This is a genomic window from Croceitalea dokdonensis DOKDO 023 (assembly GCF_001306415.1).
Taxonomy (GTDB): domain Bacteria; phylum Bacteroidota; class Bacteroidia; order Flavobacteriales; family Flavobacteriaceae; genus Croceitalea; species Croceitalea dokdonensis.
In genome coordinates, this window is sequence record NZ_LDJX01000005.1 from 57,672 (window position 1) to 173,014 (window position 115,343).

The 115,343-nt window shown below is 41.5% G+C and carries 114 protein-coding genes, 2 tRNA genes and 3 pseudogenes (2 of these 119 cut by a window edge); 73 read left to right on the top strand and 46 right to left on the bottom strand.

What is annotated here, in order from left to right; translation table 11 throughout:
* From I595_RS11105 to I595_RS11240, 28 genes and pseudogenes are all read left to right on the top strand, one after another.
* Positions 1 to 631 carry the 3' portion of a cyclase family protein gene (locus I595_RS11105; protein WP_054559509.1) on the top strand. The gene continues 119 nt to the left of window position 1, outside the view, so 631 of the gene's 750 nt are visible here — the last part of the coding sequence; its start codon lies beyond the left edge, outside the window; it ends in the stop codon at positions 629 to 631.
* 13 nt (positions 632 to 644) lie between these two features.
* Positions 645 to 1,268: a DUF4230 domain-containing protein gene (locus I595_RS11110; protein WP_054559510.1), complete on the top strand. Its 624-nt coding sequence runs from the start codon at positions 645 to 647 to the stop codon at positions 1,266 to 1,268.
* Between the two features lie 51 nt (positions 1,269 to 1,319).
* Complete coding sequence (locus tag I595_RS11115) at positions 1,320 to 1,673, top strand: Dabb family protein (protein WP_245628273.1); 354 nt, start codon at positions 1,320 to 1,322, stop codon at positions 1,671 to 1,673.
* A complete protein-coding gene (locus I595_RS11120) occupies positions 1,670 to 2,029 on the top strand; it encodes an MmcQ/YjbR family DNA-binding protein (protein ID WP_054559512.1) in 360 nt (119 codons plus the stop codon). The genes I595_RS11115 and I595_RS11120 overlap by 4 nt, the downstream gene beginning before the upstream one ends.
* Before the next feature lie 142 nt (positions 2,030 to 2,171).
* Positions 2,172 to 2,570 carry a response regulator gene (locus I595_RS11125; protein ID WP_054559513.1) on the top strand — a complete coding sequence of 133 codons (399 nt, stop codon included), beginning with the start codon at positions 2,172 to 2,174 and terminating at the stop codon, positions 2,568 to 2,570.
* Between the two features lie 76 nt (positions 2,571 to 2,646).
* Positions 2,647 to 3,189, top strand: a complete 543-nt coding sequence (locus I595_RS11130) for a heme NO-binding domain-containing protein (protein ID WP_054559514.1) — start codon at positions 2,647 to 2,649, stop codon at positions 3,187 to 3,189.
* Positions 3,143 to 5,548, top strand: a complete 2,406-nt coding sequence (locus I595_RS11135; RefSeq protein WP_245628274.1) for a PAS domain-containing sensor histidine kinase — start codon at positions 3,143 to 3,145, stop codon at positions 5,546 to 5,548. The genes I595_RS11130 and I595_RS11135 overlap by 47 nt, the downstream gene beginning before the upstream one ends.
* A gap of 13 nt (positions 5,549 to 5,561) precedes the next feature.
* Positions 5,562 to 6,689, top strand: a complete 1,128-nt coding sequence (locus I595_RS11140) for an FIST signal transduction protein (protein WP_054559516.1) — start codon at positions 5,562 to 5,564, stop codon at positions 6,687 to 6,689.
* 1 nt (position 6,690) lies between these two features.
* Complete coding sequence (locus I595_RS11145) at positions 6,691 to 7,740, top strand: sensor histidine kinase (RefSeq protein ID WP_054559517.1); 1,050 nt, start codon at positions 6,691 to 6,693, stop codon at positions 7,738 to 7,740.
* Entirely contained in the window at positions 7,737 to 8,066 is a 330-nt protein-coding gene (locus tag I595_RS11150; RefSeq protein ID WP_157449730.1) for an Hpt domain-containing protein, read from the top strand. Before I595_RS11145 ends, I595_RS11150 begins: the two co-directional genes overlap by 4 nt.
* Positions 8,063 to 8,791 carry a LytR/AlgR family response regulator transcription factor gene (locus I595_RS11155; RefSeq protein ID WP_054559519.1) on the top strand — a complete coding sequence of 243 codons (729 nt, stop codon included), beginning with the start codon at positions 8,063 to 8,065 and terminating at the stop codon, positions 8,789 to 8,791. The genes I595_RS11150 and I595_RS11155 overlap by 4 nt, the downstream gene beginning before the upstream one ends.
* Positions 8,792 to 8,846: 55 nt before the next feature.
* Positions 8,847 to 9,149: an STAS domain-containing protein gene (locus tag I595_RS11160; protein ID WP_054559520.1), complete on the top strand. Its 303-nt coding sequence runs from the start codon at positions 8,847 to 8,849 to the stop codon at positions 9,147 to 9,149.
* 578 nt (positions 9,150 to 9,727) lie between these two features.
* A complete protein-coding gene (locus tag I595_RS11165) occupies positions 9,728 to 10,093 on the top strand; it encodes a response regulator transcription factor (protein ID WP_054559521.1) in 366 nt (121 codons plus the stop codon).
* 1 nt (position 10,094) lies between these two features.
* The gene (locus I595_RS11170; RefSeq protein WP_054559522.1) at positions 10,095 to 11,327 is read left to right on the top strand and encodes a sugar transferase; all 1,233 of its coding nucleotides are present in this window, start codon (positions 10,095 to 10,097) and stop codon (positions 11,325 to 11,327) included.
* A gap of 2 nt (positions 11,328 to 11,329) precedes the next feature.
* Entirely contained in the window at positions 11,330 to 12,073 is a 744-nt protein-coding gene (locus I595_RS11175; protein ID WP_054559523.1) for a TolC family protein, read from the top strand.
* Positions 12,070 to 14,304: a GumC family protein gene (locus I595_RS11180; protein ID WP_054559524.1), complete on the top strand. Its 2,235-nt coding sequence runs from the start codon at positions 12,070 to 12,072 to the stop codon at positions 14,302 to 14,304. The genes I595_RS11175 and I595_RS11180 overlap by 4 nt, the downstream gene beginning before the upstream one ends.
* Positions 14,301 to 15,644, top strand: coding sequence for an oligosaccharide flippase family protein (locus I595_RS11185; RefSeq protein WP_054559525.1), 1,344 nt, complete (start codon positions 14,301 to 14,303; stop codon positions 15,642 to 15,644). Before I595_RS11180 ends, I595_RS11185 begins: the two co-directional genes overlap by 4 nt.
* Entirely contained in the window at positions 15,641 to 17,146 is a 1,506-nt protein-coding gene (locus tag I595_RS11190) for an O-antigen ligase family protein (RefSeq protein WP_054559526.1), read from the top strand. Before I595_RS11185 ends, I595_RS11190 begins: the two co-directional genes overlap by 4 nt.
* Positions 17,143 to 18,045 (top strand): glycosyltransferase family 2 protein, encoded by a 903-nt coding sequence (locus tag I595_RS11195; RefSeq protein ID WP_054559527.1) that lies wholly within the window; start codon positions 17,143 to 17,145, stop codon positions 18,043 to 18,045. Before I595_RS11190 ends, I595_RS11195 begins: the two co-directional genes overlap by 4 nt.
* A 203-nt stretch (positions 18,046 to 18,248) precedes the next feature.
* A pseudogene (locus tag I595_RS11200) lies at positions 18,249 to 18,845 on the top strand (DUF4842 domain-containing protein); the annotation flags it as partial.
* Positions 18,846 to 18,957: 112 nt separating this feature from the next.
* Positions 18,958 to 20,304, top strand: coding sequence for a UDP-glucose dehydrogenase family protein (locus I595_RS11205; protein ID WP_054559529.1), 1,347 nt, complete (start codon positions 18,958 to 18,960; stop codon positions 20,302 to 20,304).
* 20 nt (positions 20,305 to 20,324) lie between these two features.
* Positions 20,325 to 21,296 (top strand): UDP-glucuronic acid decarboxylase family protein, encoded by a 972-nt coding sequence (locus tag I595_RS11210; RefSeq protein ID WP_054559530.1) that lies wholly within the window; start codon positions 20,325 to 20,327, stop codon positions 21,294 to 21,296.
* A gap of 16 nt (positions 21,297 to 21,312) precedes the next feature.
* The gene (locus tag I595_RS11215; RefSeq protein WP_217997191.1) at positions 21,313 to 22,518 is read left to right on the top strand and encodes a glycosyltransferase family 2 protein; all 1,206 of its coding nucleotides are present in this window, start codon (positions 21,313 to 21,315) and stop codon (positions 22,516 to 22,518) included.
* A 9-nt stretch (positions 22,519 to 22,527) separates the two neighbouring features.
* A complete protein-coding gene (locus tag I595_RS11220) occupies positions 22,528 to 23,688 on the top strand; it encodes a glycosyltransferase family 4 protein (protein WP_054559531.1) in 1,161 nt (386 codons plus the stop codon).
* Positions 23,688 to 24,872 (top strand): glycosyltransferase, encoded by a 1,185-nt coding sequence (locus I595_RS11225; RefSeq protein WP_172675941.1) that lies wholly within the window; start codon positions 23,688 to 23,690, stop codon positions 24,870 to 24,872. The genes I595_RS11220 and I595_RS11225 overlap by 1 nt, the downstream gene beginning before the upstream one ends.
* Before the next feature lie 4 nt (positions 24,873 to 24,876).
* On the top strand, positions 24,877 to 26,016 hold the full coding sequence (locus I595_RS11230) for a sugar-transfer associated ATP-grasp domain-containing protein (protein ID WP_172675942.1): 1,140 nt from the start codon (positions 24,877 to 24,879) through the stop codon (positions 26,014 to 26,016).
* Between the two features lie 2 nt (positions 26,017 to 26,018).
* Positions 26,019 to 26,651, top strand: a complete 633-nt coding sequence (locus I595_RS11235; protein WP_054559534.1) for an acyltransferase — start codon at positions 26,019 to 26,021, stop codon at positions 26,649 to 26,651.
* Positions 26,652 to 26,662: 11 nt separating this feature from the next.
* On the top strand, positions 26,663 to 27,874 hold the full coding sequence (locus I595_RS11240) for a glycosyltransferase family 2 protein (RefSeq protein WP_172675943.1): 1,212 nt from the start codon (positions 26,663 to 26,665) through the stop codon (positions 27,872 to 27,874).
* Here the strand turns inward: I595_RS11240 and I595_RS11245 are convergent.
* Entirely contained in the window at positions 27,871 to 29,007 is a 1,137-nt protein-coding gene (locus I595_RS11245) for a hybrid sensor histidine kinase/response regulator (RefSeq protein WP_054559535.1), read from the bottom strand. The genes I595_RS11240 and I595_RS11245 overlap by 4 nt on opposite strands.
* 214 nt (positions 29,008 to 29,221) lie before the next feature.
* On the opposite strand from I595_RS11245, the gene rfbB reads away from it, so the two are divergent.
* From rfbB to rfbD, 4 genes are read left to right on the top strand one after another with little or no spacing between them, the layout of a single operon-like run.
* Positions 29,222 to 30,262 carry a dTDP-glucose 4,6-dehydratase gene (rfbB, locus tag I595_RS11250; RefSeq protein WP_054559536.1) on the top strand — a complete coding sequence of 347 codons (1,041 nt, stop codon included), beginning with the start codon at positions 29,222 to 29,224 and terminating at the stop codon, positions 30,260 to 30,262.
* Between the two features lie 29 nt (positions 30,263 to 30,291).
* Positions 30,292 to 31,152, top strand: coding sequence for a glucose-1-phosphate thymidylyltransferase RfbA (gene rfbA, locus I595_RS11255; RefSeq protein WP_054559537.1), 861 nt, complete (start codon positions 30,292 to 30,294; stop codon positions 31,150 to 31,152).
* Positions 31,153 to 31,154: 2 nt separating this feature from the next.
* Positions 31,155 to 31,703, top strand: coding sequence for a dTDP-4-dehydrorhamnose 3,5-epimerase (gene rfbC / locus I595_RS11260; protein WP_054559538.1), 549 nt, complete (start codon positions 31,155 to 31,157; stop codon positions 31,701 to 31,703).
* Between the two features lie 24 nt (positions 31,704 to 31,727).
* Positions 31,728 to 32,591 (top strand): dTDP-4-dehydrorhamnose reductase, encoded by an 864-nt coding sequence (gene rfbD, locus I595_RS11265; RefSeq protein WP_054559539.1) that lies wholly within the window; start codon positions 31,728 to 31,730, stop codon positions 32,589 to 32,591.
* Here rfbD and I595_RS11270 read toward each other — a convergent pair.
* From I595_RS11270 to I595_RS11285, 4 genes are all read right to left on the bottom strand, one after another.
* Positions 32,588 to 33,688, bottom strand: a complete 1,101-nt coding sequence (locus I595_RS11270) for a DUF4407 domain-containing protein (RefSeq protein WP_054559540.1) — start codon at positions 33,686 to 33,688, stop codon at positions 32,588 to 32,590. The genes rfbD and I595_RS11270 overlap by 4 nt on opposite strands.
* Positions 33,689 to 34,188: 500 nt before the next feature.
* Entirely contained in the window at positions 34,189 to 36,567 is a 2,379-nt protein-coding gene (locus I595_RS11275; RefSeq protein WP_054559541.1) for a M56 family metallopeptidase, read from the bottom strand.
* A 1-nt stretch (position 36,568) separates the two neighbouring features.
* A complete protein-coding gene (locus tag I595_RS11280) occupies positions 36,569 to 36,934 on the bottom strand; it encodes a BlaI/MecI/CopY family transcriptional regulator (protein ID WP_054559798.1) in 366 nt (121 codons plus the stop codon).
* A gap of 355 nt (positions 36,935 to 37,289) precedes the next feature.
* Positions 37,290 to 38,681: a dipeptidase gene (locus I595_RS11285; RefSeq protein ID WP_054559542.1), complete on the bottom strand. Its 1,392-nt coding sequence runs from the start codon at positions 38,679 to 38,681 to the stop codon at positions 37,290 to 37,292.
* A gap of 239 nt (positions 38,682 to 38,920) precedes the next feature.
* Between I595_RS11285 and I595_RS11290 the strand changes: the two genes are divergently transcribed.
* Positions 38,921 to 39,002 (top strand) — tRNA-Leu (locus I595_RS11290).
* 382 nt (positions 39,003 to 39,384) lie between these two features.
* Positions 39,385 to 39,672 (top strand): ParB N-terminal domain-containing protein, encoded by a 288-nt coding sequence (locus tag I595_RS11295; RefSeq protein WP_054559543.1) that lies wholly within the window; start codon positions 39,385 to 39,387, stop codon positions 39,670 to 39,672.
* A gap of 242 nt (positions 39,673 to 39,914) precedes the next feature.
* On the opposite strand, the gene I595_RS11300 is transcribed toward I595_RS11295, so the two are convergent.
* The 14 genes from I595_RS11300 to I595_RS11365 form a co-directional block, all read right to left on the bottom strand.
* A complete protein-coding gene (locus I595_RS11300; RefSeq protein ID WP_054559544.1) occupies positions 39,915 to 40,826 on the bottom strand; it encodes a DUF5996 family protein in 912 nt (303 codons plus the stop codon).
* Positions 40,827 to 40,879: 53 nt separating this feature from the next.
* On the bottom strand, positions 40,880 to 41,086 hold the full coding sequence (locus tag I595_RS11305; RefSeq protein WP_054559545.1) for a (4Fe-4S)-binding protein: 207 nt from the start codon (positions 41,084 to 41,086) through the stop codon (positions 40,880 to 40,882).
* Positions 41,087 to 41,089: 3 nt separating this feature from the next.
* Positions 41,090 to 41,374 carry a GNAT family N-acetyltransferase gene (locus tag I595_RS11310; RefSeq protein WP_054559546.1) on the bottom strand — a complete coding sequence of 95 codons (285 nt, stop codon included), beginning with the start codon at positions 41,372 to 41,374 and terminating at the stop codon, positions 41,090 to 41,092.
* 29 nt (positions 41,375 to 41,403) lie between these two features.
* Complete coding sequence (locus I595_RS11315) at positions 41,404 to 42,282, bottom strand: pirin family protein (protein WP_054559547.1); 879 nt, start codon at positions 42,280 to 42,282, stop codon at positions 41,404 to 41,406.
* Positions 42,283 to 42,453: 171 nt separating this feature from the next.
* Positions 42,454 to 42,771 carry a GNAT family N-acetyltransferase gene (locus I595_RS11320; protein ID WP_054559548.1) on the bottom strand — a complete coding sequence of 106 codons (318 nt, stop codon included), beginning with the start codon at positions 42,769 to 42,771 and terminating at the stop codon, positions 42,454 to 42,456.
* A 12-nt stretch (positions 42,772 to 42,783) separates the two neighbouring features.
* Positions 42,784 to 43,230: a DoxX family protein gene (locus tag I595_RS11325; RefSeq protein ID WP_245628275.1), complete on the bottom strand. Its 447-nt coding sequence runs from the start codon at positions 43,228 to 43,230 to the stop codon at positions 42,784 to 42,786.
* A 23-nt stretch (positions 43,231 to 43,253) separates the two neighbouring features.
* Positions 43,254 to 44,621: an alginate export family protein gene (locus I595_RS11330; protein ID WP_083467585.1), complete on the bottom strand. Its 1,368-nt coding sequence runs from the start codon at positions 44,619 to 44,621 to the stop codon at positions 43,254 to 43,256.
* Between the two features lie 9 nt (positions 44,622 to 44,630).
* Complete coding sequence (locus tag I595_RS11335) at positions 44,631 to 45,053, bottom strand: DoxX family protein (RefSeq protein WP_054559550.1); 423 nt, start codon at positions 45,051 to 45,053, stop codon at positions 44,631 to 44,633.
* Positions 45,054 to 45,148: 95 nt separating this feature from the next.
* Positions 45,149 to 45,673: a YceI family protein gene (locus I595_RS11340; protein WP_054559551.1), complete on the bottom strand. Its 525-nt coding sequence runs from the start codon at positions 45,671 to 45,673 to the stop codon at positions 45,149 to 45,151.
* Between the two features lie 72 nt (positions 45,674 to 45,745).
* The gene (locus I595_RS11345; protein WP_054559552.1) at positions 45,746 to 46,174 is read right to left on the bottom strand and encodes a DoxX family protein; all 429 of its coding nucleotides are present in this window, start codon (positions 46,172 to 46,174) and stop codon (positions 45,746 to 45,748) included.
* Positions 46,174 to 46,776, bottom strand: a complete 603-nt coding sequence (locus tag I595_RS11350) for an FMN-dependent NADH-azoreductase (RefSeq protein WP_054559553.1) — start codon at positions 46,774 to 46,776, stop codon at positions 46,174 to 46,176. The genes I595_RS11345 and I595_RS11350 overlap by 1 nt, the downstream gene beginning before the upstream one ends.
* A 5-nt stretch (positions 46,777 to 46,781) precedes the next feature.
* Entirely contained in the window at positions 46,782 to 48,599 is a 1,818-nt protein-coding gene (locus tag I595_RS11355; RefSeq protein ID WP_054559554.1) for an amidohydrolase, read from the bottom strand.
* A gap of 59 nt (positions 48,600 to 48,658) precedes the next feature.
* Positions 48,659 to 49,348: a hydrolase gene (locus I595_RS11360; protein WP_054559555.1), complete on the bottom strand. Its 690-nt coding sequence runs from the start codon at positions 49,346 to 49,348 to the stop codon at positions 48,659 to 48,661.
* 67 nt (positions 49,349 to 49,415) lie between these two features.
* The gene (locus I595_RS11365) at positions 49,416 to 50,132 is read right to left on the bottom strand and encodes a pirin family protein (protein WP_054559800.1); all 717 of its coding nucleotides are present in this window, start codon (positions 50,130 to 50,132) and stop codon (positions 49,416 to 49,418) included.
* A gap of 424 nt (positions 50,133 to 50,556) precedes the next feature.
* Here I595_RS11365 and I595_RS11370 point away from each other — a divergent pair, with 424 nt between their 5' ends.
* The 6 genes and pseudogenes from I595_RS11370 to I595_RS17655 form a co-directional block, all read left to right on the top strand.
* Entirely contained in the window at positions 50,557 to 52,674 is a 2,118-nt protein-coding gene (locus tag I595_RS11370) for a sigma 54-interacting transcriptional regulator (protein ID WP_054559556.1), read from the top strand.
* 19 nt (positions 52,675 to 52,693) lie between these two features.
* Entirely contained in the window at positions 52,694 to 53,563 is an 870-nt protein-coding gene (locus I595_RS11375) for a pirin family protein (RefSeq protein ID WP_054559557.1), read from the top strand.
* Positions 53,544 to 53,894 carry an OsmC family protein gene (locus I595_RS11380; RefSeq protein ID WP_054559558.1) on the top strand — a complete coding sequence of 117 codons (351 nt, stop codon included), beginning with the start codon at positions 53,544 to 53,546 and terminating at the stop codon, positions 53,892 to 53,894. The genes I595_RS11375 and I595_RS11380 overlap by 20 nt, the downstream gene beginning before the upstream one ends.
* Positions 53,895 to 54,044: 150 nt before the next feature.
* On the top strand, positions 54,045 to 55,073 hold the full coding sequence (locus tag I595_RS11385; RefSeq protein ID WP_245628276.1) for a transporter substrate-binding domain-containing protein: 1,029 nt from the start codon (positions 54,045 to 54,047) through the stop codon (positions 55,071 to 55,073).
* 149 nt (positions 55,074 to 55,222) lie between these two features.
* Positions 55,223 to 55,993, top strand: a complete 771-nt coding sequence (locus I595_RS11390) for a mechanosensitive ion channel family protein (protein WP_245628277.1) — start codon at positions 55,223 to 55,225, stop codon at positions 55,991 to 55,993.
* 27 nt (positions 55,994 to 56,020) lie between these two features.
* Positions 56,021 to 56,305 (top strand): annotated as a pseudogene (locus I595_RS17655) (mechanosensitive ion channel family protein); the annotation flags it as partial.
* Between the two features lie 21 nt (positions 56,306 to 56,326).
* Here I595_RS17655 and I595_RS17750 read toward each other — a convergent pair.
* Together I595_RS17750 and I595_RS17755 are read right to left on the bottom strand one after the other, a co-directional pair.
* Complete coding sequence (locus I595_RS17750) at positions 56,327 to 56,677, bottom strand: tyrosine-type recombinase/integrase (protein WP_262485540.1); 351 nt, start codon at positions 56,675 to 56,677, stop codon at positions 56,327 to 56,329.
* 51 nt (positions 56,678 to 56,728) lie between these two features.
* A pseudogene (locus I595_RS17755) lies at positions 56,729 to 56,929 on the bottom strand (phage integrase SAM-like domain-containing protein); the annotation flags it as partial.
* 99 nt (positions 56,930 to 57,028) lie between these two features.
* Between I595_RS17755 and I595_RS11400 the strand changes: the two are divergent.
* Complete coding sequence (locus tag I595_RS11400; RefSeq protein ID WP_054559561.1) at positions 57,029 to 57,256, top strand: hypothetical protein; 228 nt, start codon at positions 57,029 to 57,031, stop codon at positions 57,254 to 57,256.
* On the opposite strand, the gene I595_RS11405 is transcribed toward I595_RS11400, so the two are convergent.
* The 3 genes from I595_RS11405 to I595_RS11415 all read right to left on the bottom strand — a co-directional run bounded on the left by I595_RS11405 (position 57,253) and on the right by I595_RS11415 (position 59,856).
* Positions 57,253 to 58,152 (bottom strand): universal stress protein, encoded by a 900-nt coding sequence (locus I595_RS11405; RefSeq protein WP_054559562.1) that lies wholly within the window; start codon positions 58,150 to 58,152, stop codon positions 57,253 to 57,255. The two genes, I595_RS11400 and I595_RS11405, sit on opposite strands and share 4 nt — an antisense overlap.
* 212 nt (positions 58,153 to 58,364) lie before the next feature.
* A complete protein-coding gene (locus I595_RS11410) occupies positions 58,365 to 59,054 on the bottom strand; it encodes a Crp/Fnr family transcriptional regulator (RefSeq protein ID WP_054559563.1) in 690 nt (229 codons plus the stop codon).
* A gap of 70 nt (positions 59,055 to 59,124) precedes the next feature.
* Positions 59,125 to 59,856 (bottom strand): Crp/Fnr family transcriptional regulator, encoded by a 732-nt coding sequence (locus tag I595_RS11415; RefSeq protein WP_083467589.1) that lies wholly within the window; start codon positions 59,854 to 59,856, stop codon positions 59,125 to 59,127.
* 57 nt (positions 59,857 to 59,913) lie between these two features.
* Here I595_RS11415 and I595_RS11420 point away from each other — a divergent pair, with 57 nt between their 5' ends.
* The 11 genes from I595_RS11420 to I595_RS11470 all read left to right on the top strand — a co-directional run bounded on the left by I595_RS11420 (position 59,914) and on the right by I595_RS11470 (position 72,000).
* Positions 59,914 to 62,301, top strand: coding sequence for a heavy metal translocating P-type ATPase (locus I595_RS11420; RefSeq protein WP_054559565.1), 2,388 nt, complete (start codon positions 59,914 to 59,916; stop codon positions 62,299 to 62,301).
* Between the two features lie 59 nt (positions 62,302 to 62,360).
* Complete coding sequence (ccoS, locus tag I595_RS11425) at positions 62,361 to 62,555, top strand: cbb3-type cytochrome oxidase assembly protein CcoS (RefSeq protein ID WP_054559566.1); 195 nt, start codon at positions 62,361 to 62,363, stop codon at positions 62,553 to 62,555.
* Between the two features lie 2 nt (positions 62,556 to 62,557).
* On the top strand, positions 62,558 to 64,768 hold the full coding sequence (ccoN, locus tag I595_RS11430) for a cytochrome-c oxidase, cbb3-type subunit I (protein WP_054559567.1): 2,211 nt from the start codon (positions 62,558 to 62,560) through the stop codon (positions 64,766 to 64,768).
* 84 nt (positions 64,769 to 64,852) lie between these two features.
* On the top strand, positions 64,853 to 65,029 hold the full coding sequence (locus I595_RS11435) for a cytochrome c oxidase subunit IV (RefSeq protein WP_054559568.1): 177 nt from the start codon (positions 64,853 to 64,855) through the stop codon (positions 65,027 to 65,029).
* Between the two features lie 11 nt (positions 65,030 to 65,040).
* Positions 65,041 to 66,000 (top strand): cbb3-type cytochrome c oxidase N-terminal domain-containing protein, encoded by a 960-nt coding sequence (locus I595_RS11440; protein ID WP_054559569.1) that lies wholly within the window; start codon positions 65,041 to 65,043, stop codon positions 65,998 to 66,000.
* A gap of 84 nt (positions 66,001 to 66,084) precedes the next feature.
* Positions 66,085 to 67,494, top strand: a complete 1,410-nt coding sequence (gene ccoG, locus I595_RS11445) for a cytochrome c oxidase accessory protein CcoG (protein ID WP_054559570.1) — start codon at positions 66,085 to 66,087, stop codon at positions 67,492 to 67,494.
* A 79-nt stretch (positions 67,495 to 67,573) separates the two neighbouring features.
* On the top strand, positions 67,574 to 68,020 hold the full coding sequence (locus I595_RS11450; RefSeq protein WP_054559571.1) for a FixH family protein: 447 nt from the start codon (positions 67,574 to 67,576) through the stop codon (positions 68,018 to 68,020).
* Positions 68,021 to 68,146: 126 nt separating this feature from the next.
* On the top strand, positions 68,147 to 68,869 hold the full coding sequence (locus I595_RS11455; RefSeq protein ID WP_054559572.1) for a sulfite exporter TauE/SafE family protein: 723 nt from the start codon (positions 68,147 to 68,149) through the stop codon (positions 68,867 to 68,869).
* A 128-nt stretch (positions 68,870 to 68,997) separates the two neighbouring features.
* Positions 68,998 to 70,413, top strand: coding sequence for an MBL fold metallo-hydrolase (locus tag I595_RS11460; RefSeq protein WP_054559573.1), 1,416 nt, complete (start codon positions 68,998 to 69,000; stop codon positions 70,411 to 70,413).
* Positions 70,414 to 70,683 (top strand): heavy-metal-associated domain-containing protein, encoded by a 270-nt coding sequence (locus I595_RS11465; protein WP_054559574.1) that lies wholly within the window; start codon positions 70,414 to 70,416, stop codon positions 70,681 to 70,683. It begins immediately after the preceding gene.
* 48 nt (positions 70,684 to 70,731) lie between these two features.
* On the top strand, positions 70,732 to 72,000 hold the full coding sequence (locus tag I595_RS11470; protein WP_054559575.1) for an acetyl-CoA hydrolase/transferase family protein: 1,269 nt from the start codon (positions 70,732 to 70,734) through the stop codon (positions 71,998 to 72,000).
* Positions 72,001 to 72,025: 25 nt separating this feature from the next.
* Here I595_RS11470 and I595_RS17760 read toward each other — a convergent pair whose 3' ends face one another.
* The 10 genes from I595_RS17760 to I595_RS17410 all read right to left on the bottom strand — a co-directional run bounded on the left by I595_RS17760 (position 72,026) and on the right by I595_RS17410 (position 79,808).
* Positions 72,026 to 72,160 (bottom strand): hypothetical protein, encoded by a 135-nt coding sequence (locus tag I595_RS17760; protein WP_262485537.1) that lies wholly within the window; start codon positions 72,158 to 72,160, stop codon positions 72,026 to 72,028.
* Positions 72,161 to 72,507: 347 nt separating this feature from the next.
* Positions 72,508 to 73,008, bottom strand: a complete 501-nt coding sequence (locus tag I595_RS11475; RefSeq protein ID WP_054559576.1) for a hypothetical protein — start codon at positions 73,006 to 73,008, stop codon at positions 72,508 to 72,510.
* A gap of 43 nt (positions 73,009 to 73,051) precedes the next feature.
* Positions 73,052 to 73,609, bottom strand: a complete 558-nt coding sequence (locus I595_RS11480) for a tetratricopeptide repeat protein (protein ID WP_054559577.1) — start codon at positions 73,607 to 73,609, stop codon at positions 73,052 to 73,054.
* Positions 73,610 to 73,628: 19 nt separating this feature from the next.
* Complete coding sequence (locus I595_RS11485; protein ID WP_054559578.1) at positions 73,629 to 74,663, bottom strand: hypothetical protein; 1,035 nt, start codon at positions 74,661 to 74,663, stop codon at positions 73,629 to 73,631.
* Positions 74,660 to 75,067 (bottom strand): hypothetical protein, encoded by a 408-nt coding sequence (locus tag I595_RS11490; protein ID WP_054559579.1) that lies wholly within the window; start codon positions 75,065 to 75,067, stop codon positions 74,660 to 74,662. The genes I595_RS11485 and I595_RS11490 overlap by 4 nt, the downstream gene beginning before the upstream one ends.
* 86 nt (positions 75,068 to 75,153) lie before the next feature.
* Positions 75,154 to 76,128, bottom strand: a complete 975-nt coding sequence (locus I595_RS11495) for a CsgG/HfaB family protein (RefSeq protein ID WP_172675944.1) — start codon at positions 76,126 to 76,128, stop codon at positions 75,154 to 75,156.
* A gap of 278 nt (positions 76,129 to 76,406) precedes the next feature.
* Entirely contained in the window at positions 76,407 to 76,865 is a 459-nt protein-coding gene (locus I595_RS11500; protein ID WP_157449731.1) for a hypothetical protein, read from the bottom strand.
* Positions 76,866 to 76,997: 132 nt separating this feature from the next.
* Complete coding sequence (locus tag I595_RS11505) at positions 76,998 to 77,666, bottom strand: response regulator (RefSeq protein WP_054559582.1); 669 nt, start codon at positions 77,664 to 77,666, stop codon at positions 76,998 to 77,000.
* Between the two features lie 9 nt (positions 77,667 to 77,675).
* The gene (locus I595_RS11510; protein ID WP_054559583.1) at positions 77,676 to 79,535 is read right to left on the bottom strand and encodes an ATP-binding protein; all 1,860 of its coding nucleotides are present in this window, start codon (positions 79,533 to 79,535) and stop codon (positions 77,676 to 77,678) included.
* A gap of 126 nt (positions 79,536 to 79,661) precedes the next feature.
* Positions 79,662 to 79,808 carry a hypothetical protein gene (locus I595_RS17410; RefSeq protein ID WP_157449732.1) on the bottom strand — a complete coding sequence of 49 codons (147 nt, stop codon included), beginning with the start codon at positions 79,806 to 79,808 and terminating at the stop codon, positions 79,662 to 79,664.
* A 315-nt stretch (positions 79,809 to 80,123) separates the two neighbouring features.
* On the opposite strand from I595_RS17410, the gene I595_RS11515 reads away from it, so the two are divergent.
* Positions 80,124 to 80,936 (top strand): hypothetical protein, encoded by an 813-nt coding sequence (locus tag I595_RS11515; RefSeq protein WP_157449733.1) that lies wholly within the window; start codon positions 80,124 to 80,126, stop codon positions 80,934 to 80,936.
* A 13-nt stretch (positions 80,937 to 80,949) separates the two neighbouring features.
* Positions 80,950 to 81,567 carry a hypothetical protein gene (locus I595_RS11520; RefSeq protein WP_054559585.1) on the top strand — a complete coding sequence of 206 codons (618 nt, stop codon included), beginning with the start codon at positions 80,950 to 80,952 and terminating at the stop codon, positions 81,565 to 81,567.
* Between the two features lie 2 nt (positions 81,568 to 81,569).
* Here I595_RS11520 and I595_RS11525 read toward each other — a convergent pair whose 3' ends face one another.
* From I595_RS11525 to hemN, 4 genes are all read right to left on the bottom strand, one after another.
* Positions 81,570 to 82,493, bottom strand: a complete 924-nt coding sequence (locus tag I595_RS11525) for a FlgO family outer membrane protein (RefSeq protein ID WP_054559586.1) — start codon at positions 82,491 to 82,493, stop codon at positions 81,570 to 81,572.
* Between the two features lie 207 nt (positions 82,494 to 82,700).
* On the bottom strand, positions 82,701 to 83,120 hold the full coding sequence (locus tag I595_RS11530; RefSeq protein ID WP_054559587.1) for a CBS domain-containing protein: 420 nt from the start codon (positions 83,118 to 83,120) through the stop codon (positions 82,701 to 82,703).
* A 313-nt stretch (positions 83,121 to 83,433) separates the two neighbouring features.
* Positions 83,434 to 84,255, bottom strand: coding sequence for a universal stress protein (locus tag I595_RS11535; protein WP_054559588.1), 822 nt, complete (start codon positions 84,253 to 84,255; stop codon positions 83,434 to 83,436).
* Between the two features lie 18 nt (positions 84,256 to 84,273).
* Complete coding sequence (gene hemN, locus I595_RS11540) at positions 84,274 to 85,632, bottom strand: oxygen-independent coproporphyrinogen III oxidase (protein ID WP_054559589.1); 1,359 nt, start codon at positions 85,630 to 85,632, stop codon at positions 84,274 to 84,276.
* Between the two features lie 386 nt (positions 85,633 to 86,018).
* Between hemN and I595_RS11545 the strand changes: the two genes are divergently transcribed.
* Together I595_RS11545 and I595_RS11550 are read left to right on the top strand one after the other, a co-directional pair.
* On the top strand, positions 86,019 to 87,860 hold the full coding sequence (locus tag I595_RS11545; protein WP_054559590.1) for a glutamate-cysteine ligase family protein: 1,842 nt from the start codon (positions 86,019 to 86,021) through the stop codon (positions 87,858 to 87,860).
* Between the two features lie 2 nt (positions 87,861 to 87,862).
* Positions 87,863 to 89,056, top strand: coding sequence for a M14 family metallopeptidase (locus I595_RS11550; RefSeq protein WP_054559591.1), 1,194 nt, complete (start codon positions 87,863 to 87,865; stop codon positions 89,054 to 89,056).
* A gap of 272 nt (positions 89,057 to 89,328) precedes the next feature.
* Here the strand turns inward: I595_RS11550 and I595_RS11555 are convergent, their stop codons facing one another.
* Positions 89,329 to 90,057 carry an energy transducer TonB gene (locus I595_RS11555; RefSeq protein WP_054559592.1) on the bottom strand — a complete coding sequence of 243 codons (729 nt, stop codon included), beginning with the start codon at positions 90,055 to 90,057 and terminating at the stop codon, positions 89,329 to 89,331.
* 103 nt (positions 90,058 to 90,160) lie between these two features.
* Complete coding sequence (locus I595_RS11560; protein WP_054559593.1) at positions 90,161 to 90,892, bottom strand: DUF2490 domain-containing protein; 732 nt, start codon at positions 90,890 to 90,892, stop codon at positions 90,161 to 90,163.
* A gap of 192 nt (positions 90,893 to 91,084) precedes the next feature.
* On the opposite strand from I595_RS11560, the gene I595_RS11565 reads away from it, so the two are divergent.
* From I595_RS11565 to I595_RS11580, 4 genes are all read left to right on the top strand, one after another.
* Positions 91,085 to 91,873 (top strand): universal stress protein, encoded by a 789-nt coding sequence (locus I595_RS11565; RefSeq protein ID WP_054559594.1) that lies wholly within the window; start codon positions 91,085 to 91,087, stop codon positions 91,871 to 91,873.
* An 18-nt stretch (positions 91,874 to 91,891) separates the two neighbouring features.
* Positions 91,892 to 93,730 carry an SLC13 family permease gene (locus tag I595_RS11570; RefSeq protein WP_054559595.1) on the top strand — a complete coding sequence of 613 codons (1,839 nt, stop codon included), beginning with the start codon at positions 91,892 to 91,894 and terminating at the stop codon, positions 93,728 to 93,730.
* 71 nt (positions 93,731 to 93,801) lie between these two features.
* Entirely contained in the window at positions 93,802 to 95,679 is a 1,878-nt protein-coding gene (locus I595_RS11575; RefSeq protein ID WP_157449734.1) for a DUF4914 family protein, read from the top strand.
* 216 nt (positions 95,680 to 95,895) lie between these two features.
* Positions 95,896 to 97,203 carry an ATP-dependent 6-phosphofructokinase gene (locus I595_RS11580; RefSeq protein ID WP_054559597.1) on the top strand — a complete coding sequence of 436 codons (1,308 nt, stop codon included), beginning with the start codon at positions 95,896 to 95,898 and terminating at the stop codon, positions 97,201 to 97,203.
* Positions 97,204 to 97,290: 87 nt separating this feature from the next.
* Here I595_RS11580 and I595_RS17765 read toward each other — a convergent pair whose 3' ends face one another.
* The 3 genes from I595_RS17765 to I595_RS11590 form a co-directional block, all read right to left on the bottom strand.
* Positions 97,291 to 97,422: a hypothetical protein gene (locus I595_RS17765; protein WP_262485538.1), complete on the bottom strand. Its 132-nt coding sequence runs from the start codon at positions 97,420 to 97,422 to the stop codon at positions 97,291 to 97,293.
* 203 nt (positions 97,423 to 97,625) lie between these two features.
* Positions 97,626 to 99,002, bottom strand: a complete 1,377-nt coding sequence (locus tag I595_RS11585) for a sugar porter family MFS transporter (RefSeq protein WP_054559598.1) — start codon at positions 99,000 to 99,002, stop codon at positions 97,626 to 97,628.
* 7 nt (positions 99,003 to 99,009) lie between these two features.
* Complete coding sequence (locus tag I595_RS11590) at positions 99,010 to 100,254, bottom strand: 3-deoxy-D-manno-octulosonic acid transferase (protein ID WP_054559599.1); 1,245 nt, start codon at positions 100,252 to 100,254, stop codon at positions 99,010 to 99,012.
* A 91-nt stretch (positions 100,255 to 100,345) separates the two neighbouring features.
* On the opposite strand from I595_RS11590, the gene I595_RS11595 reads away from it, so the two are divergent.
* From I595_RS11595 to I595_RS11610, 4 genes are all read left to right on the top strand, one after another.
* A complete protein-coding gene (locus I595_RS11595) occupies positions 100,346 to 101,500 on the top strand; it encodes a DegT/DnrJ/EryC1/StrS family aminotransferase (protein WP_054559600.1) in 1,155 nt (384 codons plus the stop codon).
* A gap of 3 nt (positions 101,501 to 101,503) precedes the next feature.
* Positions 101,504 to 102,544: a UDP-glucose 4-epimerase GalE gene (galE, locus tag I595_RS11600; protein ID WP_054559601.1), complete on the top strand. Its 1,041-nt coding sequence runs from the start codon at positions 101,504 to 101,506 to the stop codon at positions 102,542 to 102,544.
* 91 nt (positions 102,545 to 102,635) lie between these two features.
* The gene (locus I595_RS11605) at positions 102,636 to 103,907 is read left to right on the top strand and encodes a metal-dependent hydrolase family protein (RefSeq protein ID WP_054559602.1); all 1,272 of its coding nucleotides are present in this window, start codon (positions 102,636 to 102,638) and stop codon (positions 103,905 to 103,907) included.
* A gap of 26 nt (positions 103,908 to 103,933) precedes the next feature.
* Positions 103,934 to 104,299: a hypothetical protein gene (locus I595_RS11610; RefSeq protein WP_054559603.1), complete on the top strand. Its 366-nt coding sequence runs from the start codon at positions 103,934 to 103,936 to the stop codon at positions 104,297 to 104,299.
* A gap of 1 nt (position 104,300) precedes the next feature.
* Here the strand turns inward: I595_RS11610 and I595_RS11615 are convergent, their stop codons facing one another.
* Positions 104,301 to 104,903 carry an alpha-ketoglutarate decarboxylase gene (locus I595_RS11615; RefSeq protein WP_245628279.1) on the bottom strand — a complete coding sequence of 201 codons (603 nt, stop codon included), beginning with the start codon at positions 104,901 to 104,903 and terminating at the stop codon, positions 104,301 to 104,303.
* Between the two features lie 21 nt (positions 104,904 to 104,924).
* Between I595_RS11615 and I595_RS11620 the strand changes: the two genes are divergently transcribed.
* The 3 genes from I595_RS11620 to odhB are packed head-to-tail and all read left to right on the top strand — an operon-like array spanning position 104,925 to position 109,962.
* Positions 104,925 to 107,732 (top strand): 2-oxoglutarate dehydrogenase E1 component, encoded by a 2,808-nt coding sequence (locus I595_RS11620; RefSeq protein WP_054559604.1) that lies wholly within the window; start codon positions 104,925 to 104,927, stop codon positions 107,730 to 107,732.
* On the top strand, positions 107,733 to 108,701 hold the full coding sequence (locus tag I595_RS11625; RefSeq protein WP_054559605.1) for a peptidoglycan DD-metalloendopeptidase family protein: 969 nt from the start codon (positions 107,733 to 107,735) through the stop codon (positions 108,699 to 108,701). It abuts the gene before it with no gap.
* A 25-nt stretch (positions 108,702 to 108,726) separates the two neighbouring features.
* Positions 108,727 to 109,962 carry a 2-oxoglutarate dehydrogenase complex dihydrolipoyllysine-residue succinyltransferase gene (odhB, locus tag I595_RS11630; protein WP_054559606.1) on the top strand — a complete coding sequence of 412 codons (1,236 nt, stop codon included), beginning with the start codon at positions 108,727 to 108,729 and terminating at the stop codon, positions 109,960 to 109,962.
* Positions 109,963 to 110,031: 69 nt separating this feature from the next.
* Here the strand turns inward: odhB and I595_RS11635 are convergent, their stop codons facing one another.
* Positions 110,032 to 111,393 (bottom strand): cytochrome-c peroxidase, encoded by a 1,362-nt coding sequence (locus I595_RS11635; protein ID WP_054559607.1) that lies wholly within the window; start codon positions 111,391 to 111,393, stop codon positions 110,032 to 110,034.
* 81 nt (positions 111,394 to 111,474) lie between these two features.
* Positions 111,475 to 111,930, bottom strand: coding sequence for a retropepsin-like aspartic protease family protein (locus I595_RS11640; protein ID WP_054559608.1), 456 nt, complete (start codon positions 111,928 to 111,930; stop codon positions 111,475 to 111,477).
* 89 nt (positions 111,931 to 112,019) lie between these two features.
* Here I595_RS11640 and I595_RS11645 point away from each other — a divergent pair, with 89 nt between their 5' ends.
* The 6 genes from I595_RS11645 to I595_RS11670 all read left to right on the top strand — a co-directional run.
* Positions 112,020 to 112,787, top strand: a complete 768-nt coding sequence (locus tag I595_RS11645; RefSeq protein ID WP_054559609.1) for a TatD family hydrolase — start codon at positions 112,020 to 112,022, stop codon at positions 112,785 to 112,787.
* 7 nt (positions 112,788 to 112,794) lie between these two features.
* Positions 112,795 to 113,826: an asparaginase gene (locus tag I595_RS11650; protein ID WP_054559610.1), complete on the top strand. Its 1,032-nt coding sequence runs from the start codon at positions 112,795 to 112,797 to the stop codon at positions 113,824 to 113,826.
* A gap of 68 nt (positions 113,827 to 113,894) precedes the next feature.
* Positions 113,895 to 113,985 (top strand) — tRNA-Ser (locus I595_RS11655).
* Positions 113,986 to 114,060: 75 nt separating this feature from the next.
* Positions 114,061 to 114,792 carry a MotA/TolQ/ExbB proton channel family protein gene (locus I595_RS11660; RefSeq protein WP_054559611.1) on the top strand — a complete coding sequence of 244 codons (732 nt, stop codon included), beginning with the start codon at positions 114,061 to 114,063 and terminating at the stop codon, positions 114,790 to 114,792.
* 25 nt (positions 114,793 to 114,817) lie between these two features.
* Positions 114,818 to 115,264 (top strand): hypothetical protein, encoded by a 447-nt coding sequence (locus tag I595_RS11665; protein ID WP_054559612.1) that lies wholly within the window; start codon positions 114,818 to 114,820, stop codon positions 115,262 to 115,264.
* An 11-nt stretch (positions 115,265 to 115,275) separates the two neighbouring features.
* Positions 115,276 to 115,343 carry the 5' end (the start) of an ExbD/TolR family protein gene (locus I595_RS11670; RefSeq protein WP_054559613.1) on the top strand. 553 nt of this gene lie beyond the right edge of the window, so 68 of the gene's 621 nt are visible here — the first part of the coding sequence; the start codon lies at positions 115,276 to 115,278; the stop codon falls past the right edge of the window.

Below are 115,343 nucleotides of genomic sequence, written 5' to 3' on the forward strand. Positions count from 1 at the left end.
CCCAAGAATAGAGCCGCACCAGGAAGATGGTTTTGTTGGGAAGGTGTCCCAAGGGGCTTCCGTGAATTTTAATGACATATGGTTCAATCCGCATTCACATGTGACGCATACGGAATGTGCGGGGCATATAACGGAGGAATTTCAATCCGTGAACCAAAGTCTGAAGCGGTTCTTTTTTTTGGCAGAGCTGGTTACCGTGGCACTGGAAATGTACGGGGAAGACAGGATCGTTTCAAAAAAACAATTGCAGTACGCCCTGGGAAATAAAAAACGGAAAGCCATTGTCATAAGGACCTTGCCCAATCTAAAGTCCAAGAAATTTGCCCAGTATTCCAACACCAACCCTCCCTATCTTACCAAGGAGGCCCTAGTGTTTCTTAGGGAAAAGGGCATAGCCCATCTATTGGTGGACCTTCCGTCTGTGGACCGGGAAAGGGATGAGGGGAGATTGGCTGGGCACCACGCCTTTTGGAATACCAAGGGCGCGTTGCGCAAACAAGCCACCATCACAGAATTTATTTACGTACCCAACCGTATTAAAGACGGTACCTACTTTTTAAATTTACAGGTAGCCCCCATAGAAAATGATGCCAGCCCCAGCAGGCCGGTGTTGTATAGTTTGATGGATTAAGTATATTCGTCTTATGGATAGTTTGGTTGAAGCTGCTTTAGGATTGGTCCTAGGGGCCATTTTAATGTATTGGGTGTACGGAATGTTCACAAGGAAAAAACGGCGTGAACTTACGGAACACCAATCTACGGTGATTTTGGATAAAATCAAGAGTGTTTGTAAACTGGTGACGGTAGAGGGTGATTTTGCGGAAATCTATCGGTATGAAAACATCAAGGATGGTTTTATGAGCATTTTGAGCAGTAAAAAAAAGGCCTTGGTGGTCATTAATGCCAAGGCGCAAATAGGTTATGATCTAAAGAAGCTAAAATTGAGCGCCGATAATGATCGCAGGCGGATTATCTTAAACAATTTTCCCGAGCCAGAAATATTGTCCATAGAACCGGATATCCAGTTTTACGATATCAAGAACGGACTGTTCAATTCCTTTTCTCCGGATGACCTAACCCAACTCAACCAAAATGCCAAAGAGCACATTAGGGAAAAAATACCGGAAAGCGGGCTGATAGATTCGGCCAAAAAAGAAGCTTTGGAAGCGGTACTGCTCATAGAAAAGATTGTGGAGACCATAGGTTGGAAGTTGGACTATTCCGCCTTGGAAATCAGCAATAGGGAAAAACAACTTTTAGAAGAGTAGGTGATGAAAAAGATGATAATTTTAACGCTATTAGGTCTAAACACTTTAGTGATGAGCGCACAAGAACAGGATACCTTAAAGACCTTTGATCCAACGTTTGCCCATACCGTATATTTCTGGTTTAAGCATCCGGACAGCCAAAAAGATGGCCAGCTGTTTGAGGCGTCTTTGCAGCGGTTTATGGCAAATTCCAAATACGCAAAGACCAAGTATGTGGGCAAACCCCCTAAAGCGGTCCGTGATGTGGTAGACGATACTTTTACCTATTGCCTTATTGTAACTTTTGAATCTGCGGAGGCCCAGCAAAAATATCAAGATGAACCGGCACATTTGGCTTTTGTAGATGAATGCAAAGACCTTTGGGAAAAGGTTATTGTGTATGATTCCAAGGGCCTGCAACCATGAACGTAGAGGAGTTACGGGAGTATTGTTTGGCCAAGAGAGGCGCAACGGAATCCTTTCCGTTTGATGACAGCACTTTGGTATTTAAGGTCATGGGTAAAATGTTTGCATTGATATCGTTAAAACGACTGCCCACACAAATAAATTTAAAATGCGATCCAGAAAAAGCGGTGCAACTTAGGGAGCAGTATGTTGGCAATATACTTCCCGGCTATCATATGAACAAGACACATTGGAATACCATCCTCTGTGAAAAGGTGTCCCCAACATTGATTAAAGAACTTATGGACCATTCTTACCAGACTATTGTCCGTAAATTGCCAAAGAGCAAGCAAATGCTACTAAAAGAAGTGCCTTAAACATCAAAAAGTAGGATTATTATTACTAATTTCATCTACAGATTTTTACAGTTCATCTATAGATAATGACCATTGAACTGGAAACGGGCCTGTTCCTTATGGAATTAGATGAGCTTTGTAGCTTCTAAAAAAAGTGTGTATTGTGAAAGTATTGTTTATAGAGGATGACATGATTGAATCAATGAAGTTGCAACGTGCCGTTGCCAAATTTGATTCCAAACATGATATTATAGAGGCTAAGAACGGTGAAGAAGCACTGGATATTTTGCAGAATGGTGACCTTCCGGATATCATCCTTTTGGATTTAAATATGCCGCGGATGAGCGGGATAGAATTTCTACAAGTTGTAAAGGCCGATGATAAACTAAGGTATCTTCCTACGGTAATCCTGACAACATCCGAAAACAGGGTAGATTTGTTACGCTGTTTTCAACTTGGTATAGCCGGGTATATTATAAAACCCTTAAAATATGAGGATTACGAGAAAAAAATAAAACGGGTTTTTGAATATTGGGAAGTAAGCGAACTGATCAAAGGCTAACAAAAAACGTAATTTCACAACATAATTTATCTATAAAGTAGTACAATTCCTACTTTTATTTCGTAATAATCTTATTATGAAAGGAATTGTATTCACGGAATTTTTAGAAATGGTCGAGTTGAACTTTGGCCTTGAGGTGGTAGACACCATCATTGAAAATTCCCATCTCCCCTCTACCGGTGCCTACACGGCGGTAGGGACCTATGACTTTAATGAAATGGTACAATTACTGACCAACCTCAGTAAAACCACCAACCTAGGGGCCAATGCCTTATTAAACTCATTCGGCCATTACCTTTTTAACGGACTGTTGGCTGCCCACCCAGAGGTGGTCAGTAGTTATAAAAACCCCATAAGCCTACTATATTCCATAGAAGACCATATTCACATTCAGGTAAAGAAATTATATCCGGATGCCCAGCTCCCCACCTTCAAAATATTGGAAAAAACGGATACCAAGCTCTCCATGGTCTATGCTTCTGAACGCGGGCTATATGCCTTGGCCCAGGGTTTAATAGAGAAAACCTTTGAACACTTTAATAAAGAGGTAACCGTGGAATTAAAATTGCTGAATGAAGCTGGTACTGAGGTGCGGTTTAATATCACCCAGCATGGATAAGGTGGACAATGCTATCCTACAACGTGCCCTGGAGCGCGAAAAAAGGGCCAGAAAGGCGGCCGAGCAGCTTTTAGAGAAAAAATCAAAAGAACTCTATGACGCTTCTTTACACCTAAAAGAGTCTAACGGTAGGTTAGAAGCCATGCTCAGTAAGGAACGGGGTTCCCATATAGACCTCTCTTTTGCCAATATTATTGATCCTTATGTGGTCATGGATATGACCACCAAGGTCATTAATATGAATGCCAGCGCCAAAGAATTTTTAGGGTTTGACCATGAGCATGAAGAGGTGGTCTTGGCCAGCATGGTGCATGAGGATTACCATGAGTATACCACCACCTCCTTTAAAACCTTATTGGATGTAGGCATTATCAAAAATTATAATGTAAAACTCTATACCAGAAAAAAAGGGGAAAAGTTTGTGAACATCAACGCCAGCCTGATCTATGATGAGACGGGAAAACCAATTGCCGCACAGGGGGTAATACGTGATATTACCAAGGAGTATGAGATTAAGCAGCTGTTGGAAGACCAGAAGAAGCAGCAGGACATTATTGTAGAAAACTCCTCTTTGGGCATTGTTCTCATTGTTGATGATAAAATTGTAAAGGCCAATAGTACGTTTTGTGACCTATTGGGATACTCAGAATACGAGCTGAAAAAATTAAGCTTGGATGACGTTTCCATTATTGAGGACGTATCCCTCTATGAAGATATCCTTGCAGAGACGGCACGGGGCCATACGGACAAGTTTGCCCTTACGCGCAAGTTTTTTAAGCAGGATGGTACCACGTTGTACGGGAAAACCTCCGTGAGTACCGTCCGCAATGATCAAGGTGAGATAGCCTATAAAGTGGCCATGGTAGAGGATATCACCAAAGATAAGTTGTCCGAGGAACGTCTTAGGGCATCGGAAGAACGCCTATCCAAGTTATTGGGCAATCTTCAGAACGGTATTTTATTAGAGGATGAACATCGAAAAATTGTACTCACCAACGCTAAGTTTTGCACTCTTTTTGGTATAACCTCAAAGCCAGAAAACATGAAAGGGGTAGATTGCCAAAAGAGCTTGGACAAGTTCAAGAACTATTTTAAGGAACCAGAGGCCATGGTAGCGCGGGTAAATGAGATCCTTCGCAGAAAAGAACTTGTTCTTTCAGATGAGTTGGAACTTGTGGATGGCAGGACTTTTGAGCGGGATTACATTCCCTTGTTCATAGATGATGAATACAAAGGACACCTCTGGAGCTATACGGATGTTACCTTAGCCAAAAGCTATCGCCGTTCCCTAGAGGCGCAGAAAGAAAAGTATAGCAGTATAATTGCGAACATGAATTTGGGCCTTGCCGAAATTGATAACCATGGTAAGATTCTCATGGTCAATAACCGCTATGCGGAAATGATAGGCAAACCCATTAGTGAACTCATAGGGGCGGACGTCATCTCGCAAATGGAGGTTGATGCAGAGAATGCTGCCATTATAGCGCAACAGTTCCAAAAAAGAAAGCAAAACAGGTCGGACTCTTATGAGGTCACCATCAACAAGTCCAACGGGGAGCGCCGGCACTGGTTGATCAGCGGCGCACCAAACTATGATGAGAGGGGAAAGGTAATAGGGTCCATTGGGGTGCATTTGGACATTACCAAGCAAAAATTATTGGAACTACAGACCAAAGATTTGGTAACTGAGCTGGAAGCGAGCAATAAAAGCCTTCAAGAATACGCCCATATTGTTTCCCATGACCTAAAATCCCCTTTAAGAAGTGTGAGTGCCCTGGCCTCTTGGCTATATGATGATTATAAGGACAGATTGGATGATAGCGGCCGCTACAACTTAAAGATGATGCTGGAAAAAGTGGAAGGCATGGACAAATTGATTTCCGGGATATTAAAATACTCCACCGTCAACAGTGACGCTCTGGACAATAGGGATGTAGACGTCAATAAGGTGATCCAAGAAATTACTGAAATCATTTTTATTCCCGATCATGTAAAGGTGGTGGTCCAAGGAACATTGCCCATCATATTGGCCGATAAAACCAAGGTGCACCAGCTCTTTCAGAATTTTTTGAGCAACGCGGTTGTCAATATTGACAAAACGGAAGGCCTGGTTACCGTTGGTTGCAAGGAAACACCCACCCACTGGCAGTTTATGGTGAGGGACAATGGGGTAGGCATACCCAAAGAATACCACCAAAAAATATTTCAGATTTTTCAATCCATTGGCAATAATGAACGGTCTACCGGTATTGGTCTAAGTATTGTGAAAAAAATTATAGACAGGTATGAAGGTGATGTTTGGCTAGAGAGTGAGGTTGGTGAGGGCACTACGTTTTTCTTCACCATTAAAAAACAATAAATCAAATAACCCTATGAAAATAGTACAGGCAATGAGAACCAAAGATGGCGTTTGGCAGCAAAAAGGGCAGCAAGAATTACAGCAGCCCTTGGTTTTGGTTTTTGGTGACCGTTCCTTACTGGAGGATAAGGAGGTATATAAGGAAGTTAGACATCGTTTTCCAACAGGTAATTTGGTGTTTGGGTCAACCTCAGGTGAAATTATGTACAGCCAGGTTAGGGAAGAAACCCTAAGTGTCACTGCCATAGAATTTGAGTTTTCCAACTATACAATTGCAAGTGCCAACTGCAAGGATTTTGACAGTATCCAAGGGTTAGGAGCAAAATTGGCGAGTGAGCTTAAACAAGAAGGCCTTGCACATGTATTTGTGGTTTCTGATGGCAGTTTAGTCAATGGTAGTGGGCTTATAGAAGGATTGGACAACCAAATTAAGGGCAATATCCCAATTACGGGTGGATTATGTGGTGATGGCACCCTTTTTGAAAAAACACTGTCTTCCTACAATGAAATTCCCAAGGAAGGAAATGTCATTGCCATTGGTTTTTACGGAGAACAATTAGAGGTTACCTATGCCAGCAATGGAGGTTGGACACCCTTTGGACCGGAAAGGACCATCACAAAATCAGATGGGAACGTTCTTTTTGAAATAGATGGGCAACCCGCCTTAAATCTTTATAAAACCTATTTGGGCGAGAAGGCCAATGAATTACCACAGGCGGCCCTGCTGTACCCTTTGTCACTCCAAGAGACGGACGGCTCCAAACCCTTGGTGCGTACTATTTTAAATATCGATGAGGGAGCGAATTCCATGATTTTGGCCGGTGATGTTCCCGTTGGTTCCAAAGTACAGTTAATGATGTCCACTACGGATGATATTGCCAATGGTGCGGCCAGTGCCGCCGTAGCTGCTATGACGGGTAGGGTCAGCAAACCACAACTGGCCATTTTAGTGAGCTGTGTTGGCCGTAAACTGGTACTGGACCAAAGAACGGAGGAAGAAATAGAGGAGGTTGTGGAGGTTATAGGCGATCAGGCCTCAGTGACGGGATTTTATTCTTATGGGGAAATGGCCCCCTTTAGTGACAGTAACCGCTGCCGTTTGCACAACCAAACCATGACCTTAACCTTGATCAGTGAGTAGGATGCATACGCTATTAAAAAGACAGATAAAGAAGTACTTCCCTAAGGGCCTGGATGACCATCCCGGTCTTGATGCTTTTTTTGATTCTATCCATAGCTCATATTCGCATTACGATGACAAGCTCAAAATGATACAACGGGCAACATCCTTAAGTTCCAAAGAGCTATATGAGGCCAATAAAAGGTTGAACAAGGAAACGGAAAATCAAAGAAAAGTACTTGAAGCCTTAAGCAATGCGGTGACCGTGATGGAAAGTTCCTCCCCAAGCAAAGAAGTAGGTACTTCACCTGTCAACCCGCAAATGTTATTGGAAAACATAGAGGCACAAGCGGGAAAAATCATGGCTATTACCAAGGAAAAGGAAAGCTTGCTCAAAAGTTTGGAACAGCAGAATGAATCGTTGAACAATTATGCCCACATGGTATCCCATGACCTAAAATCGCCTATAAGGAACGTCTATTGCCTTGTCACCTGGTTGTTAGAGGATGCCAAAGATATAACGGATTCCAAGGAAAATAATGTTGAACTTATTTTTCAAAACCTTAAAAAGATGGATAGTCTCATAGATGGTATTTTGAAGCATGCTACCATAGATTCCCTAAAGGAAAAAATGACCATGGTAAACCTAAACTGCCTGGTTGATGAAATAGTGAGGACAGTGTACGTTCCGGACCACGTTAATATCTACGTCAAAGATGAACTGCCCACCTTATACATAGGCAAATATCGTATGGAGCAGTTGTTTAAAAATATTATCGTCAACGCGATAACCGCTTTGGAGGACAAGATTGCAGGCACTATTGAAATTACTTGTAAACAACAGGAAGATGGTTGGCTTTTTGAAATAAAGGACAACGGAAAAGGAATTCCAGAACATTTACAGGCGGGTATTTTTAATATGTTCAAAAAACTGGAAAACGATTCCAATGCCACGGGAATTGGTCTGGCATTGGTAAAGAAAATAATCAATTATTACAAGGGCGAAGTATGGTTGTCCTCCCAGGAGGGCGTGGGCACCTCGTTCTTTTTTACCATTAAAACCAACCTATGATGACAGAAACACCCAATCTCAACTACATTAAGGAAATAGCGGGAGGTAATGAGGAATTTGAGCAAAAATTTCTTTCTATCATATTAGTGGAGTTTCCCAAGGAGAAAATGGAGTATGCCAATTTTTTAGCCGACAAAGATTACCTGGAAGCCGCTAAGGTGGTGCACAAAATTAAGCACAAGTTGGGTATTCTAAGCCTTACCAATGCCTACAAGTTAGCCGTTAGATATGAAGAGGAGCTTAAATATGGAAATACCCAGCTTCAGACTGCGTTTGATGCGGTATTGGGTACCGTAGAAGAATTCATTAAAGATATACACCAATGAAAAGTATCATAGTTGACGATGAAAACACCGCAAGGGCCATTGTAAAGGAGCTTTGTAACTCCTCTGGGCATATTGAGGTGGTTGGTCAGTTCCCAAATGCGGTAGAGGCATTGAAGTATTTGAACCAGAATGAGGTAGACCTTATTTTCTTGGATATCCATATGCCCATGCTAACGGGTTTTGACTTTATTGCCACCCTTAAAAATCCACCATTCATCGTACTTACCACTTCAGATACCAATTTTGCGGTAGAGGCATACCAGTATCCCTTTATTGTAGACTATTTGGTAAAGCCTGTGACCATGGAGCGTTTTCAGACTACCTTAATGAAACTCAAGCACGCGGGTAAAGCCATCTTGGTTGGTAATGGTGAAACCACCTTGGAAAGTGAACCTCCTAAGGAAAGCTTTGGTGATGATCATTTATACATTAATATCGATAGGCGATTGATCAAGCTTAAGTATGAGGACATCCTGTTTATTGAGGCCAAGGGAGATTATTTTGAAATAAAGACCTTGGATGGGCAGTATAGGGTACATTCAACTTTAAAAAAGATAAAGGAAAAATTACCGGAGTCCGTATTCTTGCAGATTCACAGGTCCTATATCATCAATTTTAGTAAAATAATTGATATCCAAGATAATAGCGTATTAATAGAACGCAGTGTAATCCCTATAAGCCGGTCCAATAGACCCCGGTTAATGAGGAGGCTCAATTTATTGTAAAAAGGAAATTCGCATATAACTAAATAGAAAAAAATCAATACTAAAACATAATGATATGGCATTGGAAATAAAGGAACAACATGGAATTTTTGAAATTTTGGGCACCGTAACCTCCCAAAACTTGGGTGCGCTAAGCATCTATTTTCAAACCGTTTTGGAAAAAGAAGAAAGTATCGTGGTAAATATAGAAGGTGTGGTTAAAATGGACTCCAGTTCTGCCCTGTTTTTTGAAAAACTGTACAAAGAGGCTGCAGCCAGTCATAAGGTAGTTACCATAGTTGGAAAACAAAACGCAGACATTGCCAAAATCATGAGGATGACCAAGACAGATTATATCTTAAGTCCGGATAGGGCTTAGGTTTTAAATAGTAACATTCACTGTTGGGCATACCTTAGGTATCTTCCTTAAGCTTTATAGGTATTGTTGATGTACTGCCATTGCTGGTAGTGGGGGATTGGATGCAGGAATAGATCACATGGAGTACTTTTACTGGGAGTAGGTTCGCCACTAGAGCAGCGTATTTTGGTCCTGCCAAAAAGTAATACCCTTAAACGGGACATTTTACCATTATCCTACCTTAATTCCGTTGGGTATGGTCTATTGCCAAAGCCCTATCCTTAACTCCCGAAATTAACCTCTATTACTTTTTTGAACTTGGGCCTATGGAAATTCCTATTTAAAATAATGGGATGTTTTCATGGGGCACTATGGCTAGGCGGTCCTTAGGTAATCTATAAAAGTAAGGTCCCTTTGCATGCTCCATACATGGATAGCTGGGGATGCCAATAAGCTGACAACTAGTTTTTTTACAGAAATATCTTACAGCTATAACTAGGACGCTTGCAACAGTTACCCCTGGTTTGACAACAATCAATTCCTGTTATGTAATATAAATCCTACTTTTCGTTTTATTAAGTAATACAAATCTTACAATTATGAAAATTTTAGTCGTAGACGATAAACAATCACTTAGCGAGTTGGTAGCCCAGTTCCTAGGGCAGTCCTACCAGGTTACCACCATGGAAAATGGGTTGGCCGCAATGACCTGGTTGCATGAGGGCAATTTACCGGACCTTATCATTACCGATTTGGAAATGCCAGAGATGGATGGTTTTGAACTCATTAAAAGAATTAAGGAAACAGGGCTGTTCTCGGATATTCCCATCATCGTATTAAGTTGCCGTGATAGTTCTACCGATCGTGTGGAATGTCTACGACTTGGAGCGGATGATTATATGGTAAAACCTTTTAACCCAGAAGAATTACTGATAAGGGTGGATAAACTTTTAATCCGAAGTTAGCATGGACGTTCTTACACGTGAGAAAACACAAATCCTATACATTGGCACTAACCATAGATTGGCGGAGGAGTTTCAGCGCGATCGGGAAACCGTGGAAATTTATACTGCGGAAACCGTTTCGCAGGCCTTAAAGTGGTTGCATGGACAAGGAAACTATACGGACGGTAAATGGCATGGACTTACGGATACCATCGATGCTTTTTTATGCGAAAAAGGCATAGCCGATGCAGATATTAAGGAGTTTAAGGCCTATGTGGAAAAGACCTTTGACCCTGATCAAAGAATACCCATAGTGCTGTTGGGCGAAGAGGTGAACAAAAGGGAAAAGACACTTGCCATGCAGGGTGGCTATGACGATATCTTTGCGCATCCCGTAGACTTTAATAGGTTGTTGGAGCGCATTGGTTTTTTAAAGGAACTGAAAGCAAACTTGGGTAAACAACATATACAGTTTCCGGACAGCCCTCAAAAAAAATATAGGATTGGCTTCTGGAAACGGAGTTTTGATATTCTTTTGGCAGGTTCAGTTCTGTTGGTTGCGGCACCATTTCTGTTGTTGGTGATATTGGCCATCAGGATAGAATCAAAAGGAAAAGTCTATTACATCTCCAAACGTGTGGGTACTGGATACAAAATCTTTAATTTTTTAAAGTTGCGGTCCATGTACCCAGATGCTGATAAAAGATTAAAGGAATTTGAACACCTTAATCAGTATGTACATGAAGATGACCACCAAGAAGATGCAACCCCACAAGAAGTAACCCCCAAGGATGTAAAGGGCACCGTGCTTATCGGTGATGATGCAGAGGTAGATGAAGCACTTCATAACCAGAAAAGGAAGGAAAGTGCCAAAAGTGCTTTTGTGAAGTTTGATAATGACCCAAGAATCACCAAAGTAGGCAAGATTATCCGAAAATTAAGTATTGATGAACTGCCACAGCTCATCAACGTCCTAAAGGGAGATATGTCCATAGTGGGAAATAGGCCCTTGCCCCTTTACGAGGCCGAAATGTTGACCACGGACGAATGGACGGAGCGTTTTAACGGTCCGGCTGGCATTACAGGACTCTGGCAGGTGGAAGCTCGGGGTAGAAGCTCCAAAATGTCCCCCGAAGAACGCAAACAGTTAGATGTAAAGTATGTGGAATACGCCAATGGCAAGCACGCCTTTTTAATGGATATGTGGATCATCTTAAGAACCTTTAAGGCAGTGTTCCAAAAAGAAAATGTGTAGGCATGGGCAAATATTGGGTACTTTTTTTCTTATGCAACATAGGTTGGCTCCAAGCACAGTTGGCAGATGACTTTATTACCAAAAGCCTAAAGGACAATGATATTACACAGCAGATTCCACCCTTGGATTCTTTGGTGCAAAAAGCCATTAGGTACAGTGCAAAATTGAAGCTTTTTGATACGGATATCCAAACCCTCACCATTAAGGAAAAAGAAACGCGCACGCAACTTTTACGGTTTTTGGCCATGGGGGCCTCTTACAACTATGGCATTTTTGATAACCTGAATAACCAACAGTTGGCCGGTGACCCCAGTGCAAACCTAACCTTGATAAGTACGGAACAGACCCGCTATAATTTGGGTGTTTCCCTGTCCATTCCCTTGGAGGCCATTTTAAATAGGGGCAAGCAAATAAAGACCGCGAGGTTGGAGAAGGAAAAGGCTATTTTCTCCAAGCAAATGATAGAAAATGAAATAGAGGAAATTGTCATGCTCAGATACAACAGCTTTGTAAAAGCGCACAAATTTTTTTTGATCGCCAGCGCCGTATTGGATACCTACCGGGTACAGGCCAAACAAGTGGAAAAGGACTATGCCAACGGCATCATTAGCATATCTGAATATACAAGGCTCAACCAGATATTAAACGATGCTATAAGGGGCAAGGAAAGTGCGGCAATGGATTACCGCCTCAACCTAAGATATCTAGAAACCATAATTGGAGAAAAATTGTCCATTTCCTCATGAAATTCAACCTGCTTTTCTTCATTCGCATTTTATTGCGCCATCTATGGCTGCTTATTGCAGCCCCAATTCTTTTGGCTTCCTTGGTATTCTTCCTGACCAAAAATGAAACCAAGGTATATGAGTCCAAAGTCAGGATTTTTACCGGTTTTGCATCCGGTTCTTCCATAGAGTTAAATACTAGGCTGGATTTTAAGGCCACCAATATTGCCTATGACAACCTGCTCAACCTCATAAAGTCCAAGACTACCCTAGAAACGGTGAGCCTTAAACTGTTGGCGCAGCACCTGTCTTTGGACAGTGCCGAGGTTAGAACCATTTCCAAAGCCAAGTATGATGGGTTAATGGAAATTGTGCCGGAGGACGTAAAGCAACTGGTGGTGAAGGATGATTTGGATAAAACGTTCAAAAACCTAAAGGAATATAAGGAGGCCAGTGCGTTGAACTTTATCAATGAACTTTTGAATTTGAACCATCCGGATTATGGGTATCAAAAAATACTGGACAGAATAACCATTAGGCGCATATCTTCCAGTGATTTTATTGATATATCCTTCCAGTCAGAAGATGCCGCAATTTGCCAAAATACCTTGGCCATACTTACGGATACTTTTATTAAGGAGAATGCAAAAATACAACAAGACCAATCGGACATTGTGGTTAAGTATTTTGAAGATCAACTGGCCAGGACTACCACAAGACTCAACACCGCAGAAAAGGAATTGTTGGAGTTCAATAGGGACAACCTCATCATGAACTATTATGAGCAATCCAAGTTAATCGCCGGCAGAAAAGAGACGTTTGAACTTAGGTACCAAACCGTATTTCAGAATTTCCATTCCTCACAAGCGGTTTTGGAGACCCTAGAGGCCAAAATGGCTACCCATGATCAAAAAAGGGCGCAAAATGCCACTATTTTGGGTATCCGTGATAGCCTTTCCCAGGTGAACTATAAAATATCCATGAACAGTTTAAGTCTGGATGTGGACTCCATTTCCAAACAAAAAATCAATAGGCAGAATACAGAACTGTTTAAGACTAGGGCAGAGCTGGAGCTGGCGTTATCCCAAGCCATTGACACCTTGTTTGTGGTGAACAACGATAAAAGTGGTTTAGCGTCTACCAGTATCTTAAAGGATTGGCTGCAGCAAGCCATCATTTTTGAGGGCTCCAAAGCAGAGCTGGCCGCACTGGACGTAAAAAGGCTGGAGTTCGATGAAATCTATAAAACCTATGCGCCCCTTGGAGCCATCCTTAAAAAATTGGAACGTAAAATCAATATTGAGGAAAAAGAATATTTAAGTCTTTTGCACAGTTTGGGTCTGGCAAAACTAAAACAACAAAACGGACAATTAAAGGCCAACCTAACCATTAGTGAGCCACCCTTTTTTCCCATAGAACCACAACCCAGTAAACGTATGATGCTGGTGATCGTAGCCGGTATGGCAGGTTTTGTCATCGTGACCTTTACCGTCATAGTATTGGAATTTTTAGATGGTAATATTAACACTGCAAAGCGGGCAGAATCAATCGTTGGGTTAGGGGTGTCCTCCATTTATCCGGTGATCAACCCCAAGGACAAAGCCATTGATTATGACTATTTAAAGAATAAAGCGATCAATGCCATTTCAAGAAATATCATTCTCAACCAGTTTAAGGCAAGTGGTGGGGAAAACAAAGGCCCTGTGGTGAACATGTTTTTTTCTACACAGGAGAATGAAGGAAAATCCTTTCTCTGTAGGCAACTCATTGAAAAACTATGCGAGTTGGATTACAAGATTTTACATGTTACTTATGAAAACGATGCGGCAAATGCCCCCGATTCCCATTACAGGCAATTGACCTATGAAGTGAGCGATCGCTTATATAGATTGTCCAACATTGAAGAGTTTAATCCTGATGGTGCCATTGCCAATTTCAATACCTATGATTTTGTCATTTTGGAGCTGCCGAGCATCATCAAAAATCCATTTCCGGTAAAATTAGCCGCACTCATAGATTACACCTTTATGGTCACAAGGGCAAACAGACCTTGGAGCGAAGCGGATAAGAATGCCTTAATGCTGTTTAACCAAGCAACCACGGGTCCGGAACCTACCATTATCCTAAATGGTGTCAAGGTCATTGAAATGGAAACCGTGATTGATGAGGTGCCTAGAAAACGTTCGCGCCTGCGACGCATCATCAAGAAGTTGGTACAGTTCAGATTTTTCACCAAACAAGCTATAGGATGAAAATGTTAAAAAAAATCCTGAGGGAAAAAAATATGAATTCCCTGCTTGCCAGCCTAAGTTCTGCGGCATTGGGGCTGATTAGTTTTATGCTCCTGACAAGGCAGTTGCCCCAGGTGCAATTTGGTGATTGGGTACTCTACATCACCCTTGGGACCTTTATAGATGCGTTACGGTTTGGCTTTACCAGAACTTCCGTGGTTAGACTGTTGTCTGGCGCGGTAGCGGGTGAACAAAAAGGGTTGTTGGGTGCTGGGTACAAAATTGGGCTACTGGTCCTTTTGGCTATTTCCGCATGTTGTTATACGATATATTTTACGCTTGGTTATTTTGGGGTGAACCTTATCACAGGGTATGACCTGTTCCTAATATGGTACCCAGTGTTGGGTCTGGCCAGCTTGGGGTGGAAAAGCGCCTTTGCCCTTTTTCAGGCAGAGCAGAAGTTTAACCACATGATGGTGGTCCGTTTGTCCAATATAGGCCTTTTTGTGCTGTTTTTGGTGGCGAACGGCCTATTCCTTGGCTGGGGATTGTTAGAAATTGTTTGGGTAAATATTGCCGTAAACCTGATTTCCAGTGTTTGGTGCACCTTAAAAAGATGGGATGGAATGCTCTATATACACCACTCGACCAAAGCGGTGGAAAGGGAGATGGTGGGCTTTGGTAAATATGCTATGGGAACCCTTGTTGGTTCCAGCCTTTTAAAAAGTGCGGACACCTTTATCATTGGGCTTAGCCCCATACTGGGCTCTGCGGGTATTGCCATGTATGCCATACCACTAAAGTTAACGGATTTGTTGGGCATACCGCTCCGTAGCTTTACCATGACCGCCTACCCCAGAATGTCCAAAAAGAACCTTTCTGGAGACTTGGAGGCCGTAAGACATATTTTTTATACGTACTCGGGCATCGTGACCCTATTGTTTTTGCCAGTGGCGGTATTTTGTTTTGTTTTTGCTGAATATATGGTATTGGTACTGGGCGGCAAGCAATATGTAGACCAATTGCCCTTGCTTACCCTGATCTTTAGGATTTTTACCTGTTATACGCTGTTGTTGCCCATAGACCGTTTTACCGGCGTGCTGTTAGACAGCATCAACAAGCCAAGACTTAATTTGAACAAGGTCATTTATATGGCCGTTGCCAACGTCATCATCAATCTTATCGCGGTGTTTGTTTTTGAAAGTCTGGTGGTGGTAGCCGTCGGAACGGTGGTCTTTACCCTCTTGGGGATTTTCATTGGACTTAGGTATGTAAAAAAGGAAATTCAGGCAGACGGAAAACAGATTTTTAAAGAGAGCCTGCAATTTGTCAAAAAATTTAACCTATCCGCACTAAAATGAATCCGTTTTTAAGGACATATGGTACGGATAATTTAAGAAAGCCACTCCCGCTCTTGATCTTGTTGAGCGTGATTGTGCTTGCGGCCAAACTTACAGCGGACAAGGGACTCTTGTTAGGTATCGCTTTTATGGTTTTACCGCTGGCGGTGATTTACCTCTGTAGTGTTTTATTAAATCCGCGCATAGGCATCATTACCATCATCATCTTTGGTTTTTTTGTCATCGGGCTTTCACGATATGTGCCCGCCACATGGGGCTTGATCAATGATGGGCTTATGTTTTTAATGTACCTATCGCTCTTTTTTAAGGCATTTCATATTAAAATTCCCTGGGATAGAGCCAAGTCCCATCTTACCATCTTAGTGGCGGTTTGGTTTGGGTATGCCTTTATACAGGTGGCCAATCCAGAGGCCGCAAGCAGGGTAGCGTGGTTTTATGCCATGAGAGGTCTTGCGCTGTACCAATTTTTGCTGGTGCCCCTTTGCTTTATCCTTTTTAACAAGCCCAAGGACCTGCGGCTGTTTTTATACCTGTGGGGCGCACTTTCCGTTTTGGGCACGCTTAAAGGTTGCATGCAACTTTTTATTGGGGTAGACCCATTTGAGCAAAAATGGTTGGATGGCGGCGGCCATGTCACCCACATCCTTTTTGGAAAGCTTCGTATTTTTTCCTTTTATTCCGATGCCGGTCAGTTTGGTGCCTCGCAAGGCCATGCCGGTGTGCTTTTCGGCGTTTTGGCCCTCTACACCAAAAAATATAAGGAAAGGGTCTTTTTTATTATTGTGGCCTTAGCGGGTCTTTATGGTATGTTGATTTCCGGAACCCGTGGTGCCATCGCCGTTCCCGCAATGGGCGGTATCATGTTTTTGATCCTGCGCAAGAACATCCCAATTTTGGTATTGGGTGCCGTTATGGGAATTGGGGTCTATGTGTTTTTTGCACATACCACTATCATGAACAACAATGCCCAAATAAGACGGATGCGCACCGCATTTGACCCCAACGATGCATCCTTACAGGTGCGTTTGGCCAATCAGAAAAAATTGAGTGGGTATTTGGCGTCCAGACCGTTTGGCGGCGGAATAGGGTCCACAGGAAATTGGGGGCAGCGTTTTACCCCAAACACCTTCCTGGCCAATACCGCTACGGACAGTTGGTTTGTGGCCATCTGGGCAGATATGGGTATCGTGGGACTCTATCTCCACCTTTTTATTCTGTTTTTTATCCTTATTACAGGTGCCTATAACGTCATGTTTAAGCTAAAGGATGAACGGGTGAAAGGGCAGATTGCTGCCCTGGTCTGCGGAATGGCCGGCATCATGTTGGCCTCTTACGGGAATGGCGTCTTTGGCCAGTTTCCTACGGGAATATTAATGTACGTGGGCATGGTATTCATCTTTTTGGCCCCAAGATGGGAAAAGCAGCGAATTGCAGAAAATAGGGATGCCAGCAAAGTAGTTAGCGCACCTACAAATTCTAAACAAATTATACCATCAGCATGAAAAAACATCAACCTTTGGTGTCCATCATCACCATTAATTATAATGAAAGTGCGGTTACCTTGGCCATGCTCAAGACAGTAAGGGAGCTTTACTATAAAAATATTGAGGTCATCGTTGTGGACAATGCCTCCCCCAATGACCGACCAGATGTTATTAAGGAGCACTATCCAGAGGTTACCTTGATTAAAAGTCCGGAGAATTTAGGCTTTGCAGGGGGTAATAACCTAGGGGTTAAGGCCGCTAAGGGGGAGTTCCTTTTTTTTGTGAACAACGATACGGAGTTGCCTCCAGACTGTTTGGCCCCGTTGGTGAACACCTTGGTCAAAGATAGGACCATTGGCATGGTGAGCCCCAAAATAAAATTTTATTGGAACCCAGAGCTTATCCAATATGCGGGCTATACCCCCATGAACCAGTGGACCATTAGGAACAATAGTATTGGTTATCATCAAAAGGATGACGGAAGCTTTGATGTTGAGGGAGAAACGGAATCCATCCACGGCGCTGCCATGATGGTGCCTAAACATGTGGTAAAGACCGTGGGTATGATGACGGAGGTCTACTTTCTATATTACGAAGAGCATGACTGGGCGCAGATGATCAAACGTGCGGGGTATAAGATCTATTACCAGCCCCAAAGCTACATTTTGCACAAGGAATCCTTATCTACGGGAAAATTTAGCCCTTTAAAGACCTACTATATCACGCGGAACAGGATTGTATTTGCGCGGCGGAACTTCAAACCCATACAACTGTTTGTAAGTTTATTGTTCCAGGCGTTTGTATCCATTCCAAAAAATATAATCACATTTTTATTTAAAAGGCAATTTGAACATTTAAGTGCTTATTTAAGGGCAATTAAGTGGAATTTGTCACATAATCAAATACTTAAAAGTTAATTTAAATTCCCCAAAAGCATCAAAAAATACAATTATCCTCTACGTTGTTCATAGTATTTAGGCTGGTTTCGTTCCTAAGTGAAAATGACCTAGATGAAAACTCTCAAAATGATGATGACGTTGGGGTTACTCATGACGTGGAATCAAACAATCCTTTAAGTGCCCTAGATGTTTAAAGATGCGACAACCGGGAATACGCCTTTAATCTCATCGCCAATGCGGATAATCAGGTATCTGCGATAAAGGCCACTTTTGTAATCGAGGAAATTGGTGGCTCCCTTAAAAATGGGTTTGGGTTTGTGCTGCCAATTGCCCCTAGTTTAGTGGAAAACGTAGAAGGACAGTTGCTCAATGGCGGTTTTGAGACCGTTGCTGCAAATGGAACTGAAATAGGAACCGAAACCAATGAAACCGTAATCCTGGTGGTGGGCAATGTAGCAAACCTTAAAGGAACAACGGTAGACGTAGAGGTGACTATTACCGAGGCGCTAAATGCGTCTGCCTTAGGACAAATACCCTTTAATACCTTTTTAATGGTCAACGGGGACCGCACAAGGGAGATACACCTCCCAGATATGTTGCCCACTAGTAAAGCTGCGTATTTGGGTACGGGAGATGATTTTTCTGACCCCCTTACGGGTAGGTATTACAAGACAAAACAGAACCTTCCTTGGGCCTTAAATATCTATGAGGGTTTTGACACTCCTCCGGAATCCATTCCCATTACCTTACAGTACCCGCGTTTTGTAAGTTGGGCCAACTCTGGGGGTACCCAAGATTTGGACTGGTATTTAAGGTGATGATAAGTAAATACAGACGATTGACAACGATTATATATCGTTTCACAACAATAGTTTCATTTCTAAAAAATGTAAGATAATATTTACAAATAAATAACGAAAAAACTTTAAAATGAATATTGCAGTAATCGGTACGGGGTATGTTGGTTTAGTAACGGGCACTTGCTTCGCAGAAACGGGGGTCAACGTGGTTTGTGTTGACATAGACAAGAAAAAGGTAGCTATGCTCCGTAATGGGGAAGTGCCTATTTATGAACCTGGTCTAGATGCGCTTTTAGAACGTAATCTGGACAAAAATAGGATTTCTTTTACAACAAGTTTACAAAAAGCCATTAAGGATTGTGATGCGGTTTTTATAGCGGTAGGTACACCCCCGGATGAGGATGGTAGTGCAGATTTAAAGTACGTTCTGGGTGTGGCCCGTGAAATTGGCCAGCACATGGAAGATTATAAGGTAATTATTACCAAGAGCACCGTGCCCGTAGGTACTTCTTACAAGGTAAAAGCGGCGGTAGAGGAAGAGCTGGTGCAACGTGGTGTTAGGATTCCTTTTGATGTGGCATCAAATCCTGAATTCTTAAAAGAGGGCAGCGCCGTGGACGATTTTCTAAAACCGGACCGTATTGTCGTAGGTATTGAAAGTAAACGTGCGGAAAAGGTGATGAGGCGTTTGTACAAACCATTTTTGATGAACGGCCATCCACTCTTGTTTATGGACATATTTTCCTCGGAAATGACCAAGTATGCCGCAAATTCCATGTTGGCCACCAAGATTAGTTTTATGAACGATATTGCCAATCTCTGTGAGTTGGTCGGGGCCAATGTAGATTTGGTTCGTAAGGGAATTGGATCGGACTCCAGGATTGGAAATAAATTTATTTATCCAGGTACGGGCTATGGCGGTAGTTGTTTCCCAAAAGATGTACAGGCATTGGTACGTACTGCAGATGAGTACGGCCATTCCCTAGAAGTACTTAAAGCCGTAGAGGCGGTGAACTACCGGCAGAAAACCACGCTGGTAGAAAAAATTAAAAAACACTTTGGCAATGATCTTAAAGGAAAGCATTTTGGCCTTTGGGGCTTAGCGTTTAAACCCAAAACGGATGACATGCGCGAAGCGCCTTCTTTGGTCATTATTGAGGAATTAAAGGCACTAGGGGCTACCATAAGGGCCTATGATCCCGTGGCCATGCATGAGGCCGAACGTATTTTGGGGGATTCCATTGAGTATGCCAAAGATGAGTATGATGTAGCCATTGATGCCGATGCTCTTATTGTGGTCACCGAGTGGTCCGAGTTTAGAATGCCCAACTTTAGGATTCTTGAAAAACTGATGAACGAGCGGACCATTTTTGATGGGAGAAATATTTATGATCCAGAGGAGATCGAAGAAATTGGTTTTAACTACTACAGTATTGGCCGGGCAGCGGTCACAGCACAGGAGACCGCAAAGATTTAAGCAGACAAAACGCAATTAGGATGAAAAGGATATTAGTTACAGGCGGTGCTGGTTTTGTTGGTTCTCATTTATGTGAACGGCTGTTGAAGGAAGGCAATGAAGTGGTCTGCATGGACAACTACTTCACGGGTCGCAAGAGCAAGATCGTTCATTTAATGGATAACCCTTATTTTGAGCTCATCAGGCATGACATCACCCTGCCTTATTTTATTGAGGTGGACGAGATTTACAATTTGGCATGCCCGGCTTCTCCGGTGCATTATCAACATAACCCCATTAAGACCATAAAAACCTCTGTTTTAGGTGCCATTAATATGTTGGGATTGGCCAAACGTATCAATGCCAAAATCCTACAGGCGTCTACAAGCGAGGTATACGGTGACCCGGAGGTACATCCACAACCGGAGAATTATTGGGGACATGTAAACCCCATTGGTATACGCTCCTGTTATGACGAGGGGAAAAGATGCGCAGAATCCCTTTTTGTCAATTATCATGAGTCTAACAATGTCTTGGTAAAGATCATCAGGATTTTTAATACCTATGGTCCTAGAATGGAACCTGATGATGGTAGGGTGGTTTCCAATTTTATCATGCAGGCATTGCAGGATCAGGATATTACTGTTTTTGGTGATGGAACCCAGACCAGAAGCTTCCAGTATGTGAGTGATTTGGTGGATGGCATGATTAAAATGATGGCTACGGAAGACACGTTTATCGGCCCTATAAATATTGGTAACCCAGGGGAGTTTACCATGTTGGAACTGGCCCAAACCATCATTGATCTAACCAACTCGCGTTCCAAGATCATCCATATGCCATTACCGGCGGACGATCCCATGCAACGACAGCCAGATATCACCCTGGCCAAAGAAAAATTAAAAGACTGGAAACCCTCCGTGGATTTGCGAAGCGGTCTGGAGAAGACCATCAAGTATTTTGATGGGATGATGTTACAAAATACCTCAATTAAAGAGCTGATTGGCCATTAATTAAAGAAAAACGGTGATGGATGTTTTAACACATATGGTCAATGGATTGGAGTTGTTGATTTTGACGTATTTTGGTTTTGCGTCCATCTATGTTTTTCTATTTGCTTTTGCGGGACTTTTTAACATTAAGAAAAAACCGCAGATCATCAATAAACAGCGAAGGTTCGCAGTGCTCATACCGGGATATAAAGAAGACAATGTCATTGTGGAGGTGGCACGGCGTGCCTTGGAACAGAGTTATGACGAGCACTTGTTTGATGTGGTCATTATAGCGGACTCCTTTAAGGAAATCACCCTACAAAAACTTAGGAAACTCCCCGTTACCTTGGTAGAGGTTGCCTTTGAAACAAGCACCAAATCCAAGGCATTGAACCAAGCGATGCAGGTTATTGGCGATGCGTACCAAGTTGCCCTCGTTTTGGATGCGGATAATATCATGGAGTTTGATTTTTTAGAACGTATCAATACCGCTTTTAACAAAGGGTATAAAGTGGTGCAGGGGCACCGTGTGGCCAAGAACATGAACACCCCCATGGCCATTTTAGATGCCATCAGTGAGGAGGTCAACAATCATATTTTTAGAAAGGGACATCGGGTTTTGGGACTTTCATCTGCATTAATTGGCTCAGGTATGGCCTTTGACTACCATTTTTTTAAAAGGACCATGGCAGAAATCAATGCCGTAGGCGGATTTGATAAGGAGCTGGAACTACGCTTGCTTAGGGATAGAACGCAAATAGCCTATTTACATGAAGCCATTGTGCTGGATGAGAAAGTACAGAAAACAGAGGTGTTTGCCAATCAGCGAAAACGATGGCTTTCTGCCCAGTTCGTTTACTTTAAACGTTTTGCAGTTTCGGGGGTCAAAGAGTTGTTCTTGAGGGGAAATTTGGATTTCGCGGATAAAGTGTACCAAATGATCTCGCCGCCCAGAGTCCTGCTTCTTGGTATGGTACTTTTTATTGCCATTTTGTATTCCCTGTTGGATGCCACGTTGCCGTCTTCCATACTCATGGTTCCTTCCGGCTATTGGCAAGGCACATTGGGATTGACCATTCTTGCCTTTATTATGGCAGTGCCCAGAAAATTTTATACCTCGGATACGCTGCGTGCATTGGCCAGCTTGCCCAAGACGTTTTGGGTCATGTTTCGCTCCCTGTTCAAACTAAGGGGAGCCAATAAAAAATTTATACACACACAGCACGGTACACTAAACACGTAAATAAGTCTTATGAAAATTGGTATAGAAGGACAACGGCTTTTTAGAAAGAAAAAGCACGGTATGGACATGGTGGCGTTAGAGTTGATTAAAAACTTACAACGTATAGATACCCGTAACCAGTACGTCATTTTTGTAAAGCCAGATGTTGATGACGCTTGTATACCGGCAGCCCCTAATTTCAAAATTGTGGAATTGACATCAAAGTTTGGGTACCCTGGGTGGGAACAGTGGGAACTTCCTCGCGCCGCTTTTAGAGAGGGTTGTGATGTCTTGCACTGTACCAGTAACACGGGGCCTATTTTTTGCAAGGTGCCGCTGGTAACTACCCTTCATGACATTATTTATTTGGAAAGTATCAGTGTTTTTCAAAAGGCGGGAACCTGGTACCAGAAGCTAGGCAATTTGTACCGCAGATTTTTTGTCCCATCGGTAATCAGAAAGAGTAAAAAAGTGATTACGGTCTCCAACTATGAGAAGGAACGGATAAACGCCTATTTTGGTTTTAAGGACGATAGGTTAACGGCGGTTTACAATGGAGTAGGTGAACACTTTCAACAGGTCACCGATACCGTGGTTTTAAACACCATAAAACAAGAGTATAACCTACCGGAACGTTACTTTTTCTTTTTGGGAAATACAGACCCAAAGAAGAATACTCTGGGTGTTTTAAAGGCCTTTGCCCTGTTTAACCAGCAGTACGGGAACCAGTTTAAATTGGTGATGTTGGATTTTGATGAAGACCGGTTAAAACGTATGCTTTTAGATATTAATGCTCCAGAACTGCGCGCCTTGATACACCTTACCGGATATGTGCCCAATGAGCTTTTACCCGCCATTATAAGTCAGTGCGAGGTATTTCTATACCCCTCCCTACGTGAGAGTTTTGGTATTCCTATATTGGAAGGAATGGCCTGTGGGGTTCCCGTAATCACATCAAACACCTCTTCTATGCCAGAGGTAGCGGGAGACAATGCGGCACTGATCGTAGATCCTTTTGATCCAAAACAAATCTCCGCTGCCATGCATACCCTGGTAGAAGATAAAATGCTCGCGGCCTTACTGGCCAAAAATGGTATTGAGCGTGCCAAGCATTTCTCATGGAAGGAAATGGCCAAGAATGTACTGGAACTTTATGAAGATGTTTTTAATGAATTGGAAAAACAGAAATGATGATGGAAAATAAAGACATTGTTGTGGTTGGGATTCAGCCTTGGGATATTCCCATAGGAAGCAATTGCAAGGATATTGCCACGCAGTTTGCCCAAGGGAACAGGGTGCTGTACGTTAATAATCCCATAAGTTATATCGACTTTATCAAGGACCCGGATTCAGAAAAAACAAAGAACAGGAAGGATGCCATAAAATATCCTGAAAACGCCTTGTACCAAGAGAGCAAAAACCTTTGGGTATACACCCCTCCGGTAAAGACGTATCCCATAAATTTTGTGAACCATGATGGGCTTTTTAAGGTATTGAACAAGGTGAACAATAAAAAATTTGCAGAGGCTATCAAAAAGGCGGTTGCACGGCTAAACTTTAAGGACTTTATTTTGTTCAACGACCAAAATATGTTCTTGGGGTACTATTTAAAGGAACACCTGCGGCCAGAAAAGTATATCTATTATGTTAGGGACAACCTTCTTAATGTCCCGTATTGGAAAAAGCATGGCCACAAGGTGGAACCAAAATTAATTTCAAAGGCAGATATGGTATTTACCAATTCCCTGTTGTACGAGGAAAATGCCAGGCGCTACAATGAAAAAAGTTTTATGGTAGGGCAGGGTTGTGATACGGAAATGTACCAGGCCAATATGGTTGCCAAGGCAGAAGAACTTATGGGTATTGAAAAACCGATAATTGGTTATGTGGGCTTTTTGTCTTCCAAGAGACTGGATATTGAAATTATTGAGCACATTGCCATTAGTAGGCCAGACTATGAGGTGGTATTGGTGGGTCCGGAAGACGATAGTTTTCAACGGTCTAACCTACACCAGTTGGCCAATGTCCGTTTTTTAGGTCCAAAACCGCCGGAAACCTTGCCCGCCTACATTAAAGGGTTTGATGTTGCCATTAATCCCCAACGACTGACCAAGGCAACCATGGGCAATTACCCTAGAAAGATAGATGAGTACCTGGCTATGGGAAAACCTACGGTAGCTACACGGACCAAGGCCATGGCGTACTTTGGGGACGTGGTGTTTTTGGCCAAGGATAAGGAGGAATACGTAGCCATGATCGCTAAGGCCTTGGCATCGGATTCCGAGGAAAAACAGCAAGAAAGGATTGCCGTTGGGCATGCGCACAGTTGGGCCAATTGTGTCGCAACCATGTATAACCATTTGCAAAACAACTGATGCCATGAAAATGAAGAGCAAATTATATCGTGTTTGGAAATACATGTCCGAGCGACAATTAAGGGAGCATTACAAAAAGCACTACACAAGGGAGCTGGCCGTATTTGAGAACGACACCGATAAAAAGGCAAGAAATGTCATCAAGCGTGAAATGAAGATGTTGCATAAATTTTGGGGCTGCTATCCCTATCAATACATCCGTTACGGGATGTATAAAAAATCATGCCATTTGTCCCATGAACAAATGAAGGATTATATCCCCAATTATTTTGCCTATTACTTGTTCTTTCCCAAGTATTTTAAAGATTATGGGATTGTGAGTGAAGACAAAGAGCTCACGTATAGGGTGTTGGATTCCTATAAAATCAAGCAGCCAGTGCTGCTTTTACAGTATAAAAATGGGGTGTTTTATGATGGTGCCAAGAATATCATTTCTCCAAGTGCCGTGGATGGAATTGTCCATGGGTCCAAGGCTAAAAAGTTGTTTCTAAAACCCACCCATGGTTTGGGAGGTAGGGGTATTATGATCTTTGCCAATAAGGACGGTTTTGTAGATGAGGACAACCAAAGCCTTTCAGCTGCATATATCGCTGGGCAATTGGGCGATTCCGAAGACTACATCCTACAAGAAGGCTTACAACAGCACAATGAACTCAATAAAATCTATCCCAACGCGGTCAATACCTTTAGGGTGATGACGCAGGTGAAGAACGGTAAGGCCAACATCATGTATTCCATGTTGCGTATGGGGCAGGGGGGCAGCCAGTTGGACAACGCCAGCCAGACTGGCTTGGTCTGCAAAATTAATGTGGAGACCGGAAAGTTTGATGATATGATCCATGTTGGCCATGGCAAAACCATTGATAAGCACCCAGATACGGATTTCTCTTTTAAGGAGTATGTATTTCCCTATTGGGATACCATTAAAAGCTTTGTGGAGAAGACGGCCCAGAAAATGGAGGCCATCCCGTTTATGGGGTGGGATATTGCCTATTCAAAAGATGGCCCGGAAGTTATAGAAATGAACGCAGGTGCAGGCTTGGAATATTTGCAGGATTGTCATGGTGGCGTAAGACAGGCTTACGGAATTGAGGATCCAAAACGCTACTGGTACAGTAAAACCTATGCCATTAAAGACCTTTGATTATGATCGCTAGAATAAAATCCAACCCGAGGTTAAAAAAGTTTGTGCTATGGCTTATTGCACCTAGCAGAAACCCAAGGCCCCGTTGGTTCATTAAACTAATGGTAAACCCTTTGGTCCATAAAAAAGGCAAAGGGTCCGTTATTAGAAGGAATAGTAGAATTGATGTTTTTCCTTGGAAACGGTTTGAGATTGGAAAACTAACTACGATAGAAAGTTTTTGTACTGTGAACAATGGTTCTGGTGATGTACTGTTGGGAGATCGTGTACGTGTAGGAATAGGCAGTGTGGTTATTGGACCAGTCAAGATGGGCAATGGTTCAGGTTTGGGCCAACATGTATTTGTTTCTGGCTTTAACCACGGTTTCGCGGACGGACTTAAAAACTCCAGCGAACAACCTTTGGATATAAGGCCTACCGTTATAGAGGATGAAGCGCATATCGGTGCCAATTCCGTAGTGCTTGCGGGCGTGCACATTGGCAGAAATTGCCAAGTAGGTGCCGGGAGCGTTGTCACTAAGGATATCCCGCCCTATAGCGTGGCCGTTGGTAACCCTGCCAGAGTGATCAAACAATACAACCACCACACAGGGTTGTGGGAAGCCGTAAACAAGAATAAGGCAGTAGCCTTTTAAAAGAATAGAATATGCAAGCGTTGGAAATTATCTTTTGGGTTGCCTTGGGAATTATTTTTTACTCCTATCTAGGCTATGGGATACTATTGTTCATCATCATTAAAATCCGTAGGGCATTGGGCTTGGGAAAACCTTTTACCGGCAATGGGGATTACGAGCCAGAGGTCACCTTATTTGTCGCCGCCTTTAATGAAAAGGATTATTTAGACCAAAAAGTAAACAACTCCAGAAGCTTAAACTATCCAAGTGAAAAAGTGACCCAATTATGGGTAACCGATGGGTCCGATGATGGCACCCCGGATATCTTGAAACGATATAAAGATGTTAAAGTACTGCATGAACCCGCTAGAAAAGGGAAGATAGCTGCGATGAACCGTGGTATGAAACAGGTGACAACCCCAATTGTTATCTTTTCCGACGGCAATACCAGCCTTGGTAAGGATTCCATCAAAGAAATTGTGAAGCTGTTTAGAGACCCCAAGGTAGGCTGTGTGTCAGGAGAAAAAAGAATTTATGGCAAAGATGCGGATAGTGCCGCGGCTGCGGGAGAGGGGATGTATTGGAAATATGAGTCCCAACTCAAAAAATGGGATGCGGAACTGTATTCCGTTGTTGGGGCAGCAGGTGAGCTTTTTGCCATCCGTACCGAACTTTGGCAGGAGGTGGAAAAGGATACCTTATTGGATGATTTTATGATTTCCCTGCGCGTGGCCATGAAGGGACAGACCATCCAATATAATCCAGAGGCCTATGCCATTGAAAATGCCTCTGCCAATGTAAAGGAAGAGTTGAAAAGAAAGATAAGAATCTCTGCGGGAGGGATACAATCCGTGGTACGCCTAGCACCACTATTGAATGTTTTTAAATACGGCACCCTATCTTTCCAGTACATCTCCCACCGGGTACTGCGTTGGACGCTTACCCCCTTGTTACTGTTGTTATTGTTGCCCATTAACTTTATACTGGCCCTGAATGAAGGGATGTTCTCTTTGGGCAGTTATCCTATGTTGTTTATGGGTCAGTTGTTGTTTTATGGGGCCGCCCTGTTGGGCTGGTTTTTAGAACATAGGCACATTAGGCTTAAGGCCTTGTTCATTCCCTATTATTTCTTTATTATGAACCTTTCCGTGTTTCTGGGTTTTGCAAGGTACCTTAAAGGAAATCAATCCGTAAATTGGGAACGGGCGCAGCGCGGTGGCACGGCCACCGAAGTTGTTGCTTAAGCCGGAGCGGTTGCAAGAACCGGTAAATCAAAATAAAAGGTACTGCCCTTGCCCACTTTACTTTTAATATTGAGCTGCCCGCCATTTTTATGGATAAAGTTTTGGCAAAGGATAAGACCCAGACCGGTACCTGGTTCCTTATTGGTACCAAGTTTGCTAAAATGTTCATTTGGGTTTAAAATCTTTTCAATATCCTCTTTAGGAATTCCTTGGCCATTATCGGAAACCTCAATGACAAGCCGCTCGTTTTTAGCAATAGCGTTTACTTGTATGAGGCCCGAGGTGGGTGTAAATTTAATGGCATTGGACACCAAATTCCTGAGCACTGTTTTTATGGTATTTACATCTGCATAGACCATAGTATTGGCTGCTATAGCATTTTTTAAGGTTATCTTTTTATGGTCACTGGAGAGTTTTAATAGCCTTATGGTCTGATCCACCAATTCATGAATGTCCAATTGTTCTGGAATTACTTGTATTTGGTCACTTTCGGCCTTTGCCCATCCCAGTAAGTTTTGAAGCAGGTTTAAGGCCTCGTCCATAGTTTTTAAGAGGCCAAAGACAGTACCATCCAAAAAGTCATCACTCTTGGGATCTATGATTCCCCTAATGATAAAATCCATTTTTAGTTTTGCAGCACTGAGCGGTGACCTAAGGTCATGGCCTATAATGGAGAACATCCGATCTTTTAGCGCGTTGGATTGTCTAAGGTTTTCTGCCTGTTCCTTAATTTGGTTCTTGGCCCTTACCAAAGCCACATGGGTCTGTATTCTGGCAATAAGCTCTTGCTCATTAAAGGGTTTGGTAACGTAATCTACCCCACCCACCTGAAATCCTTTTACCTTATCTTTTACATTTACCTTTCCTGTAAGGAAGATCACCGGTATTTCCTTATATTTTTTATAGGATTTGATTTTTTCACAAAGTTCAAATCCCTCTATACGGGGCATCACCACATCCAACAAAATTAGATCAGGGAGCTTTTCCTCTAATAATTCAAACAAATACCCATCGTCCTGTGTTCCTTTAAAATCAATATCGTTCCGCTCTAAAATAAAGCTCAACAGCTCAATGTTTAGCTGCTCATCGTCAACGGCAATAATCAGTGGTTTATCAGAATTTTGGTTTTCCATATATAAAAAAGTAACACTAAAGTAAGAAAAAGATTAAGTAGTATTAAGAAATAACCTATTTTATCTTTTAGTTCTGTTAAGGAGGCAATGGATAAAATTTAAATGTAATATCTTATGTTTCCACAACGCATAATGGAGTTTTCACAACATAAATTAAATCCTTACTAATTGTAAGAATATATTTACAAAGTAATTTTAGTAAAAACCAGTTCTAATGACAACATCAATTTTGGTTACGGGAGGGGCGGGCTTTATAGGTTCAAATTTTATTCCCTATTTCTTAAATGCCCATCCTGATATTCACCTTATAAATATAGACGCCTTAACCTATGCGGGCAATCTGGACAATTTATCGGAAATAGCCACTGCGCAGAATTATACGTTCATTGAGGGCGATATTTGTGACCGACCGTTGATTGAACGTATTTTTAACAAGTATGATGTTACCGGGGTAATCCATTTTGCGGCAGAATCCCATGTGGATAACTCCATCACACATCCTGATGCTTTTATGCAGACCAATATCATAGGCACCTTTAATTTAATTGATGTTGCCAAAAAACATTGGATGATAGGCCCCGGTATTTATAAGGAGGCCTACAAAAATTCACGTTTCCACCATGTATCAACGGATGAGGTATACGGAACTTTGGGACAAGAGGGGCTTTTTAAGGAAACCACCCCTTTTGCGCCCAACAGTCCTTACAGTGCTTCTAAGGCTTCGTCAGATTTTATAGTAAGAAGTTATCACCACACCTTTGGCATGAACGTGGTGACCACCAACTGCTCCAATAATTACGGACCTAAACAGCATGATGAAAAGTTGATTCCCACCATTATAAGAAAGGCGCTTTCCAAAGAGCCCATTCCCATTTATGGAGACGGTTCCAATATTAGGGATTGGCTCTATGTCCTGGATCATTGTAAAGGGATAGCCCTTGCCTATGAAAAGGGTGTCTCAGGAGAAACCTATAACATTGGTGGCCGTAATGAACGTAACAACCTGTACATTGCCAAAAAGGTCTGTGAGCTTTTGGATGCCAAGCATCCCAGAAAGGACAGTACATCTTATAAGGACCTGATCACCTATGTTAAGGATCGTGCAGGTCATGACTTTAGATATGCCATAGACGCCACAAAAATTGAAAATGATCTTGGCTGGAAGGCCGATGAAAATTTTGAATCAGGAATAGATAAGACCATAGATTGGTACTTGGAACGTTACGTTGAAAATCAAAAATCTAGTTTAGCATAACCCGTATAGGTTCTTAAAATAGTAGTAGTATGAAAGGAATTATTTTAGCAGGAGGCTCGGGTACCAGGCTACATCCATTGACCTTAGCTGTAAGTAAACAGTTGATGCCAGTGTATGATAAACCTATGATTTATTACCCACTTTCTACCCTAATGGAATCTGGGATTTGGGAAATCCTGATCATATCCACACCGCATGATTTGCCTTTGTTTCAAAAGTTACTGGGTGATGGTCGAAAATATGGGTGCAGGTTTGAGTATGCCGTGCAAGAAGAACCCAATGGATTGGCTCAGGCCTTTATTATTGGCGAAGATTTTATTGGCGAAGATAAGGTGGCCCTTATTCTGGGGGATAACATTTTTTATGGTACAGGATTGGAACATCTGCTGCAATCCAACAACGACCCAAATGGCGGAATTATTTATGCGTACCACGTCACGGACCCAGAACGTTATGGGGTAGTGGAGTTTGATGAGGCTGGTAAGGTAATTTCCATTGAGGAGAAACCTAAGGCACCAAAATCCAATTACGCAGTGCCGGGCATTTATTTTTACGATAACGAGGTAGTGGAAATCGCCAAGAATATGAAGCCCAGTGCCCGTGGGGAACTTGAGATTACGGACGTCAACAAAGAATATCTAAGAAGGGGAAAGCTCCAAGTGAGCATCATGGACAGGGGAACCGCTTGGCTAGATACCGGCACCTTTGCCTCTTTGATGCAAGCAGGCCAGTTTGTCCAGGTCATAGAAGAAAGACAAGGCTTAAAAATAGGGGCCATAGAGTCTGCTGCCTACAAGATGGGATATATCACCAAAAACCAGTTCAAGAAATTGTCCGAGCCCTTTTTAAAGAGCGGATATAGCAAACGCTTGCTTGAAGTAATATCATAAGTATGGAAGTTAAAGAAACTGAGATTGTTGGATGTTTTGTCCTAAAACCAAAGGTTTTTAAGGACGAAAGAGGTTATTTTTTTGAGAGTTTCAATCAAGAAAGCTTTGAAATCCTCACAGGCGCCAAACCATTTTTTGTGCAGGATAACCAATCCTTTTCCACTAGGGGGGTGTTACGGGGGTTGCACTATCAAAAAGGAAAATATGCCCAGGCCAAACTGGTGAGGGTGCTGGACGGTGAGGTTTTGGATGTTGCCGTAGATTTACGTGAAGGCTCCCCAAGCTTTGGCAAGGTCATTTCACACAGATTATCTGCTGCCAATAATGAGCAACTGTTTATCCCTAGGGGCTGCGCCCATGGTTTTGTAACCTTGAGCGATAGTGCAACATTTTTTTACAAATGTGACAACTTTTACAATAAAGCTTCGGAAGGTGGAGTTTTATACAACGATCCAACTTTTAACATTGATTGGTTGATTCCGGATGCGGAACTCATCATATCTGAAAAAGACAGGGAATTACCGGTTTTTGACAAGGCCGTTTTTCATTGATCATCAACGTAAACCATGAGATACATGAACATTTTAGTGACGGGGGCCTCAGGACAGTTGGGCAGTACCTTAAAATCCATTGCAAACACAGTACCTGGTCTGCACTTTGCCTTTGCATCTTCAAAACAGTTGGATATTACGGATTTTGAGGCCGTCAGAAATGAAATGGATAAAAACAATTACGCCTACTGCATCAATTGTGCTGCATTTACCCATGTGGACAATGCTGAGTCCGAAACCGATAAGGCAAAATTGATCAACGTTACCGGCGCGCGGAACTTAGCCTTAAATTGTCATGAACATAAAACCGTTTTGATTCATATCTCAACGGATTTTGTGTTTGATGGGTATATGAACGAACCCTACCGGGAAGAGGATATTGCCAGGCCCATTGGGTTTTATGGCGATACCAAATACAAGGGAGAGCGAGCCATTATCAATAATTTGCAAGAGCATTTTATCATTAGGACCTCTTGGCTGTATTCTGAGTTTGGGAATAATTTTATGAAAACAATGCTTCGCTTGGGGGCTGAGCGGGATGAGCTTTCCGTGGTCTACGATCAAGTGGGCACACCAACCTATGCAAGGGATCTTGCCAAGGCTATTTTACATATCATTAAGGCCCACAGCATAGATTACGGGGTATATCATTACAGTAACGAAGGTGTGGCCAGTTGGTATGATTTTGCCAAGGCCATTTTTGATGAACAAGGTATCCAAGTTACCCTAAACCCCATTCGTTCCGAGGCCTACCCAACACCAGCAGCGCGACCCAAATTTAGTGTCCTGGACAAGGAAAAGATGAAGTCTACCTTTAAGATTGATATTCCAAATTGGCGCGATAGCTTAGCAGTTGCTATAAAGGCCTATGCCAAGCTTCCGGCTTAAAGGTTTTTAACATGGATGTTTTGGAAGGCATCTGTTTGCAAACGTATAAGTTCTTCTGCTTTTTGCTTTTTGTACTGATGGAGTTCCTCTTCCGCTTTTAGTTGTCCATATACTTTTTGATTCATCTCCGCGTCCGTGGTCAACAGCAGTTTTCTTTGGGCCACCTTTTGAGCTACCCAAGTGGCCAAAACACTTTCTTCCTCTTCTAGTTTATAATCATATTCCCCTTTGGGGGCTAAAAGTTTCGCGATAATGGGTGCTGTTTCAATACATAGAAACAGTAAAAAGATAAAAAATGACGGCAGCCAGGGCAGTTTGCCCAAGGCTTCAATTCTTGCCATAAGGCCATCAAAACCATCAATGATCGGTTGTGACTGGGTTACCGCACGGTCGTAATCGGCGTCCAAGGCAGTAATTTGGGCCTCAATGGTCTTTATTTTTGCTGCGTTGGTAGTTTTTAGCTGTTGCAGTTCCGCCAAATGGGCATCATGTTTTTCCCGTTTTTCTTGGTATACGGGCCCTTTGCCCAATAACTTGGTTCCGGCAGTGCCTTCGGCTTCTGAAATGTAGGTATCGTAGAGGGTATTGGTTTCATTTTCTTTCTCAGCTATTTCATTTTTGAGGGTGGCAATATCTTGGTTGAGGCTTTCGATTTTTGGGTTGTACTGCAGGGCCAACTGCGCCTTGTTTTCCAGTGTCATCGCATTTTTATCTTCCAAGAGCACTTGGTTGATTTCCTTTTCAAAGATTTTGAGCTCCAAGGGTTTGGAAATGACGATGGCAATAATGATGGCCAGCAGGATTCTTGGTATGGCCTGAACAAATTCGGCCTTAAAACCATCCCTTTTTTTGATAGTGGAGACAATGTAGCGGTCCAAATTAAAAATGAGCAGACCCCAAATTAGTCCAAAGCCAACGGCCGCGTAAAGACTGTCAAAAACTGTATACAAGGCGTATCCACTGGCAATAAACGCCATGACCGCCGTAAAGAAGACGGTTGCGCCTATGCCCGCGTATTTGTTACGTTCGCCGTTGGCACAAGTGGAAAGCAAATCTATGTCCGCCCCGGAACAGAGGATAAAAAATTTTTGTAACATGATGAGGTTCGTTTTTTGATGTTTCGTTGCTTTGCAACGAATTGATTATCCGTTTGACGCCATGCTGTATGATTTGTTACAAAAAACGAGCTAAAAGCCTGTCTTAGATAAGAAGAAACATGGCGTAAGTATTATTTTGGAACACAACAGTATCGCTGCATGATGATTACAGTATCTTTTTGCCATCTAGCAAGGAAAACAAGTTATGTACAGCGGTTAAAAAATTTTCTACCTAACTTTTGTTCCGCTTCTAAATCCTAGTGGTAATGGGGGGCTTTTCCTAAAAGTAAATTCAAATTTTTTTAGTGGTTTTGGGTATTTCAAATAACCTTAAATAGAACACTTGTTATATTGAGGCAAGAAACATCCCACCTATGAGTAAGCCAAGGACTGGTTTTGGATATCACCGTCAGCTGTAAGCCAGCAATTGTTTGCGTCCAAATAAGGCTAGGGTTTTGTTTGGCGAAAACACAGCAGCTAAGGTTTGGCAATAACCGTTTTTAGTTTGATTTACTCTTGGATATCATCACTCTTGGTTTTTTTGAGCCTATCCATGTTACATCAATATCCAGTTGTTCATTTTTTTTGACTACATCAATGGCTTTATCCGATGAAATCTGTCCACCTTCATAATAAAAGGTAGCTCCTTGTTTTGCCATTTCAATAATATGGTCCAAAGGATGCATGGGCGTAGGTGGCATGGGCGGTGTAGGAACTTCTGAAAGTTTTTGGCTCTCTTTTTGTAGATGCTTGCTTTCCTTCTGCAGTTTTTTGGACTGTTTTTGAAGCTGTTTACTCGCTTTTTGGAGTTGTTTGGCCTCTTCCTTTAGCTTTAGGGTAGCAGAGGATGTCTCTATATTTTTGGTGTCGAATGCTACCACCACATCATCATTTTTATAGACTTTTGAAATCACCTGGCCCGGAATAACTTTGTCCGCCCTGGTTTGCACGGGGTCTAGAACTTCCCCATTTTGATCTACCTTTTGTCCCCAGCGGTTAAAATAGGTGGTTTTTTCTTTTTCAGAAACATAAAACAAGGTTTCTCCATTTACCTTAAAAAATCCGGTCAGCGGGGACCTGCTTTGCGGAGATTCCCGATTTTCTTTATCCAAAGGGGGTACGGGTGGTGTGGGTACGCTTGGCGGTTCAGGAAAATTGGGAAAGGGTTCTGCATTGGCCTTTTGTGCTGTTGTCATCACATTAAACAGGTAGCTTAGGCGCTCTACCTCTTTTTTTAGAATACGCATCTGGTTGCGGTCCATGTTGTTGTATTTTTTAGCTAATGCGTTGTATTCTACCAATTGTGTTTTGGTGGCCCCAGCTGGTGGACCTATGATATTGATGGTTGCGGCGCCCCAAGCTTCCACCTTGTGGGCCACTTCTTCAATGACCTTTTTTGGTGTTTTATCCTCCACTTTGATTTTTACGTCCAAAGTGGACTCTCTTTGGATTTTGTCATGGCCTGTGTATCGGTCACTAAGGAAGGCCGTTAGATTTTCTAGCGGTACCAAGTGTTCTTGCACCAATAGGTCGCCCTTGCCATTGATGTATATGATCAGTGGGTTGTCTTTATACGGTCTTTCCGTAAATGAATTTCCCGCTGTTGTAGTTGCCAGGGATTTTTGGCCCTTATTTGCCATCAAGGGGTGGGCATCCGGAACTAAGGTCATTTTGTTTGTTCTCAGCATAACGGTGTTGGAAGTACTATCTACCTTTTCTTGATAGGAGCCACGGGACATTACATACTCATCGGCAAAGACGTTGATGGCGATTGGGTCCGTCTTGGCCAATTCTTTTTCTATTTGGCCTAAAAATGTAGCCTCTAGCATACCTTGGACATGGATTTCAATCTTTGGGGCCGTTGTTGGGGACAACTCTAAAACCTGTTGCGCCAAGTCTTTTAGGGGAACTTGCTTATGGTTGAGCCATACGTCCGTGGAATTTTGGATGGTAATTGTCAGGATTGGGCTTGTGTTGGTCACAGGTTCTTTTGGTAGGGTCTTGGTTTGGCTGAACCCAAAGAGCAATAGGGCGAACAAGGGGAAAACCAGAAATAAACGCAAGAATCTGGCTTTTGTTGAGGTTTTTGTTGTCATGATTTTAAATCGTTTTTTGATTGATGAATAATTGATGGCATTTGCCATTTTGATGGACTGATATTTTTTTTGACTGTTTTCTGACAAGTAGGATAGCAATGTATTTTGATAAGAGCTGGTGGATGGGGTCTCTTTTAGCACGGCGCTATCTGCCAAGAACTCATGATTTAGCTTGATGCTTTTTTTAAAGAAAACCATCATGGGGTTGAACCATAGGAACACCTGTAATAGTTCAATAAAAATAACATCCAAACTATGTAACTGCCGCGCATGTACCTCTTCATGAAGCAAGACTTCTTTGGGAATTCTGTTTGCCTCAAATTGTTTCTTGTTCAAAAACACATATCCAAAAAATGTGTGCGGTGGTAGTTTGTCTTGTAGTAAGACCTTGATACTGAACTGCTGTCTCAGTTTTGGGTTGGAACGAATCCGATGGATGATTTGAACCAAGTTTCTTGTGAACCTAAACCCAAAGCCAAAAACACCTATCCCATAACTTGTCCATAAGATCAGTTTCCAGTTGATAACATCAACATCTGTTAGCTGCGCGGTTTTGTTAAGTTCCAAGGGTTCTGAAATCACTGGGGTCATGGTATAGGATGTGGTTATTGTTGGTTCCACATATTCCACAAAAACCAAACTTGGAATGACCAATGACGCTGTTAGGGCCACCAACAAGTAAAAACGTTTAAAGACATGCATTTGAACCTCCTCTAAAAGAAATTTATAGAAAAGAAAAAATATGGCCATACAGGTGGCAGATTTCACTAAATAAAGCAACATGTTATTTTCTTTTAATTTCTTGGTCTATTAGTTTTTTTAGGTCTTCCAGTTCTGACTTGGTCAAATCTGTGGATTGTGTAAAGAAAGAAGCGAATTGGGTGGGACTGTCATTAAAGAAGTTTTTAATGAGCCCGTTGACCTGCTTGGAGAAATATTCCTTTTTTTTCACCAAAGGGTAGTATTCCCTAGACCTACCAATACTATTGTAAGCCACAAAACCCTTGTCTGCCATACGCTTTAATAAGGTGGCTATGGTAGTGGTGGCCGGTTTTGGATCTCCATACTGTTCCAATAAGTCTTTTAGAAATGCTTTTTTTTGCTTCCAAAGGATGTTCATGAGTTCTTCCTCTGTTTTTGACAATGGTATTCTGGACATACAGGCAATAAGGGTTTAATTATTCTACAAACATAGAATAAAAAATTAAATTCTACAAATGTAGAGTTTAAAAGTGTACGGTAACGTAGGGAGGTTATGTGTTGGGAACCAGTTTTTGGAATCGTTTTTTTTGTGCTTAGTGGGGAGTGATGCGCAGTGAAATAAGGATTTCTTGCTGCTTCTGGAATCGTGGCAGGATGGTTTACCGCGTTAGCGATTGCAGCGGCATCTTTTTGTCCATTTTACGACGGCTATGGTATGTCCTTGACTTTAATGGGCAAAAAATATAGCGGAAAGCGCGGCCCTATGCCAATTTTTATCGGCATAGGGAAACGCCCAAATAGTGTTACTGCCTGCTTAACTGGGTAAAATACTTGTAGAAATACGGGATGGTCTCAATGCCTTTAAGATAGTTCCACACCCCAAAATGTTCGTTGGGGGAGTGTATGGCGTCGCTGTCCAGTCCAAAGCCCATCAAAATGGTCTTGCTGCCCAATACCTGTTCAAAAAGCGCCACAATGGGGATGCTGCCGCCCGTACGTTCTGGAATAGGGGTCTTGCCAAAGGTATGTTCATAAGCCTTGGAAGCTGCTTGGTACCCTATACTGTCCATATTGGTCACATACGGTAGACCGCCATGGTGGGGAGTTACTTTTACTTTTACACTATCTGGCGCCAGGGCCTTAAAGTGTTTGGCAAAGAGTTCTGTAATTTCATCCGGGTCTTGGTGGGGAACCAGGCGCATGGATATTTTGGCATAGGCCTTACTGGCAATAACGGTCTTGGCCCCTTCACCTGTGTAACCTCCCCAAATACCGTTGACATCCAAGGTGGGTCTGATGGAGTATCTTTCACTGGTGGAATAGCCTTCCTCACCTTGCACGTTGCCAATATCCAATGCTTTTTTGTACTCCTCCAGATTAAAGGGTGCTTTGGCCATTTCGGCCCGTTCTTCGGCAGAAACCTCTTCCACCTTATCATAGAAATGAGCAACGGTTATTTTGCCATTTTCATCATGTAAAGAGGCTATCATTTTACTCAATACGTTGATGGGGTTGGGCACCGCTCCGCCATAAATACCAGAATGTAGGTCGCGGTTGGGGCCGGTAACTTCTACTTCAACATAGCTTAAACCCCTTAGTCCAGTGGTAATGGAGGGTACATCGTTAGCAATCATGCCCGTATCTGAAATAAGGATAATATCATTTTTGAGTTTCTCTTTATTATCTTCCAGAAAATCAGCCAAGCTATCGCTTCCTACCTCTTCTTCACCCTCAATCATCACTTTGACATTGCACGGCAGCACATCATTTTTAATCATGAATTCTATGGCCTTTACGTGCATGTACATTTGGCCTTTATCATCGCAGGCGCCACGGGCAAAAATTGCCCCCTCTGGGTGTAGTTCTGTTTTTTTGATGACCGGCTCAAACGGGGGAGAGGTCCATAGGTTCATTGGGTCTGGTGGCTGCACATCATAATGGCCGTAGACCAATACCGTTGGTAAATTGGGGTCTATGATTTTTTCGCCAAAAACCACTGGGTACCCCTTGGTCTCACAGATTTCGGTATGGTCACATCCTGCATTTTCTAGGGCTTGTTGCACCATTTGTGCTGTTTTTAACACATCTTTGGCGTAGGCCGGATCTGCGCTGATGGATGGGATTTTAAGTAAATCAATAAGCTCGTTTAAAAATCGGTCTTTGTTTGCACTGATATAGTCTTTGATTGTTTCCATACGTTTATTTAAAGGATTAAAATTACGAAACCTAGTTGGGGTAATTCAATTTTTTGCGACGTCAATTACAAATATTCATTTTTGCTATTTCACAATAATAAAATTGAATTATATTTGCATCCCAATTTATTTGGGCTGGGAACCGTAGATGGATGGCATTTGCTGACCCACGAGGTATCGGAAGGTAGACCCGACGAGATTGGTTTGGTGCCTGATGAGGGTTCTTAAAGTATTGAAATGCGGATGTGGTGGAACTGGTAGACACGCTAGACTTAGGATCTAGTGCCGCGAGGTGTGCAGGTTCGATTCCTGTCATCCGCACGCTTTCAACTGCAATAGTGCAGTCCTAAAACCTCTCAGAAATGAGAGGTTTTTTTGTTTGGGTGCAACATGGGTAAAACATTCCTGCTTTTTTCAAGACAAGTTATAGACTGATGTTAAGTGCATTTATTTGAAATCAAATCCTATTTCTTCTATTAGAGATTAATAAATTTTGTGTTTTCTCAACTTTAGTTCTTCGGGTGTGAGTTTATTATCATACAATATACCCGAAGGCTAAACTCGTAAAAAACTTCCATCAAAAGACTTCGGTATAAAGTCAACGCTACTTCCTGTACTCATTTATTCCGGTTCCTTTTGAGCCAAGATTTTACCTTTCGTTTGGTTTCTGCTCAAATATTGTTTAATCAAAAACTTGAGTATTATGAGAACAAAAGCAAGCACCACAAAGAAGCGCAGTAGAGCAAAAGCAACTGCCAAAAAAGAAGGAAGCAGAAAGAAATCATCCGCGCTTCAAATTCAGAACTTACCATTGGGCAAAATCAAGCCTGACCCAGAACAATCAAGAAAGACTTTCAACAAAGATGTATTGCAGCAACTTTCTAAGAGTATGGAAGCGCACGGTGTATTGCAGCCAATCTCGGTAAGGCAACTAAATGACCATTATGTCATCGTAATGGATGAACGTCGGTATCGGGCAAATTATTCTTAAACTTGATTGAAAAATCAAAGAAAGAAAATGTCTTACTGATTCCCGAAATACGACAGTAGTGGGCAGAAGAAGAAAGCAATCAGCTCATTATTTTACAGTTAGAAAAAATTGGCTTGAAGGTCTATCTGCTGGATGATGTTGAAATCATTAAATTCATTTCTAGCAATTATATTATGTGTTTGTTGAGCTATAATATTTTGAAATTCTTTAATTCATCAAATACAGTTGCAGAAATATTCTAATTAATCCGTTTTTACTGTCAACGCCTCAATATCCCAACCTGCTAATTTTGCCCCAGCCTGATAACTGCTTTCCAAAAAATCCATAATATCTTGTGTTGGGTTGTCGCTGCTTAAAATGTCCTTGTAAAGTAATAGCGCCATTGGACTTCCGTTAGAATCTTGCCATTTAGCAGCTTTGGGTTGTAACGGTTCTTTATCAATGCCATCTGGCGATGGGTAAGTATAAGAATAAAATGCAGGTTCTTTAATGGTGTCGTCCCCAAACCAAAAGCCGAAACTTATTACCTCGTGTGAGTATGCCTCTTTTTCGACTTGTGATACATCTCCCATATCTGGTGCTTTTTTACCTGAAAACCTGGTTACCACAAGGTCGAGGTGATGCCAGTAAATATGTACGGGACAGGTTTTACTATAAGACCTGCCACTAAACTCTTTTAAGACCATATCTACTTGCACCAGTATTTGCCAAGCTTTATGAACTGCTGCTGCATCATAAGAATCGTGCATTGTACATTGGTCAAATGGAATACTGTCCGATAAATCATAAGGCTTTGCAAGAATGTCAAAATCAATGCTTAAATCATTAAGAATGTTTGTTAGATTTTTATAGAAATCGGCTACTGAGAGTCCATCTTTCAATTCAAAAGAACGACGGTCGCCTTTGCTTGTAGAAACAATGAGTTTGTGGTCTATAAAATCGAAAGCAACTTCAAAAGTAAAATCGCCATTAGGAATAGCGTCTGTCGAAATACCATTACTTGTTACATATAAAGTAATATGCCACCAATGGTTATCTTTTGGCATTAAGGACAAGCGTAATTTGCCTACTATCTGTAAATAACGGTGCAAGGTTTCTTTAGTCGCTGACCAATTCTCTAAGGGAAATGATGGAAATATATTTTGATTGCTCATAATGAAATTTTTCTAGGTTAATTCAAACAGAAATTTAGTCTTTAAGTATATTTCTATTCATAACTTAAAGCTCCAGACGGACAAGCGTCTATCTGCTTTTTTAAGGCTTCAACTGAAGCGTTTTCTGGTTTAACCCAAGGGCGCTCTTTAGGGCTATAAACTTCTGGTAATTTTTTAACACAAACACCTGCGTGTATACATTTAGCGGGTTTCCAAACTACGGTAAAGTCCCCTTTTTTGTATTTTTTGATTTTTTCCATGGGTTATTTTTTTAAGACATCTTGTATATCCTCATTCTTTTTGAACATTGCATTGGCAAAAGGACACAAAGGCATAATTTTTATTCCTTTTTCTCTCGCCATTTCTACAATGTTGTAAAGTAACTGCTTGCCAACACCTTTTCCTTTAAATTCAGGCTCGACTTCAGTATGGTCTATGATAATGAGCTCTTTGCTGGCGATGGAATAGGTCATTGCACCAGCTTTATTACCATTTTCTCTAGCTATTGCGAAGCCTTTATTATTTCTTTCGGTTATTGTGATTTCCATTTCTATTTTTTTAAATAATTAATCTTTTTTTAATTTTCTAAATACCCGAATTTTCCTGATTGAAAATCGTTAAATGCTTCGACAAGTTCTTCCCTTGTATTCATTACAAAAGGGCCTTGTGCAGCAATGGGTTCATTGATAGGCTCGCCACTAAGAATCAATACCACAGCGTCATCTGTAGCTTCTATTTCAAACGTTTCGCCATCGTTTGCCATCAGTGCTAAATGGTCTAAGGGGACTTCTTCAGTTTCATTAATCACGATACTGCCTTCCAGCACAAGCAGTGCTGTATTGTAATTTGACGGTATTTGAAAATCGGCTTTAGTGCCTTTTTTCAGTTTGGCATTTAATAAATGTACAGGCGTAAAAGTCGATGCAGTGCCTTTTACATCCTTGTATTCTCCAGCAATGACTTCTATTGTGCCAGTACCATTGGATAATTCGTAACGATTGATATCTTCATTTTTTATGGCTTGATACTTAGCATCAGATTTTTTGTCCTTTGCAGGTAAGTTGACCCATAGCTGTACCATTTGAAAATCGCCACCTTTTTTACTCCATTCTTCTTCGTGGTATTCTTTGTGTAGGACACCACTGGCCGCTGTCATCCATTGCACGTCTCCTTCACCTATAACGCCACCACCGCCACTACTGTCGTGATGCGCCACACGACCTTTATAAGCAATAGTTACGGTTTCAAATCCTTTGTGTGGATGCACGCCTACACCTTTGGGTTTTTCAGAAGGTGGAAAATGATAGGTACTGTTATAGTCCAACATTAAAAATGGACTCATACGCTGCATACTTAGTCTATAATTGCTGGGTATAAAATTATGTACCCTAAAACCATCACCCACAAAGTGCGGTTCTCTTGGACTCACTACAAGTTCTACTGATTTTGTTTTCATCTTCATATATTTTTTAGAGGACACATAAATGAGATTTATATTTCCTTCGGTTCACAGATAGCTGTGCGGTAACTGTTTTTACGCTTTTGTTCCTTTATGCAACGGGATACACTTTTTGAACTACGCTTTCGCGAAAGCGTAATTATAAAGAAAGCGTGCTAAGTAACATCTTTACAGCTGCTCATATCCTTTAAACTTTGGACTCACGATGCGCTTCCATTCTGGATGTCTTTTTATATATGCAAATACGTAAGGACAAAATGGGTGCAAGGTGATGTTATTATCATCCAGATAGTGCAAGGTTTTTTCTACTACAGCTCCTGCTGCACCTTTCCCTTTTAGTTCTGGGTCAGTCTCTGTATGCACGAGTGCGATGTCGTTCATTATCGTCTTGTAATCTATAAAGGCAAAGTGGCCATCTATTTCAATTTCAAAACGCTTTTTGTCTTCGTTTTTAATTAACGGAATGTCCATATATTCTGATTTCATAATGGATAGTTTTTAATTGTTTCTATTCTTAAACGCTTTCCAAGCGCCGGTGCTCCATAACGCCCAAAGCACTAAAACGGGCTGGAAGAATAATCTTATGAGCCTAGCGCGGTCTGAGTCTAGCCCAAAAGCATCTATCTCATTTACATACTGAGAGATGTTGCCTGGAAATATTAATACGAAAAATATGGCCGTAGCCCAACCTACCAGTGCCTTCCATTTATAGAAAACCAACAAGGCGAGACCCAAGATAATTTCTACAATTCCTGATAATACCACTACTAAGTCGGTTGAAATTGGTACCCAATTTGGCACTTGCGCCACAAACTCCGGTCTGTTAAAAGTAAGGTGGCTTATTCCGGCAAATAGCAATGCAGCTCCCAGTAGTAATCTAAAAATGGTTTGCATCCATTTTGTATCGGTATTGTATGCCCATTTTAATTTTTCTGATAGTTTCATAGTATTGAATTAATTGGCGTGTTTTAAAACTTAAATTCTGTGGTAAATACAAAATGATATAAGGTGTCGCCTTGGTTGCTCTGCTTTAAGAATGCACCAGGGAAAATGACATTGGATTCTATTTCAAAATTTAGAAAATCATTGACTTGGTAGGCTGCAATAGCGCCTATTTGATTTCCTATAAATCGCTCTGTATTTACAGATGGATAATCTAAAATCAACGCTGGATTGTATAATCCATCATTAGTTGAAAAACGCCAGAAAGCCACATAATCAAATGCGATAGCTACTTTCCCGATTTTAGTCTCCACATACGGATGTACATCTATTAAATTAGACGGCCCAAAACGTGCCACACGCCCAAAATAGGCACCTCTGGGATAAAGCGCGTCAAAGGTATTTAGGGTAGTATCGTTTCCATTGGTGTCGCCACTAATGGCTTCTGTTTTAATACCAAGTGTAAATGGATGTGTGGTAGTAAACTTTTTTTCTACATTAAATGAGGCTGTCCAAGCGGTAATGTCTTGATTACCAAAACTTCCTAGCTGATATACAAACTCGTTGTTGTAATCCAGTCCTTTCCAACTTCCAAAATGCCGTAACCCTATTGAGGTCCTATTATCATCTGCCGTACCAACATTCCACGTTTTATTGTCTTCTTTTTTATGCAGCACATAAATGTCTGTATTGGTATTGGTTGTCCAGTTTTGCGTCCAGTATAATGCCGTGAGCGTTTCTGAATTTTCAAAGCTGTCATTATCAAAAACTCCAGCTTGCTGTTGCACCGGTATGGCGTGGAATCCGGTCAATTTTGTATTATCATCTTCGTATTGTAATTGCGCCATATCAAAGGATAAGCGCACATTGGGTCCTTCACGCACGTCAACCAATCTGCCGCTTCCCAAGCGCATATTTTGTCGGCCTACCAGTACATTGAAGCTGTCATTGACACGGTATCTGGCAAATAGTTGATTGATGCTTAATTCGTCTTTTTGAACGGGACTGATGTCTTCCCTGCTGTTAATAAGACTTGAATTCAGCTCTCCGAATAGTTCAAAGTTTGAACCCATTTTCAGGTGCGCGTGAAACATTCCACGATGCAAGAACCAATAGTCGGTTTGGTCTTGGTTTTTATCAAATTGCTCATTGATAAAAGATTCGGTTTGAAAACGATAGCTTCCACCTAGGCTTAAAGTAGCATTATTACCGATTGGAATAGACTTTAGCCTTTGGTACGCATTCATAGGTTCAACTATCGAGATATTGTCGTCCTTACGTAATAGACTAAAATCCAAGGTGTTCTTTTCTGATTGCGCTGTAGCCTGTGCCGAGCAAAGTCGAGGTACGAAAGCGTAACTGAAAATAAGAAAGAGCCATACATACTTTTTCATCACCTAAAACTATTTTTGAGATTTAAAGATTTTATAATCAATACTATACTTACCAGCGCCCACATAAGCTATAAAGCCAAAGACAATAGAATATATAAGCGGTGTATCTTGTAGGTTTGCTGGGTCAGTTAAATGAACCACAAAGAGACCTGTAAGTGTTAGTGAAATGATAAACAACGCTGATACTCTAGTAAAAAAACCAAAAGCGACAAATAGTGCGCAAAATACGTTTGCAAAAATGGCGTAGTAAGTGGAAAATGTGCTCCCAAAACCTAAAGGGTCTGGAATATGCGCCATTGCATCCTGTATATTTAAAAGCTTAGGAAGACCGTGGGCTTTTAGCAATGCCACAGCTGCCATAACACGTAATGCTAGAAGTGCTACATCTATATTAGCATCTCCAACCAATATTTTTTTTAAGATAGCCTTCATCGTTTTTTCGTTTTAATAGACGTTAATTGATTAAAAAAAATGGGACTGGTCTTAGCTGCAGACCAATCCCATTAAATTGACATTGTTACTGCTTTTTATTGCTTGATAAACTGAAGGTCTGCCACTAGGTTAATCGTATCGCTTACTACGATGCTACCTGCCTCTGTAACGGCATTCCAAGTAAGACCGAAGTCTTTACGGTTTATCTTTCCTGTGATTTCAAAACCAGCTTTGGTCTGTCCGTAAGGATCCACCGCAACACCATTAAAATCAGTGTCAAGTGCCACCTCTTTAGTAACATCCTTAATGGTTAAATCTCCGATGATTTTATCGCCATCAAAAGATTTTGATTCAAACTTCATTTCTGGATGTGCAGCGGTATTGAAAAAATCCTCTGACTTTAAGTGTGTATCTCTATCGTTGTTTTTTGTGTTGATAGAATCAATTTTTGCTGTGAAATTGAATTTTGCATTCTTAAAGTCATCGCTCTCTGTCTCTACAGATGCGTTGAAATCTTCAAAAGCACCTTTTACAGTAGATATCATCATATGCTTTACTTTAAAGCCTACTTCTGAATGTGCGTTGTCAATGTTCCATTTTGTTTTTGTTGCTGTTTCCATTTTTCTAAATTTTAAAAGTTATACTTGTTTATTGTTTTAAAATGTGTTCCTCACTATGAGGATTAATTATTTTTATTTTTTATTCTTGGAAATCAAATAATCCAAAGAATACTTTCCTGCGCCCAAGACCAGTAATGTGATATAATTTACCGCATATAGAAGTCCTAGTTCTTGTCTTCCAAAACCGTCGTTGCTGTGCACTATAAGTGCTGCTACGAGCATAGTAATCAGTAATGGAATTGCTGCTAGTCGTGTGCCCAATCCTAAGATGAGTAGGATGGAACAAAACACTTCTGCAAAAACTGTAAGGGCTAAGGATGCTGTTGCTCCTACACCTAATGGGTCTGCAAATTGTATGACCTCGTCACCAAACAGTCTATCCAATTTACCTAAGCCGTGCGTGAGCATAAAGATGCCGGCAGCCACTCGTAATAGTAACAATACTAGGCTAAGGTTTCTCGCCTCTGTACCTGGATTGTAAATTTGCTTTAGCACATTCATTAGATAACGGGTTGTAATTGGGTTATTTTCTGAATTTGCTCATCCACTTTTGCAAAGGATTGTTCTGCTTTTTTTACCAATTGGTCTACGGGAATAATTTCTACATCAATAATCCCGATAAAGCTTAAAAATTGCTTTATATATTTTGATGAAAAATCTGCTTCACTTCCTACAGGTACTCCACCGCTAGCAATGACGACATAGGCTTTCTTTCCTTTTAAGAGACCAACAGGTCCATTTTCAGTATATTTAAATGTGCGCCCAGCTCTTGCTATCAAATCAAAATATGCTTTTAGCGATGCAGGAACTGAAAAATTATAAATTGGTGCGCCTATGACTAAAATATCGGCATTTGAAACCTCTTCTATTAAACCATCCGCTACTTGCAGCACTTCATCTTGTCTTTTGGTACGTTCTCCTTTTACAAACAATGCGTTAAGCATTTCTTCATTTATAAAAGGCAAGTCAGAATAGGCTACATCTCTTTCTTGTACAGTCGCTTCTGTATGTTCTGACAGAAGTTTATCTACTACCTTATTAACGTACTTTCTACTGATAGAAGTTGTGCGATTGCTACTTGAATTTATTTTTAGAATATTCATTGCTTTTAGTTTTTTTGAAAGCCACCGTAATACTTTACTGGCGACCAATCTGGTGTTACCGCTGGTAAAGGTGGATTCAATTCTTTATACTCTTTGTCTGCATATACTACCTTGCCATCAACAACTGTCAATACCGATTCCAAGTCACTTATTTGTGCTGCTGGAATGGTAAAGTAATCGTCAGAAAGGATAGCAAAATCTGCATACATCCCGTTTTCCAAAGTTCCTTTTACATCTTCTTCTTTAGATACCCAAGCACTACCTTTTGTATATAGGTGTAATGCTTCTTCTCTTGTTAATTGATTAGAAGGTTCTGCGAGTTGAAAATCTCCAACGGTCTTCCCTGTAACTAACCAATATAATGCTGGCCAAGGATTATAACTTGCTACACGAGTACCGTCAGTACCAGCACCAACTGGGATTCCTGCTTCCATTATTTTCTTAACTGGTGGTGCTTGTTTTGCTTTATCTGCGCCGTAACGCTCCACAAAAAACTCTCCTGCATACGCCATTCTCGCTTGTATGGCAATACCACCATTTAAGGCTTTTATGCGTTTTAGGTCCTCTTCCTTAACCGTTTCGGCGTGGTCAAAAAGCCAGCGATTTGCCGTTAGTTTTCCATTCGTTTCGGTATTTACTTCTTCGATTACATCTAGCATATTGCTAATGGTTTCTCCATAGGTAGCGTGAATTCTAAAAGGCCATCCGTTTTCTGCGTGAAGGACTAAAATCTTCTTTAAATCTTCTCTCCACGTCGGTCTATCCTCTAGCATTGGTTGTGGTGCTAAGAAATTTTCAAAATCTCCTGCGCTCCAAGCTAAAAACTCGCCACCACCTTCAAGCTCGTAACCGTGGTCTAAATGAATTTCTCCATTATGTCCCACTTTATTGTTTGCCATCCACTCTTGAAACTCTTCATATTCAGCTCCTTTATTTTGAGGGAATAAGTAATATGAAAGTCTGATGGGCATTTCGCCATTTTCAGCTAACACTTTTGTTCCCGTATAATCCTTTGGGAATTTGTGACCACCGCCACCAGCATCGATACCGCTTGTAATTCCAAAGCTGTTCAATTCTCTGTAAAATTGTTTCGTTCCGTTTACCATTGCTTCTTCGCTTAATGGTGGTAATGAACCTATTCTAGCATACAGAATCGTAGGGTTAGGCTCTGCTAATAGCACTCCTGTTAGTTTACCATCTGGTCCTTTTTCAAACGTACTTCCTTCAGGTGCTTTTGTGTTTTCATCAATATTTAAAGCATCTAAACCAGCTTGGTTTAACCAGCCTCTACTGTAGAGAAATAATACAAATGTTGGTACATCTCCCGTTGCTTCATTGATTTCTGCTGGTGTTGGAAATCTTTTTTCTTCAAATTGAAAAGGACTCCATCCGCCTATGACGCGAACCCATTCACCTTCTGGCGTACGTCCTGCTTGTTCTTTCAACATTTCCAATGCTCTTTTTAGGGTTTTTACACCATCCCAACGTAATTCTGCATTGTAAAAACGTCCACCTCTTGTAAGGTGTAGGTGTGAATCATTAAGACCAGGAATGATTGTTCTTCCTTTGGCATCTATGGATTTGGTGCTATCTCCCTTGAGTTTTAAAATCTCTTGGGTTGTACCAGTCTTTACTATTTTACCATCTTTGACTGCGATGGCCTCAGTAATTGTTCTGTTATCGTCCATCACCGCAACCTTTGCATTGGTCACAATTAAATCTGCGGTATCTTCCGATTGTGCTGTTTCAGTACTTGTTTTTTGTGTGTCTTTACAAGAAACAAAAGCTACAGCTAGTATTAAAAGTAAAATAAATCGTTTCATTGTAATTTGATTTTGAAAAGCGCTTTGCGTCAAAGCAAAGCGCTTTATAGATTATTAGTTTAGTGCTTTAACATTTTGCGAGCGTACTGGATTCCTATTCCGTAGCCACCACCAAAGCGCATTGCCAATTGGTTTACAGCTTCATAAGTTTCACTTCTTGCCCAGTCACGTTGTAGCTCTAGTAAGTATTGTAAAGATGTGATAGGCTTAACACCTGCTTGTACCATTCTGTCAACAGCCATATCGTGTGCTTCTTGTGAAATATCTCCTGAAGCATCTGTAATAACATACACTTCGTAGCCATCATTTATAGCTGATAGTACCGGCCCAACAACACATACACTTGTCCATAGACCTGCCATTACGATTTTCTTTTTGCCTTTTCCAGTAATAGCTTTATAAGCATTTTCATCTTCCCAAGTGTTCATAGTAGTTCTATCGATGTATTCTTTGTTGTTAGGGAAAAACTCTATAATTTCTGGGAATACAGGACCGCTAAAAGATTCTTCTGCAACTGTAGTAACTACAGTAGGAATATTAAAGATTTTTGCCGTTCCTGATACTAATCCAACATTGTTACGCAATTGAACTGGGTCAACTCCATTTACGGCAAATGCCATCTGACCTTCGTGGTCAATGAGTACTAACGAGTGGTTAGTAGGGTCTAATAATTCAGGACTTGGTTTTTGAGCAATTGCATTGAATGTAACTGCTAGTAGTAATACGAATGTTAATTTAATTGCTTTCATTTTAATTTAATTTTTGTCTTTAGTGACGGTTATACTTATTTGTGATTTATAATTAATTGTTAAGGAATTACATTGCCATTGGAACTTCCATCAATAAGATTTCAGTATCGCTATCTGCCTTAATATCTAAGGTTTCAACATCCCAGATACCTAAGCCATCTCTTTGATTTAATTCTTGACCGTTAATTGTGGCATCACCTTTTAAGATAAAGGCATACACACCATTATTTTTTGAGTCGTTTAGGTTATAGCTAACCGCTTTGTCCTTATCAAGATTGGTCATATTGAACCAAGCGTTTTGATGAATCCATACACCTGCATCATCTGCATTAGGTGATAACACTTGTTGTAGTTTGTTCTTACGGTCTGCCGTATCCAGTGTTATCTGGTCGTAACGTGGTGTGACATTTTGCTTGTTAGGAATCACCCAAATCTGTAAGAACTTTACAGGCTCGTCTGGACTGTTATTGTATTCTGAGTGCATAATACCCGTACCAGCACTCATTACTTGCACGTCACCAGATTTGATGATGGCTTTATTACCCATATTATCTTCGTGCTTTAAGTCACCTTCAAGTGGAATGGAAATTATTTCCATATCCCTGTGAGGATGTGTTCCAAAACCTTTACTCTCTGAAACTGTATCATCGTTCAGTACTCTTAACACCCCAAAATTCATTCGCTCTGGGTTGTGGTAGTTTGCAAAACTGAAGGTATGTTTAGAATGTAACCATCCGTGATTAGCATCGCCTCTTGTGTCTGCTTTGTGAAGTATTGTATTCATTGTTTTTGTTTCTTTATTAGGTAAATGATTATACCCTACGTTAGTATTTGTTAATGAATTGTTTGATTTCTCTTTTTCTGCTTTCGCGAAAGCGGAACCTCCAACGACTGTTGCTATGCCACCTGCGATTGTAGTTTTTAAGAAGTCTTTACGTTTCATTTGTTTTTGTTTATTGTTTTTTAATGGTCAAATGGTGCATCCGATTGAAAAATTTAGATTAAATGAAATCTCGATTACGGATGGTTCATTTCTATTATTGTTTTTTTATTACGCCTTACATTAGGCTAAACTTGTGCCAAAGCAACAAGTAATTGATTTGCAGTAACTTAAATGTTGTACCAAAATATAAAACCGTCTTATTTTTGAGATATTTCTGTTATTTGAGAAATTTTTGATTATTTTTAACACCTATATCATTTCAGTTATGACCGATGTAAAAGAAATTTCTCTTGTAAAAGAGTGGCTGGTAGATGTCTTGCCCTACGAAGTATTTTGGGCAAATGAAGATGGTAGCCTTGCCTATGGAAATCAAAAACTCTGTGAACGCTTGGGGTACAAGAGCTCTGAGCTTACTAAGCTTACTATATTTGATATCAATACTACGGTTACGCCAGAAAGCTGGAAGAAGCATTGGGATGGACTTAAAAAAAATAAGTCGGAAAATTTTAAAGCCATACACAAAAAGAAATCTGGAAAATTTTATGAAGTAGAAGTTTTTGCGCAGTTTTTCTCAAATAACAGAAAAGAAATGATTTGTGGTATTATGAACGACATTTCATCTTCGAGCTTTTACAAAAACTTGATTAACAATGTAGAGTCTATTGCTAAAGTAGGTGGTTGGAAATTAAATCTTCAGGATGGTTCTATCATCGTGACCGAAGAAGCTTTCAAAATTTTTGGGACAGAAAATAAAGAAGATTTTCATCCTAGTAAAATCATCCAATTCATTAAGGATGAAGAACGGTTTAGGTCTAGCATTGTCAAGACCATTAGAAATGGCATCCCGATGGATGAAATTTTTGAGACTAAAGAAAACCCGAGCAGATATATACGTTCCATTGCCAAGCCTGTTTTAAAAGGCGATAAAATTTTTGAGGTGGTTGGCGTTTACCAAGATGTAACAGAGCAATACCTAAAAGAGACCAAGCTCAATTTTTTTAAGGATGTCATCGATAATGCACAAGACCTCGTTTACATATATAATAGAGAAGGAAAACTTATAGACTATAGTAACTCTGTTGCAGACACGTTGGGGTATTCTAGAAAAAAACTGGACAGTGCGACCATTTTTGAGCTAGATACCGGAGTTACCGAAGACTGGTGGGAAAGCCATTTTGCAGAAATAAAAGAAAAAGGGTCGGTACAAATGGAATGGATACTTACCAAGAAAGACGGCACCCGATTTCCTGTAGATATCGTGGCCAACTATATGAACTACCAAGGACAAGATATCAATTGTGCTGTAGTGCGGGATATTACAAAGAGGAAAGAACGTGACCTAAAACTATACCAAGCCCTTGAAGAAATTAAGTCCTTAAAAAATAGGCTGGAGGATGAAAATGAATATCTAAAAGAAGAGATTAGTGGTAAAATAAATGCTAACAATATTGTTTGTGAAAGTGAGGTCTATGAAAAAGTCTTAGAACAAGTAAACCTCGTTGCACCTACTGATACCACAGTATTGATTACGGGCGAATCTGGAACGGGAAAAGAGTTGCTGGCCAGTGCTTTGCACAACAATAGCCTACGCAAAGACCGCCCTTTAATTAAAGTGAACTGCGCAACGCTGCCCAAGGAACTTTTTGAAAGTGAACTTTTTGGTCATAAAAAGGGCGCCTTTACAGGTGCGGTGGCAGACAAGGTAGGAAAGTTTACCCTTGCCGATGGTGGTACCATCTTCTTAGATGAGATAGGCGAAATGCCCATTGATTTACAACCTAAATTATTACGCGTTCTACAAGAAGGCGAATTTGACGAGGTAGGTGGTTCTAAAACTATTAAAGTTGATGTACGTGTCATCGCTGCCACAAATAGGCGCTTAGAAGATATGATAAAGGAAGGCACGTTTAGAGAAGACCTATACTATCGCTTAAATGTGTTCCCAATATATAATATCCCGCTACGTGGTAGGAAAGAAGATATACCATTGCTGGCAAAATTCTTCCTAGAAAAATATTCGGCAAAAGCTGGTAAAGCATTCAAACGATTATCTAAAAAGACCATCGATAGTTTGATGAGGTATGATTTTCCAGGAAACATTAGAGAACTGGAAAATTTAATTGAACGCGCTGTCATACTTGAAAGTGGCACCACCTTACACACAGGAAGCTGGATGCCATCAACTTCAAAGACCATAGACACGAGCAACCTTCTCACCTTTGAAGAAGTACAAAAGCAACACATTATTAAAATATTGGAGCGCACCAACGGAAAAGTAAGCGGTAAAAACGGTGCCGCTGGTATTCTGGATATGAACGCCAAAACACTTTTTGCCAAAATGAAAAAACTGGGCATAGAAAAAGAAACCATATTTAAAACGTAATCATTTAAAGCCTTTTAAAATGTCAAACATCAGTACCATAATACCGGAAAGAGCAGCCGATATCGGTAATTTTCAAGTAGGTCGTTTATTGCCCTTCAGAAAAAAGAGGATGGTAGGGCCATTCGTATTTATAGACCATATGGGTCCGGCAGATATGGCAGAGGATGAAAATCTGGACATTGCACCGCATCCGCACATTGGTCTTTCCACACTTACCTTTTTATTTGAAGGCAGCGTAATGCACAAGGATAGTTTGGGCACAGAAATAGAAATAAATCCTGGTGCGGTAAACTGGATGACCGCTGGTAAAGGAGTAGTGCATTCTGAACGTACGCCAGAACGTCTGCGAGGTAAGAAAAAATCAATTCACGGTCTGCAAATATGGATAGCCTTACCCAAGGAGTTGGAACAAATGGAACCAATGTTTCATCATACCGAAGCAGACAAATTACCCACTTGGACGGATGATGGCTTAACTTATAAATTGATTGCAGGAAAAGCATTTGGGAAAGAGTCGCCAGTTCCTGTACATAGCGATTTGTTCTACATCGAAATAAAAAGCACCAAAAGACAAGTAGTGGATTGTGGTGGCGGGTTATTTGGCGAAAGCGGTCTGTACATCTTAGAGGGCGCAATGTATAGCGAAGGACATACCTACGAGCCTAAACAATTATTAGTAGCCAAAGAAGCTACCCTTTGCGCTTTTGAAATGGAAGCGAACTCTACCATCTATATTTTTGGAGGTACACCATTCCCAGAAGGAAGAACCATCAATTGGAACTTCGTATCGTCAGATAAAGCCCTTATCGATAAAGCACGCAAAGATTGGATAGCCCAACGTTTCCCGAAAGTTCCTGGGGAAACTGAATTTGTACCATTACCTCAATGACCCAGGTATTAATAAGAAATATGTTAGCGTCACAATAGGCGCACAAAAGTATAAAACCGAAATACAAGCCAAAAACCAGATCATCATAGCAGATGAACCTGTTGAAGTAGGCGGTCAAGACTTAGGTTTTACTCCTGCTGAATTATTAGAAGCTTCACTGGCAACCTGTTCTGTGATGGCCATTCGTATGTATGCAGATAGAAAAGAGTGGAATTTACAAGAGGCCAAAGTAAACGTGAGTTTTAAACGAAATATCAAAACGCATTTGGTCGCCTTCAAAAAGGAAATTGAAATCATCGGAGATTTAACAGAAGAGCAGCGTTCACGGTGAGAAAAAATAGGTAAAAAATGCCCGATTGTAAAAATTATTAAAGGAGATGTCGCGGTCGAATCTAAATTATTATGGCAATCATAGAAGCACTCCCTTATGTATTTTAAACCATTCTATTTTTTATTCTTGATAGTCTTATCGGCTAATTTGATGTTTTCCCAAGCGGGTATTGAAGATTCATCTTCAAAGACTTTTATTGTAGGTGTTGCAGGTAGCGAACCCTTCGCTTTTCCTGAATCTGAATTTGGTATTTCTATTGATATACGGGAAAAAATCGCAAAGGACAGTTCGTGGACATACAACTATACCAATTTTTCAAATGTTGATAATGCGTTAGATGCCTTAGAAAAAGGAAATATTGATGCAGTAATAGGCCCTATTACCATTAGGGCACACCGTATGGAAAGATTTGCGTTCTCCCAGCCTTTCTACAACTCAAGTATTCCAATATTATCAAGGATTGAAGATGAGAGTATCTGGCAAGGAATCAAAGGACTTTTCAGTTTTAAGTTATGTATGGTAATAGGAATCTTTCTTATAATTCTTGCCATTGTAAGAACGTTACTTTGGCCGGCCGAAAGTAAAAAATCACCAGACCAGTTTTCTGAAAAACCACTAGAAGGAATTGGTACAGGAATGTGGCTTGCCATCGTCACAATGAGCACAACGGGCTATGGAGATAAAGCGCCCGTTACTTTAATGGGCAGAATTGTTGCAGGCTCTTGGATGGTCATATCCTTACTATTTGCTACGACGATGATAGCTGGGATTGCGAGTACTTTAACACTTTCTAACGTAGAAAATACGGTTGTTTCAAACATAGAACAGCTATCAGGAAAAAATACAGCTACGATTTCTGGTTCACTTTCACAGGAATTTTTAAGAGAGAAAAATGCCAAAGTGAATCTGACCAATAATCTTAAAGAAGCTATTGAAAAGCTTGAAAGCAAAGAGGTAGACGCGGTTGTTTTTGACCGACCACAGTTACTTTATCATTTAAAAGAATACAAAAATGAAAATCTATACATCAGTAAAGCTGAGTATTTTAAACAAGGTTACGGTTTTGCCTTTCCACTAGAATCACAACTGGTTAGAGATGTGAATTTAGAATTATTAAGGCTGTCAGAAAATCAGGATATTGAAACCATTGTGAATACCTACATCCAGAAAGATGAATAGCGGTACTCGATTAAGAATATTTAAGTACGCTTTCGCGAAATCGAGCCTGCGAGTTTCACGACTGAAAGGAGAATGCAATGGTAAATCGAGCCTGCGAGCTTCACGAGATAATCGAGAGCGAAGCGGTAAAGCGTAACATATAAAACCATATGAAAGAATTTTTAGAATTACATAAACACGACATCATTTTTGGAATTATAGTGATAGCCGCTGTAATCATCTTAAGAGTGCTCACTAACAAATTACTGAACTGGCTGTCTAAAGAGAAACAAAGAAAATTCCCATTAGATACTATAAAATCTATACAGATATTAAAGCGTATTCTAAATATGCTTTGGGTTGTATTAGGCCTTATAGCTTTAGCTTATTTAGTCGTAGATGAAAGTCAGCAAAGCAATGTTATTGACGATTTCAAAAAAGTACTGTACATAGGGATTGTATTGTCACTAACCATTATTGCCGCTTCTACGGCAAACATCTGGTTCAAACACGAAATTCAAAAAAAGAAAGAAACTCAAGAAGACCCTACGAGTATTCAGTTTTTGAGATATGTTGCTCTTGTAAGTATTTATTTTATTGGTGGCGTTCTGTGTTTATTTGCTTTCCCGTCTCTTAAAGGCATTGCTCAAACTGCCTTAGGTGGCGCTGGCATTATCACTATCATAGCAGGTTTTGCCTCACAAGAGGCACTATCTAATGTCAAAGGTGGTGTTTTTATAATCATATTTAAGCCTTTTAAAGTGGGACAACTTATTAAAGTAACGGACACCATGGTGGGAAGAGTCACAGATATCACATTAAGACATACTGTGATACGCAATTTTGAAAATAAGATGATTGTCATACCCAACTCAATTATAAACAAAGACAGACTAATCAATTATGATATGGGCGAGCTTAAATGTTGCGAACGCATTTAATTAAGCGTATAGTATCATAGCGAACTTGGTTTAGCAAAGAAAGTAATGCAAGAAGAATGCGAGAAGCATCCGCTACTTATTGAAAATCGTGCAGAACAGGATATTGAGGAAGGCAAACCTTTAGTTAAAACCGCAGTAGTTGCCTTAAACGAATCTGCGGTAATTGTTAGAGCGTGGACTTGGGAGCGCAATTATAGCGATAGCTTTCAGCTTAAGATTGATGTATTAGAAAGCGTGAAAAAACGCTTTGATAAGGAAGGTATTACGATACCATTTCCATCTAGAACTGTGGTTATGCAGGAGAATAAATAGGGCGTCTGTTTTCTAGCGTAATTAAAAATTCACAACACTATCCAACGCATCGTCAGCTTCTTTGTGTATGAAGTTTTGATACTTAATAGTGGTCTTTAAATCGCTATGTCGATATAGTTTTTGCAACATCAAAGGATGGATAGCATCACCAGCAATATTTCCAAAAGAATGGCGGGCAATGTGCATCGTCACTTTCTTGGTGATGCCTATTTTCTTTGTTAGGCTTTTTAGATGTTTATTGAATTTACTCGTCGCCACCTTAATCTTATTGTAAACATCCTTTGGGTTGTTTAAGTCAGCTTTCTTCATTTCAGGAAAAATGAAATCATTGGCATCAGATTTTTGGTGTTCATACTGAAGAATAATCTGCATTGCTTTTTCTGGAAATTTAATCTGTAAACCACCTTTACCAAATGAATAGAGGTCTTTGCTAATCACCTTATCTACTATTGCACGGTTAAATATTAATCTAATTAGGACCATTACATTCAATGCAGAAGTTTCGGTCAATTTCTTTTCGCTTATTAAATGAATTCTAAATCTTTTAAGAAACCTAAGATTAATCTCTTGAAACCTCAGTTCTTGGGACTTATGAAATCCACTGATATAGGTAGCAACCGCTGAATCTGTCGTAAGCCTGGTAACAGAATTACACTGTTAATCTTTCCTAAAAACTATTTTTGTTTATCATTTTATTATAAATTGTTAAACAAAATAAAGCTTATGAAGCCTTCTGCAATGGGCATGGTTGCCTTTACTACTTTTTTACTGGTTTTATTGACCATTATGGTCAGCATGAATTTTCCATTTAATTGGGTGTTTTACCTTACCGTTTTTGGACAGGTCATGATTGTTTACATGGTCTACAAAGTACTTACGGATAAGTATACTACGGACAAGACTTTTGAGGATTTTTACGAAGACAACCCCATAGGCCGCCAACAAGACTAGGCTTCCTGCATTTGGTTCTTTTGTTCTATCCTTCTATGGGCTGCCATTCCCAATTCTGGAATTACCAGTAGTGGTATCTGGGTATGGAACGCAGTCCGTTTTACAATGGGTTCCCGCGTCATACGCTCCATATAGCTATGCTGGTAGTTGAGCATGGCCAATAGATGGATATCCAATTCTTGGGAGAAAACGTCCAAGGTATGGGATACGGAGTTTAATTCAGAAACCGTATGCACATAATGCTCCACATTGTCCAAATACTTGCGCAACATGTTTAGATTAAACAATTGAAGCTCCGTTAACGCCTTAATTTCATATTGTACATGTACAATACGGATAGTGGCTTTAAAGGACTTGGCCAGTTGTAATAGTGGCAAAAGTTCAGATTTGGTGTAAAAACGATTGAAATCTGTTGCAAAGGCAATCTCAGTAGGTGTCTCAAACCTAAAGTTCTGTGGTATCGCCAATACCGGACATTTTTTTGTGTTCTTGATGATACGCACCGTATTACTCCCCATAAACACCTCGTCCATCCCAGACGCCCCCTTGGTACCGGTTACAATTAAATCCATATGATATTCATCTACCATATCTTTAACCTCCTCTACCAATAGGTTAAAGGAAGAAATAGGCGTAAAACAGTGTTTTTCATTTTGGAATTCCTTCTTTATGCGTTCCATGGTTTGGTGAAGCCCCTGCACGGAATTCTCCCTGATGGCATCTTCTATGCGCACACCATTGATCATGGGCGCCATAAACCTACTGCTCGGTATCACCGGGGTGTACGTATTCAATAGATAGAATTGACATTCGTCATTCCTGAATAATTGCATGGCGTAGTCAATGGCATTCCATGCATTGTCAGAAAAATCCGTGGGTATTAATATACGTTTCATCCCAATTTAGTTTTGATGGGATAAAAGTAGGGAGGCATTAACCGTAATACTATGATATATATCAGGTTTTGGGATTTGTTTTAAAAACCAAGCAAAAGAAAAACAACCAAATGGTCATAGCTAGGTTAGGTCTTAATCACTGGATAACCACCTATACTGCGCTATGTGGGTATCCGTTTTACAAAGAATACCAAAGCTAAAACCCTTCGTAGCTAAAACCCTTCGGCCAAATCTTGTAATTTTCGCTCGTCCACAATACCTATTTGTTTACCAGAACTGCGAATCAAACCTTTCTTTTTAAACTCTGAAATGATTCTAATGGCAGACTCCGTGGCCGTGCCAACTACATTGGCAATATCTTCACGGGATAGTGTAAGCTTTAAAAAACCCTCCTCGGTTTCGCCAAAATTATTTTTGAGGTACAAGAATGCCTCGGCAATACGTTGTTTTACCGTTTTCTGGGACATGTTTACGATAACGTCATCTGCCTCTTTAAGATCGTGTGCCATATGGCGGAGCACTTCCATGGTGAAATTGGGATTCTTTTGTAGTGTGGTCGCGATGCTGTCCTTGGGTATAAAACAGACTTCCATGTCACTGACGGCAACGGCAGAAAGGTTGGATGCCTCTTCTGCAATGATGGCACGTTGTCCCATGACCTCCCCTTTGGTGGCCAACTTTACAATTTGGTCCTTTCCGTTGGGGCTAAGCTTTGATAATTTGGATACCCCACCACGCACGCAATAGACGCCATTAAGCTTTTCCCCTTCTTCAAAAAGGGCTTCCCCCTTTTTTAATACTTTGGTTGTTTTGGAATCGGAGACTTTCTTGAGCTCTTCCTTACTCATTGCACGTAGGCTGTTAAATTGCCTTACAATGCAGTTTTCACACCTTTGTTCCATTAATGATAATTTACCTGACTTTATAAAATTAAGATTTCTATAAGTAAAACAACCTATAAAATTTCAGGTTTTAAGAAAAGCGCTTTTCAAGTGCAGCGGTAGAGATGATTTTGATTCTGGTTTTACTTGTTGATATCAGATTTTGGCTTTTAAACTCCTTTAAAATATTAATAATATATTCTGGAGAAGTGCCAAGTATGGCAGCCATATCTTCCCGTTTTAGCTGTAACGCCAGTTCTCCATCGGTATTTATACCAAATTTATCGTTCAGGTATAACAATAAGCTGGCCAGTCGTTGCCTAATGCCCTTACTGCTGGAGAAAAGTACCCTACTGTGTTCACTTTGGTTCAAATCATCGGTCAATGCAAATAATAGCTGTTTGCAAAACTTTGGATTTTCATTTATGGCCTTTTGGATGACACCCCTATCCATGGCCCAAAACCTACTATCCTTAAGCGTTCTTGCAGAGACCTTTGCTCCTTGGTGGGAAATTAGGGACCGTTTTCCCAATAGTTCTCCCTTGCCCAACAGTTTTAGGATATGCTCATGTCCAGCGGTATCCATTTTACTGAATTTACAGGCGCCATCTTCCAAACAATACAATTTGGTAAGTTGTTGGCCTTCTTTAAAAACCATACGTCCCTTGGGGATGAAAATGAATTGTGAACCATCTTTCAATTGTTGCAGCATACTACTGTCCAACGACTTAAAATCGTTTAGTTGCGGTGCTTTAATGGTCTCACATTTTTCCATGTCACAAAGATAAAGGAGGCTTTTTTCCAAAAAGCTGACAATTATCATATTCTGTTTTTTCTTAGTTGGTCACCTTTGCGTAAGGTATGTTAATGTAAATGTGTGATGAACAACGATCAATGTTATCATTGTGGGGAACCCAATGCAAAAACCAAAATTGTTTTTGATGACAGAACCTTTTGTTGCCATGGGTGTAAAACCGTGTATGAAATATTTAGTACCAACGATTTAGGCTATTATTATCAACTGGAACAAAATGCGGGCGCAACCCCAGACCCCATAACGGGTGCCTATGACTATTTGGACAATGTGGATATCATTTCCAAATTGGTATCGTTTGATGAGGACGGTGTTCAAGTGGTAAATCTTACCATACCCCATATTCATTGTAGCTCTTGTATCTGGGTACTGGAAAACCTAAATCGTCTGCACAATTCCATTAAAAATACCCAGGTAGATTTTCTAAAAAAGAAATTAAGGGTCACCTATGCTACAGAGGATTACAGTTTAAAAGAGCTGGTGACCTTATTGGCAAGAATTGGGTATACGCCCAATATTTCTTTAAAGGATTATGAACAAAAGAGCGCAACGGTAGACCGCAGTCTCATCTATAAATTGGGAGTGGCCGGTTTTGCGTTTGGCAATGTTATGCTTCTATCGTTCCCTGAGTATTTTGAGGTGGAAGAGTTTTGGTTGGAACAGTATAAGGTAGTGTTCCGCTGGTTAATGTTGGTTTTCTCCTTGCCCGTTGTGTTTTATGCGGCAAGCGGATATTTTGTTTCGGCATATAAAGGTCTAACATCCAAAATGTTAAATATTGACGTGCCCATTGCCTTGGGTATTTTAGCGCTGTTCTTACGTAGCGCCGTAGATGTGGTGTTCGATTTTGGCAGTGGCTTTTTTGATAGCCTTACCGGCTTGGTCTTCTTTTTGTTGATAGGACGATTTTTTCAGCAGAAAACCTATGGGTTCCTTTCTTTTGAAAGGGATTATAAGTCCTATTTCCCTATTGCAGTCTCTAGACTACAACAAAATGGGAATGAAGAAAACATCCAAATCTATGAGGTTGAAAAGGGCGATAAACTTTTAATTCGGAACCAAGAGATTCTGCCCGTTGATTGTGTCTTGCTATCGGGTGGGGCCAGGATAGATTACAGCTTTGTTACCGGAGAGTCCCAACCGGTGCGCAAGGAAGCTGGGGACAAACTGTTTGCTGGGGGCAAGCAAATTGGGGGCGTGCTTAAAGTAGAGGTATTAAAATCTGTTTCGCAGAGTTATTTGACCCAATTGTGGAGCAACGCTGCTTTTGCGAAAAATAAAGCCTCGGATTTTCTAACCATCACGGATGGGATCGGCAGGCGGTTCACTTGGGCCGTTTTGTCCATCGCTTTTGTGGCCATGGCATTTTGGCTCTTTTACGATGCCACCAAGGCCATTAACGTTTTTACCGCAGTGCTTATCATTGCTTGCCCCTGTGCCATTGCGTTGGCGGCACCATTTACCTTGGGGAACCTCCTCCGGATTTTTGGAAAGCATAATTTTTATGTAAAGGATACCAATACCTTGGAACGCTTGGCACAAGTGCAAACGGCTATTTTTGATAAAACGGGTACGCTTACCTCCGCCTCGGAGAATACCATTTTCTACGAAGGTATTGAGCTTTCCAAAGAAGAATCGTCCTTACTTAAAAATACGTTGCGCGGGTCTAACCATCCGTTGAGCCGATCACTTTATGAACTGCTTGATGCGCATGAGATAAAGACCTTGGATGAGTTTCAAGAGCAAACGGGCAAAGGCGTGTTGGGCAGGCATGACCAGCATTCCATTAGGGCAGGATCAGCACCATTTGTGGGCACTGAACCGGACAGCAACAGTTTTGATACTGCCGTGTACATCAGTGCGGACGAGCTTTATAAAGGAAGATTTGTCTTTAAAAATAAGTATCGCAAAGGAGTGCGGGAAATGTTTGTGGAATTGTCCAAAAACTATTCGCTGGCTGTGCTTTCTGGGGACAATGATGGCGAACGTGAAAAATTGGCACAACTCTTACCCCTAACGGTGCCCATGCACTTTAACCAAAGACCGGAAGATAAGCTGGCCTTCGTGGAGAAACTTCAGGAGACCAAAAAGGTATTAATGGTGGGAGATGGTTTAAATGATGCAGGAGCCTTGGCACAGAGTGATGTGGGCATTGCCGTTTCAGAAAATGTCAATGTGTTTTCCCCAGCCTGTGATGCCATTTTGGATGCGGGCCGCCTGGCGGACCTGGCACAGTTTTTAAGATTGTCCCGCAACGGTATCACCATTATTAAAATGAGTTTTGTGCTATCGCTCTGCTATAACCTTGTAGGCCTATATTTTGCGGTTACTGGGCAGTTACGACCAGTGATTGCGGCAATTCTAATGCCATTGAGTTCCATTAGCATTGTGGCCTTTACCACATTGGCCACCAATTTTTTGGGAAATAAATTAAAAAAACAAGTCAAAACCTGATAAATGTCATTTTTTACGGATAACCAACAAATTAATTTTACATCCAAATTCAGGTAGGTATGAGTGTGATTTATGTGTTACTGACCATCAGTATATGTGTCGCTTTGATTTTTTTTATCGCTTTTGTCCTTTCCGTACGGTCTGGGCAATATGATGATGCATATACCCCATCGGTCCGCATGTTGTTTGAGGACGAACTCGTTGCACCAACACCAAAAGAAAATAACAACCAAAACAATAGTCAAACAGAGTAATTATGGAAGTACAGCAATTTCAATACGATAATAAAATCGTACAAAAGTTTCTATATGCCACCATGCTTTGGGGTGTTGTGGGTATGGTCGTGGGGCTGCTCTTGGCCTTTATGTTCCTGTTCCCCAATATAACAGACGGCATTTCGTGGTTAAGCTTTGGTCGTTTAAGGCCATTGCATACCAATGCGGTCATCTTTGCCTTTGTGGGCAATGCCATTTTTGCAGGGGTATATTACTCATTGCAACGTTTGCTCAAAGCGCGGATGTTCAATGACCTTTTGAGCAACATTAATTTTTGGGGTTGGCAGTTGATCATAGTTTCCGCAGCCATTACCCTTCCCTTGGGGTATACCACATCCAAGGAATATGCAGAACTGGAATGGCCCATTGATATTGCCATTGCCCTTATTTGGGTGGTGTTCGGTATCAATATGATCGGAACCATTTTAAAGAGGCGTCAACGTCACCTGTATGTGGCAATCTGGTTCTACCTGGCCACGTTCGTAACCGTTGCCGTACTTCATATTTTTAACAGTTTGGAACTGCCCGTATTGGCAGCAGGCCTTAAAAGTTATTCGGTCTATGCTGGGGTACAGGATGCCTTGGTACAGTGGTGGTACGGGCACAATGCAGTGGCATTTTTCCTGACCACGCCGTTTTTGGGGCTCATGTACTATTTTGTGCCAAAAGCCGCTAATAGGCCGGTATACTCCTACAGACTTTCCATTGTTCACTTTTGGTCATTGATATTTATTTATATCTGGGCAGGACCACACCACTTGTTGTATTCCTCCTTGCCAGATTGGGCACAGAATTTAGGTGTGGTGTTCTCCATTATGTTGATTGCGCCATCTTGGGGCGGTATGATCAATGGCTTATTGACCCTCAGGGGCGTTTGGGACAAAGTACGGTCAGACGCTACCCTAAAATTTATGGTGGTCGCCATTACAGGATATGGTATGGCCACGTTTGAGGGCCCCATGCTCTCCCTAAAAAATGTAAATGCCGTGGCACACTTTAGTGATTGGATCATTGCACACGTGCACGTTGGTGCCCTGGCCTGGAACGGATTTTTGACCTTTGGTATGATCTACTACCTCGTACCTAAGATGTGGAAGACCACTCTGTATTCCAAAGGATTGGCCAACCTGCATTTCTGGATCGGAACCTTGGGCATTATCCTATATGCCTTACCTATGTACGTTGCCGGATTTACCCAGGCTTTAATGTGGAAAGAGTTTAATCCAGATGGTACCTTGGTCTACGGGAACTTCTTGGAAACCGTGCAGCAGATCATCCCTATGTACTGGATGCGTGCCATTGGGGGTACCATGTTTATCGTGGGGATGCTCATCATGGTCTACAATGTAATCATTACCATTAGAAAAGGTAGTGCCATCACGGATGAGATGGCAGAGGCCCCAGCCTTGGAAAGGGTATCCAAAAGACGGGTAGCCGGGGAGACCTTCCATACTTGGTTGGAAAGAAAGCCGGTCCAATTAACACTACTGGCCACCGTAGCTATATTAATTGGGGGTATCATTCAAATTGTGCCCACAATTTTAGTAAAATCCAATATCCCTACCATTACCAGTGTAAAACCTTATACCGCCTTAGAGTTGGAGGGTCGTGACCTTTACATCCGTGAGGGTTGTGTGGGCTGTCATTCGCAAATGATCCGTCCGTTCAGGAGTGAGGTAGAGCGTTATGGGGAATATGCCAAGGCAGGAGAGTTTGTTTATGACCATCCGTTCCTTTGGGGAAGTAAAAGAACTGGTCCAGACTTACTGCGGGTTGGTGGCAAGTATTCAGATAATTGGCACTTAAACCATATGTACGACCCGCAGAGTACCTCTGCCGGATCTATTATGCCGGCCTATCAGTGGTTGGTACAAAATAAACACGATCGATCCAGTACGGAGGCCAAGATGGAAGCCATGGTATCCCTTGGTGTGCCCTACACGCCAGAGGATATTGCCAATGCACAAGAGGCAATGGCTGCGCAGGCCACACAGATAGAGAAAAATTTATACAATGACCCAGAGTTTGCCAAATCTTATGAAGCGGATAAAAAATACGCGCAGGAAAACGGTGAGGAATTTGTGGAAATGAGAGATCGGGAGATTGTATCCTTGATTGCTTACCTGCAAAGATTGGGTACGGATATCAAAGTTAAAAACACAGATGGGTTACTGTCTGAAAACAAAGAATAAATAAGAACCATGACCATAGGACCAAGGAAGAAAACCAGAGACTTCTTGCCCCTTGGAACTAAGGTTTAAAATCTATAAAAAACGATGTTGAAATTCATAAAAGGCCATATGGAGAGTATTGATGGGGTCGCAACTTATCCCATGATATCACTGCTCATCTTCTTCTTGTTCTTTAGCCTGCTTTTTTGGTGGGTCTTTACAGCGAGCAAGTCACATATAAAAGAAATGGGGGAATTGCCTCTGGATAATGATAACCAATAAAACCTAAAATTATGTTTACTAGAACGCCCTGGTGGATCCGTATTCCTGTTTTGTTCTTCTTGGTCTTTGGCCTTATGGAGTACTTTATAGATTCCGGTGTGCAGCCCGCCATCATTAAATACCCCGCAACGCAGTTGTTTATGTTGTTGGTGCTCCTAATCTTAGTGGCCATTGAGCTTATTCTAAAGGCCATAGAATCCGTAATGTTTAGAACCTTGTCCCCCCAGGCACAAGAGCGATATTTGGCGGCCAAGGACAAAAAGTACGAGTGGGAGTGGGGCAAGGCCATGTATGCCAAATTAACCCGTACCAAGAAAATTGAAGAGGAGGGTGAAATTATATTAGATCACAATTATGATGGTATCCGCGAGTTGGATAACGTATTGCCCCCATGGTGGGTCTATATGTTCTACGCAACCATATTGTTTGGTGTGGTCTATTTGGTAAGGTTCCATGTTGTTGATGATTATACCCAGGCCGAAGAATATGAGATTCAGGTAGCAGAGGCCAAAATTGCCATTGAAGAATATAAGAAGACCGCCAAGAACCTTTTTGATGTCAATACAGTAGAGTTGTTGACAGATGCTTCCGATCTTAAGGCAGGAAAGGCCATTTTTGAAACTAGTTGTGTGGCCTGCCACATGGCAGATGGTGGTGGTGGTATTGGCCCCAATCTTACCGATGCAAATTGGATATTGGGCGGGGGTATTAAAAATGTATTCAACACCATATCCGAAGGTGGGCGTGATGGTAAGGGAATGGTAGCCTGGAAACAGAGTTTAAAACCATTGGAAATGGCGCAGGTGGCCAGTTATGTGCTTCAGTTCCAAGGCACGACCCCGGCCAATCCCAAGGCGCCCGAGGGTGATGTTTGGGTAGATCCAAATGCACCTAAGGAGGAAAAAGCAAAGCAAACAGAAGAGGCTCCAGTAGAACAGGTATCCGATTCTACTACGGTAGCCATGAATTAGAGGAAGTATTGGGCTGTTTCCGAGTCGTTAACAAAGTGCGGTTAGAGTTCAACTAAATAAAACAGCATAGCATTACCAAAGCATATGGACGATAATTTTAGGGATTCCATAGGCACTATAAGTGCAGAAGGTAAGCGGGCGTGGGTATTTCCCAAAAAGCCGAGCGGGCGTTTTTACGAATATCGGAAATACGTAAGTTATGTGCTCTTATTGTTTTTGTTTGCGTCACCATTTATAAAGATCAACGGACACCAGTTTTTGTTGTTCAACGTGCTGGAAAGAAGGTTTAATATTTTTAGCTTTCCCTTTTGGCCCCAGGATTTTCACTTAGTGGTGATATCCATGATTATTGCAGTGATCTTTATTGCACTGTTTACGGTGGCCTATGGGCGTATTTTTTGTGGATGGATGTGCCCACAGACCATTTTTATGGAGATGGTCTTTCGTAGGATAGAATATTGGATAGATGGGGACCGTGGCGCACAGATGCGATTGGACAAGGCGCCTTGGAATGCTACCAAGATTAAAAAACGAGCCTTAAAATGGACGGTCTTTTTTATCATCTCCTTCTTTATTTCCAATGTGTTTTTGGCTTACCTGATAGGAAGTGATACGCTTATCCAATATGTGGTTGATGGACCTATGGCACATTTGGGCACCATAGTGCCACTATTGATTTTTACGGCAGTGTTTTATTTTGTATTTGCCTGGTTTAGGGAACAGGTATGCATCATTGCCTGTCCTTACGGTAGGATGCAGGGAGTGCTGTTGGATGATAAATCCATTGTGGTAAGCTATGACCATAAAAGGGGTGAAGGGGACAGTGGTAGAAAGAAATTCCGAAAGAATGAAGATCGGGACGCCTTGGGGCATGGTGACTGTATTGACTGTTTTCAGTGCGTGAATGTTTGCCCTACGGGCATAGATATCAGAAATGGGACCCAATTGGAGTGCGTGAACTGTACGGCCTGTATAGATGAGTGTGATGACATCATGGAAAAGATTGACAAGCCCAAGGGGTTGATCAGGTATGCCAGTGAGGATGAAATCAACAATAAATCAAAATTTACCTTTACTGCTCGTATGAAGGGCTATACGGCCGTTTTAATCATACTTACAGGAGTTTTGGTGGCGATGCTCTTCATGAGGAATGAAATTGAAGCCAATATATTTAGGTTGCCGGGGCAGCTGTATGAAAGAAAGGCCGATAACATATTGAGCAATGTATACACCTATAAACTGGTCAACAAAACTTTTGAGGACATCAATGAAGTCAGTTTTAAACTATTGTCCCACAAAGGGGAAATAAAAATGGTTTCCCAAGATACCTTTGTGGTACCGGCAGAAGCATTGGCAGAAGGTACGCTGTTCATTGAGATAAACGCATCCGCATTAAACGGTGATAAGGATAAACTGGAAATAGGAGTGTATAGTAAAGGTAAGCTTATAGAGAAAACGGTGACCCAGTTTTTGGCACCACGGAGTTATCATTAAAATAAATTAGAAAAAGCCATAGGACAGGTGTCCAGTTTTGTATTGGAACTTAAAATAAACAAGGTTAAAAAGCTATAAAATGAAAGTAAATTGGGGAACAGGAATTGTGTTGGCATTTATAGGATTTATCTCCTTCATTCTTTATTTCGTAGTCCGCATGGGTATGGACGATCGTGCCAACCATGATTTGGTTACGGACAGCTATTACAAAAAAGAGCTTGCCTATCAAGATGAAATAGATGCAGAGGCAAATGCCGCGGCCAATAATGCCCAATTAACAATTAAAAAAATGGAGGAGGGCGTTAAGGTCTTTTTTCCAAAGGAATTTAATACAGATAAAATCACTGGTAAAGTGTCCCTTTATAGACCGTCGAACAGGCATTTGGATTTTAACTTTCCTATAAGTTTGTCCAAAACACATTTGCTCATACCTGACAATCGCCTGCTAGACGGTCGGTGGGACATTACCATTGAATGGAAATACAAGGGTAAAACCTTTCTTCATAAAGAGAAGATAAGTTACTGATTAGGGCTTGTGCAAAGCAAGATTTTAAACAACTAAATTAGTTTTGTTTGATCTTATGTTGCGTTTGTATCCTTTTTGTGGGAAAACATAAAACAATTTATAAATATTTAGGATCTGCTTATTCATATGTTACTATCCGCTCTGGTTTTGGGTACTTTAGGTTCACTGCATTGTTTGGGAATGTGCGGTCCCATTGCTTTTATGTTACCATTGGATAGGGAACGCAAGTCCAAAAAGCTATTGCAGTTGGGGATGTACCATGCCGGCCGTTTAGTTTCTTACAGTGTATTGGGTCTTTTGTTTGGCAGTATTGGTAAAGGTCTTTACCTCTTTGGTTTTCAGCAAAAGCTATCTATTGTCATGGGACTTCTTATGATTGTGCTGGTATTGGTGCCCGCCGCCCATCTTAAAAAAATCAATTTGGCAAAACCCATCTATCAACTGATATCAAAAGTGAAATCCAGACTTGGCCAGGCTCTAAAAAAACGAACCCCGGACACGTTTTTGACCATAGGTTTCTTGAACGGGTTTTTGCCCTGTGGCCTTGTTTATATGGCCTTGGTTGGGGCCATAGCCTTTGGGACTCCACTAGGGGGTGCACTTTACATGCTGTTATTTGGATTGGGTACCATACCTTTAATGACTGGTGCCGTAGTTTTTGGTTCCCTTTTTAGGGGGCAGATATCTACCAGGGTAAAAAAGGCCATACCGGTTTTCGTGGTCTTGATCGGGGTGCTTTTTATTGTACGCGGATTGGGATTGGGGATTCCCTATGTATCTCCCAAGGCACCGAATGCAACGGAAATAGTTGCTGCGGATATGGAGTGTCATCAACTGCCAAAGCATTAGCCTTGTCTTAATGGATGGGCTGTTTTGTGGGTACAAAAGGAAGGAATGAGCATAAAAGGTTGCCACTTAAGAAATAAAGATTTTGATAACAGAAATTCTAATCGTAACGAAGGAAATACCATTTTAGAATGAGGATTCAACAAATTTATACCGGTTGTTTGGCGCATGCCGCCTACTACATTAGTAATAAAGGGGAAGCGGCTATTTTTGACCCCTTACGTGAGGTACAGTCCTATATAGACAGGGCAGAACATGACCAATGCAAGATAAAATACGTCTTTGAGACCCATTTCCATGCAGATTTTGTGAGTGGCCATCTAAACCTACAAGAAGAAACCGGTGCCACTATAGTTTTTGGTCCAACGGCAACTCCGGATTATGACGCCCTTATAGCAAAAGACGGTCAGGAATTTAAGGTTGGGGATTATACCATTAGGGCCATACATACCCCTGGGCATACCATGGAAAGTACTACCTATTTATTGATTGATGAAAACGGCAAGGAACATGGTTTAATCACGGGAGATACCTTGTTTATTGGTGATGTGGGCAGACCGGATTTGGCGCAACATGTCGCTTCAGAACTTACAGAGGAAAAGTTGGCTGGGCATTTATATGATTCCCTAAGAAATAAGATCATGCCCTTATCAGACCACCTGGTGATCTATCCCAATCACGGGGCAGGTTCTGCCTGCGGTAAAAAAATGAGTCAAGAAACTACGGACACCCTGGGCAACCAAAAACGTACCAATTATGCGCTAAGGGCAGATATGACCAAAGAAGAGTTCAAAAAGGAAGTCTTGGACGGACTTACGACGCCACCCTTGTATTTTCCCCAAAATGTAATGATGAACATAAAGGGGTATGACAGTGCAGAGGTGGTAATGCAACGCGCTATGACCCCCTTGAACACAGAAAATTTTGAGGCCGTGGTAGAAGGGATACATGCCTTGGTGCTGGATACCAGAAACCCAGAGGATTTTGCCAAGGGCTTTATTCCCAATAGCATCAATATTGGACTAAACGGAAGCTTTGCCCAGTGGGTAGGGGAGCTCATACCGGATGTAAAACAAGAAATGGTTTTGGTTTGTGAGCCAGGGACAGAGATAGAGGCCGTAACCCGCTTGTCCCGCGTAGGCTATGATTATGCCCTAGGCTTTCTGCTCGGTGGATTTCAAAGTTGGAAAGATAGTGGTAAAGACTACGACTCCTTGGTGCGAATATCCAGTGAGGAATTTGAAAAAGCCTATAAAGATGAAGGTCCATTGATCATTGATGTTCGCAAGAAAAGTGAATTTGATGCCCAACATGTCATAGGTGCCCTGAACATTCCTTTAAACTCCATAAATAACCGCTTGGATGCCTTTCCAGAAAACAGGTCCTTTGTGCTACATTGCGTGAGTGGTTATCGCTCAATGATTGCGGCATCCATCCTAAAACAAAGGGGTTGGCACAATTTTGTTGATGTCAGTGAAGGATTTAACGGAATAAAAAAACGAAAAGTAGCCCTTTCCCCATTTAAAGAACCCCAATCCTTGTTGTAGATGGAACACCAAATTACGGTACAGAACTTAAAATGTGGAGGGTGCGCCACTACCATTATCAAAAGATTAAATGGTATGGTGGGGATTTCCAATGCAACGGTCTACGTCGCGGATTCCTTGGTCAGTTTTGATTGTCAAAATAAGGCAGATATCCCGCAGGTAGAAAAAGCTTTGCAGTCCTTGGGCTATCCTAAAATGGATGCCCACAATCCCTTTACGACCAAGGCAAAATCTTTTTTAAGTTGCGGAATTGGGAGGATGACCCATTAAAACATCAAAAAAATAAGAAAATCAAATTCAAATTCAAAAGAAATAGTAGTGAAAATAGTAGCCATAGATGAAGCCGTAAAAATTGTGAAATCTGGTGACAGGGTCTTCTTTCAAGGAGCGGCCATGACCCCCAATGAATTGATAGATGGTTTATGTGACAGATACAAAGAATTAAAGGATATAGAGATTGTTTCCATACACACAGAGGGAGATGCAAAATATACGCAAAGGCCTTACAGCGGCACCTTCCATCTTAACTCCTGCTTTGTGGGCGGTAACGTGCGCAAGTTTGTGAATACCCCGGAGGGGGATTACATTCCTATCTTTTTAAGTGAAATACCGCGACTGTTCTATCAGAATATTTTGCCCTTGGATGTGGCTTTTGTTCAGGTGTCGCCGCCGGACAAACACGGCTATTGTTCATTGGGGGTTTCTGTGGATGTTGCCTTACCGGCGGTAAGAACGGCCAAGAGGATTATTGCCCAAATTAATCCCTCAGTACCCAGGACGCACGGCACTGGAATGGTACATATTGATGAAATTTCGTTTGGCGTAGAGGTAGACAGGCCCATACATGAGCACCTGCCAACGGTTGTTGGTGATATTGAGGGTAAGATAGGTGAAAATGTTGCCTCTCTGGTTGAGGATGGAGCCACCCTGCAAATGGGAATTGGTAGTATACCAGATGCTGTTTTGGCCAATTTAGGGAACCATAAGGATTTGGGCATCCATACGGAAATGTTTTCGGACGGTGTATTGCCGTTGTTGGCCAAAGGCGTAATCAACGGTAAACAGAAAGCCGTAAAACGTGGCAAAATCGTAAGTTGTTTTGCCGTTGGTTCACGCGCGTTGTACGATTTTATAGATGACAACCCCATTTGTGATTTTAGGGATTCTGCCTACACCAACGATACGGCCAGAATAAGGCGTAATCCCAAGGTCACCGCCATTAATAGTGCCATAGAAATAGACCTTACCGGGCAGATATGCGCGGACACTTTGGGTACTTTTCAGTTTTCTGGGGTAGGTGGCCAAATGGACTTTATACGCGGTGCATCCCTTTCCCAAGGCGGGAAACCCATTTTTGCCATGCCATCGGTCACTAAAAAAGGGGTGTCAAAAATAACTCCGGTGCTCAACACGGGAGCGGGAGTTACCACCACTAGGGCACATGTACACCATGTGGTGACAGAATTTGGTGAGGTAAACCTGTTTGGGAAGAGCCTGCAACAACGGGCCAAAGCACTCATTTCCATTGCACATCCAGACCACCAAGAAATGCTGGAGAAGGCAGCCTTTAAGCGGTTTAAGGGTTAGGTTAAAGAGATGGTTAACCCAAAATTCAAAAAAGTTGTAGCAGTGTTGCCTCAAAATATATGATAAGCTCATTTATGGGTAAATCTTTTCTGATGGGCAGCATACCTTGGCGTTTTTTAAGCGAACCTTTAACTTGAATATTCTTGATATTTTTGGGCATACCCAACATTGGTATTTTGATGATGTTGTCCTGGCAGGGCCTCTGTTAAGAATGGACCGGAACCCGCAATCGAAGTCTTTCTATCTAAATGGCTGACAGTTCCGGCCCTCAGCATACAGATTCAAGTAACATATACCACTTTGATTGGGTGATAAAAACCAAAAAAGGGAAAACCTCCTAAGAAGCTTCCCCTTAATGGAACTCAGCTAATCCCCCGAATAGCCGAGGTCTGTTTTATAAATCATTTGGTTCCTGAAGAAGTACCAGTATTGCTTCATTAAGCGAGGGGTATAACGACAACATTGTAATAAATTAGTAAGGTGTATTTTGGCAAGTATTAGATTTTCTTATTCAAGTTTGATAGAAGTTACTATTGTTTCTGCCGAGCCAATTTTTAAGCTAGTTATTGGTGAGTCTACTTCAATTTCCAAGAGGTTTGATCCAGAATCTAAAGCTGTTCCTTTTACTTCGGTTACTATTTGATTTTCGTTAAAAACTTGGATATCTAAACAATTGCTACAATTATTGAATAAAGAAATTGTCATCTTCGAAATCCCTGTTGTATCTGTTAAATCCAGTTCTAATGTGCTAAAATCGCCGTTTTCACTGGGAAAAGCTAGTAGTATACCAGCTATACCGCTGCTAGATTCCGCTCGTTCAACGCGGAACATAAAACCCTGGAGCATAAACATTGTGTCTTCCCTAGTCACATTGGCCTCTGCTAAGTTTAGTGTAACCGGTTCAAAAATCTCAACAGTTGTGTCGTCATTATCATCCGAACAAAGCGATAAAGTCAAAGCTAATATGCAAGTGAGTAAAAGTTTCACACCATGTGTAAAGTATTTCATAGTTTTAATTTTTAAAAAATTTTAGGTTCTATAAATTCTGACTTTAAAAATTATCGCAGTATTTCCAACCGTTGCTGGTTTTGGAAAACTGTAGTTTTTTGACCCAAAACTCGGTAGGGTCCTTTTTTGAGAAGATGGCGAAAGGGGTAATGTCCACTGCCTTAAAATTGACTTTAACCTCTGCCGTGTTGGTTGCTGGGGTTTCGTGAACCTCAAGCACTTCGCCCACCTCGTATTGAAAGGTTTTGGCTGTGGCATTCCCTTCTTTTTCAGGTACTTCCTCCATAAACTCCAATGATTTCTCGGTAAGTTTTATAGCATACTCCTTACTGCCTTTTTGCCAACCTTTGGTAATTTCTCTAACCAGCTCCATTTCTAAATAGTCTTCGTCGGCGAGTTTTAAGTACTTCTGCAACAGTTCTTGGTCATAATCTTGTTTGGTAAAGGTTGCCTTACCGATTCTAAACCTTGCTGTTCTTTGTTCTGGGTTGGCAGCTAGACAGTCTGTAACAATATCTTCCGCCTTGGAATTGCTTAAATTGTCTGATCCGCAGGAAGTTAAAAAAGAGATTACCAGGAAGAGTAGAAGGTACTTTTTCATAATAGCTTGGTTTAAAGGTTTATGCGCTTGGCTTTTCTATAAATTGTATTTCACCTATTTTGTCCTCCGGCTCTGGATATGCTTTGCTGGACCTAAAAAATTCTATTTTTTTTAAGGCTATTTCAAAATTGTAGGGCCTTTTTTCCACAGCAGGGATGCCCATGGAATAGGTGGTTTTGGTAATCAATTGAAATGGTGGATTCTTGTTGTATTCGTTTAAGGACCCATAGTGTTCATAAATGGCCTTGGCCTTTTTTGGGGACATTGGTATAAAGTGTGTGACTGACCTGCGCAACCTATTACCCGTAGCCTGTACCCTTGCATTGCCGCTACCCACTTTCTTGGTATTGGAGATGTAATATCTAATTTCTAGTTGCTCTGTGTCAAAGTTATAGTTTTGTATGGTTGAGGTGCTTATACTGTAAGACTCAAGGTTATCCGTTTTGGCTTCCGCTATCATATTTTTAAAGGATTCAAAGTTTTCGGAAACTAAGTTTTCCCGTATTTCTTTTAGCTTAAAAACATTGTTTTTGTAGGTTTTGATATCCGTGTTGCCATGGTACAGGCTATAATAATATTCAAACGGTGAGAGGAACGGACTAGGTATAAAAGAAGCGCAGCAGCTGGCGATGTTGATGCGTTCCCCACCGTTCTTGTAATTTCCCTTTCTGGTTTCGCCAAACGTTTCTTTATAATCAAACGACCAGCACAATTTGGTGGCGGCCAAAAAGCGCTCATGCTCTTCCACATTGTAGCCTGTAGAAAGATTGTACATGGGTATACCGCTGATAAACTGCACGTCCATGTCTAAATTGTCCCTAGTGGTCCCTTTAGGGGCTTTGTTTTCCGTTTGGGGTTCTGCTTCTAAACTGTTTTTTTCCTCCAATACAATATCGGCCTTGTTCATCAACTTATCATATTCAGACGCTCCGGTATTGCTTTTTTTGCTGTCTTTGCAGGATATCACAAATCCTAAGAGTAGGAGTGTTAAACTTAATGAATTGATCAAAATGTGGTTGTATCTGGAGAAAATATCTTTCAAGAATGCCATCATGATGTGCTGTTTTTGGAGATAATCTTTAAATACAGCAGTACCTTTAAGGCTATTTGGGCAAGTTCCCTAAATAAGCCAAATAATAAAGGGTAGAAATAGGTAGCTACCAGAATACCAATAAATATTTGAAAACTTTTGTACGGTGCTTGGATAGCCGCGAAAAAGGCTGCTAGAATGCCAATAGGATAGGAGATGACTATGATAGCGTCAAAGATGCTAACATACCAAATGTATAGGGGAAACTCCCCGGAAAGGTTGCTCTCCTCTGAATCAGCTGACCGGGAATTAGATAATGCAAAGAGCGCATTTTTATAAATGTTAAACGGTATGGTTAAAGGCTTCAGAATAAGTAGCTCCAATATTCTGAGCAGGACTTTTGTAAAGTCTAGGTTCTTGAAGTTCATATTTAGTTCAATGAAAATATTGGCATATATTATCTACTTTCGCTTTAAATTCTAAGGGTTTTGTGACTGCTTATAAGAGCCGGTGGTTATTTTAATTCATTAATAATCTCCAAACAAGCGTCGTTTTTTGGGTTTAGCAAATACGCGTCTTTGGCATTTTGTAGACTGGCATCATATTCTCCATTAAAAAGTTGCATTTTAGCTAAGTTGTAAAGTGCAAAAGACTTGGCTTTTTCGTCACGTGTTTCTTTTGCAATCTCCTTGATTTTTGCATAGCCTCCATCAAAATCGTCAATTTCCAAAAGGGTAATTGCCTTTTTGAGGTCTTCGTTGAATTTTCTGTGGGTCTGAAAATCAATTTCATATTCTTTTTGGTGAACGGTAAATAGCTCCCTGAACTGTTGTCCAATTTCTTCTTTTGCAAATTGAAAAAATTCAACAGAATTTAGGCTTGGTGGGGTCTGACAATCGTATTTGGGTCCTTCTCTATTGATTTTGGATTTTAACGTTCTTGAGAAAAGTACCTCTGCCGTTTGCAGATCTATTATTTTGAGATTTACATCTAAACGATAAACCCCAAGTCTTTTTTGAACGGGACATCCATTTCTAATGAGTGAGCGGTTTCTATCGATGCTCTGGGCAAAATTATCGGTCTGGATTCTGCCAAAAATGATTAGGCCAGAACCATAAAATTTACCTATTTTTCTTATTTGGTTTTCGTCTACATACCCACTACGTTGAAAATCTAATTCTTTCAACAAGGATTTAGTTTTAGCCCTATCTATTAATTTTAGGCCATTAATTTCCGTGACCTGGGTTACAAATTCATCATAAATGTCAATAGTGTGATTATCCTCCCTTTTGATATCGTTGACGATTTCTGAGATAATAACACTTTTTGTTTTTGAGATGTCAAATACGGGCTGCTTGTCCACCATATAGGTGATGCTGCTCCAGCTTTGGTTGAAGATGCCCCCAATGGAATTATTTTGCGCATACCCTTGTTGATAGATAAAAACTGATAAAACAAGAAATGTTGTTATGTGATAGTTAATCGCCATTGGTATTCCTTTTGATTTCTGCCAGCGTTTACCTTTAGTATAGGTTAGGGGATTTTGGAAATTAGGTCTCATTATTCTTAAAGTCTTTCGTTCTAAAAACAAACCTATACCCTACTAAACACTATTCCTTACGGGTATCCGTAATGCCCTCTGAGAGGACCTAAAATTTGTTTAAGTGCAAAAGAATTGGGTCAAAATGCACCATTTGACCATTATTGTACATGGCGTGAGCGTAACACTTAGGTTGCAACCCTATAGACTAGCAAAAAGCAGTCTCACTAATTAACGATCAAGTCTACGGCTCCATTGGTCAATAGATTGGCCTCCAGAATAAATTCATTGACATTTACGCCATCATCGATGGACATGGATGCCGTATTGGGAGATATACTACCCTCATTATGTGCATACAGCAAGATGTAGTTGTAGCCATCAAATTCAAGCGTGGTGCTTACGGTAAACTTATCACCGGGGCCCTCCAAAAGACGCTCTGCGATCAATGCCTCGCCGTTCACATAGATGGTCACAATATCTCCGTCAATTCTTCCGTGGTCCCAAACGGAGATGGCAATTTCACGGTTGGCTACATTAATTTCTCCTAAAACCTCATTTTCTCGGTCTAGAAAGGTGTTTGGTACAATGCTAATGTCATTTCTGGTAGGTCCATCATCGGTACTACAACTTGTGATTAGAATTAAGAAAAATACAAGTACGGAACTTCTTATGTTTTTTTTCATTTTAATAGTGGTTTTTGTGTGTGAGGCAAACCTAATACCGTCAAACATGTGTTCCATACGGCTTTCCGTAGCGGGGTGGCTTAAGCCTATATTTTTGTTAAACTGCCAAAAATAAACGTTGAAATACACTGGTTATACCCACCCAAAGTCCTTACCCATGGCCACTAATTGTGTAACGGTTTTGGCATTGAGTTCCAGCTTTAGCCTGTTGAGCTTTTTTTCAATGGAGCTGATACCGCTGGGTTGGATGTTTTTTTTCTGAAAAAACGCTGAGATTTCTCTCTGGTTTAACCCAAGGGAGAGTTGGCGTAGAAGTTCAATATCATATTCGTCAAGCTCAAACACCGTTTTTCGGTCTATGAAACTGGATACTTCAGGAGCTAGATATTTTTGGTTATTGGCAATGGCATCCATGGCTTTTATCAAGTGTTTTAAACCTTCCCTTCCCTTGACCACATACCCGTCTATATTATATTTTTTTATTAGGGATTTCACTTTCATGGAACGGTCTTCCACAGAATATACGATGGCTTTTAGATCCGGTTGCTTTGCTTTTAGGGTTTTCACCAGTTCATTTCCTGAGTTAATCTGGCTTTTTCGGTGGTCTCTCTTAAAAGAAAGGTCTGTGATGACCAAATCAAAAGGTTGTTGGGTTTGTTGGGCTCTAAGAAATTTTAAGTAGGCTTCATCGCAGTACAGGGCCTGTTCCACTTCCCTTGCCGCAGTTTTTTGTTTGAGCATCTGTACAATGCCAAAGCCAATGCTATCCAAATCTTCGACCACCAAAATTTTCTCAAACATTTTCCCTTGTTATATGGGTAAGGTACATTGTACCTTAAAACCCTTGTTGGGTGCAGAATCAAAGCTAATTGTTCCTCCATGATTTTTGGTACGGGTTTCCGTATTGTAAATTCCCTCACCTCTGTTTAGGGGCAGTTGCACACCCCTGCCATTGTCTGTATACCAGAAATTAAGGTTGTTTCCCAATTGTTGAAAACGGAGGGATACCGCAGTGGCCCCGCTATGCTTTTTCATGTTCACCATAAGTTCGTTCAGTACTCGGTACAAGGTGATTTTTGTTTCACTGGGGATGCTGCCCCATTTCACCTTGTCCATGCCCAGCACGGCCATCGTCATATCGTCGCTCCTGAATTGGGACAACAGGTTCCGTAATTCTTCCAAGAAGTTCTCTGTGTCTATATGTCCGGTGGCATGGGATATATTTCTGGTACGCTTATAAATATCATCTAGGCCTTGTAATGCAGCTTCTTTAGGAAAAGGATTTTTATGTTCCATTAGGGTCATGACGCCATAAATATCGTTGGCCAATTCGTCATGAACCTTTTTGGAAATTCGTTTTTCGGTAGCATAAACTTCTTGTAACTTTTCTTTTTTGTGGCGTTGTTTCAAAAAGAAAACTAAAAAAGTACCGATGAGCAATAAAATTACACTTAGTGCCAGAAGAAGGATTTTTTGAAGTTGTTCTCTCGCCAAATCTGTATTCTTCCGTTCTTGTTCGGCTTCAAGCCTGAGTATGGATAGTTGTTTTTGTTCATCATCGTATTTCATTTTGGCGAATTGGGTCTTTACCGTTAATCCTACTTGATACAAACTGTCTTGTAGAAAAACATAGCGGTTTCTAATCTTAACGTTATTGGGCTGCAGGTGCATTAGGTTTTTTAAGGCATCTTGTTCTGCTTTTGGAATTTTCAATTGTCTTGAGAGGTGGATGACGGTATCAAAATATTTTTCCGCTTGCTTGGGGTAATCCTTTGAATGGTATTTTCCCAAATGCGAGTAGCTTGCTATTTGTCCGCGCTTGTCGTTTTTCTCTTTTCTAATCTTTAGCGCTTCAAAAAGTTTTGGTCTTTGCTGTTCTTTACCATTTTTCCATTCCGCAAAAGCTAAATTATCTAGAACCCGTGCGTAAAACCCGGTTTTTTGTTCTACCAAGGTATCTGCCAACAAGGGTTTTAATAAACTAATGGCAGAAGCGTACCGTCCCTGATTGATTAAAGTGGATGCTAAATTATTTTTATAAGCGAGAATGTCAACGGAGTCTTTAGTGGTAGCTATGGCAAATTTATAGTAAGAAATGGCATCTTCATGATTGGAAAGTTTGTTGTTATTGGCTGCCAATTCGCCATAAATGAGCCCTAAATCTTTGTTGGTTATGCTGTTTTTAGGGTAGCGAAGTGCCTCGGTCAATGTTTCCTTAGCACCAAAAAAATCGTTGCTTATATTTTGCAAAACTGCCTGTCGTAGTAGTCTCTTTAAAGCTCTACTGCTATCCGGAACTTGTAGATAATAGTTTTTCGATACATTATTGTAATAATACGCGCTATCCATATGGTGGGCTACATTCTCATAATAATAGGCCATTAAATGGTAATACTTGCCCAAACTCAAAAAGTCTGAGCTAGCTGTAGCATACTCGGTGAGTTTTTTGCCTTCATAGAACAGACTGTCATACTCTTTTAAAGAAAAATGAAGGTTACATTTAGAATAGCGCATAACAACCTTTAAAGAGTCATTTTTGGTATGGGTTCTTAAGGCCTTATGGAGATATTCTTTTCTTTCCATGGGTGAATAGGCCATGTCTTTTGCCTTATCGTATAAATGTAAGATCGCTTTTTCAGAAGAAGTGCGTTCATCATGCGCGGTACCCATCTTTTTACAGGAAACAAGAATGATAAAAAAAAGTAAGAGATATGAAATACGCACAGAAACCTTTATGGTAAATGTATTTAAAAAAATCAAATCGCACCTAAGGGGTGCGATTTGACCTATTCTTAACTAATTCTCGGGTTTATCATCTGGCTTTTCCTCTTCTCCCTCGGTTGCTATTTCAAAAAGTGATTCTTCGTCCGCAACTTCGGTTGTTTCACATGAAGCCAAAATCAAAATGGCAAGCAAACCGATACTTCCTAAAAACTTGTTCATAAGTAACAGGTTTTAAAGATTAATACTCGGTAGTGTTCGAGCCATCCCTACCGCTATAAATGGCTCTTCTTTATTCATGAATAGATAGGCAAGCGACCGTAGTGCTAAATAAAGTCTTAAACCAAGTTTTTGTTTCAAGCAGTTTATTGTCATCCTTTTCGTTATTGCCTTTTATGGAAAGTTTGACTATGTTCGCTATGCGCTATGGAAATATTTCTTGTGTAAAAGAACCAAAATCATAGGTGGGCACAAATTTTTAGTCACTTTTGGATAGAAATGGACAGGTATGTACAAAGTTGAAATAACAATTAACGCTTGAAAGTAGATAAGCATCTTGCTTACAGAGAGGGAATTTTGACTAAATACCATACAGATAGTGGCGGTATGATCGCTGGGTATCCCAATCCTACATTGTCTAAAATTAGGGAAGCGGTTAAAGCTTTGTTCTATCAAGGTATTTCCAAAGAAGATAGTAGATTTTTAAAACGGTTTTTGCGGATCAACACCCATGAAATTACGGATGCTGATTTTCATAATTTAAGCCGGTATAAAGTCATTAGAAGGTTTTTAGTGGGAAAAAGCCTGAAACCTCAGGAAAGCGAGGCAATTGAGGTACTTGCTTGGTTGGTGAATTTTAGGCCAAGGCCTTTTTCCAACTATATTGGTTTGGATGCTGGTCAAGCAGGGTTGGATGGAACAGATACCAAACTATCTAACGAAATAGAGAAGGTGCTTCTTTTTTTAAAGGAACTGGATGCACTATCAAATTCGATTGATACCAAGGCTTTTGCAACTATGTTTGACCAACGTATTGCAAAAGCCTTTGAGGCGTCTTTTAATAAATGGGGAGAAACGCAATTGGAGCCCTTAATCACCTCAGTGATAGATGATAAGTTCGTAGAAATGGAGGTTAGGCTTAAAAAGCTTATTCGCATCAACAAAAAAATGGGGCTATTTGGTTTGGTTTTTTTGCCAACAATGACCCTTGAAAAATTGAAGGAGGAACTTGCTTTTGATATTTTGGATGCCATTGGGGACTTTTTTAACGCAGCCTTTGTTGCCGATGACAATGGTGATATTCATATAGAAGATGAAGACCTTGATGGGATTTTAGAAGATTTACTGTAAACAAAATAAAATCATGTTTCAAAGCCGTAGGCAAAGAAAGTTAAAGAATTCCTTAAGCTTGTTGTTGAAGGTGTTATTGGTAGTAGCTGTGTTGGTGAAACTGTTTGATTGGGACATCAAGGAATTTTTTTCGGGCGCGGCAGAGGACAAGACAGAGATAAAAACCTTGATCGAAGAAAAGGATACCTTGACTATACCTTTAGTTAAGGCAGATTCCCCTTTAATAGAAGCACAAAAAAGTGAAGTGGCAGTAAATCCAACTCCCAATTCAGCTAGCATCTATATTTTTAATAAAACAGGATTAGATAAAATTGTAGTCAGTCACGTTGAAAATACCTTTTTCACCAACTATAAGGTTAAAGCAGGTGGCTCTGTGAATAAGAGCCGATTACTGAACGGAGATTTAAGTTCATCTGCTTCTACGGAAGTAGTCTGTGTTGGTTCTACGGATTACAGCTTTTACACCAATAGTCAACAATTGATTACCTGTAAGTTACATCTGTTTTTTGATACTTACAATAAAAATACGGGTACTAAGCTCCAAGCGCTGTCACAATCCTACTCCGTAAGTGGTGTCGGTTTTACCGATGCAGAAGCGTTAAAAGTTGCCTTAAGAAAAATACACCTCTGAAATTATTTAATGGTGTAGGTTTTGGATTTACAGGTCTCCACCTTGAGTTCACCTTTGTCTTTTAAATATTGTGCATATCTAGTACTATATAAATTTCTTTCACTTCCATTGAATTTCTCTTCGTCCACAAAAACATTCCAATTAGATATAAAAAAAGTTAAAGGTTCGTTTCCTACTTGATAAATGCATTTTGTTTCTTTGGATTCTAAAATAACTGTTTTTCGTCTTCTCGAGTATAATTGAACATTTTTACTTGGGAAGTAATAAATCCCAATAATAATCTTTTGAGATGAACTATTTGCAAAGCAAACATCACCTGTAGAAGTTTTTTTGCAGTTTTCATCAACGGTTTCTGGATTATTTACAGTTTCATTGGAGCTTAATTGGCTATTGAATCCTCTATTGGTTGAGTTACCACCATTAACACTGACCCCTAAATAGGATGCAATATTTTCGTTCAGGGCAAGATTGCCCATAGAGGCCGCAAACTGAAGGGCAGTTTCGGTATCCAATGCTTTGGCCCTAACCTTAACCACAGAATTTAATACAGTGTATGTTCCTGTAATAATCACATCTACTGCTACAATTTTTCCAAGTTCTTTAGCGGTGTTTTCATCAATATACCCTTCTGAATTTAATTGGTGCTCTTTTAAAAGAACGTTCAAATGGTTGCGGTCTATAACCTCAAACTTGTTGCCAAAATTGGTAAGATAAACGGAAAAGTCTTCGGTTATATAGTTGCCCAATGCCGTTTTTTCTCCGTTTTCGGTGAAGAATCCCCAAACGGCAACTTTTGTTTTTCCCTTACTTTCTATTTTTTTAGAAAGCCCAGCCGCGAGCTGTTCCAGTTGGCTATCAAAATCTTGCCCTAAGCTGTGGGAAGCAATAAAAAGTAAAGAAAGGATACATACATTGGAGAATTTCATGTTTGGTTGGTTTTATGGTATATCTCGCAAAGTCAATAATTTCTTTGGAAAAAACAAATACCTTACGGAAACCCGTAACGATTGATTCTCCAATGTAGAGGCCTGGTGTTTTAAAAACCAAAAAAGGGAAAACTTCCTAAGAAGCTTCCCCTTAATGGAACTCAGCTAATCCCCCTTAGCTGATGTTTAACGTAAATCAATCAACAATTAATATTGCGCCAATAAGTAGTTGATGAGGTCTGTAGTGGTAACAATGCCCACCAAAGTCTCGCCATCCACCACGGGCAGCGCATGAAATTCCTTTTGCGCCAAGAAAGCAGCCACTTCCTGGATGGTGGCCTGTGGAGCTACGCATATCACATCTTTGACCATCACCTGCTCAATGGTGAACATATTGTAAACCATGGTGTCTACATCTTGTTCGTGTTCATCAATGGCATCGGCAAAGCTGATGCGCATTAAATCCGTATAACTGAGCATGCCCAATATCTGGTCGCCAGCCGTTACGGGAATATGCCTGATCCTGTTTTTTTTGAAGAGCTCTTCGGCGGTTACTAAATCATCTTTTGTACTTAGGGTGACCACATTTTTGGTCATTATCTGGGATACTGGAACACGCTTTTTCATGAGGAGTTGTTTTAAATTTCTTACTTAAAGATAACTAGCCATACCTGCAATAAACATGATAAAAATCATATCATCACTAAAAGTTTGTTGGCTTGCTTAAGGAAAAAAGGAGGTGTTTTTAACACCTCCTTTTTTAGTATTCAAAACGGGATATCATCCGTACGGCATATCAGTTTGGTAATCATGGATACAGATTTCTAGGGTCACGTAGCGGGCGGTTTGTATAAAATAGTTTATGTTGCTACTCCATACCCCTAAAACAGTATACCAATGCCCTTTAAGTTTATGACCCTGAAAAGGCCATTATTTTTCCTTATATCTTAAAGGTGATTACCGGTATTTTACTGTGGTTGGCAATGTCTTCACCAATACTTCCCATAAAAAAATGGGCAAGGCCGGTACGGCCATGTGTTGGTATGCCTATCAAATCCGCACCATTGGTTTCGGCATAGTTTAAAATGCCTTTTTCCACAGTGTAGTCATTATATATGTCCACATCTAGGCTCAATCTACCTACATTCATAAACTTGGAGATACGTTTCTGTACGTCTTCCGTGCTTAAGAAGTTATCTGCTGGGGTATTGATAAAGACCATTCTTAGTTTCGCCCCCAAACGGTCCGCAAATGCGATGGCCTTCTTGGCCGCAGCTATACTTTCTTGTTTAAAATCACAAGCAAAGACAAAGCGTTCTACTTTAAATTGGGCCGTTTCACCTTTGATGACCAATACGGGAATCACAGAATCACGCACTACGCGTTCCGTATTGGAACCAATAAAGATTTCCTCCAGCCCATCCGCACCGTTGGAACCCATGACGATAAGGTCTGCATCGTGTTTTTTGGCCACATCATCCACTTCGCTAAAGACCCTGTAATGTTTGATGATGGGTGTTACCTTAATATCCTTTAAATAAGGTTTGCTTAGAAAATCGTTAAAGCGTTTTTCGGTAATTTTCATCAGGTGAACAATATGGGCCTGCGGCAGATATTCCGTGTTTCCGGAAATGGCGGGTGAGAGTTCCAACATATGTAGGACCAACAGTTCTGCCTTGCTCTGTTTGGCTAGTTTTGCCGCTACTTTAAGGGCTATTTCTGATTTAGGGGAAAAGTCGATAGGTACAATGATATTTTTCATGTTGTTTGGGATTTAATGTTATACGGTCATTGAAAAAAGTCTTGTTTCTGGTCGTTTTCGTTGTAATTTTAAGTCAAACGCCATACTTATATTTCTGATAAAGGGTCTCCCTTTTGGGGTGACCTTAATGCCGTGGGGATTAACGGTCACCAAACCATCCTTTTCCAGTTCGGTTACCTTGTCCAAGATGTGCTGTGTGTCCAGTCCATTGGTAGGGGTTAACTGCCAATTGGTTTCAAACCTGCACATGAGGTTTAAAATATGCTGGCGGATAATTTTGTCCTCTTCATCTAATACATGGCCCCGGTATACGGGAATGATATCATGGGCCACCAAATGTTGGTACTCTTCAATGTTTTTCACATTTTGTGCAAATGCGTGCCAACTATCACTGATGCTAGATGCGCCCAAACCAATCATTAGCTTGGTTTTGGAAGCGGTATAGCCCATAAAGTTTCTATGGAGATTGCCGTTATTGCTAGCGGTATAAAGACTATCTGTAACCAAGGCAAAATGATCCATGCCAATGTCTATATAACCTAAAGCAGTCAATTGTTGTTTGCCAATTTCATACTGTAGTTTTTTGTCCTCTGTCGTTGGTAGATCGGCATCTTTATATCCCCTTTGGCCATTTCCCTTTAACCACGGAACATGGGCGTAACTGTAAAATGCCAATCGGTCTGGGCGTAGTTGGTTGGTTCTAGCTATGGTATGCTTTACGTCATCAATGTTTTGAAAAGGTAGTCCGTAAATAATATCGTGCCCCACAGAAGTATAGCCAATTTCCCTGGCCCATTTGGTCACGTTTTCCACATTTTTAAAAGGTTGTATGCGGTTAATGGCGCGCTGCACATTTTCATTATAATCTTGTACACCAAAGCAGACACGCCTAAATCCAACATCGAACAGGGATTGCAAGTGGTCTTTGGTCGTATTATTAGGGTGGCCCTCAAAGCTAAGTTCCGCATTTTTGGCCTTATCCGCCAGTTTAAATATCCCATGGATCAGCAGCTGTAGGTTCTTAGGCGAAAAAAAGGTGGGCGTACCACCTCCAAGATGTAGTTCTTTGATGATTGGTCTTGTCCCCAATAGGTCTCGGTATAGGGACCATTCTTTTAAAACGGATTTTATATACGGCAGTTCTACCTCGTGTCTTTTGGTAATGCGTTTATGGCAGCCGCAAAAGGTGCACATGTTCTCACAAAAAGGGAGATGGATGTAAATGCTAATGCCCTCCTCTTTGCTTTCCTGATAACTTTGTTTTACGCTGAGCTTCCATTTTTTATTGCTAAAACCATCGGTTTCCCAGTAGGGCACCGTTGGATAACTGGTATACCTTGGACCAGGGATATTGTATTTATGGGTTAAACTGCACATACCTTCTAATTGAAGGAACAAAGCTAAAAGATACCGTCCGGTTGAAATATGACAATTGTCAGGTATTGGTAATCAATAGGTTTGTGATATGACAATTGTCATAAAATAAGAGCAGCTTAGCTGCTACATTTGGGTACATGGCATAAGGTATGCACGACGAGGAATATTCTTGGCAGTTGACCTATGGGATGGGGTTTGGATTTTTTGTCCTAAACCAATAACATTGATAAAGGCCTTGGCCAATACTGCGGTCTTGGCTCAACACTTTTATGGGGTTGTGCGCAAGATTTCAAGGACAAGCTTAACCTACTTTGTCTTAAGGTTAAAACTCAAGTTAATTATAAAACCGGCAAAGGTTGCCTACCCTTGCCCAAAAAGACAACAAAATGGGTGAAATGATTTTAAACACGGAAACCAATCGGGCGGAGCAACAGCTTTTTATAAAACACTTGGTTGATGATGTAAGGGCATTGGAGTTGCTTTTACAGAACTATACTTTTGAAGATGATGTCATCCGCATTGGTGCGGAGCAAGAGTTGTGTTTGGTAGATAACAACTATAATCCTGCCGGCGTCAACCTAGAACTGTTAAAGGCCATTGACCATAAGCAGTTTACCACGGAATTGGCTAGGTACAATATTGAAATTAACCTAGATCCTTTTGAGTTAACTGGGGATTGTTTTACAAGGGTAGAAAGTCAGCTACGGGAATTATTGAAAATTGCAGGCAACAAGGCAAAAGAATTGGATATTCATTTGTTGTTAGCTGGTATTCTTCCCACGATATCAAAAAATGAGGTTTCTTTGGATTATCTCACACCAATACCGCGATACTATGCATTGAATGATGCCTTAGTGGCCAGCAAGGGCGGTGATTTTAAGTTAAAGATACGTGGGGTGGACGAGCTGTACATAAAGCACAATTCCGTGCTTTTTGAAGCCTGTAACACCAGTTTTCAAATGCATCTGCAAATCCCCTCCCATGACTTTATTTCCAGCTATAATTGGTCACAGGCCATTGCGGGCCCCGTCCTTTCTGTATGCTGTAACTCGCCCATGTTAATGGGAAGGGAGCTTTGGAAAGAAACTAGGATTGCGTTGTTTCAACAGAGTTTGGATACCAGAAAATCTGGTTACGTTCTTCATGATCAAGCACCACGCGTGGGATTTGGCACGCGTTGGGAAGAAGGTTCCGTGGCAGAAATATTTAAAAAAGATATTTCCAAACATCGGGTGTTGCTCACCAAATCCATCAAGGAAGGTTCCATGGACCAGATTAAAAAGGGCCTAGCGCCACAGCTAGAGGCACTGCGCTTACACAATGGTACCGTGTACCGTTGGAACAGGCCCTGTTATGGCATAGGAGGTGGCAAACCCCATCTAAGGATTGAGAACAGGTATATTCCTTCCGGGCCTTCCGTCATTGATGAAATGGCCAATTTTGCTTTTTGGGTCGGGTTAATGAAAGGTAGGCCAAAACACTTTGATCATGTGCCGTCCCAGATGGATTTTAAGGCGGTAAAGACCAATTTTATCAAAGCGGCACGCACCGGCAAGGAAACCATCTTTCAATGGAAAAATGAATTTCTAAGTGCCAAAAAACTGGTGCTAAAGGAATTATTGCCCATAGCCTACCAGGGTTTGGAAAAGATGCATATTGATTCTGCGGATATAAAAAGACTATTGGGCGTTATTGAAGCAAGGACAAAGGGTACCTCCGGTGACCAGTGGCAGGTACGCAACTACCGGAAATTGCATAAGGAGTTTAAAACCAATGAATCCCTGCAGCTATTGACCAAGGCCATCTGCAACAACCAAAAGGATGCAATGCCCATACACCGGTGGGCAGATGTTAAGGTATCAAAGATCAAAGAGCCGGCCAACATAACGGTAAGTGACCGGATGACCACCCATTTATTTAAAATGAACGAGAAGGACTATGCAAGCTTGGCATTGGCCATAATGGAATGGAACAACATTAACCATATTCCAATAGAAAATGACCAGGGACAGTTTACAGGTCTGTTAACATCAAGCTATCTTAAAACCTTGGATATTCCGCTAGAGTCCAGTTTGGTTGGTGCTATTATGGTCAAAGATGTACTTACGTTGGGCCCAAATGCAAAATTATCCGAGGCAGCGGCCATAATGCAGTCCAAAGGTATTGGATGCCTACCTATATGTGACCACGGCTCTATTATAGGCATTCTCAGTAAAAAAGATCTCTAAGTATGATAAAAACCCAAGGTTCCATTATAGCGCCTAAGGTACGGCCAAATAGGCTTATCAAGGTCCTAAAAGGAGCAAAGGATGGACCAACCGTGGTGTTTTTTGGAGGGGTTCATGGAAATGAACCTGCAGGGGTGCAAGCCATTGAAAAGGTTTTAGGAGGGCTACAACAAGAACAGGGCAATATCTTTGGCACCGTATATGGCATTGCCGGAAATTTAGCTGCCTTGGAGTTGGGTGTGCGCTATAGGACAGAAGATCTAAACCGTATCTGGCAGCAGGAAAGAATTGAGGAAATTAAAAGTCAGGATGCTAGCAAACCACATCATGAAGCGCAAGAACTACGGGAAATTTACGGGCAATTACAGTTGATTTTAAACACCCATCAACCCCCATTTTACTTTATTGATATCCATACGACCTCCAGTCCTACCAGCCCATTTATTGTGATGAACGATAGTCTGTTGAACAGGCGGTTCACAAACCATTACCCCCTGCCAAAGGTGTTGGGGATAGAAGAGTACCTGCATGGCGCCCTTTTGAGTTACATCAATGAATTGGGGTATGTCTCCTTTGGTTTTGAGAGTGGGCAGCACAATGATCCAAAAGCGGTGGAACATACGGTTCATTTTATGAAGTTCTCCTTGGGACTCGTAGGTTCCCTGCAGGTAGACAAGGTATGGTTGGCAAAGGAGCGGATGGCTCTGCAAAAAACGTCTGCCATACCAACAACATTTTTTGAAATTACCTACGAGCACCATATCAACCAGGCAGATAAATTTAAAATGTTACCAGGTTACGTAAATTTTCAAACCGTGGTGCGGGGAGATGAAATTGCGATATATAACGGCAGCACCATCAAGGCAAAAAAAAGAAATCGTTTATTTATGCCGCTGTACCAAAAGCAGGGTAGTGAGGGCTTTTATTTTATACGACCAATACCCCCATTTTTTCTTTGGCTGTCCAAGCAGCTTCGGAAGTATAATTTTGACCATATGTTAACCTGGCTCCCGGGCATATCTTGGAAAGACCGGACCAAACGGGGATTGCTCATCAATACCAAAGTGGCCCGCTTTATGGCCAAGTCCTTTTTTCACCTTTTGGGATACCGGGTACGCAGCAAAGGAAAGCACCAGCTATTACTAAGAAGTAGGGAGGCTGCCTCCAAAGATGCGCAATACCCCAATAGATGGTAGCTGTTGATTCATGGATAACACTGTTACCAGCATTTTAATTAGGTGTTTTGTCGCGATGCAAAGGCAATCACACCAGCCGTGGCTATGTAGATATGGCTGGGTGCTAGGCACCTTCTTTTCGCTTTTTTTTGTTTCTCAGTACCGGAATACCAATATGGCAGCTTAGGTTTAATCCATCTTATTGCTGATATTCCACAGAATATAAAGGATACATAAAAAAGGACCTGTAGTTTCCTACAAATCCTTTTTTTTTGGTCGGGTTGATGTTAGGTTTATGATTGAATGATAAAGTTAATGGGCACACTGTACGCTATCCTTGCTGGTTTACCACGCTGCATGGCGGGCTTCATAGTAGGTAATTTTGATATGATGCGTTCCGCCTCGCTTTCCAACATTCTATCTGGTCCCCGTTTTTTTATACCGGTAACCTGGCCTTTGGAGTTAATTTCGAACTGGACAAAAACCCTGCCCGTAATCTGCATTTCAAGCGCAGCTTCCGGATAGTTGAAGTTGGCGCGGATATGCTCTTGGATTTTACTGTTAAAGCAAGCTTTGCGCTCCGCTTCGCTGGATAGGCCCTCGCAACCTGGAAATACCGGAGCATTTTCAATAATGGCAAAGGGTACGATGATATCTTCTTCGGCTTCGTCCATGTCCACGCCATCAAGACTAATGATATTATCCTCTATATAGGTGTCTTGGCTACTTTCCGTGCTTTCTATGATAGTTTCCTCTACATCTTCTACATCTTCAATGATTTCTATGACCTCCGGTGCAGATGGCGGTGGTGGAGGAGGTGCGGTGCGTAACATTTCCGTGATGGGCACTTCTTCGTCCATATCGTCCTGCACGTCCAAAACCTGTGCAAAGTCTTCATTGCTTTCGTAAGATTTATATTCCAACATGGTGTATGTGGTAAAGAGCACTACAGTCAACCCGATAACAAAATACAGGCCACTATTTCGATTTAGATCTGCTTTGGGATTTTTTTTGAGTTCCATGACGTTTAATTTATTTTGAATAAAATTAGGTGGGAACCTTGATTTAAAACATGATATTTATCAAGTTTTGAATTTTAACACTATTTCTTTATCAATTCGATAATTAATCCACTGAGGTCATATCACTGTTTTTGTCCTTGTACAGCTTGGCCTTAAAGAGAAATACCATACGGATACGGTCAAAGTTATTTTTACCCACATGGTTTTTCATATACCCCAATTCCATTTGGATACTTGGGGATATCTTTCTACCGATACCTGCATAAAACCTATTCTGGTTTATTTTGGATTGGTTAAAATCAAAGAAGGGTTCATCAAATACTTTTATATAGAGGTTTTTGGAAACAGGGTAGGTAGCCTGTAGCCGATACCTAAATCTCATATTGAAAATTTCCGTATGTGGTTTTGTGATCCATCGCTTTTCCAAACGACCCCGGTGTGCCAGTTTTACGCCTAAAAGTTTTTGGTTACGGCAATATTCCTCATATAACCAAAACTGGGTGGTCAGGCTTTCAAACTCAAAATGGTCAAACGGTTGGGTATCCAAGAAAGCCACCCCCAAGGTAAGTTTGTTTTTTTTGTTGGGGGCATAGGTGATACCGGTCCTGAAAAAACCAAACTCCGTCTGCTCCGCCAAGTTATAGTAGCGCACAATACCTACGGTTGGCACCTTCCAATGCTCCCTAAGTTCAAGGTTGCCCGCTATCACTAGCCAAGTGCCGGTAGCATCCCTTAGGTCTTCCTGGGCAACGGCATTTTTTGGTAGTCCGATGTATACTAAATGGATAATAACGATTTTGAGGAAGGTGTTCCGTACTAGCGTAATCTGCGTCATAACCTAAGATATTAGGTATTCTTTGGCAAAGATCTTCCAATAACCAAACAGAAAGTATGATAAAAGTCAGGATAAAGAAAATACTGGTTTTAGCATACTAAAAATCCATTTCCTGATATCTGTCATGTTTTTCCTACCCAATGCGGTATAATTTTGGTTTTCAATTAAGTCAGGTATTAAATTCTATTAGATATGAGCAACATTAAAAAAATAGTAGTTCCCTTCGATTTTTCTGAAGCCGGTATAAAGGCGCTGGAATACACCATGAATTTTGTGGGTTATCAGAGGCCAATTAAGATTTTTGCCGTAGAGGTAACCGTGGCTCCCGTTTCTGCGAAAAGAGAACAGGAATCCCAGCAAGCGTTTACCAAGTTGCTTGCCAAACTGGACAAGCGCACCAAACATAGGCCAGAGTTGATTTTTGCTTCTGGTAACTTAATAGAAACGGTTTTGTCCTTGCAAATCAACCAACAGTTTGATTTGATCATAATGGGCACCATGGGAGACTCGGAAGAGGATACCATTACCAATACGTCCCACCTGGTATTGCAGGCAAACTGCCCTGTGATAACCGTTCCATTTAGCACCAAGGCAGAGGTGCCAAAAGAAATTGCACTGGTTCTTGGTAAAGAGGAGATAGAATATCCCAACGTATTGTCCACGTTGTTGGATGTTGCGCGGATGTTCAATGCCCGTGTCCACGTATTAACCATATACAAGGAATCCGTTTACAAAGAAAAAGCCATTGTAGAGTCTAATGAAAATACCTTGGAATATTATCTGGAGCATTTTTATACGGCGCATGATTTTCAAAAGAATGAGGATGTGGAAAAAGGGATATTTGATTATATCAAAGAAAAAGAGATTGATATGTTGGCCATTTTACCTAGGAACCATGCAAAAAAAACACAGGCCTCAGATGGCCGTTTGACCAAACTTTTAACCCTACATTCCACAGTGCCAGTGCTTACATTGGATTAATGATATAGCTGTCCAAAAATGACCATATTACTAAGTATCCTAACCATCACCATCATCCTTTTTGTTTGGGGGAAATTACCGCCAGATGTGGTAGCGCTTATGTCCATGATCACCCTATACCTCACCGGAATTTTGGATGTCCAGGAAACCTTAAGTGGTTTTAGCAATACCACCGTAATTATGATTGCTGCCTTGTTTATTATAGGGGAAGGTTTGGCCAGAACGGGTTGGACGGCGCTGGCAGGGCAGAAATTTGTGGGCTGGGCAGGTAAGAGCATTCCAAAATTACTGGTGATCGTAACATTGGGCGCCAGTGTGCTTTCCGGTTTTGTGAGCAATACGGGTACTGTGGCGGCATTATTGCCCGTGACCGTTTCGGCGGCATGGACGGCCGGTACCTTACCGTCAAAATTGCTTATGCCCGTGGCCTTTGGTTCCAATACCGGTGGCCTCTTAACCCTGACCGGTACACCTCCCAACATTATTGCCAGCAATACCTTGGTGGAAAATAATTTTGAAGGGTTTTCCTTCTTTGAATTTGGACTGATTGGCCTACCGTTGCTCATCATAGCCATCCTATATTTTAGGTACGTTGGGTACCGTCTGCTCCCCAAAAGGCATACTAATGAACGTCCAGCGGATATTGATGCGGAAATGCACAAATGGATAGAAAATTATAGTGTGGGTGACAATATGTATCGCCTTAGGATAAGATCCATGTCTCCATTGCAAAATACCAAGATGGGCCACTGGAATTTTGAAAAAGACCACCAAATTTCGGTAATGCGGCTAAAACGCCGCCACCCTAGCATGTTAAAACAGTCTACCCCAGAATTTGTGGAACTGCCAGATAGTGCTACGGAAATGCGCTATCATGATATCCTTACGGTTAAGGGATCCCCGGAAGCGGTAGATAAATTATCCATGAAATTCAGATTGGGGGTAATCCCTACGCCCACTGAAAAGGACACCTTAAAAGACGAGTTAATTTCACAAGAAGTGGGTATGGCAGAAATGTTGATTACCCCAAATAGTGCCCTAGTGGGCAAAACCATAAATCTTGGTAATTACCTGAGGAAAATTGGGGTGCAATTGCTGGCGGCTTCCAGAAAAAACAAGCCCTTGTCCGGTAGAATTCGTATTGAAGCGGGAGATGCCTTTATCATACGGGGGCCTTGGGATAACATTAGTAACCTAAAGACCCTTTATGAAAACGTACTGATTTCCGGTAGTCCTGAGGCCATGGCAAAGAACGTGGCCAAATTAAACACCCGAAGCTACATTGCCATGGCAACTTTGGTCTTGATGATAGCCTTGTTGGTCTTTAAGTTATTGCCGGGAGCCATTGCCGCTTTGGTCTGTGGGGGAATCATGTTGCTCAGTGGTTGTGTGCCCATTTCAAAAGCCTATAAGGGAATTAGTTGGACCAGCGTAGTAATGATCGCGGCCATGATTCCCATGGGGACGGCCTTGCAAAAAACAGGTGTGGCAGAATTGGCGGCCAACGGACTGGTAGATATGTTGGGCAGTATTAATCCTACAGTTTTGTTGGCAGGCATTTTTTTACTGACCACCGCTTTTAGCCAAACGATAAATAATTCCGCAACCGCAGTGCTCATGGCACCAATAGCATTGTTGGCAGCTACCACTCTGGGGGTATCTCCCAAACCATTTTTGATTACCGTGGCCATAAGTGCTTCAACTGCGTTTTTAACCCCTGTTGGCACCACCACCAATGCCATGGTAATGTCTGCCGGGGGGTATAAATTTTTGGATTATGTAAAAGTGGGAGGCCCATTATTGGTGTTGTTTTTTATTACGACCGTAGCATTGGTACCGCTGATATGGAAATTTTAGGGATTTGTGCTTGATTAAAAGAAGATAATATGGTAACCAATTAAATAGATAAAACCATTAAAATAAACATTATGGAACAGATTAAAAAGAAATTACCCGTTGGTAATAATGTTGAATTACAAGAATTATTGGCCGTGGCGCCCAGCGTAACCGTGGCAAAAAACGTAGAAGAATTAGTTGATTTAGCCGTAGGTGGCAAAGGTAAGGATGCGCACCAAGTACGTTTTAATTTGCCAGATGGCCGCAATTACTTGGAAGCAGACGTTTTGAGGGCCAAAAATGGAATAGTGGCCAACTATCCTGAAGTGTACATGCGCAGACGGGATCCAGATTGTATGGTCATAGCAGATAACCTTCCCACGGACAAAACCAGGTTTAAAGATAGGTTTGGTAAAGAATTTGACGGGCTACGAAAAGAGACTTTTGATTGGTTGAAGACACAAGACTTGGCCATGTTCTTTTTTGACGCTGGTAAACCCGGTATGGGTTATAGTGCTGTTGCCGTGGTGCCTGCAAACTGTGGTTTTTTTGGATTGGGTCTTGCCTTGTTACAAGGTATTCTTGATCCAGATGACTTGGCAGATGATTTTGTGCCGGAGGCCGTTATTTATGCTGCTCCACCCTTTAGGCATACCCATTTTCAAGGAAAACAGGTAGTTGTCCATAATAGACTTCCTGGCCAATACGAACTTTTTTCCTATAACCTTTATCCTGGACCCAGCGCAAAAAAAGGAGTCTACGGTATGTTGATCGGAAAAGGGGAAGAAGAAGGCTGGGTTACGGCACACTGTTCCGCAGTACGCGTGATAACCCCTTATGACAATGTGGTGACCGTAATGCACGAAGGAGCTAGTGGAGGTGGTAAGAGTGAAATGTTACAACATCCACATAGACAATCTGACGGTAGTATTTTATTGGGGAAAAATATTTTGACCAATGAAAAAAGGACACTGGAAATTCCAAGGACATGTGATCTGCAGCCCGTAACGGATGATATGGCGCTATGTCACCCAAATTTGCAAAAAGATGCTAAAAAATTATGGTTAGAAGATGCGGAAGATGCTTGGTTTGTTCGGGTAGACCATATCAAGGACTATGGGACTGACCCCATGCTGGAAAAAGTCACTGCCCAGCCAGAAAAGCCGTTACTGTTTTTAAACATCAACGGAGTGGCCGGTGGTCACGCGATGATTTGGGATCACATTGAAGACAAGCCAGGCGTAGCGTGCCCAAACCCTAGGGTGGTGGTTCCTAGAGATGCCTTTCCAGGAGTGTATTCAGAGCCAGTAAGGGTAGATATCAGAAGTATTGGTCTAAGAACCCCACCCTGTACAAAACAGAACCCGGATTATGGCATCGTGGGCATGATGCACATGTTGCCACCTGCATTGGCTTGGTTATGGCGTTTGGTAGCCCCAAGGGGTTATGCCAATCCTAGTATCATAAATACGAAAGGGATTAGCAGTGAAGGCGTCGGCAGTTATTGGCCTTTTGCCACAGGGAAAAAAGTAAAACAAGCCAATTTGTTATTGGAACAGATTAGGGCGACACCTGACGTGAAATATGTATTGACCCCCAACCAACATATTGGTGCATGGAAAACCAGTTTTATGCCGCAGTGGGTAAGCAGGGAGTTTTTGGCCAGAAGGGGCAATGCCAAGTTTACGGAAGAGCAGTTGAGCGAATCAAGATGTAGCTTATTGGGCTATGCTTTGAACTCAATGAAGGTTGAAGGCCTACAAATTCCAAAATGGTTACTTAAAGTGGAGCATCAAGAAGAGGTAGGTAAAAAAGCCTATGATAAAGGAGCACGGATTCTTCATGATTTTTTTGTAACCACCTTGGCACAGTTCCAAGATAACAACTTAGACCCATTGGGCCAACGCATCATTGAATGTTGTTTGGACAATGGCTCGGTAGCCGATTACGAGAAAATTTATAAAGGATAAGTAGATAAATGAATCAAAATAAAGCAAATACCTGCCCGACATGTACCGGGCAGGGTTGCTTTAACCTACAAAAGGGTATGGAAATACGGAAAAGTAGGACAGGGGAAAATTTAGGCATAAATTTGCGGAACAAGCCTCCGAGGAAATCATGGAACGGTGCACTGCTTATCGATTTCCATCACCGCTTGGATGACCATGTTTAAAATGCATTGACACGTGAGTAAATTTGAAATACAAAATCTGGGTAAAGCCAGTATAAAATCTCCCCTTCAGTTAAGTACGGTAAGGGGAGATAATATTTTTAATTTTATCAAAGAGGACCATAAGGTGGTCTACAATCTTTCTTTGGAAGCATACAAAAGCTGCCTGGACAAGGGGCAAGATCCGGTATGTTTGGAAAAAGCGGGACCAAGACAAAATGTTTTCTTTGATTCAAAAACCACAAAGGCGGCAATCGTTACCTGCGGCGGCCTTTGCCCCGGTATCAATAATGTTATACGGGGCATCGTCATGGCACTCCATTATTTTTATGATGTAAAAAGGATATTGGGAGTACCGTACGGATATGAGGGCCTAAACCCAAAAATGGGATATGGTTTTCAAGAGCTTACCCCGGATAAGGTAAAGGATATCCATCAGTTTGGCGGTACTATTTTGGGATCTTCACGAGGTGGACAGGACGTTGGCGTCATGGTAGACACCTTGGTGCATCAAAAAATTGACATCCTCTTTGCCATAGGTGGAGACGGTACCCTAAAAGGTGCGGATGCCATTGGAGAGGAAATCCAAAAAAGGGGATTGGACATTAGCGTTGTAGGAATTCCAAAGACCATTGACAACGACATTGATATCATTGATAAATCCTTTGGCTTTGAAACCTCTTTTGATATCGCCAGTTCCATACTTAGGGATGCGCACAATGAAGCGGCAGGTGCTTATAACGGCATTTCCATAATAAAATTAATGGGGCGTGATAGCGGCTTTATTGCGGCATGCGCATCATTGTCCATGCCGGTGGTGAATTTTGTGTTGGTGCCGGAGATGAATTTTAAGTTGTACGGTGATACCGGGTTTTTGGCAATGCTCAAAAAGCGTCTAGAGGATAAAAAGCATGCCGTTATCGTGGTAGCGGAAGGCGCTGGGCAGCACTTGTTCAATAAGGATAAGGTGAGGACCGATGCCTCTGGGAATATACAGCATGATGATATTGGCACCTTTTTAAAAAATGAGATTTCCGCTTATTTTAAGGATGTGATGCCAACGACCATTAAATACATAGACCCAAGTTATATTGTACGCAGCGCAGCGGCCAATTCTGGAGACAGTGTCTTTTGCAGTGGCTTGGCGTATCATGCGGTACACGGGGCAATGAGCGGTAAAACCAGGTTTGTGGTAGGTAGGGTGAACAATAAGTATGTCTACTTGCCCATCAAAGCAGTTACCAGTAAGCGCAAAAAAATAGACTTGGAAAGTGAATTCTGGTTTTCCGTACTGCAAAGTACGGGACAGCCCTTATCCATGTAAACCAGGTTTAGGTCTAAGTCGCAATGGTGTTTGCCAAAAAAAAACCTCCCGACATTCGGGAGGTTTTCTTTTTTCTCATGGTTTTTATTAGCCTATAAGCCCTAACTGGTCCAAAAGAATACAAACGGGTATGGCAATTAAAATGGCTACCAGCGCAAATACCATAACACGTAAAAACGCAACGAGTAGCTTACTTCCAAAAGATATATTATGTTCCATGATAGTGTAATTTCTTTCAATGTACATAAAACCAATGAGATACCTATTTGCCCCCGTGTTATTATTCGACTAAATACGTAGAATTGGGTTATTCGTTTATTGAGCCAGAAAAAAACCAAAGAAGGGAATGCCCTTGGCGTATTTTGTTCCTCCCTAATGTATCTAGGGTGGGATTTGCAAAATTCCCTCTTTGGGAACGACCGCTAATTAGATTGTAGGCGTTCTTCTATTTCCTCTAACGAGCTTCCCTTGGTTTCCGGCATAAAAAAGAACGCCCAAAGCAATTGCAGCACCATCATACCTGCGAAGAAAACAAATATTGGCCACGGATTGTCCTTAAAAATGCCTATTTCGGCATCCAAGAAGGTAGGGGTCAATAAGGTAATTAGCGCGGCAAAGACCCAATGGGTACTTGTACCCCAAGACTGGCCGTAGGCCCGGACACTGTTGGGAAAAATCTCTGATATAAATACCCAAATTACGGCACCCTGCCCCACTGCATGGGAGGCTATGAAAAGCAATACAAAACTGAGCAGCACCAAGGCACTGGCACCGCTGTAAAAACACCATCCCACCATAAGAAGGCTAACAATGTATCCAACGGAACCCATGTACATGAGTTGCTTCCTTCCTAATTTATCTATCAGGGCGATACCCACAAAGGTGAAAATAAGGTTGATGACCCCAATGGATATGGAGCTGAACAATGAGGCTTCGGTGGCTAAACCCGCACGTTCTAAAATTTCCGGAGCATAGTAAAGGACAAAATTAATTCCGGAAAGTTGGTTAAAGAAGGCAATTAAAAATGCCAAAACAAGGGGCTTCCGATAATTACCTGAAAATAGTTTTCCCTTGGAGGTCTTAAGATTCGTGGAAAAGGTCGCTTTTAAAGTTTGGAGTTCCTTGGGCGCACTTTCCGTGGTGTTGCCAATGGCAATAAGGGCGGACAAAATTTGGGAATCCTCCCTTTTTTTTATGAGCAACCACCTTGGGCTATTGGGGATTCTAAGGACCATAATGGTGTAAATGAGTGCAGGTAGCCCCTCCGCGGCAAGCATCCATCGCCATGAGATATCAGAAGTAAGGAAAATACCAATGAAATAGTTAGATATAAATGCAATTAAAATACCAAAGACAATATTAAATTGATAGAGCGCCGTAAGCCGTCCCCTATTGTCCGCGGTGGAAATCTCTGAGATATAAATGGGAGCTGCCACAGAAGAAGCACCTACCCCAATACCACCAATAAATCTAAAGAAAGAAAAACTATAGGCCTCCGGCGCCATGGCGGAACCTACGGCCGAAATGAAGTAAAGTGCACCAATCCAAAATAACGTTTTTTTACGCCCAAGTTTGTCCGTAGGAATGCCACCAAAAAGTGCCCCCAAAACTGTCCCCCACAAGGCCATGGACATAATAAAAATGCCATGGAACGTAAATATGGAGTCCCCTAGGAACCAATTGGTACCCCAAAGCTCTTTAATGGGTTGGTTGGCACCACTGATGACAACGGTGTCAAAACCAAATAAAAAGCCGGCTAGCGCGGCGGTAAGGGAGATTTTTAAGATTCTTTTGTCCATGGTAGTTTTATTCTTGGTTGATAACCGTTTTAATATAGTCCATTATGGTTGTGGTAGCACCTAATTGGTCCTGAATGTATTTTTTATTGATACCTCCTGTCTCTTGGGCAAAAACAGGGTCTTGCTGCAATTCCTGCATCATGCCTTCAAAATCATGTTGGTCCTGAATGGGTAAAATACCACCTAGGGCCACCAAATCCTCTGCTTCTTTAAAGCCATGGTAATTGGGCCCAATAATCACAGCTTTGCCAAATACGGCCGGTTCCAGGGTATTGTGGAGCCCTGTTTCAAAGCCACCGCCCACATAAGAAATATCGGCATAGCTATATATTTTGGTGAGTAGGCCTATAGTGTCAATAATGAGCACCTGTGTCTCTTTTAGGTTGCTGCCCTTTATACTGGAGAAACAAACAGTTTTTTTGGTAATGGACTTTTGTAATTTCTGTATTGTTTTGCTTTTAATGGTATGGGGCGCTATCACGTATTTTAGCTGGGTTTCTGCCGAGTTGATGTAGTCAATAATGATGTCTTCATCCGGCCTCCAAGTGCTCCCAGCCACAAAGCATTTATTATTATCTTTAAATTCCGTCATAAAATCCAAACTGTTGTCTTGTTGGAGTATCCGGGTTACGCGATCAAATCGGGTATCACCACCTACACTTATTTGTTCCAACCCCAGCGATTGTAAAAGCGATTTTGATTGTTGGTCCTGGGCAAAAATATGGGTAAAACACCCAAGTGCCTTTCTTAGGAATCTACCATAGAATTTAAAATAGGCTTGCCGCTCATTAAAAATGGCAGACACTAAAAGGGTGGGGATATTTCTGGTTTGGAGTTCACTCAAATAATTGGGCCATACCTCATATTTAATGAAAATAGCCAGTTCTGGCCGTATCAGTTGTACTAGTTTCTTGGCATTGCCCAAAGTGTCCATGGGTAAATAGGTCACCACATCCACGGGACTGGAATCCTTTTTTACCTCATAGCCCGATGGAGAGAAAAAGGTGAGTACCATTTTATGCTCAGGGTAGGTATCTTTTAGCTGTTCTATAATGGGCAATCCTTGTTCATACTCTCCCAAAGATGCTGCGTGTATCCAAATGGTGCGATCTTGTTTTTGGATTTTGTCCGAAAGTACTTTAAAAACGGTTTTTCTACCCTTGACGAACAAGCGAATCTTAGAATTAATAAGGGCGATGATTCTTAAAAAGAACCATGAAATATTGGTAAGTAGGTGATAGCTGAATCTCAATGCAAACGCTTTGTGCTAAAATACATTTCTTTATGGCAAAAGCCGACGGCCCAACCTTATTTTGTTAATTTTGTACCCTAAAATAGGGCAGATGAGAAAAATACAGATGGTAGACCTTAAAGGGCAATACCAAGGCATAAAAGAACAAATCGATAATTCTTTTAGTGAAATATTGGAATCATCTGCTTTTATCAATGGGCCAGAAGTACACGGTTTTCAAAAGGATTTGGAAGACTATTTGGATGTAAAGCATGTAATTCCTTGTGCCAATGGCACGGATGCGCTCCAGATTTGTATGATGGGACTTGGCTTGGTTCCCGGTGATGAGGTCATCACGGCAGATTTTACCTTTGCCGCCACCGTAGAGGTCATTGCCTTATTACAACTTACCCCGGTTTTGGTAGATGTGGATAAGGAGACTTTTAATATTGATGTGGCCGCCATAGAAAAGGCCATTACGCCAAAGACCAAAGCAATTGTGCCGGTACACTTGTTTGGGCAATGTGCGGATATGGATGCCATCATGGCCCTGGCGCACAAACACGATTTATATGTGATAGAGGATAATGCCCAAGGGATTGGGGCCATGCATACCTTCAAGGATGGTTCAAAAAAGAAATCGGGAACTATAGGCCACGTGGCATCAACCTCGTTTTTTCCATCTAAAAATTTAGGCTGTTATGGGGATGGTGGCGCAATTTTCACCAATGATGATGAACTTGCCCATACCATACGTGGTATCGTGAACCATGGGATGTACAAAAGGTACCATCATGATGTGGTTGGGGTCAACTCAAGACTAGATTCGCTCCAAGCGGCTGTTTTAAGGGCCAAACTACCCCATTTAGATGCTTATAACGCCAAGCGGAGGGAAGCTGCAAGGCGCTACAACCAGGCATTTTTGGGCCACCCTGATATTATTCTTCCAAAAACGGTGAATGGTTGTCAGGGTATCTGTGATTCTTGTGATTGTCACGTGTTCCACCAATATACATTGCGTGTAAAGAAGGAAAAAAGAGACAATTTGGTGCAACATTTAAATGAGAATGGCGTTCCATGTGGTGTATACTATCCAATACCATTGCATTTACAGAAGGCATATGTAGATGAGCGGTACAAGGAAGATGATTTTAAGATTACCAACCAACTGGTGAATGAAGTCATTTCCCTACCTATGCATACGGAGTTGGATGAAGAACAGATAACGTACATAACCACATTGGTCATAGACTATTTAAATGCATAACAGATGAAAAAAGTTTTGGTAACCGGCGGACTTGGGTTTATAGGTTCACATACCGTAGTAGAATTGCAGAATGAAGGCTTTGAGGTTGTGATTGTAGATAACCTTTCCAATTCTTCTGAAAATGTGCTGGATGGGATTATTGCCATTACGGGAAAGAAACCGGTCTTTGAAAATTTTGATCTCAGGGATAAGCCTAAAGTAGTGGAATTTTTTGCAAAACACCATGATATAGCAGGTGTCATCCATTTTGCAGCTTCAAAAGCCGTAGGTGAAAGTGTGGAAAATCCCTTGCTTTATTACGAGAATAATTTAGGTGTACTGGTCTATATTTTACAAGAGCTACAGAAAAAAGGGGAGTCCAATTTTATTTTTAGCTCCTCCTGCACCGTATATGGACAGGCAGATACCATGCCCATTACCGAGGATGCCCCGGTAAAACCTGCGGAATCGCCTTATGGCAATACCAAACAGGTGGGTGAGGAGATTATAAGGGACACCTGTAAGGTGAATCCTGGGTTGGCTGCCATCGCCTTGCGTTATTTTAACCCTATTGGAGCGCACCCTACTGTTGAAATAGGGGAATTGCCCATTGGCGTACCACAAAATTTATTGCCTTTTATTACGCAAACCGGTATTGGGATGCGGGAGCAACTTTCCGTTTTTGGAGATGACTATCCAACCCCAGATGGTACCTGCATCAGGGATTACATCCATGTGGTGGATTTGGCAAAAGCCCATGTTGCCGCACTCCAACGCTTATTAACCGCCAAAAATGACACCAATTTTGAAGTGTTTAATTTAGGCACGGGTACGGGCAGCTCCGTACTGGAGGTCATTCAAAGTTTTGAGCGCGTTTCTGGAGAAAAATTAAATTACCGTATTGCCCCAAGAAGGGAGGGCGATGTCATCCAGGCATATGCGGATACGGCAAAGGCAAATGAGGTTTTAGGGTGGAAAGCTGCCTCAACCCTGGACGACGCCATGGAATCTGCTTGGAATTGGGAAAAGAAGATTAGAAAGGGTAAAGAGAAAACAATGGCGTAACATACCATGGTAAACAAAAAAAGGAGGTCTAGGTAAGACCTCCTTTTTTTGTTTACCTTATCCCCAAATAACAATCCTAAAACCACTTTTTATGAGAACAATTGTTTTTTTTCTTTTTGTAATGGGCAGTTGGTGCCTCCAAGCCCAAGACACCTATCTGCACTGCGGACAACTGTTAGATGTGGCTTCGGGCAAGTTCCTAAAAGAGCGGACCATCATCGTAACCGATAAAAAAATAAAGGCCGTCCAAGTGGGCTATGTCCCCGCGGGAGATGGCAATATCGCCATTGATTTAAAAGATAAAGCGGTTTTGCCTGGGTTTATTGATATGCATGTCCATATTGAAAGTGAATTTGGGCCAGGGGTGTACATGAAACGCTTTTCGGACAATGATGCGGACACCGCCTATGAGGCCGCCCAATATGCAAAACGGACCCTCTTGGCTGGATTCACCACCGTTCGCGACCTTGGTGGTAATGGGGTAAATATTGCGTTAAGGAATGCCATTAATAAAGGGATAGCAGATGGGCCAAGAATTTTTACCGCGGGCAAGGCGCTGGCCAGTACCGGGGGACATGCCGATCCCACAAACGGGGTGCGGAATGAGCTTAAGGGTGATCCAGGACCTAAAGAAGGTGTGGTAAATTCTGTTGAAGATGCAAAAAAGGCTGTAAGACAGCGGTATAAGAACGGTGCGGACGTCATAAAAATTACGGCTACCGGAGGTGTGCTCAGTGTGGCAAAAAGTGGCGAAAACCCACAATTTACGCTAGAGGAGGTAAAGGCAATTGTAGCAACTGCCAAAGACTACGGTTTTTCGGTAGCGGCGCACGCCCATGGGGATGAGGGTATGAAACGCGCTGTTTTGGGTGGGGTGACCACCATAGAACATGGAACCCTAATGAGTTATGAGACCATGGTTCTGATGCGGGAGAACAACTGTTATCTGATTCCTACCATCAGTGCGGGCAAACAGGTTGCGGAAAAGGCGAAAATGCCAGGTTTTTTTCCACCCGTTGTAGCCAAAAAGGCCCTTGAAATTGGACCACTTCATCAAAACACCATAGCCAAGGCATTTAAAGCAGGTGTGCCCATGGGGTTTGGAACGGATGCCGGTGTTTTTCCCCATGGCAAGAACGCCATTGAGTTCGGATATCTGTTGGAAGCAGGAATTCCAGTGATGGAATCCCTTAGGGCCGCTACCATGGTCAATGCCAAATTACTGGGTATGGAAGGCGAATTGGGGCAGCTCAAAGCGGGCTTTTTAGCGGATATTATTGCGGTAAACAACAATCCTGTTGAAAGTGTGGAAACATTGGAAGATGTAGTCTTTGTAATGAAAGACGGAAAAATATACAAATAACAGTAACCCTTTAGGCGTTTAATGGAATGAATGGGCAGGAAGAACCGATATTTAAGGATAGCGCAGCCGTGCTTAAAGATGTGTCCCTAAGAAATTGGGAAGATGAATTTAGGGGACAATTGCAAAAAGAATTTCTACTGGCCAATGTACCGTTGGCCTTTAAAGAGAAAGAGTCGTTATCCCATGTACATGAGGTGGTAGTTGAAAAAATATACCAATTGCTCATGGAAGATTTTGATACCTATCTTAACCTTCTGTATGTCATTGATGTTCGTGAAATGGACCTTAAGGCGGTAGATGGTCCGGATATAGTTACAGCGGCAAAGCAGGTGGGTTTTCTTATATTACAAAGAACGTATCAGAAGCTATGGTATAAAAAACGATACGCTTAGTTTAAAAATAGACCCTAAAAAATGGCATAAGTGGGTCAATGTAAATACTACGATTTTCGTCAAAAAGAACATCGTACCGTAAGCCCATGGTGACATTTCTGGTCGTAAAACCAATACCAAGGAACAGTGCCGTAGACCAATAATTATCCTCCAGCGTGCTTCCGGCAAAGTTTTGGCTCGCATTTACCCGCCATTGCTCCAGTTCCGCACTAAGCTGTATGCTGGGAATGGGATTGTAAAAATTCATAAAACTGGCGCCATACGCCAAAAACTTACTTTCATTGAATTTGGTGTAGTTAAGGTTAAGCCCAACGCCGCTGGCCAGCTCAGGGCTTACTTGATAAATGGCACTGGGTGCCAATGCCAGGTTAAAACCACCATTGGTGAACCCAAGGCCCAGGCCTCCTCCATACCTCACATTTTCCCAAAAGGCACTTTTTGCAAGCTGTTGTGCCTTTGCTTTAAAACTGGTTAACGAAAAAAAACCTATGGTTAGGGTAATTAAGATTTTAGCTTGTCCGCTCATGTTAAAAGTTTGTTGGTTTTCCCAAAGGTGCTCATGTGGTGTTTCTGATTTGTTGTATTTTTGATGAAATTTTGTCACTTCTTTTGGTAAAGAAATACAATGGATAAATACTCGTTTTTAAACGCCGCACACACCGCTTTCTTTGGTGAAATGTACGAAAAATATACAAAGAGTCCTGATAGTGTTGAGCCCAGTTGGCGCGCATTCTTTCAAGGTTTTGATTTTGGATTGGAAAGTTCGCTGGACGATTTGGACATTGAGGCCAGTAACGAAAAGGTAAGCGCTTCTGTCAATGGACAGATGGTGAAGATGCCAGAATCCTTGCAGAAGGAGTTTCAAGTAGTACGGCTTATTGATGGCTACCGGTCACGGGGACATCTCTTCACCAAAACAAATCCCGTGAGGGAAAGAAGACAATATGAGCCTACCCTCGCCATTGAGAATTTTGGACTATCGGAGGCAGATTTGGATACCGTTTTTGATGCGGGTAGCATATTGGGCATAGGTTCCAGTACCCTAAGGCAGATCATTACGCATTTAGAGAGTATTTATTGCGATGCCATTGGGGTGGAATACATGTATATAAGGACCCCGGAACGTATCCAATGGATTCAGAATTGGTTAAACGTTAATGATAACCATCCCAATTTTTCCCCAGAGGAAAAGAAAAACATCCTTAGAAAACTAAATGAGGCAGTATCCTTTGAAAGTTTCTTGCACACTAAATATGTAGGGCAAAAACGCTTCTCTTTGGAGGGTGGGGAATCCTTGATTCCGGCTTTGGACGTAATTATAGAAAAGGCAGCGGATGCTGGGGTAAAACAGTTTGTGATGGGTATGGCCCATAGGGGGCGCTTATCTGTGCTCACCAACATTTTTGGAAAATCACCCAAAGATATTTTTAGTGAGTTTGATGGTAAGGATTATGAGGAAACCATTTTTGACGGTGATGTAAAATACCACTTGGGCTGGACCTCCATGCGCGAGACGGACTCAGGGAAAATGGTAAACATGAACATTGCTCCAAACCCATCACATTTAGAGACCGTAAACGGCATTGTAGAAGGAATAGCCAGGGCTAAGCAAGATAAGGACCATGAAGAGAATAGCTCAGAAGTCCTACCTATTTTGGTACACGGTGATGCTGCCTTTGCAGGACAGGGCGTGGTCTATGAAATTATTCAAATGGCCCGTTTGGACGGTTACCGCACGGGCGGTACCATTCACATCGTGGTAAACAATCAAATTGGTTTTACCACCAATTATCTGGATGCCCGCTCATCTACCTACTGCACGGATGTGGGGAAAGTGACCTTGTCCCCGGTTCTGCACGTAAACGCTGATGATGCGGAGGCCGTAGTCCATGCAGCAACCTTTGCGTTGGAATATCGCATGCGGTACAAAAGGGATGTGTTTTTAGATTTATTGGGGTATCGGAAGTACGGTCATAATGAAGGGGATGAGCCAAAGTTTACCCAGCCCTTGCTGTACAAATCTATTTCCAAGCACCCTAACCCAAGGGACATTTACGCGGAAAAATTAATTGCGGAGGGCATCATAGAACGCGAGTATGTCAAAAAATTGGAGCTGGATTATAAGAAGAGTTTGGAAGAAGACCTCATTGATTCCAGAAAAATAGAGAAAACAAGGATAACCCCCTTCATGCAGGACGAATGGGAAGGCTTTAAGCTTAAAACGGAAAATGCGATGTTAAAGCCCATTGACACATCGTATGACCTTAAGAAGCTAGATGTTTTGGCCAAAAAAATTACGGTGCTTCCCAAGGACCAAAAATTCCTTAGAAAGATTGAACGTTTGATCGCGGCCCGCGGTAAAATGTATTTTGAGGACAATCAGTTAGATTGGGCAATGGGAGAATTATTGGCCTATGGCAGTTTATTGCAAGAAGGTTTTGATGTTCGTATGACAGGACAAGATGTGGAGCGGGGAACGTTTTCCCATAGACATGCTGTGGTGAAAACAGAAAACCATGAAAAAGAAGTGGTGCTGTTAAATGAATTGGGTAACGATCAAAACGGAAAATTCCATATCTACAATTCGTTGCTTTCAGAATATGCTGTTATGGCGTTTGATTATGGCTACGCCATGGCAAGTCCAAAAACGCTAACCATATGGGAGGCGCAATTTGGTGATTTTAGTAACGGAGCCCAAATTGTAATTGACCAATACCTGTCTTCCGCAGAGGATAAATGGAAACTCCAGAACGGTTTGGTCCTTTTGTTGCCGCACGGTTACGAGGGACAGGGAGCAGAACACTCCTCGGCCCGCATGGAGCGGTATTTACAATTATGTGCCAAGGACAACATGTACATGGCAAATGTAACTACCCCAGCAAATCTCTTTCACTTGTTGAGAAGGCAGATGAAGGCGGAATTTAGGAAGCCTTTGGTGGTATTCACCCCAAAGAGTTTATTGCGCCATCCAAAAGTGGTTTCCACCAAAGAAGAAATGGCCAATGGTGCTTTTCAGGAATTGATGGATGATCAAAATGCCGTGCCAGGAAAAGTAAAGACCTTGGTCTTTTGTATGGGCAAATTTTATTATGACCTGCTTGCCAAACAAGAAGAGCTGGGTAGGGATGATGTGGCCTTAGTGAGATTAGAGCAGTTATTTCCGCTTCCGTTGACCCAGATGAGAAATATCTTGAAGAAATATGATAAGGTTGATGAAGTGGTTTGGGCACAAGAGGAGCCAAGAAACATGGGGGCTTGGGGTCATTTATTGATGCATTTTGATGAGGCCAAGAATTTTAGGGTAGCGTCCCGTCGTTTTTACGGGGCACCCGCTGCGGGAAGTGCCGTGCGTTCGCAACGCAGGCACCAAGAGGTTATCGAGTATGTTTTTGATAAATTCAAAGATAATTTTGTAAGGCCTAGCAAATCCTAAATGAGAAATAAAGTTCCAATCTTGTTGTTCTTTGTGGGTGTGATGTTTGGTCAAGAAGATCCAAATTATGCCAAGGTGGCCAAGGCCTTCATGCAGGACTACAATGCCGGGGATTACCATAAAATATTTGATCGTTTTGACGATGCCATGCAAAAGGCCATGCCCAAAGACCAGTGCCAGATGTTCTTTGAGCAGCAGCTCAAGCGACCCATGGGGCAGCTATTGTCCATGAATTATAACAAACGTCAAAACGGAGCACATGTTTACAGCTCCAAATTTGAAAAAGCAGCCACCCAAGTACTGCTTTCATTGGACGACGCCAACCAAATCAATGGACTGTACATCATGCCGCCCGCATCCCAAAATACGGCACCCCAATTAGAGCGGAATACCACAAAAATCATTTTACCTTTTAAAGAAGAGTGGTTTGTGTTTTGGGGAGGTACAACAGTTAAAGAAAATTACCATGTGGCAGAAGTGACCCAAAAATACGCGTATGATTTATTAATGGTAAAATACGGGAAGTCCTACAAGGGGGACCCAACCAAAAATGAAAGTTATTTTGCCTTTGGCAAAGACATTATTGCTCCCTGCGATGCAACGGTTGTTATGGCCATCGATGGTGTTTATGATAATATTCCTGGGGAATTAAACCCCAATCAGGTAACTGGAAATACCGTGGTCTTGGAAACCGCTGCTAACGAGTACTTGTTGTTTGCCCACCTAAAAGAGGCCTCCGTGACCGTTTCCAAAGGCCAAAAGGTAAAGCAAGGGCAAAAAATAGGGGAGTGCGGCAATTCTGGCAATAGTACGGAGCCACATTTACACTTAAGTTTACAAAACCATCCTAAGATGGAAAAATCCACTGGTGCAAAATTGTATTTTAGTCAAATTTTGGTCAATGGAAAACTTGAAACAGAGCATTTGCCCGTAAAAGAAAGTTTTGTAAAGAACAGCACAACAAAGTAGTTTTATAATATCAAATAGAAACAGAATGATTCTAGAAATGAAAGTCCCGTCGCCGGGTGAATCCATAACCGAAGTAGAGATTGCCGAGTGGTTGGTCCAGGATGGTGATTATGTAGAGAAAGACCAGGCCATTGCTGAGGTTGATTCCGATAAGGCCACCTTAGAACTACCTGCGGAACAAAGTGGTATCATAACCCTTAAAGCAGAAGAAGGTGACGCTGTTGCCGTTGGTGATGTGGTTTGTTTGATTGATACCAGTGCCAAGAAACCTGACGGTGCTTCTGCGGACAAACCAAAAGAACCAGCAAAACCTGAGGCTGCCGAGTTAGAGCCTGCCAACAAGGATGCTTCGCCTTCGGAAAAATCGGGAGGGACTACAACGTATGCTTCCGGAACGCCATCTCCGGCCGCCAAGAAAATTCTGGATGAAAAAGGGGTTGCGGCCTCTGCGGTTTCCGGTACGGGCCGTGATGGACGCATAACCAAAGAAGATGCCATCAAGGCAGTTCCTTCCATGGGAACACCTACGGGCGGCAGTAGGGGTGAATCCCGTTCCAAATTGTCCATGTTGCGCAGAAAGGTAGCGGAGCGTTTGGTGTCTGCCAAAAATGAAACAGCAATGCTCACCACGTTCAACGAGGTGGATATGTCTCCCATTTTTGAACTGCGCAAACAGTACAAAGAATCATTTAAGGAAAAGCATGGGGTAAGTCTTGGATTTATGTCCTTCTTTACCAAGGCCGTGGTGCGCGCGTTGGAACTGTACCCAGCGGTGAATTCCATGATAGATGGAAAAGAAATGATATCCTACGATTTTTGTGATATCAGCATTGCCGTATCTGGCCCTAAAGGACTTATGGTGCCGGTGATCAGAAATGCAGAAAACCTAACCTTTAGGGGTGTGGAGGCAGAGGTAAAAAGACTGGCCATTAGGGCACGGGAGGGAGAGATTACCGTTGATGAAATGACGGGCGGTACCTTTACCATTACCAATGGTGGTGTTTTTGGCTCCATGTTGTCCACCCCAATTATAAACCCACCGCAGAGTGCCATTCTGGGCATGCATAATATTGTGGAGCGCCCTATAGCTAAGGATGGCGCCATTGCCATTGCCCCAATCATGTATGTAGCTCTTTCTTATGATCATAGGATCATTGATGGGAAAGAATCCGTTGGTTTTTTGGTAGCCGTAAAGGAAGCTTTGGAAAACCCAGAGGAATTGTTGATGGAGGGCAACGTAAAAAAGGCCTTGGAGTTATAAGGTAATATCTCACCAAACAAAAAGGGCCAATATGTGTATTGGCCCTTTTTGTGTTTTTAACATCAGTGTTTAATTACAGTCCAAATCTTCCAAGGACCTAATATCCGCATTAGGAAAGCAAGTGGTCCCCATGGGTGTGCTGTCCGGTACATATCGATCTAGGTTGCCGTCATAAAGGGAATGTTCAACAAAAACGGTCAATGACGCTACTTCATCCTCGGTAAGGTTTAAAGGAACAAAAAGCGGGTCTAATTGATTGGTAGAAACTTGGTTGTTCTCCGGGATAGCCTCGTTTTTGTAATCGATAATTTCCTTAACGGATTCAAAACTTCCACCATGGCCCAAAAAGGCAACATCTTTTAAATTGTAAAGGGTAGGGGTCTTAAATTTATAATCGTCTTCGGGATTTTTGGTAAACCCGCCCCTTCCTTTGGCCGTTGCCTCATCAACATTACCGATGATATCGCCAGAAAGATCATTCATACCCAAGGCATGAAAATCCATACCGTTTAAGCCAGGACCGGAATGGCATTGGTAACACTGCCCTTTCCCAAAAAATAGCCGTGCACCTTTAAGTTCTGTATCGGTCATAGCGTTTGTATCGCCCTTTAAAAATTTTTGAAATGGGGCTTCATTGGCAAGTACCGTGCGTTCAAAGGTGGCAATGGCCAAACCTGCATTTATAAGGGAGTACCTATTTTCTTGGGCTATATTTGGGAATGCTTCGTCAAAAAGATTTTTGTAGGGACCATTCTCTATTAAATCTGGACTAACACTGAGCCTGTGTACCCCTAAGCCAGCTATGGCCTGCGTTTCAACACCTTGGAATCCAAGCTTGTTTTTTTCTTTTGGGGTTCCAGGGGTCCATTGTGCCTCTGTACCGCTATTTTCCCCAGAGCTACCAAACTGTCCGTTCCAGAGCATAACATCCTGGTAGGCCACATTCAATATCGTTGGTGTCCGTATGGGTTGCACATCTATGGAGTCTGTATCGTATAAGGGATGCGGAATGCGCCGTTCTCCAGAGAGGCCAAAGCCCCATCCGCCTTCACCAATTCCTTGCTTTATACCGCTTTGAAATCCTGCTTTGGCATGGTGGCAGCTTGCACAGGAATATGTTCTCCTTCCCGTGTCGGATTTTGGGGCGATACCCAATTCTGTTTCGTGGAACAATAGCTTGCCAAGGGTAACCTTTGCTTGGGTAATTTCATTTTCAGGGTCGTTTGGAATGGCGGTATATTCTTCACTGTTAGGGAGTATAAGGGCATCCAAAGACCCGTAGAGTTCCAAGAGCTTTGCCCTTAGGGTGCTTTGCAAATTTGCTGTGGATTCTGCGTTATCTGGGACTTCTACAAAGGATTCATCTGTTTGGCAACTAGAAACAAGCACCAAAATGATTAGGCTAAGTATCCTGTTCTTTAGGGAATTCATAATTTAGATTTGGGACGGTAAAAGAACAAAAATCAAAATAGCATGCAATAATTAATCGTTGAATGTACAGCTGGTGTCGATTTAGGGCTGGTTTTTGGGCAAGCGCAGGTACAATGCCCTCTTTTTGTAATCAATGATGGCTTTTCCTTTTTTAAGTATATCGGCACCAATGATACCGTCAACGGTAGCACTGTGATGGGCCAATAAGGCTTGGTTGACATGCCCCAGATCAAACAACACAATTTTTTGTTTCGGATGGAACCATTCCCCAATTTCCAAGCGATTTTTTTTTGAAAGCAAGGTTTTCATGTCAGTAGCTCCGGCCCCCGCAGCTTTGATCGGAGATTGTTGGGTCTGTAGCTTAAATTGTTCCACCGCTTCTAGGCCTACACAGGTGTTGGAAGCCCCAGTATCCAAAATAAACCGCCCTGGGGTGCCGTTAAGGGTTGCCGTAAGCTCAAAATGGTTGGTGGTTTTTAATCTCAGGGGAATCCGGCAGTAGTTTTTAGACCGTAAAAACGATTTTAATTTCTTCATACGATAGACTATGGTAGTTTTTTAGGAAAATGTTGGTTTCATTGGACGCCCCTGTTTTATATCAACGAAGATAAACCTATTTTTGACGCATGTTGATAACGGATACCCACACCCATTTGTACAGTGAGGAGTTTGATAAAGATAGGCAGGCGGCCATCCTTAGGGCAATGGACCTTGGGGTAAGGCGTTTTTTTGTGCCCGCCATAGATTCTACCTACACTCAATCCATGCATGACCTTAAAAAAGCTTTCCCAGAGGAAGTGTTTTTAATGATGGGGTTGCATCCAACCCATGTCAAGGAACAATATAAAGAAGAGTTGGCGCATGTGGCAGAACAGCTGAGCCAGCATCAGTTTGTCGCAGTGGGTGAAATAGGCATCGATTTGTACTGGGATACCACCACCTTAGGTATGCAGCAAGATGCATTTCTGCAGCAGATTCGCCTAGCTAAAAAGCACCAACTTCCCATTGTTATCCATTGCAGGGAAGCCTTTGACCAAATTTTTGAAGTTTTAGAAGAGGAAAAAGGTGCTGATCTTCACGGAATTTTCCATTGTTTTACGGGTACGGAAGAACAGGCAAACACTGCCATAGGATACGGTATGAAGTTGGGCATAGGAGGAGTTGCCACATTTAAGAATGGTAAAATTGATCAATTTCTGGGGAATATACCGCTGGAACATATTGTATTGGAAACAGATGCCCCTTATTTGGCTCCAGTACCTTACCGGGGTAAGCGCAATGAAAGTGCCTACATTGTGGAGGTGCTTTATAAGCTTGCCACCATTTATCAAAAAGATGCAGAAACCGTAGCACAGATCACCACGGACAACTCCAAAAAGGTATTTGGAATATAAATAAGGTATGAGCGCTAGACCAGCTATTTTGTTGATTTATACGGGTGGGACCATAGGCATGGTAAAAGATTATGGAACCGGATATCTTAAACCCTTTAATTTTGAAGAGCTTTTGCGGCACATCCCAGAGTTGGAACAATTGGACTGTGAGGTGAGCAGCATTTCTTTTGAAAAGCCTATCGATTCCTCTAATATGAGTCCACAGTACTGGGTGGAAATCGTCACCATTATTGAGGATAATTACAGCCGGTTTGATGGTTTTGTGGTCCTCCATGGAAGTGATACCATGAGCTACTCCGCATCAGCCCTAAGTTTTATGTTAGAGAATTTAGGCAAGCCGGTAATTTTTACCGGATCGCAACTGCCCATAGGGGACTTAAGGACGGATGCCAAAGAAAACCTGATTACCTCCATACAGATTGCATCCTTACAAAAAAACGGGATGCCCTTGGTGCAGGAAGTTTGTTTGTATTTTGAATATAAGCTTTATCGAGGCAATAGGACCACCAAGAAAAATGCTGAGCATTTTGAGGCCTTTGATTCCCCAAATTATCCACCCTTGGCAGAATCCGGGGTACACCTAAAATTTCAGGAGACTTATTTTTGGAAGATAAGGACGTCTAAAAAAAAGTTTAAGGTACACAAAAACATGGATGCGAACGTGGCAGTTTTAAGACTGTTTCCCGGTATCCAAAAACAGGTATTGACGGCCGTATTGGGAACCCATAACCTAAAGGTTTTGATTCTGGAAACCTATGGTGCTGGAAACGCACCGGTTGCGGATTGGTTTATAAAAGGCTTGGATCAAGCCATTAAAAAAGGGATTCATGTGGTGAATGTAACCCAATGTTTGGGCGGTAGCGTGGCCATGGGGCACTATGAAACCAGTGAAAAACTATTAAATATACAAGTAATTGACGGTAAGGACATTACCGTAGAGGCAGCAATTACCAAGGCAATGTATCTGCTTGGTAATCAGGTTTCCAATCATCTTTTTAAAACGGTGTTTGAGACCTCCTTAAGAGGGGAAATGCATTAAATTAACGCCCTAAATTTTAGAAACCAATAATTTTTTTGTTAATTGGGCAACCTAATTATTTAAACCATAGAGAGGTGGCCGAGTGGTCGAAGGCGCACGCCTGGAAAGTGTGTATACACCAAAAGTGTATCGAGGGTTCGAATCCCTTCCTCTCTGCCAGTTTTTTTAATTTTTTAATTGCGAAATTTTTATATCTTTAACATTATTAACTAACTAATTTTAAGTTTGAACACGATGAAAAAAATATCCGTTTCTCTGGCTACTGCCGGAATGTTTATTTTAGGTACTGGTACAGCTTCTGCTGCATTACTACAAGAAGAGGGTGCTGAGACGAGCAAAGCTTTTACCCAAGTATTGAAAGAGCAATTTATCCAAGGTGGTCCTGCATTTATGGGTATCGTATTGTTATGTTTGATATTGGGGCTTGCCGTTGCCATTGAGCGTATCATCTATTTAAATTTGGCAAGTACCAATTCTTCAAAATTAAAGCAGCAAGTAGAGGACGCATTGGCATCTGGCGGTGTTGAAGCTGCAAAAGAAGTTTGTAGAAACACCAAAGGCCCTGTTGCCTCTATATTCTATCAAGGTTTGGATAGGGTAGGTGAAGGCCTGGAATCTGCAGAAAAAGCTGTGGTGTCCTACGGAGGTGTTCAAATGGGTCAGTTGGAGAAAAACGTTTCTTGGTTGTCTTTATTCATTGCCATTGCACCCATGCTTGGGTTCATGGGTACCGTAATTGGTATGATTCAGGCTTTCCAGAAAATTGCTGCAGTTGGTAACTTAAGTGCTTCACTTATTGCTGGTGATATTCAGGTAGCCCTGTTAACAACGGTATTTGGGTTGATTACGGCTATTATCCTTCAAATTTTTTACAACTATATTATTGCTAAAATCGATGGTATCGTAAACGATATGGAAGACTCATCAATCTCTTTGATTGATATGTTGGCTGCCCATAAGAAGTAATTGATAACCTTAAAACTATCGAATCATGCATAAAATATTAAAAATTGTTCTCATCGTCATTGGTGTTATAGGGGCTGCGTTAAGTTTCTTTTTCATGCCATCCGGTGATGACCCGGAGGCCATTAACAGTGGTGCTATTGATTTAATGTTCATATTAACATGGATATTGTTGATTGCCGCTTCTGCATTTGCCTTGTTTTTTGGTCTTAAAAAGATGATGACTTCACCGGGCGGACTTAAAAAAGCACTTTTTGCCTTAGGTGGGTTAGCTGTTTTATTTATCGTAGGTTACGCCCTTTCTAGTGGAGATGAGGCAAAAGCTGTGGTAGACACTTTCAGTGGAAAAGACATACAACCAACGGAAAGTACAGTTAAAACCATAGGGATGATGCTCAATGTGTTCTTTATGATGACCGGGGTTGCCGTGCTTTTAATGGTATTGCCTGGCGTAAAGAGATTAATCGGTAAATAAAAAATAAAATTATGCCTAGAAGAAAAGGAGCACCAGAGGTGAACGCCGGTTCCATGGCAGACATTGCATTCTTGTTACT

What these genes read in the sequence shown, in the direction of transcription:
- I595_RS11110 (WP_054559510.1), top strand. Translation starts at nt 645, where the DNA reads ATGGATAGTTTGGTTGAAGCTGCTTTAGGATTGGTCCTAGGGGCCATT.
- I595_RS11115 (WP_245628273.1), top strand. Translation starts at nt 1,320, where the DNA reads ATGAGCGCACAAGAACAGGATACCTTAAAGACCTTTGATCCAACGTTT.
- I595_RS11120 (WP_054559512.1), top strand. Translation starts at nt 1,670, where the DNA reads ATGAACGTAGAGGAGTTACGGGAGTATTGTTTGGCCAAGAGAGGCGCA.
- I595_RS11130 (WP_054559514.1), top strand. Translation starts at nt 2,647, where the DNA reads ATGAAAGGAATTGTATTCACGGAATTTTTAGAAATGGTCGAGTTGAAC.
- I595_RS11135 (WP_245628274.1), top strand. Translation starts at nt 3,143, where the DNA reads ATGAAGCTGGTACTGAGGTGCGGTTTAATATCACCCAGCATGGATAAG.
- I595_RS11140 (WP_054559516.1), top strand. Translation starts at nt 5,562, where the DNA reads ATGAAAATAGTACAGGCAATGAGAACCAAAGATGGCGTTTGGCAGCAA.
- I595_RS11145 (WP_054559517.1), top strand. Translation starts at nt 6,691, where the DNA reads ATGCATACGCTATTAAAAAGACAGATAAAGAAGTACTTCCCTAAGGGC.
- I595_RS11150 (WP_157449730.1), top strand. Translation starts at nt 7,737, where the DNA reads ATGATGACAGAAACACCCAATCTCAACTACATTAAGGAAATAGCGGGA.
- I595_RS11155 (WP_054559519.1), top strand. Translation starts at nt 8,063, where the DNA reads ATGAAAAGTATCATAGTTGACGATGAAAACACCGCAAGGGCCATTGTA.
- I595_RS11160 (WP_054559520.1), top strand. Translation starts at nt 8,847, where the DNA reads ATGGCATTGGAAATAAAGGAACAACATGGAATTTTTGAAATTTTGGGC.
- I595_RS11165 (WP_054559521.1), top strand. Translation starts at nt 9,728, where the DNA reads ATGAAAATTTTAGTCGTAGACGATAAACAATCACTTAGCGAGTTGGTA.
- I595_RS11170 (WP_054559522.1), top strand. Translation starts at nt 10,095, where the DNA reads ATGGACGTTCTTACACGTGAGAAAACACAAATCCTATACATTGGCACT.
- I595_RS11175 (WP_054559523.1), top strand. Translation starts at nt 11,330, where the DNA reads ATGGGCAAATATTGGGTACTTTTTTTCTTATGCAACATAGGTTGGCTC.
- I595_RS11180 (WP_054559524.1), top strand. Translation starts at nt 12,070, where the DNA reads ATGAAATTCAACCTGCTTTTCTTCATTCGCATTTTATTGCGCCATCTA.
- I595_RS11185 (WP_054559525.1), top strand. Translation starts at nt 14,301, where the DNA reads ATGAAAATGTTAAAAAAAATCCTGAGGGAAAAAAATATGAATTCCCTG.
- I595_RS11190 (WP_054559526.1), top strand. Translation starts at nt 15,641, where the DNA reads ATGAATCCGTTTTTAAGGACATATGGTACGGATAATTTAAGAAAGCCA.
- I595_RS11195 (WP_054559527.1), top strand. Translation starts at nt 17,143, where the DNA reads ATGAAAAAACATCAACCTTTGGTGTCCATCATCACCATTAATTATAAT.
- I595_RS11205 (WP_054559529.1), top strand. Translation starts at nt 18,958, where the DNA reads ATGAATATTGCAGTAATCGGTACGGGGTATGTTGGTTTAGTAACGGGC.
- I595_RS11210 (WP_054559530.1), top strand. Translation starts at nt 20,325, where the DNA reads ATGAAAAGGATATTAGTTACAGGCGGTGCTGGTTTTGTTGGTTCTCAT.
- I595_RS11215 (WP_217997191.1), top strand. Translation starts at nt 21,313, where the DNA reads ATGGATGTTTTAACACATATGGTCAATGGATTGGAGTTGTTGATTTTG.
- I595_RS11220 (WP_054559531.1), top strand. Translation starts at nt 22,528, where the DNA reads ATGAAAATTGGTATAGAAGGACAACGGCTTTTTAGAAAGAAAAAGCAC.
- I595_RS11225 (WP_172675941.1), top strand. Translation starts at nt 23,688, where the DNA reads ATGATGGAAAATAAAGACATTGTTGTGGTTGGGATTCAGCCTTGGGAT.
- I595_RS11230 (WP_172675942.1), top strand. Translation starts at nt 24,877, where the DNA reads ATGAAAATGAAGAGCAAATTATATCGTGTTTGGAAATACATGTCCGAG.
- I595_RS11235 (WP_054559534.1), top strand. Translation starts at nt 26,019, where the DNA reads ATGATCGCTAGAATAAAATCCAACCCGAGGTTAAAAAAGTTTGTGCTA.
- I595_RS11240 (WP_172675943.1), top strand. Translation starts at nt 26,663, where the DNA reads ATGCAAGCGTTGGAAATTATCTTTTGGGTTGCCTTGGGAATTATTTTT.
- I595_RS11245 (WP_054559535.1), bottom strand. Translation starts at nt 29,007, where the DNA reads ATGGAAAACCAAAATTCTGATAAACCACTGATTATTGCCGTTGACGAT.
- rfbB (WP_054559536.1), top strand. Translation starts at nt 29,222, where the DNA reads ATGACAACATCAATTTTGGTTACGGGAGGGGCGGGCTTTATAGGTTCA.
- rfbA (WP_054559537.1), top strand. Translation starts at nt 30,292, where the DNA reads ATGAAAGGAATTATTTTAGCAGGAGGCTCGGGTACCAGGCTACATCCA.
- rfbC (WP_054559538.1), top strand. Translation starts at nt 31,155, where the DNA reads ATGGAAGTTAAAGAAACTGAGATTGTTGGATGTTTTGTCCTAAAACCA.
- rfbD (WP_054559539.1), top strand. Translation starts at nt 31,728, where the DNA reads ATGAACATTTTAGTGACGGGGGCCTCAGGACAGTTGGGCAGTACCTTA.
- I595_RS11270 (WP_054559540.1), bottom strand. Translation starts at nt 33,688, where the DNA reads ATGTTACAAAAATTTTTTATCCTCTGTTCCGGGGCGGACATAGATTTG.
- I595_RS11275 (WP_054559541.1), bottom strand. Translation starts at nt 36,567, where the DNA reads ATGTTGCTTTATTTAGTGAAATCTGCCACCTGTATGGCCATATTTTTT.
- I595_RS11285 (WP_054559542.1), bottom strand. Translation starts at nt 38,681, where the DNA reads ATGGAAACAATCAAAGACTATATCAGTGCAAACAAAGACCGATTTTTA.
- I595_RS11295 (WP_054559543.1), top strand. Translation starts at nt 39,385, where the DNA reads ATGAGAACAAAAGCAAGCACCACAAAGAAGCGCAGTAGAGCAAAAGCA.
- I595_RS11300 (WP_054559544.1), bottom strand. Translation starts at nt 40,826, where the DNA reads ATGAGCAATCAAAATATATTTCCATCATTTCCCTTAGAGAATTGGTCA.
- I595_RS11305 (WP_054559545.1), bottom strand. Translation starts at nt 41,086, where the DNA reads ATGGAAAAAATCAAAAAATACAAAAAAGGGGACTTTACCGTAGTTTGG.
- I595_RS11310 (WP_054559546.1), bottom strand. Translation starts at nt 41,374, where the DNA reads ATGGAAATCACAATAACCGAAAGAAATAATAAAGGCTTCGCAATAGCT.
- I595_RS11315 (WP_054559547.1), bottom strand. Translation starts at nt 42,282, where the DNA reads ATGAAAACAAAATCAGTAGAACTTGTAGTGAGTCCAAGAGAACCGCAC.
- I595_RS11320 (WP_054559548.1), bottom strand. Translation starts at nt 42,771, where the DNA reads ATGAAATCAGAATATATGGACATTCCGTTAATTAAAAACGAAGACAAA.
- I595_RS11325 (WP_245628275.1), bottom strand. Translation starts at nt 43,230, where the DNA reads ATGAAACTATCAGAAAAATTAAAATGGGCATACAATACCGATACAAAA.
- I595_RS11330 (WP_083467585.1), bottom strand. Translation starts at nt 44,621, where the DNA reads ATGAAAAAGTATGTATGGCTCTTTCTTATTTTCAGTTACGCTTTCGTA.
- I595_RS11335 (WP_054559550.1), bottom strand. Translation starts at nt 45,053, where the DNA reads ATGAAGGCTATCTTAAAAAAAATATTGGTTGGAGATGCTAATATAGAT.
- I595_RS11340 (WP_054559551.1), bottom strand. Translation starts at nt 45,673, where the DNA reads ATGGAAACAGCAACAAAAACAAAATGGAACATTGACAACGCACATTCA.
- I595_RS11345 (WP_054559552.1), bottom strand. Translation starts at nt 46,174, where the DNA reads ATGAATGTGCTAAAGCAAATTTACAATCCAGGTACAGAGGCGAGAAAC.
- I595_RS11350 (WP_054559553.1), bottom strand. Translation starts at nt 46,776, where the DNA reads ATGAATATTCTAAAAATAAATTCAAGTAGCAATCGCACAACTTCTATC.
- I595_RS11355 (WP_054559554.1), bottom strand. Translation starts at nt 48,599, where the DNA reads ATGAAACGATTTATTTTACTTTTAATACTAGCTGTAGCTTTTGTTTCT.
- I595_RS11360 (WP_054559555.1), bottom strand. Translation starts at nt 49,348, where the DNA reads ATGAAAGCAATTAAATTAACATTCGTATTACTACTAGCAGTTACATTC.
- I595_RS11365 (WP_054559800.1), bottom strand. Translation starts at nt 50,132, where the DNA reads ATGAATACAATACTTCACAAAGCAGACACAAGAGGCGATGCTAATCAC.
- I595_RS11370 (WP_054559556.1), top strand. Translation starts at nt 50,557, where the DNA reads ATGACCGATGTAAAAGAAATTTCTCTTGTAAAAGAGTGGCTGGTAGAT.
- I595_RS11375 (WP_054559557.1), top strand. Translation starts at nt 52,694, where the DNA reads ATGTCAAACATCAGTACCATAATACCGGAAAGAGCAGCCGATATCGGT.
- I595_RS11385 (WP_245628276.1), top strand. Translation starts at nt 54,045, where the DNA reads ATGTTTTCCCAAGCGGGTATTGAAGATTCATCTTCAAAGACTTTTATT.
- I595_RS11390 (WP_245628277.1), top strand. Translation starts at nt 55,223, where the DNA reads ATGAAAGAATTTTTAGAATTACATAAACACGACATCATTTTTGGAATT.
- I595_RS17750 (WP_262485540.1), bottom strand. Translation starts at nt 56,677, where the DNA reads ATGCAGATTATTCTTCAGTATGAACACCAAAAATCTGATGCCAATGAT.
- I595_RS11400 (WP_054559561.1), top strand. Translation starts at nt 57,029, where the DNA reads ATGAAGCCTTCTGCAATGGGCATGGTTGCCTTTACTACTTTTTTACTG.
- I595_RS11405 (WP_054559562.1), bottom strand. Translation starts at nt 58,152, where the DNA reads ATGAAACGTATATTAATACCCACGGATTTTTCTGACAATGCATGGAAT.
- I595_RS11410 (WP_054559563.1), bottom strand. Translation starts at nt 59,054, where the DNA reads ATGGAACAAAGGTGTGAAAACTGCATTGTAAGGCAATTTAACAGCCTA.
- I595_RS11415 (WP_083467589.1), bottom strand. Translation starts at nt 59,856, where the DNA reads ATGATAATTGTCAGCTTTTTGGAAAAAAGCCTCCTTTATCTTTGTGAC.
- I595_RS11420 (WP_054559565.1), top strand. Translation starts at nt 59,914, where the DNA reads ATGAACAACGATCAATGTTATCATTGTGGGGAACCCAATGCAAAAACC.
- ccoS (WP_054559566.1), top strand. Translation starts at nt 62,361, where the DNA reads ATGAGTGTGATTTATGTGTTACTGACCATCAGTATATGTGTCGCTTTG.
- ccoN (WP_054559567.1), top strand. Translation starts at nt 62,558, where the DNA reads ATGGAAGTACAGCAATTTCAATACGATAATAAAATCGTACAAAAGTTT.
- I595_RS11435 (WP_054559568.1), top strand. Translation starts at nt 64,853, where the DNA reads ATGTTGAAATTCATAAAAGGCCATATGGAGAGTATTGATGGGGTCGCA.
- I595_RS11440 (WP_054559569.1), top strand. Translation starts at nt 65,041, where the DNA reads ATGTTTACTAGAACGCCCTGGTGGATCCGTATTCCTGTTTTGTTCTTC.
- ccoG (WP_054559570.1), top strand. Translation starts at nt 66,085, where the DNA reads ATGGACGATAATTTTAGGGATTCCATAGGCACTATAAGTGCAGAAGGT.
- I595_RS11450 (WP_054559571.1), top strand. Translation starts at nt 67,574, where the DNA reads ATGAAAGTAAATTGGGGAACAGGAATTGTGTTGGCATTTATAGGATTT.
- I595_RS11455 (WP_054559572.1), top strand. Translation starts at nt 68,147, where the DNA reads ATGTTACTATCCGCTCTGGTTTTGGGTACTTTAGGTTCACTGCATTGT.
- I595_RS11460 (WP_054559573.1), top strand. Translation starts at nt 68,998, where the DNA reads ATGAGGATTCAACAAATTTATACCGGTTGTTTGGCGCATGCCGCCTAC.
- I595_RS11465 (WP_054559574.1), top strand. Translation starts at nt 70,414, where the DNA reads ATGGAACACCAAATTACGGTACAGAACTTAAAATGTGGAGGGTGCGCC.
- I595_RS17760 (WP_262485537.1), bottom strand. Translation starts at nt 72,160, where the DNA reads ATGCCCAAAAATATCAAGAATATTCAAGTTAAAGGTTCGCTTAAAAAA.
- I595_RS11475 (WP_054559576.1), bottom strand. Translation starts at nt 73,008, where the DNA reads ATGAAATACTTTACACATGGTGTGAAACTTTTACTCACTTGCATATTA.
- I595_RS11480 (WP_054559577.1), bottom strand. Translation starts at nt 73,609, where the DNA reads ATGAAAAAGTACCTTCTACTCTTCCTGGTAATCTCTTTTTTAACTTCC.
- I595_RS11485 (WP_054559578.1), bottom strand. Translation starts at nt 74,663, where the DNA reads ATGATGGCATTCTTGAAAGATATTTTCTCCAGATACAACCACATTTTG.
- I595_RS11490 (WP_054559579.1), bottom strand. Translation starts at nt 75,067, where the DNA reads ATGAACTTCAAGAACCTAGACTTTACAAAAGTCCTGCTCAGAATATTG.
- I595_RS11495 (WP_172675944.1), bottom strand. Translation starts at nt 76,128, where the DNA reads ATGGCGATTAACTATCACATAACAACATTTCTTGTTTTATCAGTTTTT.
- I595_RS11500 (WP_157449731.1), bottom strand. Translation starts at nt 76,865, where the DNA reads ATGAAAAAAAACATAAGAAGTTCCGTACTTGTATTTTTCTTAATTCTA.
- I595_RS11505 (WP_054559582.1), bottom strand. Translation starts at nt 77,666, where the DNA reads ATGTTTGAGAAAATTTTGGTGGTCGAAGATTTGGATAGCATTGGCTTT.
- I595_RS11510 (WP_054559583.1), bottom strand. Translation starts at nt 79,535, where the DNA reads ATGGGTACCGCGCATGATGAACGCACTTCTTCTGAAAAAGCGATCTTA.
- I595_RS17410 (WP_157449732.1), bottom strand. Translation starts at nt 79,808, where the DNA reads ATGAACAAGTTTTTAGGAAGTATCGGTTTGCTTGCCATTTTGATTTTG.
- I595_RS11520 (WP_054559585.1), top strand. Translation starts at nt 80,950, where the DNA reads ATGTTTCAAAGCCGTAGGCAAAGAAAGTTAAAGAATTCCTTAAGCTTG.
- I595_RS11525 (WP_054559586.1), bottom strand. Translation starts at nt 82,493, where the DNA reads ATGAAATTCTCCAATGTATGTATCCTTTCTTTACTTTTTATTGCTTCC.
- I595_RS11530 (WP_054559587.1), bottom strand. Translation starts at nt 83,120, where the DNA reads ATGAAAAAGCGTGTTCCAGTATCCCAGATAATGACCAAAAATGTGGTC.
- I595_RS11535 (WP_054559588.1), bottom strand. Translation starts at nt 84,255, where the DNA reads ATGAAAAATATCATTGTACCTATCGACTTTTCCCCTAAATCAGAAATA.
- hemN (WP_054559589.1), bottom strand. Translation starts at nt 85,632, where the DNA reads ATGTGCAGTTTAACCCATAAATACAATATCCCTGGTCCAAGGTATACC.
- I595_RS11545 (WP_054559590.1), top strand. Translation starts at nt 86,019, where the DNA reads ATGGGTGAAATGATTTTAAACACGGAAACCAATCGGGCGGAGCAACAG.
- I595_RS11550 (WP_054559591.1), top strand. Translation starts at nt 87,863, where the DNA reads ATGATAAAAACCCAAGGTTCCATTATAGCGCCTAAGGTACGGCCAAAT.
- I595_RS11555 (WP_054559592.1), bottom strand. Translation starts at nt 90,057, where the DNA reads ATGGAACTCAAAAAAAATCCCAAAGCAGATCTAAATCGAAATAGTGGC.
- I595_RS11560 (WP_054559593.1), bottom strand. Translation starts at nt 90,892, where the DNA reads ATGACGCAGATTACGCTAGTACGGAACACCTTCCTCAAAATCGTTATT.
- I595_RS11565 (WP_054559594.1), top strand. Translation starts at nt 91,085, where the DNA reads ATGAGCAACATTAAAAAAATAGTAGTTCCCTTCGATTTTTCTGAAGCC.
- I595_RS11570 (WP_054559595.1), top strand. Translation starts at nt 91,892, where the DNA reads ATGACCATATTACTAAGTATCCTAACCATCACCATCATCCTTTTTGTT.
- I595_RS11575 (WP_157449734.1), top strand. Translation starts at nt 93,802, where the DNA reads ATGGAACAGATTAAAAAGAAATTACCCGTTGGTAATAATGTTGAATTA.
- I595_RS17765 (WP_262485538.1), bottom strand. Translation starts at nt 97,422, where the DNA reads ATGGAACATAATATATCTTTTGGAAGTAAGCTACTCGTTGCGTTTTTA.
- I595_RS11585 (WP_054559598.1), bottom strand. Translation starts at nt 99,002, where the DNA reads ATGGACAAAAGAATCTTAAAAATCTCCCTTACCGCCGCGCTAGCCGGC.
- I595_RS11595 (WP_054559600.1), top strand. Translation starts at nt 100,346, where the DNA reads ATGAGAAAAATACAGATGGTAGACCTTAAAGGGCAATACCAAGGCATA.
- galE (WP_054559601.1), top strand. Translation starts at nt 101,504, where the DNA reads ATGAAAAAAGTTTTGGTAACCGGCGGACTTGGGTTTATAGGTTCACAT.
- I595_RS11605 (WP_054559602.1), top strand. Translation starts at nt 102,636, where the DNA reads ATGAGAACAATTGTTTTTTTTCTTTTTGTAATGGGCAGTTGGTGCCTC.
- I595_RS11610 (WP_054559603.1), top strand. Translation starts at nt 103,934, where the DNA reads ATGAATGGGCAGGAAGAACCGATATTTAAGGATAGCGCAGCCGTGCTT.
- I595_RS11620 (WP_054559604.1), top strand. Translation starts at nt 104,925, where the DNA reads ATGGATAAATACTCGTTTTTAAACGCCGCACACACCGCTTTCTTTGGT.
- I595_RS11625 (WP_054559605.1), top strand. Translation starts at nt 107,733, where the DNA reads ATGAGAAATAAAGTTCCAATCTTGTTGTTCTTTGTGGGTGTGATGTTT.
- odhB (WP_054559606.1), top strand. Translation starts at nt 108,727, where the DNA reads ATGATTCTAGAAATGAAAGTCCCGTCGCCGGGTGAATCCATAACCGAA.
- I595_RS11635 (WP_054559607.1), bottom strand. Translation starts at nt 111,393, where the DNA reads ATGAATTCCCTAAAGAACAGGATACTTAGCCTAATCATTTTGGTGCTT.
- I595_RS11640 (WP_054559608.1), bottom strand. Translation starts at nt 111,930, where the DNA reads ATGAAGAAATTAAAATCGTTTTTACGGTCTAAAAACTACTGCCGGATT.
- I595_RS11645 (WP_054559609.1), top strand. Translation starts at nt 112,020, where the DNA reads ATGTTGATAACGGATACCCACACCCATTTGTACAGTGAGGAGTTTGAT.
- I595_RS11650 (WP_054559610.1), top strand. Translation starts at nt 112,795, where the DNA reads ATGAGCGCTAGACCAGCTATTTTGTTGATTTATACGGGTGGGACCATA.
- I595_RS11660 (WP_054559611.1), top strand. Translation starts at nt 114,061, where the DNA reads ATGAAAAAAATATCCGTTTCTCTGGCTACTGCCGGAATGTTTATTTTA.
- I595_RS11665 (WP_054559612.1), top strand. Translation starts at nt 114,818, where the DNA reads ATGCATAAAATATTAAAAATTGTTCTCATCGTCATTGGTGTTATAGGG.